This is a genomic window from Streptomyces sp. NPDC015661 (assembly GCF_043077765.1).
Lineage (GTDB): Bacteria > Actinomycetota > Actinomycetes > Streptomycetales > Streptomycetaceae > Streptomyces.
On the sequence record NZ_JBIBST010000018.1, the window covers coordinates 55,538 to 137,415 of the forward strand.

At 72.6% G+C, this 81,878-nt stretch carries 68 protein-coding genes, 1 pseudogene and 1 riboswitch (1 of these 70 cut by a window edge); of the genes and pseudogenes, 25 read left to right on the plus strand and 44 right to left on the minus strand.

The features are described 5' to 3' along the window. Together ACF07V_RS35470 and ACF07V_RS35475 are read right to left on the minus strand one after the other, a co-directional pair. On the minus strand, positions 1 to 1,976 hold the 5' portion of the coding sequence (locus tag ACF07V_RS35470; RefSeq protein ID WP_392159795.1) for a SpoIIE family protein phosphatase. 85 nt of this gene lie to the left of the window's left edge; the window shows 1,976 of its 2,061 coding nt (coding positions 1–1,976); it begins with the start codon at positions 1,974 to 1,976; its stop codon lies beyond the left edge, outside the window. Between the two features lie 196 nt (positions 1,977 to 2,172). Beyond that, on the minus strand, positions 2,173 to 3,159 hold the full coding sequence (locus ACF07V_RS35475) for a LysR substrate-binding domain-containing protein (protein ID WP_392159796.1): 987 nt from the start codon (positions 3,157 to 3,159) through the stop codon (positions 2,173 to 2,175). 70 nt (positions 3,160 to 3,229) lie between these two features. On the opposite strand from ACF07V_RS35475, the gene ACF07V_RS35480 reads away from it, so the two are divergent. Next, a complete protein-coding gene (locus ACF07V_RS35480; protein ID WP_392159797.1) occupies positions 3,230 to 4,318 on the plus strand; it encodes a YeiH family protein in 1,089 nt (362 codons plus the stop codon). 91 nt (positions 4,319 to 4,409) lie between these two features. On the opposite strand, the gene ACF07V_RS35485 is transcribed toward ACF07V_RS35480, so the two are convergent. Beyond that, complete coding sequence (locus ACF07V_RS35485) at positions 4,410 to 5,411, minus strand: AraC family transcriptional regulator (RefSeq protein ID WP_392159798.1); 1,002 nt, start codon at positions 5,409 to 5,411, stop codon at positions 4,410 to 4,412. A gap of 127 nt (positions 5,412 to 5,538) precedes the next feature. Between ACF07V_RS35485 and ACF07V_RS35490 the strand changes: the two genes are divergently transcribed. The 5 genes from ACF07V_RS35490 (at position 5,539) to ACF07V_RS35510 (ending at position 11,075) form a co-directional block, all read left to right on the plus strand. After that, entirely contained in the window at positions 5,539 to 6,912 is a 1,374-nt protein-coding gene (locus ACF07V_RS35490; RefSeq protein ID WP_392159799.1) for an MFS transporter, read from the plus strand. Continuing rightward, on the plus strand, positions 6,909 to 7,313 hold the full coding sequence (locus tag ACF07V_RS35495) for a carboxymuconolactone decarboxylase family protein (RefSeq protein ID WP_392159800.1): 405 nt from the start codon (positions 6,909 to 6,911) through the stop codon (positions 7,311 to 7,313). Before ACF07V_RS35490 ends, ACF07V_RS35495 begins: the two co-directional genes overlap by 4 nt. Before the next feature lie 67 nt (positions 7,314 to 7,380). Further along, positions 7,381 to 8,460, plus strand: coding sequence for a 3-keto-5-aminohexanoate cleavage protein (locus ACF07V_RS35500; protein WP_392159801.1), 1,080 nt, complete (start codon positions 7,381 to 7,383; stop codon positions 8,458 to 8,460). Between the two features lie 139 nt (positions 8,461 to 8,599). Next, positions 8,600 to 10,177, plus strand: coding sequence for a long-chain fatty acid--CoA ligase (locus ACF07V_RS35505; RefSeq protein ID WP_392159802.1), 1,578 nt, complete (start codon positions 8,600 to 8,602; stop codon positions 10,175 to 10,177). A gap of 73 nt (positions 10,178 to 10,250) precedes the next feature. Continuing rightward, a complete protein-coding gene (locus ACF07V_RS35510) occupies positions 10,251 to 11,075 on the plus strand; it encodes an SDR family NAD(P)-dependent oxidoreductase (RefSeq protein ID WP_392159803.1) in 825 nt (274 codons plus the stop codon). Between the two features lie 508 nt (positions 11,076 to 11,583). Here ACF07V_RS35510 and ACF07V_RS35515 read toward each other — a convergent pair. After that, entirely contained in the window at positions 11,584 to 12,810 is a 1,227-nt protein-coding gene (locus ACF07V_RS35515; protein ID WP_392159804.1) for an acyl-CoA dehydrogenase family protein, read from the minus strand. Between the two features lie 62 nt (positions 12,811 to 12,872). On the opposite strand from ACF07V_RS35515, the gene ACF07V_RS35520 reads away from it, so the two are divergent. Beyond that, positions 12,873 to 13,700 carry an SDR family oxidoreductase gene (locus tag ACF07V_RS35520; RefSeq protein WP_392159805.1) on the plus strand — a complete coding sequence of 276 codons (828 nt, stop codon included), beginning with the start codon at positions 12,873 to 12,875 and terminating at the stop codon, positions 13,698 to 13,700. Between the two features lie 64 nt (positions 13,701 to 13,764). Here ACF07V_RS35520 and ACF07V_RS35525 read toward each other — a convergent pair whose 3' ends face one another. Continuing rightward, positions 13,765 to 14,253, minus strand: coding sequence for a MarR family winged helix-turn-helix transcriptional regulator (locus tag ACF07V_RS35525; protein WP_392159806.1), 489 nt, complete (start codon positions 14,251 to 14,253; stop codon positions 13,765 to 13,767). Positions 14,254 to 15,754: 1,501 nt separating this feature from the next. Here ACF07V_RS35525 and ACF07V_RS35530 point away from each other — a divergent pair. After that, positions 15,755 to 15,940 (plus strand): annotated as a pseudogene (locus tag ACF07V_RS35530) (CorA family divalent cation transporter); the annotation flags it as partial. Between the two features lie 87 nt (positions 15,941 to 16,027). On the opposite strand, the gene ACF07V_RS35535 reads toward ACF07V_RS35530, so the two are convergent. Then, positions 16,028 to 18,823: a S8 family serine peptidase gene (locus tag ACF07V_RS35535; RefSeq protein WP_392159807.1), complete on the minus strand. Its 2,796-nt coding sequence runs from the start codon at positions 18,821 to 18,823 to the stop codon at positions 16,028 to 16,030. A 214-nt stretch (positions 18,824 to 19,037) separates the two neighbouring features. After that, entirely contained in the window at positions 19,038 to 20,690 is a 1,653-nt protein-coding gene (locus tag ACF07V_RS35540) for a phospholipase A2 (RefSeq protein WP_392159808.1), read from the minus strand. A 197-nt stretch (positions 20,691 to 20,887) separates the two neighbouring features. Here ACF07V_RS35540 and ACF07V_RS35545 point away from each other — a divergent pair, with 197 nt between their 5' ends. Next, entirely contained in the window at positions 20,888 to 21,559 is a 672-nt protein-coding gene (locus ACF07V_RS35545; RefSeq protein ID WP_392159809.1) for a hypothetical protein, read from the plus strand. 580 nt (positions 21,560 to 22,139) lie between these two features. Here the strand turns inward: ACF07V_RS35545 and ACF07V_RS35550 are convergent. After that, positions 22,140 to 22,502: an ArsR/SmtB family transcription factor gene (locus ACF07V_RS35550; protein WP_392159810.1), complete on the minus strand. Its 363-nt coding sequence runs from the start codon at positions 22,500 to 22,502 to the stop codon at positions 22,140 to 22,142. 126 nt (positions 22,503 to 22,628) lie between these two features. Between ACF07V_RS35550 and ACF07V_RS35555 the strand changes: the two genes are divergently transcribed. Next, on the plus strand, positions 22,629 to 23,825 hold the full coding sequence (locus tag ACF07V_RS35555) for an MFS transporter (RefSeq protein ID WP_392159811.1): 1,197 nt from the start codon (positions 22,629 to 22,631) through the stop codon (positions 23,823 to 23,825). Positions 23,826 to 23,846: 21 nt separating this feature from the next. On the opposite strand, the gene ACF07V_RS35560 is transcribed toward ACF07V_RS35555, so the two are convergent. The 5 genes from ACF07V_RS35560 to ACF07V_RS35580 form a co-directional block, all read right to left on the minus strand. Then, positions 23,847 to 25,409, minus strand: coding sequence for an AAA family ATPase (locus ACF07V_RS35560; RefSeq protein WP_392159812.1), 1,563 nt, complete (start codon positions 25,407 to 25,409; stop codon positions 23,847 to 23,849). A gap of 153 nt (positions 25,410 to 25,562) precedes the next feature. Continuing rightward, positions 25,563 to 26,135 carry a hypothetical protein gene (locus ACF07V_RS35565; RefSeq protein ID WP_392159814.1) on the minus strand — a complete coding sequence of 191 codons (573 nt, stop codon included), beginning with the start codon at positions 26,133 to 26,135 and terminating at the stop codon, positions 25,563 to 25,565. Continuing rightward, entirely contained in the window at positions 26,132 to 26,341 is a 210-nt protein-coding gene (locus ACF07V_RS35570; protein ID WP_392159815.1) for a hypothetical protein, read from the minus strand. The genes ACF07V_RS35565 and ACF07V_RS35570 overlap by 4 nt, the downstream gene beginning before the upstream one ends. Next, entirely contained in the window at positions 26,338 to 28,107 is a 1,770-nt protein-coding gene (locus ACF07V_RS35575; RefSeq protein ID WP_392159817.1) for a hypothetical protein, read from the minus strand. Before ACF07V_RS35575 ends, ACF07V_RS35570 begins: the two co-directional genes overlap by 4 nt. A gap of 79 nt (positions 28,108 to 28,186) precedes the next feature. Continuing rightward, complete coding sequence (locus ACF07V_RS35580; RefSeq protein ID WP_392159818.1) at positions 28,187 to 28,684, minus strand: hypothetical protein; 498 nt, start codon at positions 28,682 to 28,684, stop codon at positions 28,187 to 28,189. Positions 28,685 to 28,898: 214 nt separating this feature from the next. On the opposite strand from ACF07V_RS35580, the gene ACF07V_RS35585 reads away from it, so the two are divergent. Beyond that, positions 28,899 to 30,803, plus strand: a complete 1,905-nt coding sequence (locus tag ACF07V_RS35585; protein ID WP_392159820.1) for a caspase domain-containing protein — start codon at positions 28,899 to 28,901, stop codon at positions 30,801 to 30,803. Here ACF07V_RS35585 and ACF07V_RS35590 read toward each other — a convergent pair. The 4 genes from ACF07V_RS35590 to ACF07V_RS35605 are packed head-to-tail and all read right to left on the minus strand — an operon-like array spanning position 30,784 to position 37,527. Beyond that, the gene (locus ACF07V_RS35590; protein WP_392159822.1) at positions 30,784 to 34,974 is read right to left on the minus strand and encodes a CHAT domain-containing protein; all 4,191 of its coding nucleotides are present in this window, start codon (positions 34,972 to 34,974) and stop codon (positions 30,784 to 30,786) included. The genes ACF07V_RS35585 and ACF07V_RS35590 overlap by 20 nt on opposite strands. A gap of 2 nt (positions 34,975 to 34,976) precedes the next feature. Beyond that, the gene (locus ACF07V_RS35595; protein ID WP_392159824.1) at positions 34,977 to 35,630 is read right to left on the minus strand and encodes an RES family NAD+ phosphorylase; all 654 of its coding nucleotides are present in this window, start codon (positions 35,628 to 35,630) and stop codon (positions 34,977 to 34,979) included. Continuing rightward, entirely contained in the window at positions 35,630 to 36,277 is a 648-nt protein-coding gene (locus tag ACF07V_RS35600; RefSeq protein WP_392159825.1) for a hypothetical protein, read from the minus strand. The genes ACF07V_RS35595 and ACF07V_RS35600 overlap by 1 nt, the downstream gene beginning before the upstream one ends. Continuing rightward, the gene (locus ACF07V_RS35605; protein ID WP_392159827.1) at positions 36,274 to 37,527 is read right to left on the minus strand and encodes a hypothetical protein; all 1,254 of its coding nucleotides are present in this window, start codon (positions 37,525 to 37,527) and stop codon (positions 36,274 to 36,276) included. Before ACF07V_RS35605 ends, ACF07V_RS35600 begins: the two co-directional genes overlap by 4 nt. A 240-nt stretch (positions 37,528 to 37,767) precedes the next feature. On the opposite strand from ACF07V_RS35605, the gene ACF07V_RS35610 reads away from it, so the two are divergent. Then, on the plus strand, positions 37,768 to 38,373 hold the full coding sequence (locus ACF07V_RS35610) for a histidine phosphatase family protein (protein ID WP_392159829.1): 606 nt from the start codon (positions 37,768 to 37,770) through the stop codon (positions 38,371 to 38,373). A 33-nt stretch (positions 38,374 to 38,406) separates the two neighbouring features. Here the strand turns inward: ACF07V_RS35610 and ACF07V_RS35615 are convergent, their stop codons facing one another. Both ACF07V_RS35615 and ACF07V_RS35620 read right to left on the minus strand, forming a co-directional pair. Next, positions 38,407 to 39,729: a diacylglycerol/lipid kinase family protein gene (locus tag ACF07V_RS35615; RefSeq protein ID WP_392159830.1), complete on the minus strand. Its 1,323-nt coding sequence runs from the start codon at positions 39,727 to 39,729 to the stop codon at positions 38,407 to 38,409. 138 nt (positions 39,730 to 39,867) lie between these two features. Further along, positions 39,868 to 40,608, minus strand: a complete 741-nt coding sequence (locus ACF07V_RS35620) for a class I SAM-dependent methyltransferase (protein WP_392159832.1) — start codon at positions 40,606 to 40,608, stop codon at positions 39,868 to 39,870. 244 nt (positions 40,609 to 40,852) lie between these two features. On the opposite strand from ACF07V_RS35620, the gene ACF07V_RS35625 reads away from it, so the two are divergent. Continuing rightward, a complete protein-coding gene (locus tag ACF07V_RS35625) occupies positions 40,853 to 42,556 on the plus strand; it encodes a sigma-70 family RNA polymerase sigma factor (protein ID WP_392159834.1) in 1,704 nt (567 codons plus the stop codon). 188 nt (positions 42,557 to 42,744) lie between these two features. Beyond that, positions 42,745 to 44,700 carry an APC family permease gene (locus ACF07V_RS35630; RefSeq protein WP_392159836.1) on the plus strand — a complete coding sequence of 652 codons (1,956 nt, stop codon included), beginning with the start codon at positions 42,745 to 42,747 and terminating at the stop codon, positions 44,698 to 44,700. Between the two features lie 10 nt (positions 44,701 to 44,710). Here ACF07V_RS35630 and ACF07V_RS35635 read toward each other — a convergent pair whose 3' ends face one another. Together ACF07V_RS35635 and ACF07V_RS35640 are read right to left on the minus strand one after the other, a co-directional pair. After that, complete coding sequence (locus tag ACF07V_RS35635) at positions 44,711 to 45,316, minus strand: TetR/AcrR family transcriptional regulator (protein ID WP_392159838.1); 606 nt, start codon at positions 45,314 to 45,316, stop codon at positions 44,711 to 44,713. A 65-nt stretch (positions 45,317 to 45,381) separates the two neighbouring features. Then, a complete protein-coding gene (locus ACF07V_RS35640; RefSeq protein ID WP_392159840.1) occupies positions 45,382 to 46,929 on the minus strand; it encodes a serine/threonine-protein kinase in 1,548 nt (515 codons plus the stop codon). Between ACF07V_RS35640 and ACF07V_RS35645 the strand changes: the two genes are divergently transcribed. Then, entirely contained in the window at positions 46,928 to 47,077 is a 150-nt protein-coding gene (locus ACF07V_RS35645; RefSeq protein WP_392159842.1) for a hypothetical protein, read from the plus strand. The genes ACF07V_RS35640 and ACF07V_RS35645 overlap by 2 nt on opposite strands. A gap of 57 nt (positions 47,078 to 47,134) precedes the next feature. Beyond that, a complete protein-coding gene (locus ACF07V_RS35650; RefSeq protein ID WP_392159844.1) occupies positions 47,135 to 48,307 on the plus strand; it encodes an agmatine/peptidylarginine deiminase in 1,173 nt (390 codons plus the stop codon). Positions 48,308 to 48,319: 12 nt separating this feature from the next. On the opposite strand, the gene ACF07V_RS35655 is transcribed toward ACF07V_RS35650, so the two are convergent. Next, positions 48,320 to 48,706 carry a VOC family protein gene (locus ACF07V_RS35655; RefSeq protein WP_392159845.1) on the minus strand — a complete coding sequence of 129 codons (387 nt, stop codon included), beginning with the start codon at positions 48,704 to 48,706 and terminating at the stop codon, positions 48,320 to 48,322. A gap of 154 nt (positions 48,707 to 48,860) precedes the next feature. Here ACF07V_RS35655 and ACF07V_RS35660 point away from each other — a divergent pair, with 154 nt between their 5' ends. Beyond that, entirely contained in the window at positions 48,861 to 49,688 is an 828-nt protein-coding gene (locus ACF07V_RS35660; protein ID WP_392159847.1) for a hypothetical protein, read from the plus strand. Between the two features lie 2 nt (positions 49,689 to 49,690). On the opposite strand, the gene ACF07V_RS35665 is transcribed toward ACF07V_RS35660, so the two are convergent. The 3 genes from ACF07V_RS35665 to ACF07V_RS35675 all read right to left on the minus strand — a co-directional run bounded on the left by ACF07V_RS35665 (position 49,691) and on the right by ACF07V_RS35675 (position 53,260). Continuing rightward, entirely contained in the window at positions 49,691 to 50,209 is a 519-nt protein-coding gene (locus ACF07V_RS35665) for a hypothetical protein (RefSeq protein ID WP_392159849.1), read from the minus strand. Between the two features lie 141 nt (positions 50,210 to 50,350). Continuing rightward, the gene (locus tag ACF07V_RS35670) at positions 50,351 to 51,625 is read right to left on the minus strand and encodes a serine hydrolase domain-containing protein (protein WP_392159851.1); all 1,275 of its coding nucleotides are present in this window, start codon (positions 51,623 to 51,625) and stop codon (positions 50,351 to 50,353) included. 135 nt (positions 51,626 to 51,760) lie between these two features. Continuing rightward, entirely contained in the window at positions 51,761 to 53,260 is a 1,500-nt protein-coding gene (locus tag ACF07V_RS35675) for an MFS transporter (protein ID WP_392159853.1), read from the minus strand. A gap of 140 nt (positions 53,261 to 53,400) precedes the next feature. On the opposite strand from ACF07V_RS35675, the gene ACF07V_RS35680 reads away from it, so the two are divergent. Then, positions 53,401 to 54,126, plus strand: coding sequence for a TetR/AcrR family transcriptional regulator (locus tag ACF07V_RS35680; RefSeq protein ID WP_392159855.1), 726 nt, complete (start codon positions 53,401 to 53,403; stop codon positions 54,124 to 54,126). A 28-nt stretch (positions 54,127 to 54,154) separates the two neighbouring features. Here ACF07V_RS35680 and ACF07V_RS35685 read toward each other — a convergent pair whose 3' ends face one another. The 5 genes from ACF07V_RS35685 to ACF07V_RS35705 all read right to left on the minus strand — a co-directional run bounded on the left by ACF07V_RS35685 (position 54,155) and on the right by ACF07V_RS35705 (position 58,428). Beyond that, on the minus strand, positions 54,155 to 55,003 hold the full coding sequence (locus ACF07V_RS35685; protein ID WP_392159857.1) for an ABC transporter ATP-binding protein: 849 nt from the start codon (positions 55,001 to 55,003) through the stop codon (positions 54,155 to 54,157). Next, entirely contained in the window at positions 55,000 to 56,037 is a 1,038-nt protein-coding gene (locus ACF07V_RS35690) for a FecCD family ABC transporter permease (protein ID WP_392159859.1), read from the minus strand. The genes ACF07V_RS35685 and ACF07V_RS35690 overlap by 4 nt, the downstream gene beginning before the upstream one ends. Continuing rightward, the gene (locus ACF07V_RS35695; protein ID WP_392159861.1) at positions 56,034 to 57,089 is read right to left on the minus strand and encodes an ABC transporter substrate-binding protein; all 1,056 of its coding nucleotides are present in this window, start codon (positions 57,087 to 57,089) and stop codon (positions 56,034 to 56,036) included. Before ACF07V_RS35695 ends, ACF07V_RS35690 begins: the two co-directional genes overlap by 4 nt. Positions 57,090 to 57,176: 87 nt before the next feature. Next, positions 57,177 to 57,302, minus strand: a riboswitch (cobalamin riboswitch). A gap of 97 nt (positions 57,303 to 57,399) precedes the next feature. Continuing rightward, positions 57,400 to 57,606: a cold-shock protein gene (locus tag ACF07V_RS35700; RefSeq protein WP_392159863.1), complete on the minus strand. Its 207-nt coding sequence runs from the start codon at positions 57,604 to 57,606 to the stop codon at positions 57,400 to 57,402. Between the two features lie 225 nt (positions 57,607 to 57,831). Continuing rightward, complete coding sequence (locus ACF07V_RS35705) at positions 57,832 to 58,428, minus strand: TetR family transcriptional regulator (protein ID WP_392159864.1); 597 nt, start codon at positions 58,426 to 58,428, stop codon at positions 57,832 to 57,834. Positions 58,429 to 58,542: 114 nt separating this feature from the next. On the opposite strand from ACF07V_RS35705, the gene ACF07V_RS35710 reads away from it, so the two are divergent. Beyond that, positions 58,543 to 59,715 (plus strand): alkane 1-monooxygenase, encoded by a 1,173-nt coding sequence (locus ACF07V_RS35710; protein ID WP_392159865.1) that lies wholly within the window; start codon positions 58,543 to 58,545, stop codon positions 59,713 to 59,715. A gap of 7 nt (positions 59,716 to 59,722) precedes the next feature. Here the strand turns inward: ACF07V_RS35710 and ACF07V_RS35715 are convergent, their stop codons facing one another. Continuing rightward, complete coding sequence (locus ACF07V_RS35715) at positions 59,723 to 61,003, minus strand: amidohydrolase (protein WP_392159867.1); 1,281 nt, start codon at positions 61,001 to 61,003, stop codon at positions 59,723 to 59,725. Beyond that, positions 61,000 to 62,274: an MFS transporter gene (locus tag ACF07V_RS35720; protein WP_392159869.1), complete on the minus strand. Its 1,275-nt coding sequence runs from the start codon at positions 62,272 to 62,274 to the stop codon at positions 61,000 to 61,002. Before ACF07V_RS35720 ends, ACF07V_RS35715 begins: the two co-directional genes overlap by 4 nt. Before the next feature lie 63 nt (positions 62,275 to 62,337). On the opposite strand from ACF07V_RS35720, the gene ACF07V_RS35725 reads away from it, so the two are divergent. Further along, on the plus strand, positions 62,338 to 63,432 hold the full coding sequence (locus ACF07V_RS35725) for an Lrp/AsnC family transcriptional regulator (RefSeq protein ID WP_392159871.1): 1,095 nt from the start codon (positions 62,338 to 62,340) through the stop codon (positions 63,430 to 63,432). Between the two features lie 90 nt (positions 63,433 to 63,522). Here ACF07V_RS35725 and ACF07V_RS35730 read toward each other — a convergent pair whose 3' ends face one another. Together ACF07V_RS35730 and ACF07V_RS35735 are read right to left on the minus strand one after the other, a co-directional pair. Further along, positions 63,523 to 64,566, minus strand: coding sequence for a LysR family transcriptional regulator (locus ACF07V_RS35730; RefSeq protein ID WP_392159873.1), 1,044 nt, complete (start codon positions 64,564 to 64,566; stop codon positions 63,523 to 63,525). Between the two features lie 152 nt (positions 64,567 to 64,718). Continuing rightward, on the minus strand, positions 64,719 to 65,267 hold the full coding sequence (locus tag ACF07V_RS35735; RefSeq protein WP_392159875.1) for a carboxymuconolactone decarboxylase family protein: 549 nt from the start codon (positions 65,265 to 65,267) through the stop codon (positions 64,719 to 64,721). 144 nt (positions 65,268 to 65,411) lie between these two features. On the opposite strand from ACF07V_RS35735, the gene ACF07V_RS35740 reads away from it, so the two are divergent. Together ACF07V_RS35740 and ACF07V_RS35745 are read left to right on the plus strand one after the other, a co-directional pair. Beyond that, a complete protein-coding gene (locus tag ACF07V_RS35740; protein WP_392159877.1) occupies positions 65,412 to 65,990 on the plus strand; it encodes a TetR/AcrR family transcriptional regulator in 579 nt (192 codons plus the stop codon). 237 nt (positions 65,991 to 66,227) lie between these two features. Then, positions 66,228 to 67,571: a M48 family metallopeptidase gene (locus ACF07V_RS35745; protein ID WP_392159878.1), complete on the plus strand. Its 1,344-nt coding sequence runs from the start codon at positions 66,228 to 66,230 to the stop codon at positions 67,569 to 67,571. 21 nt (positions 67,572 to 67,592) lie between these two features. On the opposite strand, the gene ACF07V_RS35750 is transcribed toward ACF07V_RS35745, so the two are convergent. From ACF07V_RS35750 to ACF07V_RS35780, 7 genes are all read right to left on the minus strand, one after another. Beyond that, positions 67,593 to 69,317 (minus strand): acyl-CoA synthetase, encoded by a 1,725-nt coding sequence (locus ACF07V_RS35750; RefSeq protein WP_392159880.1) that lies wholly within the window; start codon positions 69,315 to 69,317, stop codon positions 67,593 to 67,595. After that, entirely contained in the window at positions 69,314 to 72,538 is a 3,225-nt protein-coding gene (locus ACF07V_RS35755; RefSeq protein ID WP_392159882.1) for an FAD/NAD(P)-binding protein, read from the minus strand. Before ACF07V_RS35755 ends, ACF07V_RS35750 begins: the two co-directional genes overlap by 4 nt. Further along, the gene (locus ACF07V_RS35760) at positions 72,535 to 73,008 is read right to left on the minus strand and encodes a cobalamin B12-binding domain-containing protein (RefSeq protein WP_392159884.1); all 474 of its coding nucleotides are present in this window, start codon (positions 73,006 to 73,008) and stop codon (positions 72,535 to 72,537) included. The genes ACF07V_RS35755 and ACF07V_RS35760 overlap by 4 nt, the downstream gene beginning before the upstream one ends. A gap of 91 nt (positions 73,009 to 73,099) precedes the next feature. Then, the gene (locus ACF07V_RS35765; protein WP_392159886.1) at positions 73,100 to 73,516 is read right to left on the minus strand and encodes a cupin domain-containing protein; all 417 of its coding nucleotides are present in this window, start codon (positions 73,514 to 73,516) and stop codon (positions 73,100 to 73,102) included. Further along, positions 73,509 to 74,414 carry a sulfurtransferase gene (locus ACF07V_RS35770; protein WP_392159888.1) on the minus strand — a complete coding sequence of 302 codons (906 nt, stop codon included), beginning with the start codon at positions 74,412 to 74,414 and terminating at the stop codon, positions 73,509 to 73,511. The genes ACF07V_RS35765 and ACF07V_RS35770 overlap by 8 nt, the downstream gene beginning before the upstream one ends. Before the next feature lie 40 nt (positions 74,415 to 74,454). Further along, positions 74,455 to 74,994 carry an HPP family protein gene (locus tag ACF07V_RS35775; RefSeq protein WP_392159890.1) on the minus strand — a complete coding sequence of 180 codons (540 nt, stop codon included), beginning with the start codon at positions 74,992 to 74,994 and terminating at the stop codon, positions 74,455 to 74,457. A gap of 28 nt (positions 74,995 to 75,022) precedes the next feature. Next, positions 75,023 to 76,612, minus strand: a complete 1,590-nt coding sequence (locus ACF07V_RS35780; RefSeq protein WP_392159892.1) for a vanadium-dependent haloperoxidase — start codon at positions 76,610 to 76,612, stop codon at positions 75,023 to 75,025. A gap of 273 nt (positions 76,613 to 76,885) precedes the next feature. Between ACF07V_RS35780 and ACF07V_RS35785 the strand changes: the two genes are divergently transcribed. After that, on the plus strand, positions 76,886 to 77,383 hold the full coding sequence (locus ACF07V_RS35785; RefSeq protein ID WP_392159894.1) for a hypothetical protein: 498 nt from the start codon (positions 76,886 to 76,888) through the stop codon (positions 77,381 to 77,383). 110 nt (positions 77,384 to 77,493) lie between these two features. Beyond that, the gene (locus ACF07V_RS35790; RefSeq protein WP_392159896.1) at positions 77,494 to 78,141 is read left to right on the plus strand and encodes a ScbR family autoregulator-binding transcription factor; all 648 of its coding nucleotides are present in this window, start codon (positions 77,494 to 77,496) and stop codon (positions 78,139 to 78,141) included. Here ACF07V_RS35790 and ACF07V_RS35795 read toward each other — a convergent pair. Genes ACF07V_RS35795 through ACF07V_RS35805 form a run of 3 tightly spaced genes read right to left on the minus strand, consistent with a single transcriptional unit; the run spans position 78,105 to position 80,860 of the window. Continuing rightward, a complete protein-coding gene (locus ACF07V_RS35795; RefSeq protein ID WP_392159898.1) occupies positions 78,105 to 78,869 on the minus strand; it encodes an SDR family oxidoreductase in 765 nt (254 codons plus the stop codon). The two genes, ACF07V_RS35790 and ACF07V_RS35795, sit on opposite strands and share 37 nt — an antisense overlap. Positions 78,870 to 78,902: 33 nt before the next feature. Further along, positions 78,903 to 79,859: an NAD-dependent epimerase/dehydratase family protein gene (locus ACF07V_RS35800; protein ID WP_392159900.1), complete on the minus strand. Its 957-nt coding sequence runs from the start codon at positions 79,857 to 79,859 to the stop codon at positions 78,903 to 78,905. A 14-nt stretch (positions 79,860 to 79,873) separates the two neighbouring features. Next, complete coding sequence (locus ACF07V_RS35805; RefSeq protein WP_392159902.1) at positions 79,874 to 80,860, minus strand: ScbA/BarX family gamma-butyrolactone biosynthesis protein; 987 nt, start codon at positions 80,858 to 80,860, stop codon at positions 79,874 to 79,876. A gap of 93 nt (positions 80,861 to 80,953) precedes the next feature. On the opposite strand from ACF07V_RS35805, the gene ACF07V_RS35810 reads away from it, so the two are divergent. Further along, complete coding sequence (locus tag ACF07V_RS35810; RefSeq protein WP_392159904.1) at positions 80,954 to 81,634, plus strand: ScbR family autoregulator-binding transcription factor; 681 nt, start codon at positions 80,954 to 80,956, stop codon at positions 81,632 to 81,634. The last annotated feature ends 244 nt before the right edge of the window (positions 81,635 to 81,878 follow it).

An 81,878-nucleotide genomic window follows, 5' to 3' on the forward strand; every position in this document is an offset into this window, starting at 1 on the left:
AAGAGTCCGCGGCCGCCCTCGTCCGAGGCATGGGCATATCGCAGGTGCGGGGCAGTGCTGCTCCCGTCGGAGACTTCGCATATCAAGGCGCGGTCACGGATGAGGCGCAGATGGATGGGGCCGGATCCGTATCGGATGGCGTTGGTCACCAGTTCACTGACGATCAGTTCGGTGGTGAAGGTGAGTTCCTCCACGTTCCAGGTGCTCAGCTGCCTGCTTGCCAGGGTGCGCGATGTGGCGACTATGGCGTGGTCGCGTGGCAGGGTCCACGTGGCGACCTGGTCCGGGTCGAGGGCGCGGGTCTGCGCCAGGAGCAGCACGACGTCTTCATCGTGCCGCGGTGACTCCCCTGCCTGGATGGCGGTCTCGCACGTGTCGTCCAGCGCCCGGAAGGGGTTGGCGAGCGCGTGGCGCAGGCGTGCCGGCTCTCGCTGCGGGGCACCTGTGTCGGCCCGGGCGAGACCTTCGTTGTAGAGGGCGATGGTGGTGCCCTCGGGCAGCTCGAGTTCGAGGGTCTCGTACGACGGGGTGCCGCTGCCCAGCGGCGGCCCGGTGGGGACCTCCGAAGCATCGACCCTGCCGTCGGGATATGCGATGAGCGGCGCGGGGTGACCGGCCCTGGCGACGGTGCAGCGCCGGGAGATCGGGTCGTAGACCGCGTAGACGCAGGTTGCTCCGGCCGCCCGCTCCATGAGGGGGCTGTCCCCGGGTGCCTGGTCCGCGAACGTTCCGGCGACCAAGTCGTCGAGATGGGCCAGCAGTTCGTCGGGGGCCTTGTCCTGCGCGGCGAGGGTATGGACTGCGGTGCGCAGTCGTCCCATGACCGCGGCGGCGTGCATGCCGTGTCCCGGCACATGGCCCACCACGAGAGCCACTCGCGCCCCGGACAACGGCATGACATCGAACCAGTCACCGCCGGCGTGCTGAGAGAGGTGTCGCCAGGCCACCTGAACCGCGCTGAGATCGGGGAGAACCTGAGGCAGCAGGCTGCGCTGCAGGATGAGGGCGGCGTTGCGTTCCCGGGTGTAGCGCCGGGCGTTGTCGATGCACACTGCTGCCCGACCGGTGAGCTCTGTGGCGAGTGCGAGGTCGTCTTCGTCGAACGGGTCGATGGTCGTGGTCCGGTAGAAGCTGGCCAGGCCCAGCGCAACCCCACGGGCGGTGAGTGGCACCACCATCAGGGAGTGGGCCGCCTGTCCGATCAGCTCTTCTCGGTTCGGATCGTCCATGGGCCTCTCGGTGGTGACTTCCAGATGCGGTACCAGGCAGGGGGCCATCTCGGCGAGGTGTCGCGTCTGAGAGGACGAGTGGGGCAGGGTGGCCTCGCCGACCGTGGAGACCGACCGCGCCACCGTCGCTGTAGCAGGTTGGGAGGCCGCACGCCGAAGGACCGTCTGCGGGTCCATCGGTCCGGGCGGTGGCGCGTCTCCGCGGAGGACGTCGTCGAGCACGTCCACTGTCGCCATGTCGGAGAGTTCCGGGACAGCGACCTCGGCCAGCTCGCCGGCGGTCGCCGCGACGTCCAGTGTGGAGCCGATTCGTCTGCTCGCCTCGATCAGCAGGTCAACACGCGCCTGAGCCCGGTGCCGTTCGGTGACGTCGGTCGAGGCGATGAGTACACCCAGCACCCGCCCAGCGGGGTCCTGGAGCCGGAAGAGCGAGACCTCGTACACATGCCTGTGTTCGGGATCTGAGGGCGGGCACCCGGCGACCTCCGCGTCGATCACCGTCCGGCCGGTGTCGAGGACGTCGTACAGCATCTGCTCCGCAGCGTCGTCGACCAATCGCGGAGCGAGGTCGCGCAGCCGCAGTCCGATTGCCTCCCGGCCCACCGCGCCCCGTACCCCGGCGGCGGCTGGGTTGAAGCGCACCACTCTGAGGTCAGGATCCACGACCTGGAATCCCAGCGAGGACTCGGTCAGCAGCGATCGAAGGATCGCAGTGTCGAGAAGCGACTCGGTACCCGGATCGCTCACGGTGGAGCCGACGGCGTCCGCTGAGTCGCGAGCCCCGGATCCATCCGTTCCGCCGCGAGATCCAGGGGCTGCCTCACGTGCACCCATGACACCATTTTGTCCCAGTTACAGAGTGATGCTCCTTTTCGGCTCTATAAGCCACGGCAGATAGGCCGACGCCTCTACGCGATCCCCACGGCTCCGGGGTGCAGGTGGACTACGCGACCTGGCCACCCTGATCACGTGCCGACCGGGGGCCGACCTCCCCCCGGGCGGCACGGGCCGGTCGAACTGCCCGCAGCAGCTGCCGGGCGGGCTCAGGCAGGTCTCGGCCGACGGGCCAGACGGCTCGCAGTGTTCGACGGAGCGGGAGGTCCGCCTCGACGGGGATTTCGACAAGCCGCCCGTCGGCCAAGTCCTCCCGGACCGCCAGCTCGGAGAGGACGGCCGGGGCAGCCCCGCGGATCGCGGCGCTGCGCAGGGGCGCAGTTGCGCCGAGTTCGAGTACGGGGACGGAGGGTCCTGCGTGGGGGCGCAGGGCCCGTTCGAGGGTTTCCCGGGTGCCGGATCCGGACTCTCGGAGCAGGAGAGGGGTGGCGGCGAGTTCGGCCCCGCTGACAGGCTTCCGCCTGCGGGTCCATGGATGACCAGGGGCGACGACCACGACGAGTCGGTCCTCGCCGATGGGCTGGGAGTCCATGTCCTCCGGCGTCCACGGGCCCTCGATGAATCCCAGATCGGCCTCGTCGTTCCGGAGCGCGCGGATGACCTGGTCGCTGTTGGCCACGTGCAGTCCGACGTGGGTCTCGGGGTGGCGTTCGCGCAGGCTCACCAGCCATCCGGGGACCAGATGCTCGGCCGGAGTCAGGCTGGCAGCCACCCGAAGCCGGATGTCCTGCCGGGCCTTGAGGGCTGCGACGCCCTCGGTGAGCGCATGGGCGCGTTCCAGCACCTCCCGTGCCCAGTCGGTGACCATCAGTCCGGCCGGGGTCAGCCGGGATCCGCTGGTCGAGCGGTGGAGCAGCTGCACACCCAATCGTCGCTCCAGCGTGCGCATCCGCTCGCTGGCCGATGGCTGGCTGATGCCGAACCGAGCGGCGGCACGGCTCAGGCTCCCTGTCTCGCCCACCGCCAGGAGCAGCTCGAGCGCATGCAGATCGGGAAGTCGGCGGGTGCCTGGAGAACCGGGCGGAACAAGAACCATAGGGAAACCCTATGTCCTGCCAGGCGATCGGTGGCTACCTGAGTCCGCAGGCTCGCCCAAGGGTGGGGGCGTGACGAACCTCCCTGTACCCCCAGGCGACCACGATGCCAGCCGGCCGGCTGCGACGCCCGGTCCTCGCGTCTCGGCCGCCGACGTCCCCCGTCGGAGAACAGGCCGTGCGCGGACACTGGTCTCCGGGTTGGCGGTGACGGCTCTGGCCACGGCCGTTGCGGCTGCGGCCCATCGGGCGCTGCCGTCGATCTCTCCTACCGTCGCCGCTGTGGTCCTTGGCGTGCTGGCCGCCAACCTCGGGCTGCTGCCGGCCGCTTGCGGCCCGGGGCTTCAGTTCGCCGCCAAGCGGCTGATGCGCCTTGGCGTCGCTCTGCTGGGTCTCAATCTCGCGCTCGGCGACGTGCTCGGGCTGGGGTGGGAGGTGCTGGCCATGGTGACCGCGGTCGTCGCGGTCACCTTCCTCGGCACCCGATGGCTGGGGCGGAGGCTGGGGCTCCCTGGTGACCAGCCCCTGCTGATCGCCACCGGCTTCTCGATCTGCGGGGCATCGGCGATCGCCGCCGTGAATGCGGAGACTGACAGCGAGGAGGAGGACGTTGTCACCGCGGTCGCCCTGGTCACCTTGTGCGGAACTCTCGCCATCGTCCTCCTGCCGATACTCCACCGACCGCTGGGCCTCGACGCGGCACAGTTCGGGCTGTGGACCGGCGCCAGCGTCCACGATGTCGGCCAGGTCGTCGCAGCCGCGCAGACCGCCGGGCCCACTGCCCTCAACCAGGCCGTGGTGGTCAAGCTGATGCGGGTGGCGCTTCTGGCCCCGCTGCTCGTGCTCGTACGCCGTCACCTCACCATCCGCCGCTCGCCGGAAGGGCGCACCGGTGGCAGCAGACCTCCCCTGGTGCCCCTGTTCGTCGCCTGCTTCCTCGGGCTGGCCGCCCTGCGGAGCACAGAGTGCCTGCCCAGCCAGGTGATCAGCCGCGTCCAGCGGGTGGACGAGCTACTGCTGGCCGCGGGCCTGTTCGGCCTCGGCACCGCGGTCGACATACGCCGCCTGTTGCGCACCGGGGGTCGTGCCCTGACCGTCGGCCTCGCCTCGTGGCTGCTGATCGCTGGTGTCTCGTACGCGGGAGTGCTGCTGATCGCATGAGGGGCAGCACTGTCCGACCGGTCCGGTCGGGTCTGCCCAGAGGGCCGGCCGCTCGGCCGGCCGGAGCGTCCAAGGCTGCGACAGACGCGGGTCAGACGGACTCGCGTCGCCGGGCCGCTCGCCACGCCGAGGGGCTGGTGCCGAACTCCTCGCGGAACCAGCGGGAGAAGGCGCTGGGTGCGGAGAAGCCGAGGAGTTCCGCGACCTGGGTGAGCGGGCGGCTCTGGTTGCCGACGTACTGGTGGGCAAGCTGGACGCGGCTGGCGTTGAGCACGGACGAGAACGTCGCCCCCGACCGGACGAGTTGCCGGTGCACGGTCTTGCGATCGACTCCGAGGCTGCGAGCGACTTGGTGAAGTGAGCAGCGTCCGGTGGGAAGTAGCGCCTCGATGAGTTCCCGGATGCGGTCGACGTCGGCTTCGGGGCGAGGGGCTGCGATCGCTTCGAGGTACTGCCGCGCATAGGGCCTCAACAGGGGGTCGGACAGTTTGTTGGGGGCGTTGAGGTCGGCGGCGTAGAAGACGATTCCGTTGGACTCCTGCCCGAAGCGGATCGCGGGCCCGAGGACGCGGTGGTGGGTGGTCGTGTCGGCAGGAGCGTCGTGGGAGAGCAGGACCGTGACCGGTTTCCAACCGCTGCCGACGAGGCTCTGGAGGTAGCGGTGGACGGCGCCTACGAGCAGTTCGGTGGCCTGGCGGCCGTGGCCCGCGTCGAGAGCAAGGTGGATGGTGGCGAGCCCGTTGGCTTCGGTGAGCCTGCTGCGGAGTGCCTCGTTGTGCAGGTGCTGATAGCGCATGATCACTTCCAGCGCGCTGCGTACGTCCGGCTCCTCCCGGGCGGCGAGGCTGATGGGGCCCAGGGTGGCGAGGCGTCGGCTTTCGGCGAGCCTGAGGCCGAAGTCCTCGCAGCCTGTTGCCGCCGCTGACTGTTCGAGCAGTTCGGCCGCCGCGTCCGCCGGTATCCAGGAGCTGTGGGTCGCGAGGTCGGAGGCGTCCAGGCCCACCGAGGCCAGCAGCCGCAGTGGATCGGCCCCCAGCGAGCGGACCAGGTCGACGTAGCCGTTGAGCACGGCGTTGCGCACCAGGTATTTCACTCGGCTGAGCCTCGCCGCCGTGCCACATATTGTCAAGCGAACTGCCACATGATGCAAAGCACCTGCCGTCGTCGCGACCTACGCTGCGGACACCCGCGACGGAGCGGGCGTGTGAGTGGAGGTGCGTATGCAGCGCAGAACGCCGTGGCGGAGCAAGCCGCCGTTGGTCCTGGACGCGTCCGGCTCGGCGGCGCATCTTGTCTCCCGGCGGTACGCCTGGTTCGTGCTGCTGATGGTGATCGCACTGGCGGCCACCGACTACATCGACCGGCAGATCATCGTCTCGACCTTCCCCTACCTGAAGAAGGAGTGGGGGCTGTCCGACGCGGAGCTGGGGGCCCTGGTCTCGGTGGTGTCCGTCGCGATGGCCGTCTTCACGCTCCCCGCCGCCCGTCTCGCGGACCGGTGGGGACGGGTGAAGTCGATCGCGGCGATGGGGACCGCGTGGAGCCTGGCAGCACTCGGTTGCGCCGTCGCGGGCAACTACGCGCAGCTTTTCGTGGCCCGGGGGCTGCTCGGAGTGGGCGAGGCCGGCTACGGGCCGGCAGGCGGGGCTCTGGTGTCCAGCTACTTCCCCCAGCGGCTGCGGGCGACGGTACTGAGCCTGGTCATGGCGGCCGGTCCGCTCGGAACGGTGCTGGGTGTCGTCCTCGGCGGCGTGATGGCCGAGCGGTGGGGCTGGCGGGTGACCCTGGGCGCCTTCGGTCTGCCCGGGTTGCTGCTGGCCCTGCTCTTCCTGATCATTCGCGACTACCGGATGCCCACCGCGGCGGACCGGAGCGAAGCGGCACCCGCGGCTTCCCCGGCAGCCGCTGTCCCCGGACTGCGCGCGACCCTCGGCGAGCTGTTCCGGTCCCGGACCGCCGTCTGGTGCTACCTGGGCGGGGCGCTCAACCTGATCGTGCTGTCCGCCCTGTACTCCTGGCTTCCCAGCTACCTGGGCCGCGCCTACGGCCTGTCCTCGGCGGAGTCCGGCGCGAAGGCCGCGCTGGTGATCCTCGCCGGCGTCGTCGGGGCCGTCGCCTTCGGCCACCTGGCGGACCGGTGCGGCAGGACACGTCCACGCCGTCGGCTGATGGTCCCCGCCGTGGCGGCCGTGGTCACCTGCGGCCTGCTGACCGCCGGCTTCGGTGCCCTCCCGCCGGGCGCGGCGCAGTTCGCACTGGTCCTCGCCGCCGGGCTCCCGCTCGCCGCCGCGATCGGCACGACCCCTGGTGCCGTGGTGGACGTGGTGCGCCCCTCCGTGCGGGCCACCGCCCTCGGCATGGTGGTCCTCGTCCAGAACCTGCTCGGCCTGGCCGTGGGGCCTGTGCTCACCGGGCTGCTCTCGGACGCCTTCGGCCTGCAGACGGCGCTGGCCGTGATCCCCCTGTTCTGCCTCGCCGCGGCCGCCGCCTTCTGGCTCGGCTCGCGGACCTACGAGAACGACCTCGCCGCCGTGTCCGGCGGCGACCCGGCGGCGACGCCGGACACCTCCGACGAGATGGAGCTGAACCGATGACCACGTCCACCGAGTCCGCCACCAAGCGCCCGCCGACCCCGGTCGTGGACCAGATGCGCGCCCTGGGCGCCTGGAACCCGCTGTGGGACGGACTGCACGAGATGGATCCGGCCTGGACCGAGCAGTTCATGGCCATGGGCATGCAGCCCTGGCGCAGCGGGGTGCTGGAGCCGAAGTTCATCGAACTGCTGTGCATCGCGATCGACGCCTCGGCCACCCACATGTACGCCCCAGGGGTACGCCGGCACATCCGTACCGCGCTGGACCTCGGCGCCACCGGCGAGGAGATCCTCGAAGTCCTCAAGCTGACCACGCTGGTCGGCATCCACGCCTGCAACATCGGCGTCCCGCTCCTCGTCGAGGAGCTCGCGGCGCGCGAGCAGGGCGCTGTTCAGGCCTGACGGCACCCCTGCCTCCGAACCACCCACCCACCCACCCACCTGTAATCGCTCTTCAAGGAGACGGCACATGCACTTCCTCGACGACTCCCTGCTGCCGGAGAACCAGCAGAAGCTGGTCATCCAGGTCGCCCCGTACGGCCCGGAATGGCTGCCCGGCGACTCCGACGACATTCCGGTGACCATGGACGAGCAGGTCCAGAAGGCCGTGGACTGCTACAACGCGGGAGCCCAGCTGCTGCACATCCACGTCCGGGAGATGGACGGCCGCGGCTCCAAGCGGCTGTCGATGTTCAACGAGTTGATCGGACGGCTGCGCGAGGCCGTTCCGGAGATGATCCTGCAGGTCGGCGGGTCCATCTCGTTCGCCCCCGAGAGCGAGGGCGAAGCCGCCAAGTGGCTCGACAACGACACCCGGCACCTGCTGGCCGAGCTCGACCCCAAGCCGGACCAGGTCACCATCGCGATCGGCACCTCGCAGATGAACGTCGTCGAGGTGCTGCGCGACGAGGACATCGCGGGCACCTCCATGCAGCACCCGCAGATGTACAAGGCATACCGCGACATGGTCCTTGAGGCCGGGCCGGAGTTCTACCTCGAGCACCTCAAGCGGCTGACCGCCAACGACATCCAGCCGCACTTCATGCTCGGCCACATCGCGCAGCTCGAAACCGTCGAACGACTCGTCCGCCGCGGGATCTACACCGGCCCGCTCAACCTGAACTACGTCGCCATCGGCGGCGGCGCCTCCTCCTTCCACCCCGCCGATCTGGTCGAGTTCGCCCGCCGCACCCCGGACGGTGCCGTGCTGACCATCGAGAGCATCATGCGCTCCACCCTGCCGATGAACGCCATCGCGATCGCCCTCGGTATGCACGTCCGCGTCGGCATCGAGGACAACCTGTGGGCGCCGCGCAAGGAACGCATCACCTCCGTCCAGCAGGTCGAGCAGATCGTCCGCATCGCCGACGAGCTCGGCCGCGACATCGCCACCGCCGAGGAGGCCCGGGAGATCTACAAGATCGGGGAGTACTGGTCCAGCGCGGACGAGACCCTCGACTACCTCGGCCTGCCCCCGAACCGGCGCCCCGGCGAGCGCGGCGTTCCGCTGCGTCACCCCGCCCCGGTCCGTACCGGCGCACTCGTCTGAGAGACACCCGTACGCATCGCGGCGCGGTTCCGCCGACGCGGACCGCTCGCGTCACAGGCCGCCAGACCGCCCCTCACCCCCTGAGGGGCGGTCCGGCGCTCCGCCGAACACCTCACCACCAGAAGACCTGGAGATCTCGATGCTCAACCTCGCTGTCATGCTCGAGGACAGCGCCCGCGCCGTGCCCGACCGCGGCGCGGTCGTCTCGGGCGACCGGACCCTCACCTACGCCCAGCTCGACGCTTCGGCCAACCAGGTCGCCAACCTTCTCGCCTCGCGAGGAATAGGCCCGGGGGACAAGGTCGCCCTGTCCTGCCCCAACGTGGCGCAGTTCCCCATCGTCTACTACGGCATCCTCAAGGCTGGCGCCGTCGTCGTACCCCTCAACGTGCTGCTCAAGCGCCGGGAGATCGCGTACCACCTCGCCGACTCCGACGCCAGCGCCTACTTCTGCTTCGAAGGGAGCGCCGAACTCCCCCTCGGGCAGGAAGGATGGGCCGGATTCAACGAGGTCGAGGGATGCCGGGACTTCTTCCTCATCACCGCAGCCGCGGCCCCGGACCCCGCCGCGCCCGCGCCCATAGCCGGAGCCGAGACCCTCGCCCGCGCGCTCGACGGCCAGAGCACCGAGTTCACCGCCCGAGTCACCGAGGCGGGCGACACCGCGGTCATCCTCTACACCTCGGGTACCACAGGACAGCCCAAGGGTGCCGAACTCACCCACGCAAACATGGCGCTCAACGCGTTGACCTGCCACCGGACGTTCGGCACGGCCGAGCACGACGTACACCTGATCACGCTGCCGCTGTTCCACTCCTTCGGCCAGACCGTGCAGATGAACGCCGGCCTGGCCGCGCGAGCGACTCTGGTTCTCATGCCGCGCTTCGACGCCCACGGGGCACTGTCCCTGATGGGCCGACACCAGGTCACCTTCTTCGCGGGCGTCCCCACCATGTACTGGGCGCTTCTCGACGCAGAGATCTCCGAAGCCGACGCGACCGCTGCCGCGCAGAACCTGCGCATCGCCGGCTCCGGCGGCGCGGCCCTGCCGGTGGAGATCCACCGCCGTTTCCGCCGCCGCTTCGGAACGTCGATCCGCGAGGGTTACGGCCTGTCCGAGACCAGCCCGCTGGCGACCTTCACGCCCACGGGCGCCGAGGCGCGCCCCGGATCGATCGGCAAGCCGGTCTGGGGCGTGGAGGTGGACCTCATCGCGGACGACTGGACTCCGGTGGCGGCCGGCGAGGTCGGAGAGGTCGTCGTCCGCGGCCACAACGTGATGCGCGGGTACTACGGGCGGCCCGAGGCCACCGCCGAGGTGATGCGTGACGGCTGGTTCCGCACCGGCGACCTGGCCAGCCGCGACGAGGACGGCTGGCTCTACATCGTCGACCGCGCCAAAGACATGATCATCCGTGGCGGGTTCAACGTCTACCCGCGCGAACTCGAAGAGGTCCTGCACTCACACCCGGCCGTCAGCATGGCCGCCGTCGTCGGAGTGCCCCACGACAAGCACGGCGAGGAGATCAAGGCCTACGTCGTCCCGGCACCCGGGGTGCGGATCACCGAGGACGACCTGGTCGCGTGGTGCCGGGAGACCATGGCCGGTTACAAGTACCCCCGTCTTGTGGAGTTCCGCGACACACTGCCGATGAACGCCACCGGCAAGATCCTCAAGCGCGAACTCCGCACCGAGACAGCAACGTCCGGCCACTGACCGCTCCTGGTGGCACACCGCTGTCGCAATCCTGAGGACGGTGTGCCACCGCATCTTCGATAGGGAAACGAGCATGAAACTCAAGGAGAAGGTCGCCCTTGTCACGGGTGCGGCCCAGGGCCTCGGCAAGGCCATCGCCCTGGCCGTGGCACGGGAGGGCGCCGACCTCGTCGTGGCCGACATCCAGGACGACCTGCTGGCAGACACGGCCAAGGAGATCGAGGCGCTGGGCAGGCGGTGCCTGCCCATACGCTGCGACGTCTCCTCCAGCGAGCAGGTGGCACGGATGTTCGCCCAGGCCGGCGAGCGGTTCGGTACCGTCCACATCCTGGTGAACAACGCGGCCAGAGTCCCGGCCTCCCCAGCCGAGGAAGAACGACGCAACAGGCACTACGCCTACGCGACCACACCGGTGCCCCGCAAGTCCCTGGGCATCACCAGCAGTCTCAGCGACGACGACTGGCTCAAGTGGTGGGACGTCAACGTCCACGGCACGTTCTACTGCACGCGCGAGGCGTTGCGGTTCATGGAACCGCAGAGGTACGGGAAGATCATCAACATCGCATCCATTGCCGGAATCTCGGCCGCCAGCACGCACAGCCCCGGATACTCCGCCAGCAAGGCGGCAGTCGTCGGCTTCACCAAGACCGTCGCGCTCGACGTCGCGGGCGCCGGTATCCACGTGAACGCCATTGCCTGCGGTGCCGTGCTGACTCCACCGTTCGAGGCGTACCTGGCCAACGCCACGGAGGAGCAGACCCGCGCCCTCTACCAGTTGATCCCCCTCGGCCGCCTGGGCACCCCGGAGGAGTACGCGTCCCTCGCCGTCTACCTGGCGGGAGACGACCACTATCTCGTCGGCCAGGTCATCAGCCCCAACGGCGGAGCGGTCATCTGACTGACGAAGAACCGCTTCGTCCGGCGGGGCAGGGCCTGTTCCCGCCTCCTTGACGTCCGGCCCGTTCGGGGGATTCCCGGGCGGGTCGCCTGCTGGCAGCTCTCGCGGTGAACCCAAAGCCCTGGCCTCGCACGCGAGTACGTGCGCGGCGATAGGCTCGCACGCTGGAAGTCGCCGATGATGTCGTTGATGCCAGGTCGTGGAAGGCGTGCAGACCCTTTGGTCCTCCGCTCCAACCCGGCCGCAGCTGCGCCACGTCCGAGCATTCGATGAAGGCGTACGAGGTCAATTGATCTTCCAGCTCACTCGGGACTGGTTCACCCGCCACTTGCCCGGCGGCGAGTCCGTCCGGGCCGAGGCGTCGGGGGCAGCGCCTCCACGAGGAGGACGAGTGCCGCGGATCGTTGGCTGTCCGGTCAAGGCGACGCTCTGATTCGCACCGCTTGCCGAGCGCCTGGAGCGTGCTCGACGGGCGCCCGAGCGGCCCGCCGAGCATGCTCGGGGTGGCTCAGCCGGTGATGTCGCGGCCGAAGATCTGGCGGGCTATGACCCACTTCTGGATCTCGTTGGTGCCCTCGTAGATCTCTCCGATCTTGCTGTCGCGATAGATCGCCTCGACCGGGCACGGGCGGTCGTCGGCGCCGAGTTCTCGGGCGAATCCCAGGCCGCCGAAAGCCTGGACGGCGTCACGGGCCATGTCGACCGAGAGCCGCGTGGCGTAGAGCTTGGCCATGGCCGCCTCGGGCTCGGGGAAGGGGTTGCCTGCGTCCAGCCGCAGGGCTGCCTTGGTATAGAGGGTCCGGGCGTTCTCGATCTCGGTGGCACGATCGGCGAGCAGGAACTGCCAGTGCTGGTTGGCCGCGACGGGCTTTCCGAAGGCACGCCGCGTCGAGAGGTGTTCCACCGTGTGATCGAAGGCCGCCTGGGCCAGACCGACGCCGGCCGCGGCGATGCCGATGCGGCCGTAGGTCAGAGTGCTCAGCGCATGCCGGAGACCCTGGCCCTCGACGCCGCCGAGCAGGTCGTCGTCGGAGAGCCGGACATCGGTGAAATGGACGTCGGCGGTGAGCTGGCCGCGGTTGCCCATCTTGCGGTCGGCCAGGCCCACTTTCACGCCGGGGAGGCTGGTGTCGACGATGAACATGCTCAGCCGCTCACCCGTCCGGGCCAGGGTGACGACGAACCCGGCCACGGGGGAGTTGGAGATCCAGCGCTTGCGTCCGTTGAGCACCCAGCCCGAGTCGGTCCGCGCAGCCACGGTCTGCACCGCCTGCGGGGACAGATCGCTGGAGGCATCAGGCTCGGTCGTGGCGAAGGCGCCGACGACCGAACCGTCGGTCACCTTGCGCAGCCAGCGCTGCCGCTGGGCGTCGGTGCCCTGGTTGAGGGCGTTCCCGGCAAGGATGCAGTGGACGTCGAAGACGGCCGCGACGCTGCTGGAGCAGTACGCCAGCTCCTCTATGGCGGCCGCGGTCGCGGTCGCGGGGTGCTGAAGCCCGGTGCCGCCCACCTCGGCCGGGAACGGGATGCGGTACACGCCCGCGGCCGCGAGGTCGTCGAAAACCTGCCGGGGGAATCCGTCGGTGCGTTCGTCGCCATTGGCGATGGTCGCCGCGTGCGGGGCGACGGCCTTCTCGGCGAGGGCACGCACCTGGGCGCGGATGTCCTGGGTCTCCTGGGGCGCGAGGAGCTCGTGGTAGAGCCGGTCGGCCTGGCGTTGCGAGAAGGAAGTCATGCGTGCAACATATCATTCGTACCACATATGATTTGTGGTGCACATCATTGGAGGTTGAGGTCATGACAAGGACGCTGGCCGGCAGGACGATCTTGATGTCCGGCGGAAGCCGGGGGATAGGGCTGGCGATCGCGCTCCGTGCGGCGCGGGACGGTGCCAACGTGGTGATGCTCGCCAAGACGGCGATGCCGGACCCCCGGCTGGAGGGCACCGTGTTCACCGCCGCCGAGGAGATCGAGCGGGCGGGCGGCAAGGCCGTCGCCGTCGTCGGGGACGTACGCGACGAGGACGATGTCCACTCGGCGGTCCAGCAGGCCGTGGACTCCTTCGGGGGTGTCGACATCGTGGTCAACAACGCCAGTGCCATCGACCTGTCCGGCACCGAGACACTCGGGATGAAGCGCTACGACCTGATGCAGGACATCAACACGCGCGGCACCTTCCTGCTGAGCAAGGCCGCGATCCCGCATCTTCGGGCCTCGGTCAACCCGCACATCCTGACGCTGTCACCGCCGCTGAACCTCGCGCCGCACTGGATCGGCCGCCATCTCGGCTACACCCTGTCCAAGTACGGCATGAGCCTGTGCACCATCGGGCTGGCCGAGGAACTCGCCGAGGACGGAATCGCCGCCAACTCCCTGTGGCCGCGCACCCTGATCGACACCGCGGCCGTGCGCAACGTGATCGGCGGCGCCGACCGCGCCCGCGCCCCGCAGATCGTTGCCGATGCCGCGCACGCCATCCTCACCGGCGGCTCCCGGGAATGCACCGGCAACCTCTTCGTCGACGACGAGGTCCTCGCCGCGGAGGGCGTGTACGACCTCTCCGCGTACCTCCCCGCCGACGCCTCGGGCGAGTTGGAGCTCGACATCTTCGTCGATCCCGCATGACCTTCGCGTCGAGCAGGCCGAAAGAGCCGGCTCAGCCAGGTCCGTCGACCTGCTCGCGGCGGTTCTACGACCCCTTCTTGGGCGCCGGCTGCTCGCGCACGGCGTCGTAGAGCGCCGGCAGGGTGGAGCCCGACGCGAGTTCGCCCAGGAACCGGTGGAGAGCCGCACGGTCGGCCGGGGCGAGATCCTCGAGCATCCGCGCGTCGAGCCGGTCGAACCCCTCGTTGGCGCGGTCCAGCACGGCGGCCCCGGCCGCGGTGACCTGCACGAGGTACCTGCGCCGGTCCCGCTGATCACGCGCTCGCGACACGTACCCGGCACTCTCCAGGGTGTCCAAGCTGCTCACCATCGTGGCCGGGTCGATCCGCAGGTACGTACCGAGGCCCAGCTGCGGCTGGGGACCGTTGTCCACGAGCGCCTGCAGGATGCTGTAGTGGCGCACCCGCAGACCCAGGTCGTCCAACTGGTCCTCGCTCAACCGGAACGCCACCTGGCCCAGCTTCAGCAGCAGGCAGACCGTGTGCTCCGCCACCGACCCCGGGACCAAGGACACCTCGGACACCGTTCACCCCCACTTACCGTTTGCCGTGCGCATGATTCCCCCATGGTAGGCGCGTGCGGTGCCTGTCTGCACCGCACCGCGGGCTCACTGGGCGCCCGACAGGGCCGCGCACGGAGGGAAACAGCGCCAGGGCACCACAGATTCAGGGTGGCCGAAGTCGGTACCACGACCTGGTACGGGGCCCGCGCTTACGCCTCCAGATCCGGCGGTACCGGACCCGGGACGTCGAGGCTCGCGTGCAGTTCAATGCGGCCGGCGCTGCCATGGGCTTCGGACCCATGGCAGCGAAAAGTCAGGCTTTCGCACTGCCGGACCTCGAAGTGCAGGTCAAGAGCCCTTCTTCGCGGCCGGTTCGAGGATCGCGGCACACTCCACGTGGTACGTCACCGGGAACGCCTCTTGGTCGGGCAGACCGCCCAGACCCCGTGAGCTCGCCTCGCAAGCGGCGCACGGGCCGACAGTCCGCACGAGACCGCAATTCAGTGGCCCTCGATGCCCGTTCGGACCACAACTCGCAACGATCCCTCAAAGTTGGCAACGGCCTGACCCACTGAGCGACGGCTCCACGCTCGTCGCGGGGGAACCCCGTCCAAGGCTCGCAGCACGCGGGCGCGCCCCTCTGGCGGGAGATGCTCCAGCATCCGCGCGACCCCGGCACGGCCGTCCCCGATCGACGTCACCGCTCGCCCGCGAGGTCGAGATCGTCGCTACGCGGCTCGGTACCGACCTCAGCAGGTCGGGGGCGACACCACGGGTGCGCGATCGGATACAACACTTCCCGTCACCGGCCGACGGTACCCGTGACCGCGGTCAGCACGACGAGCCCCTTGGGCAGCAGATCGGGATGAGCGGGTACGGGCATCAACACGCCTTCCTGTCCCCGACAAGCGGGCGGGCGGGCGGCCCGGGCAGCACCCGGCGACCGTCCCTGCTCCGTCCCGAACCGGCCCTGCCACTCATTGCAGCCTCGACCCGATCACACGGCGCGCCAGGGCGGGGGCAGGGTTGCCGCGTGGTCGGGCTCACACGAAGCAGAGCGATCTCCGCACCGTGACAGAGGACCTCCTGGATGACCTACCACGCAATGTCCACGAACGGCTCCTCCGGGACGCTGCCGTGCGGGTAGGTGACAGCTACCCTCGACAACGATGCGACCCGGGTCAGGGCGCGACTGCCCGCCGCGCGGGTCGGCGCGCAGTGTCAGGACGCCAAGCCACCGGTCCGGCCGGGACGGGGGCGCAAGACCCGCTTTCCCGTACCGTACGTAGCCGTTCCCCGTACCCAGAGAGGGGCCTCTCACCAGCGATGACGCCCCTGGGAACCGGCGCTCGTCGGGGAGAATCTGGGGAGAATGAAGGCCCGCTGGGGAGCGGCTGGGGAGAATCAACCGCGTAAAACGGCATCACGGTGAAAGCCCCGGAAACATGCAAAGCATCAGGTCAGCGAGCCTTCTCTAGCGATTCACGCAGGTCAGCGCCCCGAGGGCGACAACTTCAAGAAGATCTCCGCCTGGGCGGCCATCCTCTTCGCCCCCACACTCGTGGGAACCATCTACGGCATGAACTTCGACACCATGCCGGAGCTGCACTGGGGCTTGGGATACCCCTTCGCGATCGCCTTGATGGGGTTCGTGTGCGTCAGTCTGTACGTTGTCTTCAAGCGCCGGGACTGGCTGTAGGGGCCGATGGGCTGGGCTCAGGCGGCGCACATGGCTCGCAGCCCCCGAAGGCCGGTGCCTTCGGGGGCTGCTCACGTCAACCGGTGTCTACCGTGCCGAGTAGCCGAAGGCCACGCCGTTCGCCGGGAGTCCACCGGAGCCGGGCTTGTACGTGGTGGCGGCCGCGATCGTGCCGCCCTGCGTCACGTTGGACATCGGCAGCGCGTAGAGCGCGCCGGTGGCCAGGGGCCCGAAGGGCATGCCCGCGTACAGCTTGGTCGCCGTGAAGTGGATGTTCTTGCCCAGGTACTGGCTGGCGCCAGGGGTACCGGGGATGCCGGTGCCGTTACCGGCCTCGATCCAGCGGTCGTTCGGGCCCGCCGATCCGGCCAGCGAGAACGTGTGGATCGCGCCCGCGTCGGCCACGGTGCCGATGTCCTCACCGGGCGTTCCCACGGCGAGGCGCATGGACGCCACGGTGCTCACCGAACCGGGGGCGGTGTTGACGGCGGTGAGGTACTCGCCCATGCGGTCACCGGTCTCGGAGGTGCCGGACACGTCGTCGTCCGCGGTGCCCTGCTTCAGCTCGCGCAGGTAGCTCCAGGTGCCGTCGGGCTTGATGCGGATCTGCACCACACGGCCCGCGTTGGCGCGGTCCTCGGTGCCGACCGTCACGCTCTCGCCGGGCGAACCGATCGCCAGGATCGACTCCGTGGCGGCCGCGGCGCCGCTGGCCCGGAACGGGGCCATGGCCACCGCGTACCCGAACTGGTCGCCCGCCTCGGCGCCACCGGAGATGGCCGCGTTGTCCTGGTCGAGCCAGGCCAGCGGCAGCGGGTGGCCGGTGGAGTCGAAACGGTTGGCGTCGAAGATCACGACGCTGCCGGACTTCGCCATGCTGCCGATGGCCTCGTTGGGAGCACCGATGGCGATGTAGTTCTGGTCGGCGCTCACGGACCAGGCGAAGAGGTCGCCCGTCTCGGGCTCACCGGCGACACCGGCCGTCGCCTGGCTTATCGCGACGCTGGTGGTGCCGTACACGTAGAACGCGGAACCCGCCTGCGCGACGCTGCCGATGGCTTCACCGGGCAGGCCGATGATCAGGTACGGCCGGCCGGCGTCGTTCACCGCGGCCGCGATCCTGTGGCCCATCCGGTCGCCCGCCTCGGACGTCGAACCCGCGATCGCACCCGTGCCGGCGCCCTGTTCGAAGTGCGTCGCCTTCAGAGTGCCGGTGCCCAGACCGCCGGCCGCGCCGTACAGGATGTCGACGAAGCCCGCGTCGGCGGCGGTGCCGACGGTCTCGCTCGGGGTTCCGGCGACCAGGTCGGTGAAGCCGTCCTTGTTCCAGTCGATGGTGGCCAGGGTCTCGCCGAAGTAGTCGTCCGCCTCGGCGCCGCCCGGCACCCAGTCCAGGTCCTGGCTGATCTCCGCGGTGCCCTTGCCGCCGCCGTACACGAGGCGGATCAGACCGGCCTTCGCGTCCGTACCGACGGTGGCCTGGGGGTCGGAGATCGCGATGTCCTCCGCGCCGTCACCGTTGAAGTCGGTCATCCCGGCGGGCTTCGGGGTGGTGCCCCCGCCGCTGAGAGCGGCACCGAGGTCGATCCGCGGGGTGGTGGCGCCGGTGTAGATGATGCCCCGGCCGCTGCTCTTCAGCAGGGCCGTCAGGTCGGCGATGCTCTTGGTGGGGAAGGCCTGCTTGAGCACGGCGTACGCGCCGGCCACGTGCGGCGCGGCCATGGAGGTGCCGTTCTTGGAGGCGTAGGCGCCGCCGGGAACGGAGGAGACGATGCCGGTGCCGGGGGCGAACAGGTCCAGCAGGGGGCCCCGGTTGGTGAAGGCGGAGAGCTCGTCGTCGTCGGTGGTCGAGCCGACCGTGATGGCGGAGGAGATGCAGCCGGGCATGCTCACCGCGTCGGTGTGGCCGTTGTTGCCGGCCGCGATCACGGTGGCCACGCCGGCGGTCAGCAGGCTGTCCACGACCGGCTTGCGCAGATCGGTGTCGCAGGCGGTGGCGTAACGGCCGTTGCCGAGGCTGAGGTTGGCCGCGACGATCGGCGTACCGGCCTGCTTGAGCTTCAGCACGTGTTCGAGGCCCTTGAGCTGGGCGCTCTGGTAGCTGCCCACGCAGGGGGCGATGCCACCGCAGAACTCCTCGGTGGTGAACTGGCTGAAGACCTGGATGGCGACGATGTTGGCGCCGGGCGCGACACCGTGCTTGGGAGCGCCCGTGATGCCGGTGCCGTTGCCCGCGGCGATGCCGGCCACGTGGGTGCCGTGGTCGCAGGCGGCCATGGTCGCGCAGGGGCCGGCCGCGGTGTTGGCGGCACCGGTGCCCTCCTGCGTGTCGGTGCCGTTCGGGCACAGGCTGACGACGCCGCTCTCGGCGTCGCTCGGCGAGAAGCAGGCCTCGGCCACGACCCGGTTCTTCAGGAACGGGTGCCCGGTCTCGACACCGGTGTCCAGGACGGCGATCGCCTGGCCCGTACCGGTCTTGCCCGCGGCGAAGGCGTCGTCCCCGCCGATGAGCGGAATGCTCTGGTCCAGGGTCGCCGGCTCCGCCTTGTCCTCGGTGACGCTGACCACGCCCGGTTTCGCGGCGAGTTGGTCGAGGCCGGCCCGGTCCACCTTGAGGGTGACCACCGGCACGGTCTCGAATTCCTGCTTCGTCTCGCCGGCGGTCGCCGCGTCGGCGACGTCCGCGAGGGTCTCGGTGACGACGTTGACGCGGATCTTGCCGCCGCCCGCGGTCTGGTCGTAGAGCGGCGGGTCGACCGGGTCGGTCGTGGCTCCGGCCGCTGTCGCGGTGATCGACGGCGTGACGGCGTGGGCCGGTATCGCGGCGCCGAGGGTCACGGCCGTCATCGCGGTGACGACCGTCGCCCAGATCGTTCTCTTCATATTGCCTCGGTGAGCAGGGGGCTCGCCATGGCCGGGCCTGTGGGGAGACAGGCATGGCGCAGCCCGGGGAGATGTGGGGGGGCGATGGGGTGAGCGATCCTGGTGGAACGGGCCGGGCGGCGGGGGTGTCCGCCACCCGGCCCGTTCACGCCCGAGGGGCGTGCTCCGTCAGGAGGTTGTGCGGTGCGTCGTCAGTAGGTGCGCGGACCCGTGATCAGGTCTTGTTGGCACCGTTCTTCGGGTTGCCCTTCCAGGCCACGGCCTTGAGGTAGACGTACGCGTAGGAGTTGCACTTCCAGCGGACGAAGATGTTGTACGCCTTGCAGCTGTGCGTCTTCATCGTGGTGTAGAAGGCGTTGTCGACGTTCGACTTCTTGCTGCGGTCCAGGTAGTACTTGTAGCCCTTGTACGTGTTGCCGATCAGGCCGTAGCCGTAGTCGTGGGTGTCGCACGCGGCCCGGAAGTTGAAGCCGCCCGGGCGGCTGATGTTCGGGCCGGGGGTGCTGCAGCCGTCGTAGAGGATGCCCGCGACGCGGAAGCCGGTCGGCGTGTACCGGAAGTACGGCCAGTGCCAGCCGTAGTGCGCGGCCCACGCGACGCAGCCGCGGTTGAGGTACCACATCCACTCGGTGGCGCGGTTGCAGTAACGCGGGTAGGCCTGCGGGTCGTTGATCTCACCGGTGGTGAAGTCGCCGGCCGGGGGCGTGGTCGCGGTTCCGTCACCGGCCGGGCCCGCCAGGGGCTCGGTGGAGGACGGCAGGTCGGTGCCGACGGGCTCGGCGTTCGGGGCGGCCGACTCGGCCGGGAACGTCAGGTCCCACTCGCCGTTGGACGGCGAGGCGACGTCGGAGACACGGCCCGTGGAGTCGTAGGCGTACGACGAGACCGGGTCGGTGCCCTCGACCGGGTTGGTCACGTTGCGCAGCAGACCCGAGGCGTCGTAGGAGTAGCGCGCCAGCGTCTGCGTGGTGGCACCCGAGGTGAGGGTGATCTCCTTGGCGCGGCCCGTGTACTCACCGAGCGTCGTGCCGGTGGCCGTCGTGGCGGTCGAGTACTTGACCGCCAGCGACTGCGCCGGGGCGTCGGCGGTGGCGGGCTCGCTGACCGTGGCGAGGCGGCCCTTGGTGTCGTAGGAGACCGTGGCGGTGGCACCGTCGGCCAGGTTGCCCAGGCTGGTGACGCGCCACTTGTCGGTGCCCGGAGCGACCTGCTTCCAGTTGTAGGTGGCCGTGAGGTTGGCGACCCCGATGGGCGCGCCGGCGTCCTCGTCGCCGGTCACGTCGGTGTCCGGGGTGCCGGTGGCCGGGGCGAGGGTCTCGACCGCGGTGGTGACCAGCGTTCCGGTCGCCTCGTTGTACGTGGTGGTCTCGGTGAGCTTGTCGCCGGTGGTGGTCTCGTACTTCTTGACGCCACCGCCGCTCGGGTAGTCGACGCTGCTCTTCAGCGCGTACGAGACGGAGACCTTCGCGTCGAGGTCCGTGACCACGACGGAGTCGGTCTTCTGCTCCAGCTTGCGGTTGAGCTGGCCACCCAGGAACCCGGCTTCCCAGCCGGGGCCGAAGACGCCCTGGTCCGGACGGGTCGCGGGAGCCGACTCCGGCCGGGCGACGCCGTCCGCGCCTTCGGTCACGGTGTGGGTACGGCCCATGAGGCCCTCGGCCACATCGGTCTCGTACAGCTCGAAGGACTTCTCCGCGGTGGAGTACTGGCCGGGACCGACCTGCTGGATCTCCCCGTCGGCAAGCGGCGGGTCGACAGTGGCGGCCGCGGCCTGGGACTGCTCGGTGACGGCGGCTCCGGCGGTCTGCTGCGGGATCAGCAGCGCCATGGAAAGCGCGGCCATGACAGGCAGGGCTGTCTTGCGCACGAGTTCCCCCCTCGTGTCGTTGGTGTGTTGCTTGATCGCTGCGGAACGTAGACCGGCGTCGATCACCGCCACAAGTACCGGGAAAACGGGGGTAGTTGATTCCGCTTCCTTGCAGCAGTAAAGATCGCCCGGCCGCCGGCCCGAGGTTGAGTACGCGTACTCATGTGGCGCGTGCGCCCCGGCCCAAGACTGAGTACATGAAGCGAACACGAGCCCGGATCAAGCCAGTTGACCCCGTAATGCGTCGCCGCCGGCGCACCCTCGCGGTGACGGCTCTCGCCGCTCTGACCCTGGCCGCCTGCGGATCCGAGCAGCCGGACTCCCAGGGGGAGCGGGCCAAGCCCGTCGATGCCGTCTCGACCAGGAAAGACGCGGCCTTCACCAAGATGCTGGACGAGGTGGCGCGGGAGTGCCCTCCGCCGGGCACGAAGAGGGAGTCGCCGGCCGCCCCGAAGGGCGAGGCACCGACCGCTCCGGTGGAGGCGCCGCCCGGTGCCACGGTCGAGCCGCCGCCGGGCGGCGCCGTCGAGCCCGTCGCCCCCACGGCAGGTCCGGAAGTGGAGCTCGACGCCCACGACTGGTGCGCCGGCGTGCAGCACGAACAGCGCGTGGCCGAGGCGCTCCTGCAGCTCAAGAAGCCCGATCCCGCCCAGGTCAGGAAGACGCTGAACGGCCTCGGCTACATCGACGAGCGCATCCACGGCCTGAAGCGGTCCGGCGCGGTCACGACGTTCGCCGTCGACCTTCGCGACAAGGGTGGGCGCCTGTGCCTGGACGGCACGGCCAACGGCGAGCTGACGGAGGTCGAAGCGTGTGTCGCGCCTCCGAGCGGACCGTTCGATATTGCAAATCACCACCGCCCGTCGTGAGCCCGGATGTGACCGAGGTCACATCGCTCGTCTCATTCTGGGTGATCAACAAGTGACATCACGTTACCCATGAATGGGAGATAGTGTCCCAAATCGGGGCTGTAGCGGCGAGTTAGGGAGCGCCGGGCCATTGGGGGGCAGTTGTCCATGGAACTTGCCAAAGCGATTGCGTCAGCAATCAGGCTGCCTACGGACCGCTGCATTCCACCGCCGCTCGATTGCCCCCGCCGCCCTCGCCGGGTGACGTCGCTCTACCGGGGCCAGTGGGCGGCGACGGTGTACCGACCCCCGACCGGGGCGGTGCATGGAGGATGGCGCCGGCGGCCCAGCCCTTCCCAGGGAGGGTGGGCCGCCGCGCCGGAGGGGCCGGTCTCCGGCTTCCTGCACTGCGTGGGCACCGCCAAGGTGTGGCCGGCACCGCAGTACGCCGCCGCTTCGCAGGTCTGCTCCCGGGGGGCACAGCTCCGTAGCCGTGCGGATCAGCCGGGCCCCGCGCCGGCCGTAGGCCACGCCGCCCCGCTGCCGGACCAGGCCCCGGTGTTCTTCATCGGTCTTCGCCGCGATCGACGCAGGCGGCCGACTATCGTGCGCTCCCCCTCGCCTCACGCGGGGCGGCGGCGCGGGCATCGGTCTGTGCCGCCGCCCCGTTCAGCACGGAGGCGAGCAGGCCGGGGAAGAGCGCGTCCAGGTCCTCGCGGCGGAGTCGTACCAGTCGGGAGCGCCCCTGGATGGTGGTCCAGGTGACTCCCGCCTCGCGCAGCACCCGGTAGTGGTGCGACAGCGTGGTCTGGTGGACGTCCAGGTCCTCGCCGATGGCGTTGCAACTCTCCTCGCCGGTCACGGCGAGCCGCTGGACGATGTCGAGGCGCACCGGATCGGCGAGTGCGCGCAGCACGTCCACCATCCGGATCGCCTCGGCCGCCGGCTGGGACACCTCGCGCATCGTCGCTCCCTCCGTTCGTGACGCCACCCGAGCCTACCCATTCATGGATACATGGACAAGCATCCATGTATTGGGTACGGTGCCGATCTCCGGCCTCCACGGCGCTCCGGAAAGGCGGAACGAACCTTGCTGAAACGACTTCTCCCCCTGGCCCTGGCGACGTTCGCCGTCGGCACCGACGGCTACGTCATCGCGGGCCTGTTACCCTCCATCGCCGCCGACCTGGGGGTGTCGACCCCCGCGGCCGGTCAGTTGGTCACGGCCTTCGCGCTGACACTGGCCCTGTCCGCCCCGATCACGGGCGCCCTCACCAGCAGGCTGGACCGGCGTACGGCACTGCTGACCGCCCTGGCGGTGTTCGTGATCGGCAACGCCGTCACCGCCCTGGGCACCCGTTACGACGTGGTCATGGCCGCGCGGATCGTCACCGCCGTGGGAGCGGGCACCCTCACCTCCGCCGCCTCCAGCACGGCGGCGGCGATCGCCCCGCCCGAACGCCGGGGCCGGGCCCTGGCGTTCGTCCTGGGCGGACTGACCCTGGCGACCGCGCTGGGACTGCCGCTCGGCACGCTGATCGGCCGCACCGACTGGCACCTCACCCTGTGGGCCGTCGCCGGGATCGGCCTGCTCGCGATCGCCGGCATCGCCGTCGGCCTCCCCCGGGTGACGCTCCCCGCCGCCTCGCTGGCCGACCGTCTGCGCCCGCTCCGGCAGGGCAGCGTCCTGGCGCTCCTGGCCGTCACGTCGCTCGCGTTCCTCGGTACGTACACCCTCTACACGTACATCGCCCCGGCCCTACGGGACGCCACGGGCGGCAACGAGTCGCTGCTGACCCTGATCCTGCTGGCCTGGGGAGTCGGCACCCTGGCCGGGAACATCGCCGCCGGACGTCTGGTCGACCGTCACGACTCGACCCGCGTCCTCACCGGCTCCCTCGCCCTCGCGGCGCTCGTCCTGGCCGCCACCCCGTGGGCGACCCGCACCCTCGCCTCCGCCCTGGCCTGGGCGGTGCTCTGGGGTCTGAGCACCGGCGTCACCGTCGTCCCGCAGCAGCACCGGCTCATCTCCCTCGCCCCGGCCGCCGCACCGGTCCTGCTCGGGCTGAACTCCTCCGCCCTCTACATCGGCGTCGCCCTCGGCGGCGGTCTCGGCGGGCTGGCACAGGAAGGCCTCGGGCTCGCCCCGGCCGAGCTCGGACCGGTGGCCGCGGGCGTCACCGCCCTCACCCTCCTCTGGCACCTGGGAACCGCCCACCGCCCCACCGCGCCCACCCCGGTGACCCCCTCGCCGGCCCCGGCCCCGCCCGAGAAGTCCCGGCGCTGACACCGCCGGTCCGCCCCTCCCTCAGTCCTCCATGAAGACGATGCGCCGGGGGCCGCTCGCGCCCGGGGACGCCGCCTGGGCGGAACGGCCGGCCGGGACGGCACGCTCACGGCCCCAGGCCCGGATCTCCTCGATCTGCTCGGGGTTGACCCGGCTGAGCGGGACGGTGTTGGCGAAGGCGTCCACGATGAGCGAGGGACGGAGGAACTCCACGCCGCCGCTCAGGTGCGCCTCGGCCCCCACGTCGTGCAGCGCGGCGGCGATGTCGGAGCCCGCGAAGCCCTCGGACAGGTCGACCAGCCGGTCCAGGTGCTCCGCCGCGGGCGCCTGCTTCAGGTAGAGCCCGTAGTACAGCTCGATGATCTCCTTGCGGTCCTGGGCGTCGGGCAGGTCGACGAAGAAGAGTTCGTCGAAGCGGCCCTTGCGGAGGAGCTCGGGCGGCAGGCTCCGTACGTCGTTGGCGGTGGCGACGACGAAGGCCCGGGAGTCCGACTCCTGGAGCCAGAAGAGGAACTGGCCGATGATCCGCTGCGGCACGCCCGAACCGTCGTCCCGGCCGGCCAGTCCCTTCTCGATCTCGTCGATCCACAGGATGCAGGGCGCGACCCGGTCCGCCATGGCCAGTGCCTCCCGGAAGCGGCCCTCCGACTCGCCCAGGTACTTGCCGTGGATGCTGCCCATGTCGAGCCGGTAGAGCGGCAGTTGCCACTCGCTGGCGATCGCCTTGGCGGACAGCGACTTGCCGCAGCCCGGCACGCCGACGAGGAGCACCCCGCGGGGCGGCCGCAGCTCCGTCCCGCGCAGATCCTCGTGCATCAGCCGATGCTTCCGCTGGAGCCATCCGCGCAGGCTCGTCAGACCGCCGACGGTGTAGTCCGAGTCCTTCAGCCGGACCCGTTCGAGGCCGGTCAGATCGCTGAAGATGCGGTCCTTCGCCTGGGCGAGCCCGAGCACGTCTTCCTTCTCGATGGCACCCTTCGCGGCCACCGTGGCCATCAGGTTGATCGCCTCCGCCTCCGTGACCCCCCGCAGGAACTCCGCGGCCCTGCGGGTGTCCCCCTCGTCCCAGCGGACCGGCATGATCCCCTCGTGGTCGGCGAGGAAACCCCTGAGCGTCTCGTACGTCTCGTCCGGGTGCGGCAGGTCGAGGTGCAGGCTCATGCCGAGCCGCTGCAGACCGCTCCAGACGGGGCTGTCGGTGATGACCACGATGCTGCCCATGTTGTTGCCGGCCAGCCGGGCCAGCTCCGACATGTGCCGGGCGACCGGGGTGTCGCTCTCGAGGTCGGCCGGGTCGACGAAGACGACGGTGGCGTTGGCGCGGCTGGTGAACTGGGCGGCGGCGAAGTCCATGGCGCCGGTCAGCGAACGGTCGTCGATGACGGTGGTGTTGCTGCGCAGGTCCCGCAGACCGGTCGCCCGCGTGTAGATCCAGAAGGGCAGGCTGCTGCGGCGGGGCTGCGTGGCCGCCTCCCTCAGCAGCCGCAGCGCACGCTCCTGCTCGATGGTGCGCATGCCGATGACCGGGACGCGCGCGGAGATGTAGCTGTCGAGGTGCTTCAGGGATTCGGCGTAGTTCGACATCGGGGACCTTCGGGAATCGGCTCGGACGGGACTCGGCTCGGACGGGACTCGGCTGGGGCGGGACTCGGCTGGGGCGGGGACTCTGATGCGTACAGGCTCGGCCGGGGCGGGACTCGGATGCGTGCAGGAGGGAAGCCGGGAGCCTCCCTCCTGTCAGTCCCTCAGGACCCTGCGGCGCGGTGCCGCCGCGGGGTCGTAGGTCCACGGGTCGGCGGTGGGGCCGCTCGACGGATGCGGCGGAGGGGTGTCCAGTACCGCCGTGAGCTTGTTGTCCCGCAGCGTGCGGCGGCGCTCCTCGACCCAGTCGGCGCCCGGGTCATGCCCCGCAGCCTCCTCCAGGAGCCGCTCCAGCTGTTCCTGCACCTGGACGATCTGCTGGTCCACCACCTCGGTCAGCCGCTCGCGGAGCTGCTCGGGCAGCCCGGAGTGGCCGGCGAGGGCGCGGATGGGCCGCAGACCGTGGCGGGCCTGGGCCAGCTCGCGCCCGGCCTCGAACTCGTCGCCGACCGCGCCCATGGCCCGGGTCAGCGCGTCGGCCCAGGCCTGCAGGCGCGTGCCGAGTGCCTGGACGAGGTGTGCGGTGAGCCGGGCGATCGTGTCGCCGTCGTACGCCTCCGCCGCGATCGGCGGCAGGCGTGCCGGATCCACCGGCTCGCCCGCGGCCCAGCGGCGCAGAAACGCCGCCCATTCCTCGTACGGGCCGCCGTGCCCCCAGAATCCGCTCATCGGCCGGTGCCGGGCCGGCGGAGCAGCGTCTCGCCGGGCGGCAGCGGTTCCCAGTCGGGCAGGCCTTCGACGACGCGGCGCAGCCGGCTGGTCGCCCGCTCGGTCTGGTCCGGGCGGCGGGCGGCCCACGGCGAGTCGGTGGTGGGCCTGCGGACCGCCGGCGGGGCGGCCTGCGGAGGTACCGCGGGCTTCTGCGGGGCTCTCATCGGTGGTCCTCCTGGAGTACGGTCCGGCCTTCGAAGGGAGAGGGGCCGTGATGAGCGGTGGCGAGCGAGGTGATGAACTCGCGGCACCGGGCCTCGACGACGTCGGCCGCCCGGAACGTCTCGTACCAGTCGGTCAGTTCGGCGGCCGCGCCACGGAGCTGGTGCAGCGATTCCAGCTTGGCCTGCTCCAGCAGGCCGCGGGCGTCGGCCTGGAGCTTCTGCCCGGCCTTGTACCCCTGGAAGACGACCAGGCCCCACACGGCACCGACGATCGCCGCGGCGGCGAAGGCGAAGCCCAGGCTGATCTGGCCGATGAGGAACAGGATGCCGAGCACGACGATGACGGGCGCCACCAGCTTGTTGACGAGCGGATACGCGAGCCCGTCGACGAACGGCGCCATGTGCCTGTCCCAGTGGCCGGCCAGTGAGGCCTCGTTCTCCTGGAGCGGACGGGTGAAGGACCCTTCCCAGGGCGGCAGTTGGAAGACCTGCGCGCCGACGGTGTGGGCCGGGCCGAAGACCGCCCGCACGTCGTCCGGCACCGCCGCGCGCACGTCCCGGGTGAAGCCCGTGTGCGCCTGGAAGAACCACTCGTCGCAGGCCGCGACCGCCATGCGCTGCGTCGCCGCGGAGGTGCCGATGGCCGCGGGATTGAGCGCGGCGGCGCTCTGCACGGTCAGGTAGTCGAGGGTCTCCTCGTAGGAGGAGGCGTCGGCGTCCGTCTCGTGCCGGGCCGTCTGGACGTCGCCGTCGCGGTCGACGACCTTCTTGTTGAAGGCCAGTTCCCGGCGGAGCGGCAGCTCTTCGTTGTCGTACTCCCCGACCAGCCGGTCGAGGATGTCGTCGACGGCGTCCTCGAGCCGTCCGGGTGCCTCGGACTCCCCCGCCATGACCGCCTGGTACTTGTCGATGAGCCGCTGATGGGCGCCGGCCCCGGACAGCGCGCCGTCGAGTGCGGGCCACTGCGGGGAGACGGCCGACAGCCTCGGGTAACGGCCCTTGGCCGAAGGGGCGCTCAGGGACTCGATCTCTTCGCGCCAGCGCTGCACCTGCCGGGCCCGGGTGTCCGGGTCCGCGCTCAGTGTCTCGCGCCATTCGCGGAGGGTCGCGTCGAGCATCGCCCGGCCTTCCGGGCCGAAGGCGCCCTGGGCGATGGATTCCAGGATGACCGCGAACTCGCGTCCAAGGCGCGCGGGGTCCTGCGCGATCAGGTAGTGCCTGAGCCAACGGACCGCGGCCTGGCGCCTGTTCTGGCGGCGCAGGACGAGCGCGAAGAACAGGGAGGTGCGCTCCGGCGAGCGGCGGAACGCCTCTTCGACGGCGCGTTCGCACAGGTGCCGGTCGTCGGAGGACCAGGAGGCGAGCGCGACCAGGGCGGGGGCGAGCCAGTAGCGGGGGGTCTGCAGCATCAGCTGGTCGCTGACGAGGCGGATGCTCTCCTCGGACACGATGCCGACGTCGAAGGCCTGGAGCATGCCGACGGCGGTGCGCCGGACCGACTTGTAGTGGCCGAAGGCGTGGTCGATCTCGTCCTGGATGACGCCGATCCTGGTCTCGGCCCGCTGCACGTTGGCCAGGCGCACCGAGTGCTGGGCGAATTCCAGGAAGTCGGCGCGCAGCTGCTGCAGTTCGCTACTGGTCTGCTGCTGCCGGTTCTCCACGGACGAGACCTGTCCGGACACCGCTCCGACCTGCTCGCTGAGCCGGGTCACGAGGTTGCCGACCTCGCGCACCTTCTGATGAAGGGCGAAGTCCCTTTCGACCATTGCGTCGGTTCTCCGTTCGGGTGGGTGAAGGGGGCGTACGGAACCACGCCGAGGCCCTGCCTCGGGTGGTCGCGCCGGGTCAGGGGCGTACGACGGTGCCGTCTTCGAGGACCGGGAGGATCAGCCCGTTGTCGTAGACCTCGACGTACGCGTAGCCGCCGGAGCGGGCGGTCATACGGGCCCTGGTGAAGGGGTCGGGCATGGCCTCCGCCGGCGAGAAGTGCCGGACGATCACCTGGAACAGGTTGAGGATGTGGTCGACGTAGGGCGGGCCGAGGTAGCAGCGGGCGACGAAGCCGAGGGGGACGGCGCCGTGGGCCGCCGCGTACTCGTCCCTGGCCCAGTCGGCCAGCTGCCGGCTCGTGGCCTCGTCGAGGCCGGCGTCGAGGCGGCGGAGGGCGCCGCGCAGCCGGTCGGACCGGGGGTCGTACAGCTCGCGGGGCGTGCCGCGGACTCCTGGCGGGCCGGCGGGGCGCGCCTCCGGTCCGGTGACGAGCCTCCGGGACGTCCCGGTCTGGCGTCCCTGGCCGGCCGGCGCGGTGCCGCCCGACTGCACGACGCGTCGCGGCCGTTCCATGTGACCCATGTGTCGTCCCCCGAGATGTTCTGCCGTCACGCACCACCGCCGCACACAGAGAGCGCTGCTGGGGAGGAGGTGGCTGACATCACATCAATAGTGCTCTGCGAAAGGCACATTGTGTCTGTGTCGGCCAGGTCGCACCCAGAAAACGACCAGTTTCCGGCCGTCAGGGGGGCCCTTTCGCTCGCACGCTCCTGCGAGACTCTCCCGCATGGGTTCGATCTACGCGCTCCTTGTCGGAATCGACGACTATCCGCCGGAGACGGCCCCGCCGCTGCGCGGCTGTCTCAACGACATCTCCGAGGCGCGGCGCCTACTCGAAGAACGCGGCGCGGGGGACGTCTTCATCCGGACGCTGCTGAACGACGAGGCCACGCGCGCTGCGGTCGAGGACGCCGTGCGGGGGCATCTCGGCCGGGCGGGTGCCGAGGACACCGCGCTGCTGTGGTTCTCCGGGCACGGCACGCAGTCCCTCGCCCGGGCGGAGGCGCATCTCCGGATCGAGGCGACGGGCCGGAACCAGGCCCTGGTCTGTGTCGACGGGCCGCTCCTCGACAAGCGCCTCGGGAGACTCCTCGACGGCGTGGCGTCGCGGGGCGCGCATGTGGCGGCCGTGCTGGACTGCTGCTTCTCGGGCGGCGCGACACGAGCGGACGAGCGCGTCCGCTATGTCGCGCCGGCCCCCTCGTGGGACCTGACCGACGGGGCGGGGGAAGGGCTCCCGTCGGCCGCGACCCGGGCGGCCTCGCCCGGCCCGGGGTGGGGCCCGCCGCACCATGTGCTGCTGGCGGCGGCGCGCCTCGACCAGTACTCGTACGAGGACGACTACGCGGGGCGCCGCCACGGCGCCTTCACGTACGCCCTGCTGGGCGCGGTCCACGATGCCGGGGAGGGGGCGACGTACCGGGAGCTGCTGTCCGCCGCCGATGCCCGTCTGCAGCGCTCCGGCGGCCGTCAGCAGCCGGTGCTGTACCCGGCGCGGCCCGGATCGCTCGCCGACGCGCCGTTCCTCGGCGGGGCCGTCGGCCGGCCGAGGAGCCCCCATCTGCTGCGCTTCGGGGCGCTGGGCTGGGAGGTGGACTGCGGGGCCGCCCACGGTCTGGCCGACGGCACGGATCCGGAGGCCACCGAGTTCACCGTACTCCCGTCCCAGGCACCGGAGACCGGGCCCGCCCCGTCGCTCCGGGCGCGGGCCGTGCAGTCCGCGCGCACGCTCGTCGACCCGGTGGGCTGGACGCCCTCGACGAGCCGTGTCTATCCGGTCGCGCTCTCCGCCGTTCCGCAGCCGCCGGCCACCGTCCGGTGCACGGCGGCGGAGCCCGCGTCGGGGCTGCTCGACGCGGTACGGACGGAGATCGCCTTGGTTCCGACGCTGCGGGTGCTCGACGACCCCCGGCAGGCGGGCGACCTGCACTTCCGGGTGCACCTGGAAGGTGGCCTCGCCCACGTGCTGCGCCGGGACGGCACCCCGTTCACCGACCCGTTGCCGTTGCGGGGGCCCGACGGCGCGGAGCGGGTGGCCGCCTGCCTCAGCCATCTGACGCGGTGGCATCTGATCCGCGACCTCGCGCCGGGGCCTTCGGCGCTCGACGGGCTCGTACGGGTGGAGATCGCCCCCTGGGAAGCGCCCGACGAGGTGCTGACGCCCGACGCCTCCGGTGAGATCGTCTGTTCCTACGGCTCCGACGCCTGGGGCGGGAGTCCGGAGCCGCGCGTCTCCATCCGGTTGCGCAACCGCTCGGCCGACCGGGCGCTGTGGTGCGTACTGATCGATCTGACCACCGATTACGCCAGCCACACCCAGCTCTTCCCCGGACACTTCATCGGACCCGGCCGCACCGGCCATGCCCTGGACGGCGAGCCCGTACAGCTCTGCCTGGCGCCGGACCGGCCCGCCGTCCCCGGGGCGAGTGCCCGGGATTGGCTCAAACTGATCGTCTCCGAGAGTGAACTGAATGTACTTCCGTACGAGTTGGACGCCTGGGACCCCTCCCTGACCGGGTCCCGCCTGATGCGGCGCGTCTCCGCGCCGCGCGGTCGGTGGACGGCGCGCACCGTGGCACTGCGCACGGTGGTTCCGCCCGTCGCCGCGTCGCCTACTGCCCCAGGTGGGTGAAGCCGGCCCATGCGCTCAGATCGTCCGGGTCGACGCTCCGGGCCCGCTCCGCGAGCAGCGGGGGCAGTGCCTCGGGCAGCTCCCGCGCCGGGTCCAGCATCCACAGCTGGGCCCGGCGCAGCGCCTTCGCCGGCGGTTCCCCCTCCGTCCGCAGATAGTGGTGGGTGAGGAACATGAGCAGCGAGGTCGCGTCGTCGGGCACCGGCCAGAGCGAGCCGACCACCGAGCGGGCCCCGGCCACCAGAAAGGCGGTGGCGAGACTGTAGGCCTCGTTGTGCCCGCGGCCCGAGACGCTGCTGCGGCAGGCCGCGAGCACGACGAGACCGAGCCGTCCGCCTCCTCCGCCGATCGCCTCGGTCAGCTCCTCGGCGGCCAGATCGCCCCCGTGGAGCGACAGATGGGCGGTACGGCGTGCGTCGCGCGCGATCGCCGCGTGGCAGGCGAGATGCAGCACCCCGCCCTCGTCCGTCGCGGACTCCGCCAGCCACGACAGCACCTCGTCGGGGGTGCCGGGACCGTCGGCGGTGCCGCCGGCCCGGCGCCCGAGGAAGGTGCCCGCGGGGTAGAAGGCCCGCTGCACGGCATCGGCCTCCTCGCCCGCGTAGGGCAGGTCGCCGGTGGGGTTGCCGACGACGAGCGCACCGCCTCCGGTGTGGGGCACCGCTGTGCGGGAGGCGACTTCGCAGAGCAACCGCGCCGACGCCGCGTACGAGATCTCCGCCTCCTGGAGGGCGTACCGACGCCCGTCCGCGCCGTCCGCCCACGCCGCGTGCCAGGGGACGAGCCCGAGCGGGCCCATGGGAACGAGGACGAGGCGCGGCGGGCGGCCGCCGGGGGTGGCGAAGGTGTCGAAGAGCGGCCGCACGGCCGCGTACCAGGCCCAGCCGCACAAGCGGTCGAGCTGCTCGCGCAGGGGGACGGCGCGCCGCCGGGCGGCGTGGCTGCCGCCCGGCACGGGTCCCATGTAGCGGCCCGCGCCGGCCGGGGGTTCCGCGGCCTCGGGATCCTCCCGGCCCGCGCCGCGTTCGGGCAGGAAGTCCCGGAGAGGGGCCGCGTCCTCACTGAGTCGCGGCAGCGGCACGGTGTGGACGTCGCCGCCGTTGGTGACGACCACGGCGGTGCCGCCGTGTTCGTCGGAGGCCGGCATCAGATAGATCAGGGCGTCCTTGCGCAGCGAACGCAGGGCCGTCCCGATCTCGTGGACGGCCGGCGGGTCGAGCAGCCGGTCGTGCACTCCGTCCGCTCCGGTCAGGGCGGCGAGCACACGGCGGCGCAGCGGACTGGGGATGGACTGCGGCGCGCGCAGCGCCGCCAGCGGATCCAGGGCGGGATCCGCGGTGTTCCCTCCGGCGCGCCATGCGTCGGCCAGGTCCTGATGGCCCGCGGCGACGAGTCGCTCGGGCACCTGGCGTGAGGTGACCGCGGCGTGCAGGACGAGTCCGCGGCAGGAGTCGAGGGCGTGGACCGCGTCCTCCAGGGCGTTGTCCTTGAGGCACCAGGCCGCCACTTCGAGGGCGGTCGAGGTGGCCTTCTCCGCCGCCACGGCGGCGTGGTCGGTGCCGGACTGGAGCAGCGCGGCCCAGGCGTGGCCGCGCAGCGCGTCGAGCCCGATGCGCCGCCCGTTCGCGCGGTCGTCGCGACCCAGTGCGCCGCGCGTGCGGTAGGCGCGGGCGAGGGAGAGCGACACGGACGCGTACTGGGGGTGCTCGGGACCGCCCAGGGCGCGGAACGCGGTCTCCAGGAAGACGATCCCCTCGGCGAGATGGCGCGAGCGGAGCACCGGGCCGGGCTGCATCGAGGCGACGGCGCACAGGGCCGCGCCCAGGAAGGCGCCGTACCGCAGTCGGCTCTCCGTCCCCTCGTCGACCATGGCGTGCGCCTCCCGTGCCAGGCCCAGGCCCTCCTCCAGGCCGGCGGCGTCCCGGGTGTGCATCGCCCTCACGCAGCGGGCGATGCCGTTGTCCCCGAGGACCCAGGCCCGGTGGTCGCGGGGCAGGCGGCGCGCCTCCGTGCGCAGCCGGTAGGCGGTGGGGCGGCCCGTCAGGGGCGGTGCCGCGGGGGCGCCGATGTCGCGGGCGAGTTCGTCGCGGCCCATCCGGAGGGCCTCGATCGAGGTCCACAGTTCGATGCCGGAGGGATCGTCGTCGCGGAGATCGGCGTACGTCTCGGTCATCGTGGCCAGATGGCTGTCCACCGCACCGAGATCGCCCGCCTGCAGCGCCCGGTGGCCGCTGCTGCCGGCGACCTGGGCGGCGATCATGCGTCGCTGGTACGGGGAGAGGCGTGGGTCCCCGGCCATGCGGCGCATGGCCTCCTGCGCCGCTTCCATGTCGTCCGCGGCACCCGCGGCCTGGCCCCGGTGATGGGTGGCCATGATCCCGCCGAGGTCGAGGGCGGCCCCCACGTCGTGCTCCGGCCCGGCGGCGTCCCGCGCCCGCGCGAGGTGGTGCATCACGTCGTCCGTGCCCGATCCCAGGCCGTTCAGCTCCTCCCAGAGCCGCACCTGGGCGACGCAGGCGTGCGCCCGCCACTGCCACGTCTCGTCGCCCTCGGTGTTCAGGACGCAGGCGATCAGCGCATCCTTCTGGGCCGTGGTGACGTGCGTGGCGTGCGCGTCGTACATGGGCACGACCGTCAGCAGGGCAAGGGCGAACTCGGCACGCTGGTGCCCGGGTTCCATCGCGAGCCAGCGCGTGTACTCGCCCTGGAAGGCCTCCTTGAGCCACGAGGGGTTCGCCGTGGCTTCCAGGAGGCCGGGGAACTCGTCGTCGCTCTCGCTGAAGTCCGCGAACGTGCGGCCCTGCTTCAGGTCGTCGAACAACGCGTGGATCGACCGGTCTAGTTCCTGCGTGCTCAGGCCGGACGGGCGGCGGTCGAGGGACTCGGGCCGGATTCCGTGCCGCTGCTCCAGCATCAACAGCGCCCATCCGCCGACCAGTTGGGTCATGTTGCGGTAGTCCTCGGCGAGTTCGTCGTCCTCCAGGACCAGGTCGGTCATCCGGAGGACCTCGTGCAGGCGCTCGATCCCCGCCTCCTCCCGGTAGCGGCCCTGCTGATAGGCCGCGAGGAGGAAGGCGGTCACGGTGACCTTGCCGTCCCTGGCGGGCCGCCAGTGGTCGACGGCCCGCCGGACCATGGCGATGGCGCGGTCCTTCTCCGGGCCGTCCCCGCGCAGGCCGGCGCGCTCGAACAACAGGCGCCCGAAGGCGTCGAGATAGTGCGGCGTGAGCCGTTCGAGCGCGTCCGGTGCGGTGAGCAGCCGGTTCAGGTCCGCTTCCGCCGCGGCGCCCTGGGCGTGGTCCTTCCAGTTGGCCCAGACGAAGGTGCGGATGTAGGCGCAGCGGATCTCCGAGTCCCACGCCCAGGAGGGTTCGGGGCCGGCGAGCCGGGCCTCCTGAAGAGCGGCTCCCAGCTCGTTCCTGGCCTCCTCCAGCGCCTTCCGGTCCCGGGTCGCGCACCCCTGGGTCATCGTCGCCAGGCCGATGCTGTGCCGGAGCAGCGGCAGGTCGGAGGAGGGCAGCGCCGCGTCGAGGCACGCCCGGTAGTGGCCGGCCGCGGAGACGGCGTCGTCGGGGTCCCCACCGGCTCCCGAGGCGCGCAGGAAGTGCAGATAGCCCAGGCCTTCGCGCAGGTCGACCTCCGCCGCGGTGCCCGGTTCCATCAGGGGCAGCAGCTGGTAGTGGTACTCCAGGGACTCGGCGATCAGTCTGCCGCGCTCGGCGGCGTCGCACTGCTCCGGAAGCCGCATCACGCGCTGTTTCGAGCCGTACGCGAGAAGCGGGCCCGCGACCGCCAACTGCTCCTCGTAGTCCGGGTGTTCCTCGGGGAACCCCGCCAGTCCCTCCCTGGCCAGGTCCAGGGTCCGGTCCAGGAGATCGGGGGTGTCCTCCCGGTCGTGCCGGCAGGCGCACACGTAGGCGTACTTGATGCGCCGGGCCGCCCACGCCTCGTCGTCACCGGGCGCCCGGAAGGCGAGCTCGAAGGCCTGCGCGCCCAGCTCCAGGTCCTCGGCCAGGTCCGAGCGCGCGAACAGCACGGAGCTGATCTCGCCCACGCGGGCGCAGAGTTCGGTGGCCTCGGGGGCCTCTGACGGCAGGCGGGAGAGGCTGTCGAGCAGCTCCTCCCGCTCGGCGCGCAGCTCCTCGTCCAGGGGGTCCGTCCGTGCGTCCATGGTCAGGCCGAGAGCCTCACGTGGTACGGCTGGAGCACGGAGTCGAGCCACTCCTCGCCGTCGGCCGTGCCGAAGTCGACCGCCTTCTCCGGTTCGCTCCGTACGGCCCCGGGCGGGCAGCGGTCCCCGAACAGCACGACGGTCCGGTCGGCCGGTTCCCTCTTCGAGGACCAGATGAGGCCCTGTGCCCAGGGGCCGGTGTGGCGCCGGATCCAGTGCGCCCAGTCCCGCGTGTACGCGTAGTCCCGGGCCTCGGTGTGCACCAGCCAGCTGTCCTGGTGCACGGCCGCCAGATCGCGCGCCGACACGAGGGGGACGACGTCCACGTCGGTGGCGAGCCGGAGCGGTGACAGCTTCCGGCGGGCCACGCTCACCCGGGGCAGCAGCCGGGGCTTGCCGTCCGGGTCGAAGGGCAGGGAGCGGAGCAGCGTCTCGCAGATCGCCGCCTCGGCGCTGAGCCCGACGTACAGATAGGCGTACGGATCACAGGCCGTGCCGTCGAACCGCCCGCCGCCGTAGAGGCAGTGCGAGGGGCGCGGGTTGAAGGCGGCGGCGTCCCGGTGCGCCGCGTGGACGCGGTAGAGCACGGTCCCGCGCGCCAGGGTGACCTTGCCCGGGGCTCCGGTCATCTCGGCCGGCGGTCGGTAGTGGGGCACTACTCACCCTCCATCAGGAAGCCTGCCAGGTCGGCCAGTTGGTGCTCCATCGGTCCGCCCAGGAGTTCGGCGGGCGCGGCGCCGAGCCAGGCGTTCGCCGACAGCCACCAGTCCGCGGCCCCCCAGGGGTCGCGGTCGGCCTCCAGGAGCCGGTTGACCTCCAGGACGGCCATCCAGGGGAGCGTACCCTCGGAGAACTGGAACCTGGGCAGGCGCAGGACACCGCCCGCGCCGCGCAGCCTGATCAGCTCGCGTGCGTACGGGTCGCCGCCGCGGCGCAGCACGGTGTCGGCGTTGAGGGCGGGGGCGGCGAGCAGCCGTTCGCGTACGGGTCCGAGGACGGGGCCGACCATGCGGTGTCCGTCGAGCAGCAGGACCGCCAGGTCCTCGGCGTGGAATCCCAGGTAGGCGTCGTCGAGCACGTCGGCCGCCCACCGGGCCTCGCCCTCGGTGCCGAACTCGTCCGGCAGGCCTTCCCTGAGCACGTGGACCGCGGCCTGAGCCGCCGTCGCCCGGCCCTGCTCGTCCGTGGCCCGCCGCACGGTGGCGAGGTGTTCCGCGAGGCGCTCGCGCCGCGGTCCGTCGAGGCCGTCGGCGACCCGTTCCCAGCGGGCCGCGGCGGCGGCGAGTACGGCGTACGGATTCATGGTGTCCCCCGGTCGTCGGTGATCGGGTCGGTCAACGGGTCGGACGCCGCCTCGGGTCCCTGCTCGGGTCCCTGCTCGGGTCCCTGCTCGGGTCCCTGCTCGAGGCTCGGCTCGGGTCCCGGCTCGGGGCTCGGCTCGGGGCTCGGCTCGGGGCTCGGCTCGGGGCTCGGCTCGGGGCTCGGGTCGGGGCTCGGGTCGGCGAGTGGCGCGAGGAGACGCTCGATGAGGTCGGCGCGGGCGTGGGCGCGTACGACGAAGTGGACCTGCCAGGGGCGCCCGCGGACGAGTTCCGCCTCGACGGCCGGCCAGAGCGCGCCGAAGCTCTCCAGCGGTGTGAGGCCGCCGCGGCCGGCGCCCAGCAACGGCAGGCAGACGGAGCTGAGCGGCGGCGTGTGCCGGGCGGACTCCTCGGCGAGCAGCGTGAGGGCCCGGGCCACGCCGCGCGTGATGTCGGCCGGCTGGACGTCGTAGTCGTTGGTGCCGGGCCGGGGCTGGGCGACGGCCACGTGGTAGACGCGCCGCAGGCCCTGCTCGGCGAGGACACCCGCCGAGGTCGTCGCGACGGTGCCCGGGAGCGCCGCCCGGCCCGCGATCCCCTGGCGGCGGCCCCACGCCCGCAGCTCGTCGTCCAGGTGGTCCTCGATGACTCCCCCGGCCTGGTCGAGGCGCGCTCCGGCGCGCCTGAGCGTGGCGGACACGGAGGACTTGTAGGAGGGCGGCAGGACGAAGTGCGTGTTGGAGGGCGACAGGACGACGTCCACGTCGCGCAGCAGGTCGACCGAGTGGACGTGGATCCGCACGGTCACCGGCTCGGCCCGCCCGGGGAGGCGCAGCCGGAGGGAGCGGTGCACGGGCGCCAGGGGGCCCGCTGCCCCGGGCCGTTCGCCCTGGTGGCCGGGTTCGCCCGGACGACGGCCGTGGAGGACGACGACCTGTTCCGCGATCTGGCCGAGCACCATCAGCTCGTGGTGTTTGCGGAAGCGCTCCACGCTGACGCCGTAGACCTGGGCCGCCCGGCGGCGGCGCTCGGAGGCCGGCCAGTCGCGGGTGCCCTGGGCCAGGCCGAGGCTGTACTCGGCGGCCGTCTGGAGACTCCCGCCGCCGATCCGGGCGACCGCGGTCCGTAACAGGCGCTCGACGGCGGCGACGGCACCCCCGCCCCCGGCCGGGTTCCCGGACACGTCCTGGGCCAGGCGGGAGAGTTCGGGCAGATGCAGCTCGCGCAGCCGGACGAGGCCCGCTCTCCTCACCTGCCTCACCTCCGCGAGGACCGATCCGTGTTCCAGAGGCGGAGAGGGCACTCGCATGGCGGAAGGATCGCACCACCCGCACCACGCCGACAAGCCTCGCCCCTTCCTTCTCCATTACAGCGAACGGCCGGGTCGGCCCCTGGCCGGTTCCGGGTCGGATCCCGGTCGGCGCGGGCGGGCGGGAGGGCGTGAACGGTGTTAAGAAGAAGGCCCGGTCGGGAGCGGAAGGAGCAGCGGGCCATGGGTGACCTCCTCCTGATCCGCCACGGCGAGACGGAGTGGAGCGCCTCCGGGCGGCACACCGGCCGTACGGATCTGCCGCTCACTCCGGACGGCGAGGCCGAGGCGCGGACGCTCGCGCCGTTCTTCGCCGGCCGGTCCTTCGCCTTCGTCCGCACGAGTCCGCTGCTGCGGGCCCGGGAAACGGCCGAGCTGGCCGGTCTGTGGGGCGCGGAGACGGACGAGGACCTCTGCGAGTGGGACTACGGCGGGTACGAGGGGCTGACCACGGCCCGGATCCACGAGGCCCGGCCGGACTGGTCGCTGTGGCGGGACGGGGTGCCCCCGCATCACGACGGGCGGCCGGGTGAGTCGGCCGAGGACGTGGGGCGGCGGGCCGACCGGGCCCTGGCGCGGGTCGCGCCCCTGCTGGCGAGCACCGCGGAGGACGGCGTGCTGGTGGCGCACGCGCATCTGCTGCGGGTCCTCACCTCCCGGTATCTGGGCCTGCCGGCGTCCGGGGGGAGGCTGTTCCTGCTGAGGACGGCGACGGTCGGCCGGCTGTCGACGGAGCACGGTCTTCCGGTGGTCGCGGGCTGGAACCAGCGGCCCCTGCCCGGAGTGTGACGCGCTCCCGGCCGTCGCGGCTCACGCCCTTCCTCAGGCCCGGCGGCCGAACGCCAGGTCGAAGATGCTGCGCCATCGCACGGGCGGTACGGGCACGGGGACGCCCGGGCGGTCGCGGGGGACGCGGACCCGCAGGACGCCGGCGCGGAGCGTGCAGACGACCGGGGTGGGCATGCGCAGGGCCTCGCCGTCCACGGCCACGGGGATGTCGTCCGTCGCGGCGGTCACTTCGACGCGTTGGGCGGTCAGGACGGTGAGGCCCGTGGACTGCGAGCCCCGTACGGCCAGGTCGGCGGCCTGGGCCGCGTCCTCCACCCGGATGCCGACGACCCCCAGCTCGCCGTCGTCGAGGGTGGGCCGTCGGCCGCCGCCGGTCAGCTCGTCGGGCGAGACATAGGGGTTGTTGCTGATCAGCAGGGCCTGTTGGGCGGAGAGGGTGGTGTCGTCGACGCGTGCGTCGAGCCGGCTGACGCCGTCGCCGAGCAGCAGGTCCGGCATGAGGGTGAGCGCGGTGCCCGCCTTGGCGTCGCGGTACTCGGGGTGCTGGACGACGTCGGCGTAGACACCGAAGGACACCGTGTTGACGAAGGCCCGGCCTTCGACGTCGCCCAGGTCGATCCGGAGTTCCTCGCCGTCGGTCAGGGCGTCGAGGCAGCGGGACGGGTCGGAGCGGTCGAGGCCCAGGTCCATGGCGAGGTGGTTGCGGGTGCCGGCGGAGATCACGAGGAACGGCAGGTCGTGCTCGGCCGCGACCGCCGCGACCAGGGCCTGGGTGCCGTCGCCGCCCGCGACGCCGAGGAGGTCCGCGCCCTCGGTCACCGCCCCGCGGGCCAGCTCGGCGACATCCGCCGGGGCGGACGGGTCGAGCAGGATCACCCGCGCCCCGAGTTCCTCCGCGCGCTCGACCAGGTGGAAGCGGCCGACCTTCCCGCCCCCGGACTTCGGGTTCATGATCAGGACCGGGTTCTTCGGGGGCGCGGCCGCGACCGCCCGCATCGACGGCTTCGGGCGCGATCTGCGCAGCGCCGCCCGCGCGCAGGCCAGCGCCGCGGCCCAGCACAGGCACAGGGTCAGCGCCGTCACCCACAGCCCGTCGTGCGCGAAGAGGACCAGCACGCCGACGGGTGCGGCGATCGCCAGGAGCGCCCCGACGAGACGTACGGCGCCTCGGTGCGCGACGAACCACCAGACGCCGGCGGCGCAGAGCACCAGGCCGAGGAAGCCCGCCCCCACCACCACGAGGCCGCCGTCGCCCAGCGCGAGCAGGAGGACGACCAGCGAGCCGAGCACCGCGAGCAGGGCCAGACGCGCGAGGAGTCGCGCGGCGGGGCTTCGTTCGGGACCTGACCCTGTCATGCCGTCCTCCCCTGCCCTGCGCCCTCGGCCGTGTCTCCCTGCCGGGCGGCGCCCGCGAGGCGCGCGCCCGGTCCGGAACACCAGCCTGCCCGTACCCGGCCCGGAGGGCATCCGCGCGCGGGCCGTTCGAGGGCCTCGTCAGGCGCGGCAGCGCAGCAGTTCGAACGGCGGGTTGGCGAGACAGTCCGCCCAGAACTCCGCGCCGAACTCGCGGAGGCCCGCCTCGGAGATCTCCAGCGGGACCCAGGTCAGGTCGCCGAAGCCGGCAGCGCGCAGGGATCCCTCGTACACCTCGCGGCGCGGGCAGGCGCCGACGAACGAGACCGGCGGGTCGAGCAGCGCCGTGATCCGGACGCGCGGTCCCGTCTCGATCTCCTCGCCGGTCGCCTCGCAGAGGAAGCCGTACTTGGCCAGGGACGGCCCGTCGAAGCGGTAGTCCGGCTTCTGCGCGAGCACGAAGAACTCGGCACCGGGCTCGAGGCTGCGGTGCACATGGCGGCACATCCGCTCCATGGCGGCGATGTCCGGCGCGTAGTTGAGCAGCTGGACCCCCAGCGCGATGTCGTAGCGCCGGTCGAGGGCGCGCAGCTCGGACACGTCCCCCACCTCGTAGCGCACCCCCAGCGGATCGCTCTCCTCGAAGGCCCGCGCCGCGGCGACCATCTCGCCCGAGATGTCGATGCCGAGCACATCGGAGGCGCCCCGCCGCTTGAACTCCCTGCTGTAGAAACCGGTGCCGGAGGCGAGGTCGAGGACCGACTTGCCCCGTACGTCACCGACCAGGCCCAGGAAGCTGGGCACCTCCCCGTACTGCGTCAGCGGCAGGGACTTGAATCCCTCGAACGCCTCACCGATCTCGTCGTACTGCTGCACGCTCATCGCGCGGTCCTCCCCAGTGCTCGGTCATGTGCCTGGTGATCGTCATGCCCTGGCAGTCTTGCCGGACCGCGGCGGAACCTTGTACTGGCAGAAGCCACGAAGACCCGGCCATACTCCTGGCCTGCCGTACGGAAGGTCGATCTTCCGGAATCGCTCCGCGGGTTTCCGTTATCGGGCCGCCTCCTCGCGATCTCCCTTTCGTTGGCCGTCGACGACAGCGGGAACAGGCAGGGTGATTCGGAGCATGGGCGCACAGCACGGTACGGAACTGGTCAGGGCGGCACAGAGCGGAGACCCTGGGGCGCAGGACCGGCTCATCGCGCTCCACCTGCCCCTGGTCTACAACATCGTGGGCCGGGCGATGAACGGTCACCACGACGTCGACGACGTCGTGCAGGAGACGATGCTGCGGGCGCTCGCCGGACTCGGCGAGCTGCGCTCCCCGGACAGCTTCAGGTCCTGGCTGGTCGCCATCACCATGAACGGCGTCCGCAGCCACTGGCAGCGGCAGCAGCGGACCGGGCTTCCCTCGGGCGGCCTCGACGACGCCCGCGAGATCGCGCAGCCCGGGTCCGATTTCGTCGAGCTGGCCGTGGTCCGGCTGAACCTCTCCGGCCAGCGGCGCGAGACCGCGGAGGCGACCCGCTGGCTGGAACCGGAGGACCGGGAGCTGCTCTCCCTGTGGTGGCTGGAATGCGCCGGCGAGCTGAGCCGCCACGAGGTGGCCGCCGCCCTCCAGCTGTCCCCGCAGCACACCGCGGTGCGGGTCCAGCGGATGAAGGACCGCCTCGAGGGCGCGCGGGTCGTCGTACGGGCCCTGTCGCAGAACCCGCCCTGCGCCACGCTGCGGTACGAGACCGATGCCTGGGACGGCCGGCCGTCCGCCCTCTGGCGCAAGCGCATATCCCGGCACGCGCGCGCGTGCGCGTACTGTGCCGGCCTCTGGAGCGGGCTCGTACCGGCGGAGGGGCTGCTCGCCGGACTGCTCCTCGTGCCGCCGGCCGCGCTGCTGCTCGCGGGCGTCCGTGAACGGGCCGGTTTCGGCACCGGTTTCGACACCGTCGCCGCGGCCGGCCCGCTCGACGGCCGGGGCGGCGATCCGTCCGCCGCCCCTCAGGCCGGCGTCCCGGTCTCCGGGCCGGGCGCGGGATCCCCCGGCCGCGGCCCCCGCTCCTCCCGCGCCGCCCGTCGCCGGCGCCGGCAGCAGCGGCAGCGCGGCCGCAGGCGTCTCGTCGTCGCGGCGGGCATAGCCGTGGTGGCGGTCGCCGGCGGCGCCTTCACCCTGACCACCGGCCCCGACGAGGGGACGGAAGCCCGGGACACCACCCTCGCCGCGACCGCCGAGGCGGGTCCGCCCTCCGCGCAGGAGCCGAGCGCGACCGCGACGGCCACGGCCACCCCTTCCCCGTCGGCCACGGCGTCGAAGACCCCTCACGCGACCCCCAAGCCCTCGCGCCCCAGCCCGTCCGCATCCCGCACCTCGCCGCCGCCCCGCCCGACGCGTACGGCCACGTCCGCGCCCGCCCCCACCCGCACCACCCCGCCGACCTCCGGATCCGGATCCGAATCCGGTTCCACCGAGCAGCAGGTGATCAGCCTGGTGAACGAGGAACGGGCCAAGGCCGGCTGCGGGCCGCTGACCGAGCACCCCCTGCTGACCAAGGCCGCCCAGGGGCACTCCGACGACATGGCCGCGCGGGACTTCTTCGACCACACCAACCCCGACGGCGACGGCCCCGGCGAGCGCATCACGGCCGCCGGATACGCGTGGTCGTCCTACGGCGAGAACATCGCGAAGGGCCAGACCACCGCGGCGCAGGTGATGGAGTCCTGGATGAACAGCCCCGGTCACCGGGCGAACATCCTCAACTGCGGCTTCAAGGAGATCGGCGTCGGGCTCCACACCTCCGGCGGCCCCTACTGGACACAGGCCTTCGGCAGCCGCTGAGGTCCCGAAGACCACCGGTGTGACAAGTACGACGTCCGACAGGGGGATCTTGACGCTTCCCTGACGCGTAACCCCCGGTCGGCGGCTTGCGGTCTGTTTAGGCTTGCCCGGCCATCGATCTGATGGCCGAAAATCGACAGCAAGGTCGACCGCCGAGTCGCCGCCCGACACCACCTCAGGGACACCCGATGGCCACCACCAAGGACGCCCGCTCCGGACGATTGCGCGCGTGGATGCTGGAGGGCCTCTCCGACATGGGGAAGGGCAAGCCCTCACGGCCCAAGGAGACCGCCCCGGACGCCGGTCACAAGGGCCAGCGCTGGTGGCGGGTGATGTGCCTGACCGGTGTCGACTACTTCTCGACCCTCGGGTACCAGCCCGGCATCGCGGCCCTCGCCGCGGGCCTGCTCTCGCCCGTCGCGACGATCGTCCTGGTGATCGTCACCCTCGCCGGCGCCCTGCCCGTCTACCGGCGGGTCGCGGAGGAGAGTCCCCGCGGCGAGGGCTCGATCGCGATGCTGTCGCGGCTGCTTTCCTTCTGGAAGGGCAAGCTCTTCGTCCTCACCCTCCTCGGCTTCGCCGCGACCGACTTCCTCATCACCATCACCCTGTCGGCCGCCGACGCCTCCACCCACCTCGTCGAGAACCCCCACCTCGAGTCGGCGCTGCACAACAAGCAGATGATCATCACGCTCGTGCTGATCGCCCTGCTCGGCGCGGTGTTCCTCAAGGGCTTCCTGGAGGCCATCGGCGTCGCCGTCGTCCTCGTCGGCGTCTACCTCGGCCTGAACGTGGTCGTCGTCATCAGCGGCCTGTGGCACGTCATCACCGAGGGCCACGTGGTCACCGACTGGACGGCCGCCCTGACCGCCGAGCACGGAAACGTCTTCGCCATGATCGGCGTCGCCCTGCTCGTCTTCCCGAAGCTCGCGCTCGGCCTCTCCGGCTTCGAGACCGGCGTCGCCGTCATGCCGCACGTCCAGGGCGACCCGGGAGACACCGAGGAGAAGCCCGCCGGCCGTATCCGGGACACCAAGAAGCTGCTGACCACGGCCGCGCTGATCATGAGCGTCTTCCTGATCTTCACCAGCTTCATCACCACCGTCCTCATCCCCGAGCAGGAGTTCGAGTCCGGCGGCCAGGCCAACGGCCGTGCCCTCGCCTACCTCGCGCACGAATACCTGGGCAACACCTTCGGCACGATCTACGACATCTCCACCATCGCCATCCTGTGGTTCGCCGGCGCCTCCGCCATGGCGGGTCTGCTCAACCTGATGCCCCGCTACCTGCCCAAGTACGGCATGGCGCCGCACTGGGCCCGCGCCGTGCGCCCGATGGTCATCGTCTTCACCCTGGTCGCCTTCCTGGTGACGTGGATCTTCGACGCCGACGTCGACGCCCAGGGCGGCGCGTACGCCACCGGTGTCCTCGTCCTGATCTGCTCGGCCGCCATCGCGGTGACGATCGCCGCCCGCAAGGCCGAGCAGAAGGGCTGGACCATCGGCTTCGGCGTGATCTCGGTGGTCTTCCTCTACACCACCGTCGTCAACGTCATCGAGCGCCCCGACGGCGTGAAGATCGGTGCCTGCTTCATCGCCGGCATCATCCTCATCTCGCTCCTCTCGCGGCTGGGCCGCGCCTTCGAGCTGCGCGTCACGCACATCGAGCTGGACGACATGGCCGAGCGGTTCATCCAGGACATCTCACGCCGCACGCCCCGCTTCATCGCGAACGAGCCGGACAACCGGGACATCGCCGAGTACCGCGACAAGATCGAGCAGATCCGCGCCGACAACGATCTGCCGACCACCGAGGACTTCGTCTTCATCGAGGTGACCGTCACCGACCCCTCCGAGTTCGAGGCGGGCCTGACCGTACGCGGCGAGGTCATGCACGACCGCTACCGCGTCCTCACCGTCGAGTCCTCCTCCATCCCCAACGCGCTGGCCGCCCTCCTGCTTCACGCGCGGGACCTCACCGGGGTCCGCCCGCACATCTACTTCGAGTGGACCGAGGGCAACCCCTTCGCCAACTTCCTCCGCTTCTTCCTCCTGGGCCAGGGCGAGGTCGCCCCGGTCACCCGTGAGGTCCTGCGGGAAGCGGAAGCCGACCGGGACCTCCGCCCGCGCGTCCACGTCGGCTGAGCCGGGACGTCTACGGACGAGGGCCGGGCTCCCCGGAGGGCCCGGCCAGCCGGGTCAGCTCCACGTCGACGGCCTCCCGCATGAGGGTGCGCGCGTGGTCGATCGTCAGGCCGCCGCTCAGCCAGCGCATGCTCAGGCCTTCGAGGAGGGCGGTGAGCCGCTCCGCCGCCGCGGTGAGCATGACGGCGGGCGCCATGGGCTTCTCCCGGCCCAGGAGCCCGGCCACCTCCTGCACCCACACGAGGGTCGCGCGGGCGAGGTCCTCGCGCAGGACGGGGTCGAAGACGGCGCTCGCCCGCAGCTCGCCCCAGGCCGAGCTGTTCTCCCGTACCTCCGGGGTGTCCTGGAGCTCCAGGAGGAGGACCTGGTCGAGCTCCTCGCGCGGGCCGAGCGGCTCGGCGTCGGGGTCCCGCTCGGTGGTGTACCTCTCGGCGCGGTCGTTGATGAACTCCAGCGTGTGGCGCAGGATTCCGGTGCGGTCCTTGAAGTGGTAGTAGATCAGGCCGGTGGAGACCCCGGCCTCGGCGGCCAGTTCCTCCACGCGGAGCCCGCGGACCCCGCGCCGGGCGATCACCCGGGCGGCCGCTTCAAGGATCTGAGTACTACGAGACGCCATGCCATGAACCCTATCCGGAGCGGCGGGCGGAGTGATCGACGATGCCCCCTCCGGCCGCCCGCGGCTCAGCCGTCCTTCCGGTACTGGCTCAGGACCACCGTGACCGGGCCCTCGCCCTGCGTCCCTTCGACGAGCCTGGCGATGACGAGGTGCCGGGCGTCGGGGCTGCGGACGCAGAAGGGCCGTTCGTCGCCGAGGTCGTCGAGGGGGAGGCTCGTGACGGGTTCCGTCTCGATGCCGCGCTCGCAGTCCTCGGGGCTCAGCACGTATCCGGAGGCGACGAAGGCGTCGGCCTCCTCGGGCAGCGCGAAGGCCCCCTTCTCGCGGGTCAGGTACCAGTCGGCGGTCTCGGCGGGGACGACCTTCCCGGTGGCGAGGTCGAACTCGTACGCGTCGTCGGGGGCGGTCAGCTCGACGTCGGCGTACTCCGGCGTGAACGAGGGTGCCCCGGTCCCGCCGAAGGAGTACACGGCCCCGGCCGCCGCCGCGAGCAGGCCGACGGTGGCGGCGCCCGCGATCAGGGGCGTGCGCCCGCGACGGCGGCGCGACCGGCGCGCCGGGGGCTCGCCGGGGGCGCGGCCGCCCCCGGGTCGGGGCTCGGCCACCCGCCGCGTGGGCGCGGGGACGGTCGGGGCGGCGTGGGTGGGGCGGTCGTGGAGCGAGGGCGGCGGCGTACCGGTGGGATCCTGCGCTCCCCGGCCGGCCCCGCCCGGCAGCTCCCGCCGTACCGCGCCCGGCAGCCAGCCCTCGGTGAACTCCGGGGCGGGGCCGACGGCCGGGTGCGCGTGCACGGCGGCGATCAGTTCGGCCGGGACGGGGCGGTGCTCGGGCCGCTTGGCGAGGCAGCGTTCCAGGAGGGCGTGCAGCTCGACGGGGACGTGGGAGAGGTCGGCGGGCTCGTGGACGACGCGGTACAGCGCGGCCGACTCGGGCCCGGCGCCGAACGGCAGCGCTCCCCCGGCCACGTACGCGGCGAGCGCGCCCAGGGCGAAGACGTCGGTCGCGGACGTCACGGCGAGGCCGAGGGCCTGCTCGGGTGCCATGTAGGCGGCGGTGCCGATCGTGAGGCCCGTGCCGGTGAGCCCGGTGGCGTCGGCCGCCCGCGCGATGCCGAAGTCGATGACGCGGGGGCCGTCCTCGGCGATCAGGACGTTGGCCGGCTTGAGGTCGCGGTGGACGACGCCCGCGCCGTGGATGGCCTGGAGGGCCTCCGCGATCCCGGCGACGAGGAGCAGCACCGTACGGACGGGGAGCGGTCCGTGGCGCTCGACGACCTGCTGGAGGGAGGGGCCGGGGACGTAGGCGGTGGCGAGCCAGGGGACGGGGTCGTCGGCTCCGTGGTCCACCACCTGCGCGGTGAAGAGGCCGTGGATGCGGCTCGCGCTGGCGACCTCCTGGGCGAAGCGCCGCCGGAACTCGGGGTCGGCGGCGAAGTCCTCGCGCACCGCCTTGAGGGCGATGGGCCGCCCGCCCGGGGTGTGGGCGAGATAGACGACGCCCATGCCGCCGGCGCCGAGCCGGGCCTGGATCCGGTAGCCGCCGATCTCTCGGGGGTCGCCGGGCGCGGGCGGCGCGTGGGCCGGCCGCGGCCCGGGAGGGTACGTGGAGGACATGGGCACGATCGTGCCGTTGACCAAAGTTTCAGTCAACATGAGCAGGGTGGATCGCCACGAAAAGACGGACCAAAGCGGCATCAAGCACGCCGGCCGCTCGTGCGCCGGGCGCGCGACCCGGGCACGCTCCCCCATGGCGGCCATTTGACTGAAAATCCGGTCAGTGTCAGAGTGGCGTCGACGGCCACCCCGATCGGAGCACACCGTGTCCCACCGTTCCCCCTCCCGCCGCACCGCCCTGCGGGCCTTCGCCGGAATGGGCGGCGCCCTCGCCCTCGGCGCCGCCGCCTGCGGTCCCGAGGAGGCCGCGCAGGGCGGTGACGCCCCCGGCACGAGCCGTACCCCGGCCTCCCCCGCCGCGGACGGCGTGCGCCGCTTCGGCGCCGAATGGGAGAGCCACACCCGGACGTTCATGTCCTGGCCCGCCCTCGCCTCCGTCTGGGAGGACGACCTCCCCTCCGTACGGGAGGACATCGCCCGCATCGCCCGGGCCGTCTCGGAGTACGAGGCCGTCGTGATGATGGCCCGCCCGGACCAGCAGGCGGCGGCCCAGCGGGCCTGCGGCTCGCAGGTCGAGGTCGTCCCGACGGCCGTCGACGACCTGTGGGCCCGCGACATCGTCCCGGTCTTCGTGGAGGACGACGGCGAGCTCGCCGGCATCGACTTCAACTTCAACGGCTGGGGCAACAAGCAGACGCACACCAACGACGCCCGGGTCGGCCGCAAGCTCCTCGCCAAGTACGGCGTCCCCCGCGAGCAGGCGCCGCTCACCGCCGAGGGCGGCTCCTTCGAGACCGACGGCGAGGGCACCCTCCTCATCACCGAGAGCTCGATCGTCAACAACAACCGCAACCGCGGGAAGAACCGGGACCGGATCGAGGACGAGCTGATCGAGACCCTCGGCGTGGAGAAGGTGGTCTGGCTGGCCGGCGTCCGCGGCGAGGACATCACCGACGCGCACGTGGACAGCCTCGTACGGTTCACCGCGCCCGGCGTGGTCCTGCTCGACCAGGCCTTCCCCGGCACTCCCCCGGACTCCTGGTCCCGCTCGGCCGACCAGGCCCGCTCGGTGCTGAGCAGGGCCACCGACGCCCGCGGCCGGCGCTTCGAGATCATCGACCTTCCGCAGCCGGACCTCGACAGGATCACCGGCGGGGGCGACGACTTCGTGTCGACGTACGCCAACTTCTACGTCGCGAACGACTCCGTGTTCATGCCGAAGTTCGGCGACCGGAAGGCCGACGACCGCGCGCGCGGCATCCTCCAGGACCACTTCCCCAAGCGGGAGATCGTGCAGATCCCGATCGACACGATCGCGTCCGGCGGCGGTGGCATCCACTGCTCGACCCACGACCAGCCCGGCAAGCCGGCCGCCTGATCCCGGGAGGCCTCAGGGCAGCTGGACGAGCTGGATGAGGTTGCCGCAGGTGTCGTCCAGGACCGCGATGGTGACCGGGCCCGCCTCCGTCGGTTCCTGGAGGAAGACGACACCGAGGGCGCTCAGCCGCTCGTACTCGGCACGGATGTCGTCGACGGCGAACGAGGTGGCCGGGATGCCGTCCGCGACGAGAGCGCGCGCGTACGCCTTCGCGGCGGGGTGCGCGTCGGGCTCCAGGAGCAGCTCCGTGCCGTCGGGGGTCTCCGGCGAGACGACGGTCAGCCAGCGGTAGTCGCCGAGGGGGACCTCCGTCTTCTTCACGAAGCCCAGCTTCTCCGTGTAGAAGCTCAGCGCCTTGTCCTGGTCGTCGACGAAGACACTGGTCACGTGGATCCGCATGGCGTTCTCCTCCGGTCGGCTTCGGGGTCCGCGGCCACGTAACCACCTGCCCACCGCCCGGCGGGAACCCGACACGCCCCGCGTACGCCTGCGGCACGGCCGACGACCGCACGCGAGGGGGTCCTGGGCCGTCCGTGTCCGGGGAACCGCGGACGTGCCGGGCCGTGACGGAGCCGGCCCGGGGCCGTTCGAAATCCGGTGGATCGTCCTCGCCCCCGGCGACTCCCGGTCCATGGGCCTGATCCCCGACAGGTGCGAGGGCCACTGCCGGGGCGTGGACGGCCGGGCCGGGCCCAACCTGGCGTGCCGGGGGTGCGGGCGGGCCGTGGCGACCCGCATGGACGACTGCGGACTGTGGCAGACGGTCTGGCTGGAGCCCGCCGCGGTCGTACGCCGCCCCTCGGGGGTCCCCGCGGGGCCGCCGCCCGACTGGGACGACCTGGAACGTGCCGAGCACCGCGTGCCGCCCGTCGAGGCCGACGGGTCGTGGAGCCGCCGCTGGGAGGCGGCGGTCGGGGTCGCGCTGGCCCACCTGACGGTGGCCACCGGAGGGCGCCCGGCGGCCCTCCCCGCCGGACCCGTCGCCGAGCTGCTCGGCCACGCCGTCGGCCGGTACCTCCCCGCAGGACCAGGGACCCGGTCGGTGGGGCTCGCCGGTCCCGGGATCCGAACGCCCCGGCCACGCCCCGATGTCCTGCTCGTCCCCCGCCACCCCCGCACGGGCGCGTCCTGGCGCCCGCCCGGCGACGAAGGGGCCGTCGTGCCGCTGGACAGCGGGGTCTGGGCATACCTCGCCCACCCGGGCGAGACCTCGCCGCTGCCCGCGACCGGGGCGCTCCCGGCGGGCGTCCTGCGCGACGACTACCCGCTGCCGCCGCACCCCTGGCGCCCGCTGATGCCCCACCACCGCGCCTTCGAGGACACCCTGGCCGACCTGCCGGCCGTACGCACCCTCCGACCGCGCGGCTTCCGCGACGCGTAGCCCTAGTCCCCCTGCCCGGGTCCGTCCTCCATGAGCAGGAAGAGCCAGCACAGTTCGCCGGCCAGCATGCTCGTCATCATCCATGCCCCCCAGCCGGCGCTGTGCGTCACGACGGCGGCGACGGCCCCCGTCGAGTAGCCGACCGCGGCGGCCCTTCGCGCCCCCTTGCCGGCGCCCCACTCACGGCGCAGCCGGCCGGAGCTGCGCCAGGCGCCCCACAGGAAGGAGACGACGGCGAGCGCCTCCACCACGACCCACCCGAGGGGCGGCGCGGGCAACGTGCCCGGCATCTCCGCCCCGCGCCGCACAAGAAGGACCCCGGCGACCAGGACGGCGGGGCCGGCCAGGGCGAAGACCCCCGCCACGAAACGGAGGAAGCCGACGGGCAGCCTCGGCGCCCCGCTGCCGGTCGGCGTGGACGCGCTGGACATGGCGTGCATGCGGCGGGCCGCTCCGCGGAAATCCGTCGCGATGACCCAGCCGAAGACCGTCGCGAACATCCCCCAGGCCAACACGAACATCGCCCCCCCTTTCACCGACGCCCCCTGCGCCGCGGGCACGCTAGCCGGGCCTCACGGGCGCACGTCATGCCGGATCCCGGCAGGGTGCGGAGGCACCCGCTGCCGGGACCGTGCGTACCCCGTCGCGAGCCTGACGATGGATCAGGTGATCGCCAGCGGGTCGTTCGGGGCGAGTGCGGCCGCGATGCGCTCGGCGACCAGCTCGGCCATGTTGCCGTCGGGGGTGTTCGGGGTCTTCGTCGCGGAGACCGCGATGGCGAGCCCCTTCGACGGGAGGTACGCCTGGATCGCCGCGTACCCGGAGAACGACGGGTTCTGCAGCACCCACCCGTTGACGACGATGACGCCGAGCCCGAAGTGCTTCGCCTCGGTCTGCTTCAGGCAGATCGAGGCGGGGCAGGTGGCGGTCGCGCCGCCGAGGCCGACGGTGCCCGGGTCGAGCAGCGTGCGGTACGAGCGGTACGAGAGGAGTTCGCCGCTGCCGATCGCCCGCGCCGAGGTGGCCAGGTCGCAGATGTGGGTGGTGATGACCGCGCCGGGCGCGGTGGTCCACGAGGGGTTCCAGAAGGTGGACTCCTCGTAGAAGCCGCGGTCGGACGTGAAGGCGTGCAGGACCGGGCGCGGGATGTCGGGGGTGAAGCTGTTCCGGGTGTCGCGCATGCCGAGGGGGCCGGTGACGCGTTCCTCCACGAGCCGGTCGATCCGGGTGCCGGTGATCTTCTCGAGCGCGGTGGCGAGGAGGAGGTAGTTGGCGTGGGAGTAGCTCCAGTTCGTCCCCGGCTCGTACCAGAAGGAGTGGCTGTAGGGGTACGAGAGGAGCTGCGCCGGGGTCCACCGGCGGAAGGGGTGCGGCACCAGTTCGGCGAGGAAGGCCGGGTCGGTGACGTAGTCGTGGAGGCCCGTGGTGTTGCTGGCCAGCATCCGCAGGGTGATCCGGTCCGCCTTCGGCACGGTGGGCAGCCACTGCTCCACGGTGTCGTCGAGATCGACCCTGCCCTCCTCGACGAGCTGGAGGAGGGCGGTGCCGATGTGGGCGAAGGCCACGGAGCCGGCCCGGAAGTGCATGTCCGGCTCGGCGGGGACGCCGGTCATGGACTCGCCGAGGGCGTCGGTGACGACCTCGCGGCCGTCGACGGTGACCCGCAGTTCGACGGACTTGAGCTTGAGGTCGCTCTTGGCCTTGCGGGTGATGTCCAGGATCCGGCGGGCCTTGCCGTCGAGGGGCCGCTCGGTCCGCACGCAGTCGCGGCCGCCGTGCCCGGGGCCGCCGGGGCCACCGGGGCCGTTGGGGCCTTCTGGCCGCGAGGCGAGTGCCGGGGCGGCGGCGGTCTGGACGGCGAGGGCGAGGAGCGCGGCGCAGAGCAGGGCTCTGCGGGACCGGGTCCGTGTGCGGGTGGGGCGGGGGGTGGGGTTCATGGGCCGCACTATGACCGGAAGCGCACCCGTGATCCGGCCGAACACTCCAGGGTCGGTGCGAGAGGCATCCATCTGGGGCAGAGGGAAGAGCCGGCGCCCCGGGGCACCGGCTCTTCCGCGGTCGTACGGGCGGGGTCAGGCGGCGAGCGCCTCCTCCGCCTCCTCGACGGCCGGCGCGGCCGCCTTGGTGTCGCGCATCACCAGAGTGGCGAGGACGGCCGCCGCGAGGACTCCGACGGCGCTGATGGTGAAGGTGGTGGACATCGAGGAGGTGAAGGCGTCCCGGGCGGCGGCGATCAGTCCGGGGTCGCCCTGGGCGGCGGCCAGTGCGCCGCCGATCGACTGCTTGGCCTGCGCGGGGGCGTCGGCCGGCATCGAGGCGGAGAAGGTGCTGGTGAGGAGCGAGCCGAGGATGGCGATGCCGAGCGCGGTGCCGGCCTGCTGGATGGTGTCGTTGAGGGCCGAGCCGACGCCGGCCTTCTCCGCGGGGATGGTGCTCATCAGCGCGCCGACGGCGGCCGGCATGGCGAGGCCGGCACCGAGGCCGAGGAGGCCGAGGGCGACGGCCGGGACGGTGAAGCCGGAGTGGGCGTCGACGGTGGTGAGCAGCCCGAAGGAGGCGGCCATGACGAGCATGCCGGCGAGGATCAGGAGCCGGTTGCCGATCTTGGCGGCGAGGCCGGCGCCGGCGCCGTTGCCGATGAGGGCGGCGACGGCGAGCGGGACGAAGGCGAGACCGGCCTTGACGGGCGAGTAGCCGAGGACGAACTGCAGGTACTGGGTGAGGACGAGGAGCAGTCCGCCGTTGCCGATCTGCACGAGGGTCAGCGAGAGCGAACCGCCGCTGAAGTTGCGGTGCTTGAAGAGGACCAGCGGGACCATCGGCTCGGGGGTGACGTTCTCCCGGATCACGAAGCCGGCGAGGGTGACGACGGCGACGGCCAGGGTGAGGAGCGAGCGGCCCTCGAAGGCGCCGTGCTGCGGGATCTCGATGATCCACCAGATCAGCGCGGTCATGCCGACGGCGGAGAGGATCGCGCCGAGCGGGTCGGGCTTCTGCCAGGGGCCCTTCGACTCGGGCATGAGGGTGAGGGCGGCGAGGACGGCGAGGGCCACGACCGGGACGTTGATGAAGAAGATCGAGTGCCAGGAGAAGTGGTCGATCAGGACGCCGCCGAGGACGGGGCTGCCGACGAGGCCGAGCATGGAGACGGAGCCCCAGGCGGCCATGGCGCGGGGCCGCTCGTCCTCGTCGAAGACGGTGATGAGGATGGAGAGCGTCGAGGGCATGATCAGCGCGCCGCCGACGCCCATCGTGACGCGGGCGGCGATGACCTGGCCGGGGCTGGTGCAGACCGTGGCGGCGAGTGAGGCCGCGCCGAACAGCAGCAGGCCGATCACCATGACCTTCCGGCGGCCGAAGCGGTCACCGAGGCTGCCCGAGGTGAGCAGGAGTCCCGCGAACACGAGGATGTAGGAGTCCAGGATCCACTGGATGTCCTGGGCGCTCGCCCCGATGTCCTCGGTCATGGACGGTACGGCGACGGTGAGCGCCATGCTGTCGACGACCAGGACCAGGGTGCTCAGGCAGAGCACGACCAGGATCCACCAGCGGCGTGGGTTGCGGGTTTCCATCGGGAGTTCCCCCTCGGGTTTCGTTCGCTCCCCTCGGAGCGCCTCGACGCGAACACTGTACGCAGCTGCGCACAGTGTTCGCAACCCCGGAGACCTGTACGCTGAATGCGAACGCCGTACGCAGAGAAGGCAGGAGGACCATGGCCGCCAAGGCGAACCCCGTCCCGTCCGTATGGGCCCGCGAGCAGTCCGCCCCCGACCAGCCCGCGCTCAGCCGGGCCGCGATCGTCCGCGAGACGGTCGTCATGCTGGACGCCGACGGCATCGAGGCGCTCAGCATGCGCAAGCTCGGCGCCCGTCTGAACGCCGGGGCGACCTCGCTCTACCGCCATGTCGCCACCAAGGACGAGCTGATGGAGCTCGCCGTCGACGAGGTCGCCGGCGAGATTTCCGTCCCGCCCGCGGGCAGCCCCTGGCGGGCCGCCGCCGCCGAGGCCGCCGAGGCCTTCCGCGCGACGGCCCTGCGCCACCCCTGGCTCTCGTCGACCCTCGGGCAGGCGGGCCTCGCCTATCTGGGCCCCAACCTGATGTCGTACTCGGAGCGACTCGCCGCCCTGTTCACGGCCGCCGGGTTCCCCGAGCCGAGCCGGGCGATCGACACCCTCCTGTCGTACGTCATCGGCATGAGCACCACGGAGGCCGCCTGGCTCACCACGGTCGCCCGCTCCGGGGAGACCGAGGCCGGGTTCATCGCCCGTCTCATGCCCGCCGCCCAGCAGGCGGCCGCCGACCACGACCACCTCGCCGAGTCGTACGCCGAGGCCGCCGCCCAGGCGGCGGCCGACCCGGTCGCCATCCGGGACGCCAAGTTCGCCTACGGCCTCGACGTGGTCCTGGACGGTCTGGAGATGCGGCTCCCGCGCTGACCGGACGCCCGGCCGGGCCCCGGCGCCCTCACCGCTCGTGCGGGCGCGCCACTCCCTGGGGACTCGGGCGCGGGGTCACCGTGCCCAGGAAGCGGATGTGGGGGCGCCCGTCGGGTCCCGGCCGGGTCACGGTGCTGCGGACCCCGTAGACCTCGGCGATCAGCTCCTCGGTGAGGACCTCCTCCGGTGGGCCGCCCGCCACCACCCGGCCGCGGGCGAGGACCACGAGCCGGTCGCAGTACATCGCCGCGAGGTTGAGGTCGTGCAGGGCGACGACGGCCGTGAGGCGGAGTCCGGCGACGAGGGCGAGCAGGTCGAGCTGGTGCTGGATGTCGAGGTGGTTCGTGGGCTCGTCGAGGAGGAGTTCACGCGGTTCCTGGGCGAGGGCCCGGGCGATCTGGACGCGCTGGCGTTCGCCGCCGGAGAGGGTGCGCCAGGGCTGCCGGGCGCGGTCGGTGAGCCCGGTCCGTTCGAGGGCGGTGCGGACGGCGGTCTCGTCCGCGGCCGAGGGCGGGGTCCAGGCCCTGCGGTGCGGGATGCGGCCGAGGCGTACGACGTCGGCGACGGTCAGGTCGGTCCGGGTGTCGGCCTGCTGCTCGACCGTGGCGAGGCGCCGGGCGACCGTGCGGCGGCCGAGCCCGCCCAGCGGGTCGCCGTCGAGGGTGACGAGCCCGGAGTCGGGGGCGAGGACGCCGGCGAGGAGGCGCAGCAGCGTGGACTTGCCCGAACCGTTGGGGCCGAGCAGCCCGGTGACGGTGCCGGGGGCGAGGGAGACGCTGACCCCGTCGAGGACGAGGGTGCCGCCGGCCGTGCGCGAGACCCGTTCGGCGCGGAGCCCCTCGCCGGTCTCCGTTCCCCTGTCGGCGGTCGTGGTCATCGGCCGCTCCTCGTGCGGTACAGCACGAGCACGAAGGCCGGTACGCCGATCAGCGAGGTCACCACGCCCACCGGCACCTCCTGGGGGTCGAGGACCGTGCGGGCGAGCGTGTCGGCCCAGACGAGGAACACCGCTCCGGCCAGGGCGGTGACCGGCAGGAGGCGGGCGTGTCCGGGGCCGGCGAGCGCGCGGGCGGCGTGCGGCAGGACGAGGCCGACGAAGCCGATCGCGCCGGCGGCGGAGACCAGAGCGGCCGTCAGGAGGGCGGTGACGCACAGCAGGACGAGCCGGGTCCGCGCGACGGCGACGCCGAGCGAGGCGGCGGCCTCCTCGCCGAAGGCGAAGGCGTCCAGGGTCCTCGCGTACCCGCCGCAGATCAGCAGGGCCGCCGCGAGGACGGCGAGGCACAGCCACACCTCGCTCCAGCCGGCCCCGGCGAGCGAGCCGAGCAGCCAGAAGAGCACGCCCCGGGTGGTCTCGGCGTCGGCGGCGGTCATGACGACGAAGGAGGTCAGGGCGGAGAAGAGCTGCATCGCGGCGACGCCCGCGAGGACCACCCGGTCCGTGGAGCCGCCGAGGGTGTGGCTGAGCAGCAGGACGAGCGCGAAGGAGACCACCGCCCCCAGGAACGCCCCGCCGGTGACGGAGAGGACCCCGCCGCCGATGCCGAGGACGACGACCGCGACCGCGCCGGTCGACGCTCCGGAGGAGACGCCGAGGACGAAGGGGTCGGCCAGCGGGTTGCGCAGGAGCGACTGCATCACCGCCCCGCAGACGGCGAGTCCGGCGCCGCAGACGGCGGCGAGGAGGGTGCGGGGCAGCCGCAGGTCCCAGACGATCCCGTCGCGGATCGGCGGGAGTTCGGAGACTCCGCCGCCGAGGTGGGCGGCGATCACGGAACCGGCCTCGCCGACGCCTATGTCCGCCGGTCCGACGGTGACGGCCACGGCGACGGACAGGCCGAGCAGCACGAGTCCGGCCGTCGTCCACAGGAGCGCCGTGGCGGACGTGACCTCCCGCCGGGTGGTGCTCACTTCGCCAGACCGTACGAGCGGAGCGCGGCCGCCACCTTCTCGACGCCCTCCACCGTGCGGAGGGTGGGGTTCATCGCCTGCCCGCTGAGCAGGACGTACCGCTTGTGCTTCACGGCCGTCATGTTCCGGGTGACGGGGTCGGACTCCAGGAACTCGATCTTCTTCGCCGCGCTCTCGGCGGACTGCGCGCGGCGGGTGAGGTCGCCGATCACGAGGACGTCGGGGTCACGGTCCGCGACGGTCTCCCAGTTGACCTGGGGCCACTCCTCGCGGGTGTCGTCGAAGACGTTCTTCGCGCCGAGGGCGTTCGTGACGATCCCGGGCGCCCCGCAACAGCCCGCCATGTAGGGCGCCTTGGCGTCGGAGTACCAGTAGAGGACGGTGGCGTCGGTGAAGTCGGCGGCCGCCGTGGCCTTCGCGACCCGGTCCTCGAGTCCGGCGACGAGCTTCTCGCCGCGCTCGGGGACGCCGAACACCCGGGCCAGGTCGCGGATCTCGCCGTAGACGGTCTCCATGGTGAGGGGGCGGGTGCGGACGCCGTCGCCGTCGCCGCTGTTGTCCTTGCCGACGCAGTCGGTGGGCGAGAGGTAGGTGGGGACGCCGAGCTGCTCGAAGCGTTCGCGGGGCGCGACCCCGCCCTTGCCGAGGGTGTACGCGAACGAGGCGGCCGCGAAGTCGGGTTCGGTGTCGAGGACCTTCTCGAAGGAGGGGTAGCGGTCGGCGAGGCGCGGGACCTTCGCGTTCTCCTTCTCCAGGCCCTTGAGCACCGGGTCGGTCCAGGTGGCGGTGCCCACCATGCGGTCGGCGAGGCCGAGCGAGAGCATGATCTCCGCCGCCCCCTGGTCGAGGGCGACGGCCCGGCGCGGGGCGCGGTCGACGCGGACCGGCCGTCCGCAGTTGTCGTCGAAGGTGACGGGGTAGCCGCGCTCCGGGGCCGTTCCCTTCCCGGCCGGCGCGGCGGTCCAACCGCCGCATCCGGTCACCGTCGCGGTGAGGACCAGGACGCCGACCAGGGCGAGCACGGCGGAGCGGACGGGGTGTCCGAGGGGCACGGGGAACTTCCTCTGCGTCCACGGCTCATACGCGGAGCCTGTCGTACGGTGCTCCCCGGTCGGCGGCGTGCCGCCGGGGCCGCCAGCAGGTCTTCGGACTCGGGGTCAGCCGGACGGAGCGCCTTCCCGGGCCCGTCGTGCCGCCCAGTGGCCGATGCTCCGCCCGTCGCCCTCACCGCTGCGCGTCAGTTCCGGTCTCGCACCGGATTCCCTGACCCGTGGACGTACCCGTTCAGGTGCGTACAAAGGTGCGACTGGCCTCGGCACAGTACCACCGGCCGGCCGCCGCGCCCCGGGACGCCCGTCGACGTCAGACGCGCAGCTCCTTCGCCTCGAAGCGGCCGTCGCCGAGGACCAGGACGAAGGAGACCTGCTGCCCCTCGGAGACCGTCCGCTCCTCGCTCTCGATGTCCTCGGCGCTGAAGTAGACCTGCTCCTCGGAGCCCACGGGGACGACGAAGCCGTACCCGCCGAGACGGTTGAAGGACTGCACGAACCCCTTGCTTCTGCCATCCACGGCGGCCTCCTCGTCGGCTCGGGCGACGCGGTCGAGGGTGTCCGGCCCCGGGCGGGCCGTGTCCGCGCCTCAGGGGAGATGTACCCCGCGCACCCGCCCTTCGCCACCGCCGCCGCCCCGGGGAGAACCACCCCAAACGATCTCGTACAATATTCAACAGAGGCCCGCTGCCGGAGATCCCCCGTGTCCGTCAGCGGGCCTCGCCCTTTCCTCGCGGAGCTCGCCTCAGGCGCGGCCGCCCGGGTAGGCGATCCGTGCCGTGATCCTGGCGATGCGCCGCGCCGACTCCTCCGGCGCGGCCACCGGCTGGACGATGTGGCTGACGGTGAGCCGCACGATCGTCTCGACGGCGAGGCCGCGGGACTCCTCGTCGACGTCGGGCCAGGCCTCGATCGCGTACGCGTCGAGCATCGCCATCGCCGTGCCGAAGACCGGCTCCGGGCGCGTGGTGAGATAGGCCAGGAGATCGTCCTCGCCGCCGCGCGCGGCGAGCAGGACGCTCTTGATGAGCGGGTTGTCCACGGCCTGCTGCAGCGTGTAGCCGACGCCCGCCGCCGCTGCCGCCTCCAACTCGCCCCGATGGGCGTCGAGTTCACGCTGGATGCCGAGGAGGAAGCCCTCCAGCTCTCGCTGGACCAGGGCGTTGCCGATGGCCTCCTTCGAGCCGAACTCGTTGTAGAGCGTCTGGCGGCTGATGCCGGCGGCCCGCGCGATGGCGGCCATGCGGAGCCCGCCCCAGCCGTCGGCGGCGACGAGCCGGTAGGCGGCGTCGAGCACCTGCTCGCGCAGGAGGGACCGAACACTCTCACGGAAACGTGTCATCGTGCCCCCACTTTATCCACCGGCCCCTGTCCAGAGCATTGACACCTTGCAGTGAATCCGTCTATCAACTGGACAGAACGCAGGTGAAGTGTCCACCTCTCCGAGGAGCCGGTCTTGGCCCTGCACAGCGACTCCCCCGAAGCCCCCGCCGCCTGGCGCGACCCCAAGCGCCTGCTCTGGCTGCTCGGCCTGCTCATCCCGGCCTTCCCCTTCCTCTCCTGGGGTCTGGTGGCCGCCACCGGGCTCCGCCTCTTCTGGTGGACCGGGATCCTCGTCCTGTACGTGATCTTCCCGGTCGTCGACCACCTCATCGGCAAGGACTCCGCCAACCCGCCGGACAGCGCGCTCGCCCACCTGGAGCAGGACCGCTACTACCGCTGGTGCACCTATCTCTACCTCCCCCTCCAGTACGCGGGTCTCGTCCTCGGCTGCTGGCTGATCACCCGGGGCGACCTCGCCCTCCTGGACCGGATCGGGCTGACGTGCACCCTCGGCGGGGTCGCCGGCATCGCCATCAACACCGCCCACGAACTGGGGCACAAGACGGAGGCACTGGAGCGCAGGCTCTCCCGGATCGCGCTCGCCCAGACCTGGTACGGCCACTTCTACGTCGAGCACAACCACGGCCACCACATCCGCGTCGCCACCCCGGAGGACCCCGCGAGCGCCCGGCTCGGCGAGAGCTTCTGGCGCTTCCTGCCCCGGACCGTCCTCGGCAGCCTCACCTCGGCCTGGCGCCTGGAGAAGCGCCGGCTCGCCCGCCGGGGCCGGTCCGTGTGGAGCCCGCGCAACACGGTCCTCGGCTCCTGGGCGCTGTCGTTCGCGCTCTTCGCGGGGCTCGCGCTCGCCTTCGGTCCCGGAGTCCTGCCGTACCTCGCGGGCCAGGCGGTCTTCGGCTTCTGCCTGCTCGAAGTCATCAACTACACCGAGCACTACGGCCTCAAGCGGCAGCTCACCGCGAGCGGCCGGTACGAGCGCTGCGCCCCGCGCCACAGCTGGAACAGCGACAACGTCGCCTCGAACGTCTTCCTCTACCACCTCCAGCGGCACAGCGACCACCACGCGCACCCCACCCGGCGCTACCAGTCGCTGCGCCACTTCGACGAGGCCCCGGAGATGCCGACGGGGTACGCGGGGATGATCGTCCTCGCGTACGTCCCGCCGCTCTGGCGCCGCGTCATGGACCCCCGGGTCCTCGCCCACTACGACGGGGACGTGACCCGGGCGAACCTCCAGCCGTCCCGCCGGGCCCGCCTGCTCGCCCGGTACGGGACGGCGACCGGCTGAGCCGCCCCTACACCGACCGCTTCATCAGCCACGGCGCCGCGGCCGCGAGGAGGGCGGTCACGCCGAGGGGGATCGTCGGGCCGGGGACGGGGGCGAAGTGCGGCGAGTGGTTGGCGGGGACGGTGTCGGGGAGGCCGTCCTCCAGCAGGGCGTCGGGGTCGATGCCCGCGTACAGCGCGGGGTCGGCGCCGCCGAAGTGCCAGAAGACGGACGGGACGCCGAGCGCGGTCCCGAAGACGCCGAAGTCCTCGCTGCCCGTGACGGCCGCCGGGAGGGTGAAGACCCTTCCCTCGCCGAGGACTTCGGCGAGCGCCGTCTGCACGAGGGCCGTCGCCTCCGGCTCGTTCACGGTGACGGGGAAGGCGTTGATGGGGGCGATCTCGGGTTCCTTGGGGGCGCCCGAGGCGGCGGCCTCCGCGCGGACGATCCGCTCGACGGCGGCGAGGACCCGGTCGCGTACGGCCGGGGTGGTCGAGCGGATGTTGACCTTGAGCTCGGCGGTCTCCGGGATGATGTTCTCCTTCGTCCCGGCGTGCAGCGAGCCGACCGTGACGACCGCCGTCTGCGAGGCGCCGATCTCCCGGGAGACCACGGTCTGCAGGCGCAGGACGACCGCCGCCGCCATCACCACCGGGTCGACGGCCGTCTCGGGGGTGGAGCCGTGGCCGCCGCGCCCGAAGAGGGTCACGCGGAGGCTGTCCGAGGCGGCCATCACCGGTCCCGGGCGGGTGCCGAGGAAACCGACGGGGGCCGGGGCGACGTGCTGGGCGAGGCAGACCTCGGCGCGCGGGAAGCGGTCGAGGAAGCCGTCCTCGATCATGACGGGCGCACCGCCGACCTCCTCGGCGGGCTGGAAGACGGCGACGACCGTGCCGTGCCAGGCGTCCCGGTGCCCGGCGAGCTGGCCGGTGGCGCCGAGGAGGCAGGTGACGTGCATGTCGTGCCCGCAGGCGTGCATGACGGGCACGGCGTTGCCGTCGGGATCGGTGCCGGTGGCGGTCGAGGCGTACGGGAGCCCGGTCTCCTCCTTGACGGGGAGGGCGTCCATGTCGGCGCGGAGCAGGACGACGGGGCCGGGTCCGTTGGCGAGGACGCCGACGACGCCGGTGCGGCCGACGCCCTCGGTGACCTCCCAGCCCTGGGCGCGCAGCCGCTCGGCGACGACACCGGCCGTACGGAACTCCTGGAACGACAGCTCGGGGTGGGCGTGCAGGTCCTCGTACAGGGCGCGCAGGGCGGGCAGGCGCGCGTCGAGTCCGGCGAGAAGGGGTGCGAGGTCGGTGGTCATGCGGCGGTTTCCTTTGCGGTGCGGGAGGGGCGGGGCGCGCGGTCGGCGGCGGCGCGGAAGGCGTCGGCGTCCTGCGGGGTCAGACAGGCCATGACGGCGGCGATCACCGCGCCGAGGACGAGGAAGCCGAAGGCGACCTGGAAGGAGAAGGCGTCGGCGAGCGCGCCCATGACGGGCGGGGCGACCATGCCGGCGACCTGGCCGCCGAGGATGACGACGGCGCTGCCGACGCCCACGTACTCCGGGGTGAGGCCGGCGAGGGGGACGGCGAAGATCGGCATGTACGCGAGGGAGGCGGCGAAGACGGCGACCGTGCCGAGGACGACGAAGCCGGTGAGGGACGGGGTGTTCGCCATGAGGAGCAGGGCGACGGCGGCGACGGCCATGCCGGGCACGATGATCACGCGGTGCCGGCCGCCGAGCCGGTCGGCGAGCCGCCCGCCGAGGACGGTGGCGACGGCGGCGCCGAGCGCCGGGACGGCGACGAGGGCGCCGGCCGAGGTGAGGGAGACCCCGTGCTCCTCGGAGAGGTACGAGGGGACCCAGGTGTTGAGGCCCCAGACGATGGTGTTGTAGCCGAACATCATCAGGGCGAAGCGCCACAGGACGCCCTTGCGCAGGACGGTGCGGAGCGGCGGGCGGGGGACCCCGGCTTCTTGCGTACCGGGCAGCGGGGCCGGGAGCAGGAGGCGTACGGCGATCAGGGCGAGGACGCCGAGGGCGGCGGTGGACCAGAAGGCCGAGCGCCAGCCGAAGGCGGCGACGAGCGGGGCGACGGCGAGCGGTGTGAGGACGGCGGCCAGGGCGTTGGAGCTCATCACCTTGCCGTTGGCGGCACCGCGTTCCTCGGGCCGGGTGCGCTCGACGAGGACCTTCATGGAGGCGGGCGGGAAGACGCCCTCGGCCGCGCCGAAGGCGAGGCGCAGCGCGAGCAGGACCGCGAAGGACCAGGCGAACCCGGTGAGGGCGGTGAAGACCGACCAGGACAGCAGGGCCCAGAGGGTCACCCGTCGGCCGCCGAAGCGGTCGGCGAGCAGGCCGCCGGGGATCTGGCACAGGGCGTAGGACAGGAAGAACGCGGAGACGACGAGGCCCTGTTGTGTGCGGTCGATGTCGAACTCGGCGCCGATGGACGGCAGGACGAGGTTGATCACGAGCCGGTCGGCGTAGTCGACCAGCCAGGCCGCGAAGAGCAGGACGACCGTGAGCCGGACGGTTCCGCGGTGCGCGGGCGGCGCCGCCGGGGACGCCGGAAGGGTCGGAGCAGGCACGGCACTCCTCTCGCCTGTGGCCGAAACTGGTGGTCGGCCGGAAGTGCCCCTACGATCCGGTCCGTGAGCGAGCACCCCCCGGATTTGCCGGAAACCGTCGGCGAGGGACCCTCCGCGCCGGTTTCCCGCGCCGGGGGCTCTCCCGTGGGCTTCTCGGAACTGGATCTCGCGCTGGTCGACGCCCTGCAGGCCGCTCCCCGCGCACCCTGGACCCGGATCGGCCGGGCGCTCGGGGTGGACGCGACGACGGCGGCCCGCCGCTTCGAACGGCTCCGCGCCGAGGGGCTCGCCTGGGTCACGGCGTACGACGCGGCGAAGACCGCCACGGTCGCCTATGTGGAGGTGCGGTGCCGGCCGCGCGCCTTCGAGCGGGTGAGCGCGGCGGTGACGGCGATGCCGTGGGTGTTCAGCGTCGACGAGACGGCCGGGGACTTCGACCTGTTCCTCTCCGTCGCCGCCCCCGGCCTGCCGTCCCTCGGGCGCGCGGTGCACGGCGGGATCGGCGCTCTGCGCGGGGTCCGCTCCACCCGCACCCGGCTCGGCATCACGCTGTACGGGGAGGGGCGGGACTGGCGGATGCGGGCGATGAACCCGGCGGAGCGGGCCGGCCTCGGCGCGCCGGGCCCCACCGCGCGGCCCCGGACGTACAGCACGCACCTCCACGACCGGCCCGCGCCGCAGGATCAGGCGCTGCTGACCGCGCTCGGCGCCGACGGGCGGCTCGGGTACGCGGAGCTGGGCGCGCGCACGGGCATGAGCGAGCACACGGCGCGGCGACGGCTCCAGCGGATGATGCGCGACGGGGACATCTCGCTCCGCTGCGATCTGGCGCACCCGATGGCGGGGCTCTCGACGATGGTGGTCTACCGCACGTCGGTACCGCACGCCCTGCTGGAGCGGACCGGGAACGCGCTGGCGCGTCTGGAGCAGGTCCGCATGTGCGTGTCGGTGAGCGGCCCGTACAACCTGCTCGTCCTGGTGTGGCTGCACGGGCTCGACGCGGTGGACCCCTTCGAGGCGCTGCTCGCGGAGCGGTTCCCGGCCCTGGAGGTACGGGACCGGACGGTGGCCCTGCACTCCCCGAAGCGCATGAGCTGGCTCCTCGACGAACACGGGCGGGCCACGGGCCGGGTGCCCCTGGGGCTGCCGGAGTACTAGGGGGTGGAAGGTGCCACGGCGCGCCGCGCTCCCGTTGCGGGCCCGGTCGGGGGTGGGCCGGGGGGAGCCGGGGGTGCGCCGTGGCACCGGTCAGGAGGCGATGCGCGGATCCGGGTCGAGGGCATCGCTTCTGAGAGCGTTGCCCCCGAGGACGTCATCTCCGAGCGCATCCGTCGCGAGGGCGTCGGCCACGGGCACGGCGGCCGGGTGGAAGGCGCGGCCGAGGGCGGTGGCCTGGCGGAGGGTCTCCGTCAGGTTCTGCCGGTCGACGGCGGGCCGGGTGTCGTGACGGCCGAGGATCAGGGAGGCGTTCCAGCGCATCCGGGGCACGCCGGGAAGGGGGCGCAGGCCGCCCGCCTCCTCGTGGTCGGCGGCGAGTGCCGTGGGGAGCATGGCGCAGCCGAGGCCCGACTGGGTGGCGGCGCGGACGCCCGCCATGGAGCCGAGCTCGTGGATCTCGGGCGGGGTGTCGCAGCGGAGGCGGAGGAATTCGGGGAGCCAGCGCTGGGAGGGGCAGTCGGGGTCGGCGATCACGACCTGCCGTCCATGGCCGCCGGGGCGCCGGCCGACGCCGGTGACGGGGACGAACTCCACTTCCTGGAGCCGTACTTCGGTGAGGTCGTCGGAGCGGTCGGTGTACTGCTGCTCGGCTAACAGGTCGGCCGGGTCGTCGGCGTCGACGACGGTGAGGACGAGGGCGCCGTCGATGGTGCCGGCCCGGAAGGCGTCGTGGACCTCGGCCGTTCCCATGATGCGCAGGGCGAGCTGGACGCCGGCGAGGAGGCGCCGCCCGACGTGGGTGACCCTGGCCAGCTGCTGCCCGTACGCGAGGGCGGGGACGATGCCGACGGTGAGGCGCGGCGGGTTGGCCGCGGGGCGGCGCAGGGCGGTCTCCATCTCGCCGACGAGGGTGAGGATCTGGCGCGCGTAGTCACGCAGGACGGTTCCGGTGTGGGTGAGCCGGACGCCGTTGGGGAGCCGCTCGAAGACCGGCTCGCCCACCTGCCTCTCCAGGGCACGCATCTGTGCCGTGACGCTGGACTGCGAGTACCCGAGGCGTCGCGCCGCCTGGGTGAACGACCCGGTGAGGGTCACCTCGCGGAAGGTCCGAAGGGTTCTTGCGTCGATGTCCACGTGAATTCCCCCCTGCCGCGCGGGCGGCAGTGTCCTCGCACCAGGTGGTTGGTCGACCACCCGCTTCGATCGCCCCAGTCGCTCGGCCGTACAAGCCGCAGGGGTGCCGGTCGCGTCCTCGCGCCCGGCACCCCTGCTCGGCCGCGAAGACTCTACTCGGCGAGGTGGGCCGGGACCAACGGAAAGTCCAAGTCCGGCTGCGCAACGTGATTGAAGAAGTTCGACAGGACGTTGAGCGCGACGTGGCCGACGATCTCCGCGATCTCGGCGTCGGTCACGCCGGCGGCGCGGGCGTCGGCGAGGGCCTCGTCGGTGACGCGGCCGCCGGTCGCCATGACGGCGCCGGTGAGGCGGAGGACCTGGTCCATGTGCGGGTCGCCGGCGTCGCCGCCGCGGCGGGTGTCGAGCAGTTCCCGCTCGCTCAGGCCGACCTTGCCGCCGCGGAGGGTGTGCGCGGAGACGCAGTAGGTGCAGTCGTTGCGCTGCGCGATGTAGAGCGCGAGCTGCTCGCGCTGCCGGGCGCTGAAGCTGCCGCCGACGAGGGCCTCGCGCATGGCGAGGTAACCGCGGAGCGCGGCGGGCCCGTTGGCGAGGGAGGCGTACAGGTTGGGGAGCTTGCCGAGCTGCTTGAGGGTGCCTTCGAGCAGCTCGCGCTGCTCCTCGTCGGCGGTCTCGACGGTCAGTTGGGGAAGGCGGGACATGGTGCTCTCCTTGAGCCGGGCCAAGACGGAACTGGTCGGTACCATCAGGACGGTACCGATCGGTTCCGTCTGGCGCAACGGGAAGGCCGCGCTCCGGAGTTCGGATCAGGATCACCGATACGGCACCGAGTGGTACCGTCTGGTATGGCCACGAACGCGAAAGAGCGGCTCCTCAGCGCGGCGGAGCGTCTGTTCTACGAAGAGGGGATCCGGGCCGTCGGGATCGAACGGATCCTGTCCGAGTCCGGAGTCGGCCGCGCCTCCTTCTACCGCCACTTCCCCAGCAAGGACGACGTCGTCGTCGAGGTCCTGCGGCGCCGCGACGGCATGTGGCGCGCCTGGCTCGACGGCCGGATCGCCGCCAGCGGGCGCACCCCCGAGGAGCTGCCGCTCGCGCTCTTCGACGGCCTCGCGGAGCGGTTCTCCGCCGCCGAGTTCCGCGGCTGCGCCTTCATCAACACGATGGTCGAGACGGCCGACCCCGACAGCCCGGCGCACCACGTGGCCGCCGAGCACAAGGAGAAGGTCATCGCGGTCCTCGACCGGCTGCTCACCGAGGGCGGCTACCGCGACCACGAGGCCCTGGCCCGGCAGCTCGCCCTCCTGGGCGACGGCGCGATCGTCACCGCCGTGCGCGAGGGCACACCGGAGGCGGCGGTACGGGCCAGGGGCGTGGCGGAGGTCCTGCTCCGCGCGGCGGACCGGGAACCGGCGAGGACCTGAGGGGCTCCCGCATCGGCCCGGGCGGGCAGGGCCGAGACCCGGGCCGAGGCCCCCGCCCGGGGCCGGCACCGAGACCCGGGCGGGGCCGGCACCGAGACCCGGCCCCGCACCGACCTGCGGCTTCCCGCGCCGTCGCGCACTTTTCCTCTTTACGGCGAGCGCCCCCGCGTGATGCACTCCGCCCTGTCGTGAACACATCCGCCGCGTCCGGCGGAGGGAACAGGGGGGAGCGCACCCGTGCGCACCACAACGGGGCCGTCCGCCCAGCAGCAGTCCGGCGAGCAGCCGCCCGCCACGCAGCAGTCCGTCGAGCAGTGCCCCGAGTGCGGGGCCGACGTCCCGGTCGACGAGCGGTTCGTCCGCTGGTGCGCCGCCTGCGACTGGAACGTCGACCCGCACCCGCCGGAGCCGCCGAAGGGCCGCATCGAGGAGGGGCGGCGCGCCCTGGCCCGCCGGCACGGCGAGCGCCTCCTCACCGAGATGACCGAGGCCGGCGAGGAGCCGCGCCCCCGCCGCGACGCCTCCGCCCTCCTCGCGTACGGTCTCGCGCTCGCCGTCCACGGACTCACCGCGGCGCTCCTCGTGGCCGGCGTCTGGCTGACCGCGGCGGTACCGGGACCCGGCGTGAAGGTCGTCGGTGTGCTCCTGCTGCTGATCGCCTGGTCCCTGCGGCCCCGGTGGCGCAAGCTCCCCGAGGGCGCCGACCTCCTCCACCGGTCCGACGCCCCCGAGCTGTACGCGCTCGTCGACCAGGTCGCCGCGACCGTCGGGACCCGGAGCGTGGACACGATCGCCGTCGACGCCGACGTGAACGCGAGCGTGACCACGTACGGCATTCGCGGAAGGCGGCTCCTGACGCTGGGCCTGCCCCTGTGGGAGTCGCTCACCCCGCAGGAGCGGATCGCGCTGCTCGGCCACGAACTCGGCCACTACTCCCACGGCGACGTCCGCCACGGACGCGTCCTCGCGTCCGCCTACCGGTCGTTGTCCCTGTGGGCCTACTACACGGCCCCGACAGCGAACCCCACCCTCGTGGAGATGGCGGTCAACCTGTTCTACCTGGTCCCCCGCACGCTGATCCACGGCCTGATCCTGCTGCTCGACCAGCTCACCCTGCGCGCCACCCAGCGCGCCGAGTACCTCGCCGACGCGGCGGCCGCCCGGACCGCCTCCACCGAGGCGGCCGTCGGCCTGCTGGACCGGCTCCTCGTGGGCTCCGCGGCGGACACCGTCCTGCGGCGCGAGGTCAACCAGGCCGCCACCCGGACGACGGGCCCCCGTTCCGGCGCCGACCGCGCCGGGGAGGAGCGGCCGGAGCGCCTCTGGGAGACGGTCGCCGCCCATGTGGCGTCCATACCCGAGTCCGAGTACGCCCGCCGGCGGCGCGCCGGTGCGATCCGGGGGCACGCCGTCGACGCGACCCACCCCCCGACCCATCTGCGCCGCGCGGCCCTGCTCGCCGGGCCCGCGAGCCCGGCGGCGGTAACGGCCGACGCGGAGCGCACCCGCCGGGTCGACGGCGAACTCGCCCCTCTCCGGGCGGCCGTGACACGCAGGGTGATCAGGGACGGCGTCCGCTAGACACCCCTCCAGGACCCGTGATCAGCCGCGCGGGGAGAGCTCACCGCGGCGGATCTTTCCCGATCGGGTGCGGGGCAGGGACGGCACGACGTCGACGCCGCGCGGGACGAAGACCGGGGCGAGCCGGTCGGCGGCCAGGGCCAGCAGGGCGGCGGAGAACCCTTCGGGGGCCGGCGCCGTCCGCAGTTCCACCACCGCGTACGGGGCGAGGCCGCCGTCCGGGTCCGGGCAGGGGATCACCGCCGCGTCGGCGACCTCCGGGTGGGTGCGCAGGACCGCCTCGATCTCCATCGGGGAGACCCGGTGGCCGTGGGACTTGAAGACCTCGTCCAGCCGGCCGAGGAGCCGGATGGACCCGTCCGCGCACCGCTCGCCCCGGTCGCCCGTGCGGTACAGGCCGCCGGCGAAGGCCTCCGCCGTGCGCTCCGGCAGGTCGGCGTAGCCGCGCATCAGGCCGGACGGACGGTCCGTCAGGTCCACGCAGACCTCCCCGGCCTCGCCCGGCTCCCCCGTCTCCGGGTCCCGCAGCACGATCCGGTAGCCGGGGAGCGGGTGCCCGAGCGGGGCGAGCGGTTCGGTGCCGCCGGGGGCGCGGCCGATGAGGGCGGTCGCCTCGGTCTGCCCGTACCCGTCGCGTACCCGTACGCCCCACGCGGCCTCGATCCGCTCCACGGTCTCGGCGGTCAGGGGCTCCCCCGCGGCCGTCGCCTCGCGCAGCCGGGGCGCGCCGGGGGCCCCGGTGACGTGCGGGAGCATCGCCCGCCAGGCGCTCGGCGGTGCGCAGAAGCTGGTGACGGCGTGCTCGGCGAGGACCCGGGGCAGGGCGGCCGGCGGGAGGCCGCCGTCCGGGGGCGCGAGGACGGTCGCCTCCGCCGCCCAGGGCACGAAGAGGCTGGACCAGGAGTGCTTGGCCCAGCCGGGCGCGGAGAGATTGAGGTGCCGGTCGCCGGGGCGCAGCCCGCTCCAGTACAGGCTGGAGAGGTGTCCGACGCCGTATCCGGCGTGGCTGTGCTCGACGAGTTTCGGCAGGGAGGTCGTCCCCGAGGTGAAGTAGCAGAAGGACGGGTCGCCGGCGCGGGTGGGCCCGTCCGGGACGAAGGACCGTCGGCCGGGGCCGCGCGTGTCGGGGTAGGGGGACCAGCCGGCCCGGTCCGCACCGGGTGACGTCCCCGGTCCCGCACCGGCCCCGTCGGCTCCGGGTGACGTCCCCGATCCCGCACCGGCCCCGTCGGCGCCCGCCGCGAGACGGAGTCCCGGTACCGGCAACTCGTCGAGCAGGGATACGAGTTCGGGGGCGCAGACCACGTGCCGGATGCGGCCGCGGGTGATCCGGTCGGCCGCCTCGTCCCGGGTCAGGTCCTGGTAGGCGGGGACGACGACCGCGCCGAGCTTGATACAGCCGAGCAGGGTCTCCCAGAGTTCGGTCCTGGTGCCGAGCAGGACGAGGACGCGGTCGCCCCGGGCGACCCCGAGCTCGCGCAGGGCGGTCGCCAACGCGTCGGAGCGGGCGGAGAGTTCGGCGAAGGAGACCCGGTCGACGACGGGGACGGCGCCGTCCGGTCCTGGGTGGCCGAGGAGCTCCAGAGCGGGCCGTTCGTTGCCCTCGGCGATCACGTCGAACCAGTCGAGCGCCCAGTTGAAGTGCTCGGCACGCGGCCACCGGAAGGCGGCGACGGCCGCCTCGCGGTCGCCGCGCAGCCGGAGCAGCAGGTCACGGGCGGCCCGGTACTCCTCGTGGGCTCTCATCCGGCGCCTCCCAGCAAGGCCTGTGCGATCGCGTCCGCGTCCCGGGTGAAGGAGCCCCAGGGGCCCGGCCGGCCGCTGCCGACCTGGGTGAACCAGCGGGTGTGCTCGCTGGGGATGCCGAGCACGTGCGTGCTGGTGTCCACCGAGCCGTCCGCCCGGACCGGGTGGAACGGCGAGTCGGTGCAGTCGAGACCGCCCGTCGCGAACTCCCCCGCCCCTTCCGCCGCGTTGGTGAAGGTACGGATCTCGCCGTCGACCATCAGGCCCCGGATCAGCGGGTCCCGGTCGGCCGCGAGGTCGGTGCCCGGCACCCGGGCGTCGACGAGGACGTCGAGGGCCACCCAGGAGTTCTCGACCTGAGCGGACTCCACCGCGAACCGGCCCTCGACGGGGTCGGCCTCGAAGCGGGCGCCGGGTCCGACCGGTTCGAGGACCCCGGCGGCGAGCAGGGCGAGGAACTGCTCCGAGCGCAGCTGCGGCGGCCCGGTCGAGACCATCGCGGCGACGGGGCCGAACTCGGTGAGGAACCAGCGGTGCGAGTCGGGGGTGAGCCCGCCGAAGTCGACCACGGTGCGGATCGTCTGGCGGACGTCCCGCAGCACGTCGGCCGCGGCCTTGAGGGGACCGTCGGCGTTCCCGCGGCGGGCCTCGGCCAGGTCGGCGCGGAGCCACTCGGTGAGCACCTTGTGGTATTCGGCGGAGGACCCGAAGCGCCGGCCGGCGAACGGGCGGGCGAGCGCGTCGAGCCCGGTGAGCGGCTTCGGGTCGACCCGGTGGCCGTAGCCGGCGGCGAGCCGCTCCAGGAGCCGCGGGCGCGGATCGTCGCGGTCGGCGAGGACGGCCACGCCCCGCTCGGTGAACTCCCGTGCCGCCTCCGGGCCGTGGGCCCGGCGGATCCGGGTGGCGAGCAGGACCAGGTTCACCTCGGCGAGGAGCCACGGCAGCACGGTCCGCTCGAAGTCGAGCGGCGCCCCGGCCGCTCTGAGCTCGGCCATCCGCCCGGGGGTGAAGAGCCGGGCCCGGTAGCGGTGTGCGGGGCCCTTCTGGTTGGCGCCCCGGGTGAGCAGCGGCACTCCCCCGCGTGAACCGGCCAGGATCCGGGGCTCCTTGCCGCTGGGCAGGTAGAGGAGGCCCTCCTCGCCCTCGACGAAGGCGCCGCCGCGCCCGAGGGTGAGCTCGGCGAGGATGTCGTAGAAGGTGAGCCCCATGCCGAGGATGCCGACGCTCGCTCCGGCGGGGATCTCGGCGAGCGGCATCTCGCTCGCGGAGCCTCCTCCCACGTACCGGACGGGCCGGGCGGGGCTGCTGTGCGCGCGGGCGAACCGCTGCCACTCCCGCTGCTCCGCGTCGGGTTCGGTGAGGGGGTGCCCGGTGGCGAGGACGAGCCGGTCGACGGTGAGGACGTCGCCGCGGTCCAGCCGCAGCCGGTGCGGAGCGGCCTCGGTCCCGTCCCCTTCCCGCACCCGGTCCGCGCAGATCACCCGGGCCGGGACCCGGTGGACGGTGAGCCCGGGCGGCAGGGTCTCCTCGATCCGCGCCATGACGTACGTCAGATAGCGGCCGTAGACGGCGCGAGGAGCGTAGCCCCCGGGCTCGGCGCCCGCCGGGTCGTCCGCCGCCCACCACTCGCCGAGCGTGGGTCCCGCGCCGGGCCGGTGGGGTCCCTCGTCGGCGGGCCCGGAGAACATGGTGACCTCCTGGGCCGGGGTGTTCATGAGGAACCGGGGCGACTGGTCCGTACGCCAGATCCGCCCGGCCCCCGCCTCGTACGGATCGACCGCGAAGACCTCCACGGGCCGCTCGGGCGGCTCCTCCGCGCAGCGGGCGGCGAGCCGCTCCAGTACGGAGAGGCCGCGCGGGCCCATGCCGGCGAACGCGACCCGCAGAGGTGCGGCGGGCGACGGCGGCGCGGCGCGGGGCGCCGGATCAGGGGTGGGGTCGGTGGCGGCCGCCCGGTCGTGCTCGCGGGCGACGCGGCCGAGCATGCCGGAGAGCTGGCGCGAGGTCATCGGGGTGGTCCTCCTGCTGGTGGTGAGCAGCGGCAGCGCGCCCAGGTCGGTCCAGTGCAGGCGCCCGTCGGGTGCGACGGTGGACCGGACGGCGCCCCGGTTGTCCGGGTGCAGGCAGAACGGCACGTCGAGGAGGCCCCGGTCGAAGGCCTTCAGGAGGGCGACGCCGAGGTCGTCGGAGAGCGCGAGGACGGTGGTGACCAGGGTGCGGGCCTCGGCGAGCGTCTCCTCGGCGTCGGCGCCCGTGGGATACGGGGCGGTGTGCGCGGCGCGGGCGGCGTCGGCGGCGATCCGCAGGGCGGTCAGGTTCTCCTGGACGGTGGGGATGCGGTGCGCCTCGGTCTCGGTCTTCACGATGAGGCGCTGTGCCCCGCCGCGTACGGCGAGTTCGGCGCTGCGGCGCAGCAGCAGCCGGGCGCCGGGAACGGTCCTCGGGTACACGCCCATGTACGTGTAGAGCACGATGTGGCGGTCGACGTGCGGCGGCAGGAACTCGTCGGCGAGCCTGCGGAGCGCGGTGAGGGCGCCCGCGTCCTGGGCGGGGTGGGTCTGCTGGGCGTAGCTGAGGGAGACGCTGGTCGCGCCGTTGGCGACGAAGAAGAGGCATTCGAGGACCGAGACGGCGACGAGCAGCGAGGGCGGGCACAGCTGGCCCAGGAGGCAGCCGCCGAAGGATTCGAGGTGGGCCCGGCGGCCGTGCGCGCGGCTCCGCTCCGTCAGGTACTGGACGGAGTCGCGCCAGGCGGCGACGGATTCGGCGAGCGGGGTGCGGCCGTAGGGAAGGCAGTACGAGACGGGGCCGCCCTCGGAGGCGGTGAGCCCGGCGGCGGCCATGGTGCGGAAGATGGCCATGGGATCGGCGGAACCGTGCCGGACCTGGACGGGGGTGCCGCGTCCGGCCGAGGCGGCGACGCGTGCGCCGGTCCTCGGGCCGTGGCTGACCAGCGGGAAGCCGTTGAGGGGCCGTCCGGCGCGGAGGGCGGCGGTGGCGGCGGCGTGGTCGCCGACGCGGGTGTAGCTGTCGATGGTGAGGGTGGCGACGGTCCGCTCCGGCAGGGCGGCGACGGCGGCGACCCCGCGGGCCATCTCCTCCGGGGCGGCCATGCCCATGCGGGGCTGGACGACCAGTTCGCCGGCGTCGGCCGAGGCCCGGACGAAGGCACCGAGGTCGCCGGGGGCGGGCCGGTGCGGGGGCGGTGCGGTGGTGGTCACGCCGCGGCCCGCCCGGTACACGCGCCGCCGAGGCCGGCGAGCTGGCGCAGGAGCGCCGTGGGCGGGGTGCCGTCCTCGTACACCTCGTCGTATCCGGCGTCGAGTAGTTCGGCGGTGCGGGTGGCGGCGCCCTCCGGGGAGATGCCGAGGAGTCCGCCGATGACCATCGGGACGGTGCGGGTGCGGTGGTCGGCGCGCAGGGCGCGGGCGGCGCGCAGCCCGTCCTGGTGTCCGTGGCCGTTGACGGAGGAGAGGACGACGAGGTCGGGGTGGGTCATCCGGGCGGTGTCGACGAGCAGCTGCTCGGGGACGCAGGGGCCCAGGTTGAGCACGGAGTGCCCGTGCTCCTCGAGGAATAGCTGGAGGTGGACCAGGTTCCAGGTGTGGGCGTCGGAGGAACCGGTGGTGAGCAGGACCCGGCGGGAGGGTTCGGGACTGCGCGTGGACTGAGGCCGTGCGGGCGGTGTCATGGCGTCTCTCTCCGGGAGCGTGGGCGAGCGGGGTGCGGGTACGGAGCGGCCGCCGGGCCCGTGCGGAAGGGTCCGGCGGCCTCGGGGCGGGTCAGGCGCCGGCGCCGACGCCGGTGGTGATCTCGCCGGCCTCCGGGGTGCGGGCGGCGGCGGGGCGGGCGCGGACGGCGAGGACGGTGCAGCCCTCGGCGCTGGACATCTGGTGGCGGGTGCCGGGCTCCTCGACGACGAGGTCGCCGCGGTGGAAGCGGCGCCCGTCGCTGTGGTCGAGGGTGCCGTCGAGGACCAGCATCAGTTCGTGGCCGAGGTGCTCGTGGAAGTCGCCGTGCGCGCCGGGCGGGAAGCGCAGCAGGAGGGAGGCGGAGTCCTCGTCCGCGGCGGGGTCGGGGCCCCAGAGGACGACGTACTCGACGCCGGCGCGGCCGGGTTCGGTCCAGGGCACCCAGGGCAGCTCGGTCTGGTCGAAGCCGTTGCGGAGCACGTCGCGGAAGACGGTGACGTCAGGCACGGGCGGGGACCTCCGGGGCGCGCTGGGCGACGATGGACGGGATGGGGTCGGGGCCCCAGGGGCGGGGTCCGTTGACGATGGGGGCGCCGATGAGGGAGCCGAACTCGCGCCAGGCGCCGTCGTAGTTGCGGATGTCGGGGAGGCCGAGGAGCTCGCTCAGGACGAACCAGCTGTGGGCGGAGCGCCAGCCGACCCGGCAGTACAGGACGGTGGGGGCGTCGGTGCGGACGGCCGCGTAGGCGCGGGCCAGTTCCTCGTCGTCGCGGAAGGTGCCGTCGGGGTGGACGGCACTGTGCCAGGGGATGTGTTCGGCGGAGAGGGCGTGGCCGCAGCGCACGCCGAGGTCCTCGGGCACACCGGGCGGGGTGTTGCTCTGCCCGAGGTACTCCTCCAGGGAGCGCACGTCGAGGAGTTGGTGGCGGCCGATGTGGTCGAGCATGTCCTCGCGGCGGGCGCGGACGGTCTCGTCGGCGGCCGGCACGGGATAGGTGGCGGGCTCACGCTCCGGGACGTCCCGGGTGAGGGGGCCGCCGAGGGCCTCCCAGCGGAGCCGGCCGCCGTCGAGGAGCCGGAGCTCCCGGTGGCCGTACAGCCTGAACTGCCAGTACGCGGCGGCGGCCCACCAGTTGTTGTTGCCGCTGAGGAAGACGACGGTGTGCCCGTCGGTGATGCCGTGCCGGCCGAGGAGCGCGGCGAAGGCCTCGGGGCCGATGACGTCCCGGCGTACCGGGTCCTGGAGGTCGCCGGTCCAGTCCAGGCGGACGGAGCCGGGGATCCGGCCGAGGTCGCTGCCGCCGTCGGTGATCTCGACGAGGACCGTGTGCTCGTCCCGGGTCGCGGGGTTCCGCAGCTGTGCCATGAGCTGCTCGCAGCTGACGAGCAGTCTGTCTCGGTTCACGGGCGCTCCGTTGGGGTGTGGGCGGACGGGGTACGGGGTGTCACCACCAGTACGTCGGGTACTTGCCGATGACGCCGAGCCGGGAGGCGAGCACGCCCACGAGGACGAGCAGGGCGCTGCCGACGGCGAGCAGGACGAGGAAGCGCAGGGGCGCGGGGTCCTGGAGGACGGCGAGGACGGCGGTGGCGGCGGCGGGCGCGTGGACGGCCCGCAGCAGCAGCATCAGGGCGACGCTGAGTCCGGCGGCGACGGCGGCCACCCAGAGGGAGCGGCCGAGGACGGCGACGGCGAGGAGGCCGAGGGCGCCGGAGCCGATCTGGCCGAGGAGGACGCCCCGGGGCTGGGCCGGGGGCAGGGCGGGGGTGCTGCAGATGATCATCGCGGTGGCGGCGAGCGGGGCGATCATCAGGAGGTGGCCGGTGGCCTCGCCGAGCGCCACCAGGATCAGCAGCGACACGACGGTGGCGAGGGCGCCGAGGGCGGCGGGCCGGGGGCCGGGGAAGGGCGGGGCGCCGCCCGCCCAGCGGCTCGGGGCGGGCGGGGCCGGCGCGCCCGCGGGGTTCTGGGTCTGATTGCTCACGGTGTACTCCTCGGGCGGCGGGGGCTGGTCAGCGGTGGGAGCCGGTGAAGTAGCGCTCGGCCTGGCGGTGGACGACCTTGCCGATGCGGTGGCCCATCTCGATGCCGGGCTCGTTGTCGAAGCTCCAGTGCATGCCGCCGTACACGCGGGAGATGCCGGCCTGGTGGGCGGCCTCGCTGAAGGTGGGCCAGTGCAGGACGACGTCGGTGCGCGGGGTGAGGCCCGGCTCGACGGTGGAGGCGCCGGCCTTGAAGCGGTACGAGTCGCCGAAGGAGTCGGAGCCGGTGAAGCGGCGGAGGAACTCGGCGGCGGCGCCGGAGAAGGTGCTGTGTCCGGAGACGGTGGCCGGGAACGGCGGAACGGCCACGTACGCCTGCCAGTTCACGCCGTCCATGGTGACGGTGCCCTGCCCGGGGCCGCCCCAGGCACGGATCTGCTGCCCGCGCCGGTCGTACGGGACGAGGGTGGACGGGCGGGCGAAGTCGTACGAGCGCTTGACCGCCCAGGAGCCGATGGCGGCGTCGCACTCGGCCATGTTGAGACCGAAGAAGAGCCGGGCGTCCTCGTCGACGCCGTGGCCGTCGCGGGCGGAGACGTACCGTCCCCACATCTGCTGCGCGCCGGGCGGGGTGACGTCGTCGTTGAGCCAGAACTCGGCTATCGCCTTGTGCTCGTCCGTCAGGTCGGCGCTGATGTCGAGGAGTTCCTCGATGGCGGCGGTCATGCGGACGGAGGGGTAGGCGGGCGGGGCGGGGACCGTGAACTGGTCGGGGCGGCTCAGCGCGAAGGGCTGCATCACGGCGAACTGCGGGGTGAGGTACTTCTGCGTCCGGCCGTTCACGATCAGCGGGGTCCAGTGCGCCGGGTCGGTGATCGTGGCCGGGTCGAGGGCCCCCGCGGTCTGCGGGGAGTTGCGCGGCTGGTAGCCGGTGGTGTCGGTGTACGCGGGGGTGCCGAGCTGGTTGGCGCCGTCTGCGTGCCGGTACTCGAGGACGGCCCGGGCGGTGCGCAGACCGATCCAGGCGGGGCTGTACGGGCGGGGCTCGGTGAGCTCGGGGTCGCCGCCGAGGCTGCGCAGCATGGAGTCGATGGCGACCTTGTACTCGGGGTACAGGTCGAGCAGGGCGAGGTGGGCCGCGTAGCTGATGGCCTCGTTCTTGTTGTCGAGGGTGCGCTCGGCGCGGGGGCGGCGCAGGGAGCCGCCGAAGCGGGTGCCGACGGCGTGGCGGTCGTAGCAGGCCCAGGCGTCGTAGATGGCGTTGTGGACGATCGCGAGGGCGCGGGCGTTCACGGTGGCGGGCCCGAAGCGGTTGCCCGCGGCGTGGTAGCGGCCGAGGATCGCGTCCATCGCGGCCTGGTTCCAGCGGACGACGACGCTGGGGTCGGTCACGGCGCCGGGGGCGCGGCGGCCGGTGCGGGTCTCCGCCTCGAAGCTGGTGGGGACGGCCCGGGCGGCGGTGCCGGACAGGGCGAGCGCACCGGCCGCGGCGGCGGAGGTGGTGAGCACCCGGCGGCGGGTGAGCGGGGTGCGGGCGGGGGCGGCGGGTCGGTGGGTCACCGTGGATTCCTTCGCGGGGTGCCGGGAGCGGACGGTCTGGGGCTGGGTCTGCGTCTGCATCGCACGCAAACTCGAACAGTCCTCAGGCTGGCGAGAATTGATCGCGCCCGGCAACGGCCGATCGACTTCTTCCATCGCGGGCATGCAAGGAAGCGATGGGCGTCGCGGGGGTCCTCGGGGGGCCGTTAGCGTGAGCCCACGGCGTCCGCCCCTCCGGCCGCGATTTCGGCGTGATCCGAGCGGTCCACCGTCCGGCTCCGCCCCGTCCGGCCTCGATCCGCCCCGTCCGGCTCCGCCCGGCCCCGCGTCGACTCGTGTTGGAGATGCCCGCGCATGACCGTTTCCCCCGAACTGACAGCTCCCGCCCCGGCCTCCGTCACGGCCTCCGCCCCAGCGCCGCCCGCCGGCGCCTTCGACCGGCTCGCGCCACGGCTGCACCACTACGGCCTGGGGATGCTCCGGGCCGGTCTCGGCGGGGTGTTCGTCTGGTTCGGGGTGCTCAAGGTCATCGGGCTGAGCCCGGCGGCCGCGCTCGTCGTCGCCGTCCTCCCGTTCCCCGCCGGCGGCTGGTTCGTGCCCGCGCTCGGCTGGGCGGAGGTGGCACTCGGCCTCTGGCTGGTGTCGGGCCGGGCCCGGGCCGCCGCGCTCCCGGTGCTCGCCGCCCACCTCTGCGGCACCTTCGCGGTCCTCTTCCTGACGCCCTCGGTCGCCTTCGCCCACTCCAATCCGCTGCTGCTCACGCTGGTGGGCGAGTTCGTCGTCAAGAACGTGGTGCTGCTCGCGGGCGCGGTGGTGGTCCTGACCCACCCGCGGCGCGCGGACGGGTGCTGACGAGCGACGAACCCCCGAAGGGAGGGTTTACGCGCCGAATCACCCTGGCGACCGGCGGGGCCTCGTACAATACCGATCAGTCGGTTTTGGGTGTCGGGCGGGGGGCAGGGGTGACAAAGCAGGAGCGGTCCGTCCGCACCCGCGACGCGCTGATCAGGTCGGCGGCCGGGGAGTTCGACCGGCACGGCTACACCCTGGCCACGCTGTCCGCGATCAGCGCGGGAGCGGGCGTGAGCCCCGGCGCACTCCACTTCCACTTCGAGAACAAGGCGGCGGTCGCCGACGCCGTGGAGCACGAGGCCTGCACCGCCCTGCGCCGGACCGCCCGGATCGTGTACGGACACCGGTCGAACGCCCTGCAGAACCTCACCGACACCTCCCACGCCCTGGCCCGGCTGCTCCGTGAGGACATCGTCGTCCGCGCCGGTTTCCGGCTCAGCTGCTCCGACGACTCCCGTACGGAGCTCAATCTGCGCCAGGAGTGGCAGAGCTGCGTCCAGCAGCGCCTCGCGGAAGCGGCCGACGAGGGCCTGCTCGCCCCGGGCCTCGGGCGCCGACAGGACCTCGCCCGCACGATCGTGGCGGCAACGATCGGCCTGCAGGCCCTGTGGCGGGACAACGGCGAATGGCTCTCCCCCAAGACCGTCACGGGCCTGTGGCGCACCTTGCTGCCGATGCTGGCGGGCCCCGAGACGCTCGCCGGACTCGATCCGGCGGGGAGTCAGAGCGCGCTGCCGCCCGACGCGTCCACGTACTGACCCGTGATCCAGCGCGCGTCGTCGGAGACCAGGAAACCGACGACGTCCGCGATGTCGGCCGGCGTCCCCAGCCGGTTGAAGACCGAGAGGGCCGCGAGGGCGGCGGTCGCCTCCGGCGTCGTACGCCGTCGTGCGTTCATGTCCGTCGCCACGAAGCCCGGCGCCACGGCGTTGACGGTGATCCCCCGGGGCCCCAGCTCCTTGGCGAGGGCCAGGGTCATCGTGTCGACGGCCCCCTTGGTCATCGCGTACGTGACGGAGTCGGGGAAGGCGTTCTTCGTCACCAACGAGGAGATGTTGACGATCCGGCCTCCGTCGCGCAGCCGGTCGAGGCCCCGCTGGACGAGGAAGAGCGGGGCCTTGACGTTGACCGCGAAGAGCCGGTCGAAGACCTCGGAGGTCAGCTGGTGGATCCGGCCCGAGCCGCTCCCCGCCGCGTTGTTGACGAGGATGTCGAACTCGGGGCCGGCGCCCTGCTCCGCGAGACCCGCCTCCAGGGCGGCGTAGAACGTGTCCACGGCGTCGGGCTCCGCGAGGTCCGCACGGAAGGCGAAGGCCCGGCCGCCCGCCTCCTCGATGATCTCCACCGTCTCCCGGGCGGCCGCCTCGTTGCTGCCGAAGTGCACGGCCACCAGGGCACCGTCCGCGGCCAGCCGCTCGGCGATGCCTCTTCCGATGCCGCGGCTCGCCCCGGTGACGATCGCGGTCCTTCCGTCCAGCGCGGACATGCGGGCTTCCTTCTGTTCAGAGGTGGTTCTTGGTCAGGAGCGGCCGAGGAGGCCCCGGTACCACGGCAGGTGGTCCGCGATCGTCGCGGCGAAGCCCGGCCCCGGGTCGGTGCCCCACTCCCGCCAGGGCCGGTCGTCGTCGAACCAGTGGTCGTCGGCGAGCATCGCCAGGTGGTGCTGCGCGAAGGGGACGTCGGCGAGCAGCGCGCGGGCCTCGGCGACGCCCACCGCCGGTCCTCGGGCCGGGCCCGCCCGTCCGGCGAGGAGGGCCTCGCCGGACGCGAGCACGTCCGCCACCGGAACCGGCTCCGGGTGGTTGACGAAGTGGGCGCCCGGAGCCGGTTGCGGTGCGAGCGCCGCGTCGAGCAGGACCCGCGCCAGGGTGTCCACGTCGACCATGGAGTGCAGCGAGGAGCCCCCGTCGAGCGGGCCCGGCAGGGCGGCGAGCAGCCGGACGATGCCCGGCATCAGCTGCCGGTCGCCCGTCCCGTACACGAGGTGGGGCCGCAGGACGGTGCCGCCCGCGTCCAGGACGTACTGCTCCCCCGCCGCCCGGGTGCGGCTCGTCACCGAGCCCGGGGCGAGCGGCAGGGTGCCGGGGGCCGCCGCGCGGAAGGGGCCGCGGCCGTGGACGGAGGCGGTGCTCAGGGAGACGATCCGGGTCACCCCGGCGCGTACGGCCGCGTCGACCAGGGCCCGGGTGCCCTCGTCGTTGACCGAGCGGGCCGTGTCCTCGTCCGTGCCGATCGCCGAGGCGCAGTGGATGAGCACGTCGACGCCCTCGCAGGCGCGGCGCAGCGAGTCGGGGTCGCGGAGGTCACCGGTGACGGTCTCGGCCGACGGTCCCCACCGGTCCCCGGCTCCGGTGGCCGGCGGCGTGAGCGGGCGGCGGGTGAGCAGTCGCACGTGCGGGAGCTCCGCCACCGCCGTCGCCGCCAGCCGTCCGCCGATGAATCCGGTCGCGCCGGTGATCAGTGTGCGAGGCTCCATCGATCCGATCCGGTTCAGCTCGCCAGCCGGCTGTCGAGGCCGACTCCGGCCACCGCCGGTTCCGGGGACGGAGAAGTGAGCGTACACGTGAAGACCGGCAGGCCCTCCTGCCGGCCGGTGACCCGGACGGCCGTCGTCGAGGGGTCGGAGCCGGCCAGGACCTCGGCCTCTATCCAGCACGGGCTGTCGAGTTCGGCGTAGCGGTCGAAGGAGATGTCCACGCCGGTGGGCAGGAAGGCGCCGCCGCCGACGGCCATCGTCGCGGCCTGCCGGGCGGCCTCGATGAGCGTCATCCCGGGCACGTGGTCGTTCTGGCGCCGGAAGAGGATGGCGTGACCGGTGTCGATCCGCAGCTGCCACTGGCCCGCCCAGGCGCCCGGTCCCAGAACGACGTCCTGCGGCCGCTGCCGGCCGACCAGGTGCGGGGGCACCCCGGGGATCAGCGGGACCGGTCGGCCGAGTGCGGCCATCCGCTCGCCCCGCAGCCGGCGGTAGGCGAGGGCCGAGGTGTAGCCGGCCAGGCCGCCACCGGTGGCGAGCGGTCGGCTGCCCCGGGTGAGCCGCACGGTGGTGGGCAGGTTCCGGAGCCTGCCCCGACGGCCCTCGAGACCGGAGAAGACGATGTCGACGGTGACGTCCGACGGGAGGCCGTTGACGGCGAGCGCCTCGGGATCGGCGGTGAAATGGAGGTCCCACATGACGAACTGATCGTCGACGGGTACCCCCAGTTCGGCATGAGCGACGAGCATGGTGGCCTGGCGTATCGTCTCGGCCACCAGTATGGGGTCGTGCCGGTCCCCTGCCACCGGAGAGAAGAAGGGATGTGCGGCAGGCCATCGGGCAGAGACGGAGAATCGGTTCTCCCGCAGCTGCGTCCAGCCCGTGGGGAAGATATCCGCGGGATCCGCCCGGTGAACGAATTCCCCGGGGACCTGTGCCGTCGCTCCTCGGCGGTCCTCGTCCATGGATCCCCCTCGTTTCCCCATACCCCTGGGCGGCATACCCGCCCGGTCGTAGAGTACGTACAGCGCGGTTTTCTTTTCAATGCTTCACGTCACACGTCGAGCACAGACAGCGATACAGCAGGAGGCGCTTTGGCGCAGCAAGCGCGTGCGATCCGAACGCGGCAGACGATCCTGGAATCGGCGGCCGCCGTCTTCGCGGAGCGCGGCTACGAGCGGACGACCATCGGGGAGATCCTGGTGCGCGCCGGGGTCACCAAGGGCGCCCTGTATTTCCACTTTGCTTCCAAGGAAGATCTTGCCCTCGGCGTGCTCGACGCCCAGATGCTCGACGTGCCGCTCACTCCGCAGCGCATCAAACTCCAGGAGCTGGTGGATCAGGGCTTCCTCCTCGCCCACCGCCTGCAGCGCGACGCGCTCGTGCGCGCGAGTGTCGCCCTGGCCCTGGACAGCGGCGCCACCGGTGTCGACCGGGCCGCACCGTTCCAGGCCTGGATCGACCAGGTGGCGGAGGGCCTGACGGTCGCGAAGGCGCGCGGGGAGCTCCTCTCCCACGTGAACGTGACGGACACGGCCGAACTCTTCTCGGGCGCGTACGCGGGAATCCAGACCATGTCCCAGATCCTGTGCGATCGCAATGACCTGACGCACCGGGTCCTGGTACTGCTCCAGCACGTCCTGCCGACCATATGCACGCCGGTCCTGCTGACCCAGCTGGAGATCACCGAGGAGCGGGCCCGGAAGCTCGGCGCCGAGTACGACGAGCGCAGGCGCCGGCAGGACGAGATGAATGTGACGGAAACGCGGAGTTAAGAAAACCGACCGAACGGTTCCTTGAGCGCCCCGACGCAGAACAGCGTCGGGGCGCTCTGGCGTCATGGCACTGAGTGTGTTTTGCTGAGGGTACTCAGTGCCACAAGCGTCTAGGGGAGCTCCACATCATGGCTAAGGACTTCGACCTGTACCGGCCTTCCGAGGAGCACGACATGCTCCGGGAGTCGGTGCGTGCCCTCGCGGAGGCGAAGATCGTTCCGTTCGCGGCGGCGGTGGACGAGGA

Excerpts from the sequence above, each read along its gene's own strand:
- ACF07V_RS35495 (WP_392159800.1), top strand. The coding sequence starts at position 6,909 with ATGACCACGTCCACCGAGTCCGCCACCAAGCGCCCGCCGACCCCGGTC.
- ACF07V_RS35570 (WP_392159815.1), bottom strand. The coding sequence starts at position 26,341 with ATGAGAGCCCCGCAGAAGCCCGCGGTACCTCCGCAGGCCGCCCCGCCG.
- ACF07V_RS35560 (WP_392159812.1), bottom strand. The coding sequence starts at position 25,409 with ATGTCGAACTACGCCGAATCCCTGAAGCACCTCGACAGCTACATCTCC.
- ACF07V_RS35705 (WP_392159864.1), bottom strand. The coding sequence starts at position 58,428 with ATGACACGTTTCCGTGAGAGTGTTCGGTCCCTCCTGCGCGAGCAGGTG.
- ACF07V_RS35510 (WP_392159803.1), top strand. The coding sequence starts at position 10,251 with ATGAAACTCAAGGAGAAGGTCGCCCTTGTCACGGGTGCGGCCCAGGGC.
- ACF07V_RS35805 (WP_392159902.1), bottom strand. The coding sequence starts at position 80,860 with ATGCCGCCCAGGGGTATGGGGAAACGAGGGGGATCCATGGACGAGGAC.
- ACF07V_RS35550 (WP_392159810.1), bottom strand. The coding sequence starts at position 22,502 with ATGCGCGAGGTGTCCCAGCCGGCGGCCGAGGCGATCCGGATGGTGGAC.
- ACF07V_RS35685 (WP_392159857.1), bottom strand. The coding sequence starts at position 55,003 with ATGACCACGACCGCCGACAGGGGAACGGAGACCGGCGAGGGGCTCCGC.
- ACF07V_RS35490 (WP_392159799.1), top strand. The coding sequence starts at position 5,539 with ATGCAGCGCAGAACGCCGTGGCGGAGCAAGCCGCCGTTGGTCCTGGAC.
- ACF07V_RS35615 (WP_392159830.1), bottom strand. The coding sequence starts at position 39,729 with ATGACAGGGTCAGGTCCCGAACGAAGCCCCGCCGCGCGACTCCTCGCG.
- ACF07V_RS35785 (WP_392159894.1), top strand. The coding sequence starts at position 76,886 with ATGACCGTTTCCCCCGAACTGACAGCTCCCGCCCCGGCCTCCGTCACG.
- ACF07V_RS35600 (WP_392159825.1), bottom strand. The coding sequence starts at position 36,277 with ATGAATCCGTACGCCGTACTCGCCGCCGCCGCGGCCCGCTGGGAACGG.
- ACF07V_RS35675 (WP_392159853.1), bottom strand. The coding sequence starts at position 53,260 with ATGGAAACCCGCAACCCACGCCGCTGGTGGATCCTGGTCGTGCTCTGC.
- ACF07V_RS35635 (WP_392159838.1), bottom strand. The coding sequence starts at position 45,316 with ATGGCGTCTCGTAGTACTCAGATCCTTGAAGCGGCCGCCCGGGTGATC.
- ACF07V_RS35715 (WP_392159867.1), bottom strand. The coding sequence starts at position 61,003 with ATGACCACCGACCTCGCACCCCTTCTCGCCGGACTCGACGCGCGCCTG.
- ACF07V_RS35645 (WP_392159842.1), top strand. The coding sequence starts at position 46,928 with ATGGGCACGATCGTGCCGTTGACCAAAGTTTCAGTCAACATGAGCAGG.
- ACF07V_RS35760 (WP_392159884.1), bottom strand. The coding sequence starts at position 73,008 with ATGACACCGCCCGCACGGCCTCAGTCCACGCGCAGTCCCGAACCCTCC.
- ACF07V_RS35585 (WP_392159820.1), top strand. The coding sequence starts at position 28,899 with ATGGGTTCGATCTACGCGCTCCTTGTCGGAATCGACGACTATCCGCCG.
- ACF07V_RS35625 (WP_392159834.1), top strand. The coding sequence starts at position 40,853 with ATGGGCGCACAGCACGGTACGGAACTGGTCAGGGCGGCACAGAGCGGA.
- ACF07V_RS35655 (WP_392159845.1), bottom strand. The coding sequence starts at position 48,706 with ATGCGGATCCACGTGACCAGTGTCTTCGTCGACGACCAGGACAAGGCG.
- ACF07V_RS35665 (WP_392159849.1), bottom strand. The coding sequence starts at position 50,209 with ATGTTCGTGTTGGCCTGGGGGATGTTCGCGACGGTCTTCGGCTGGGTC.
- ACF07V_RS35610 (WP_392159829.1), top strand. The coding sequence starts at position 37,768 with ATGGGTGACCTCCTCCTGATCCGCCACGGCGAGACGGAGTGGAGCGCC.
- ACF07V_RS35620 (WP_392159832.1), bottom strand. The coding sequence starts at position 40,608 with ATGAGCGTGCAGCAGTACGACGAGATCGGTGAGGCGTTCGAGGGATTC.
- ACF07V_RS35565 (WP_392159814.1), bottom strand. The coding sequence starts at position 26,135 with ATGAGCGGATTCTGGGGGCACGGCGGCCCGTACGAGGAATGGGCGGCG.
- ACF07V_RS35590 (WP_392159822.1), bottom strand. The coding sequence starts at position 34,974 with ATGGACGCACGGACGGACCCCCTGGACGAGGAGCTGCGCGCCGAGCGG.
- ACF07V_RS35535 (WP_392159807.1), bottom strand. The coding sequence starts at position 18,823 with ATGAAGAGAACGATCTGGGCGACGGTCGTCACCGCGATGACGGCCGTG.
- ACF07V_RS35740 (WP_392159877.1), top strand. The coding sequence starts at position 65,412 with ATGGCCACGAACGCGAAAGAGCGGCTCCTCAGCGCGGCGGAGCGTCTG.
- ACF07V_RS35520 (WP_392159805.1), top strand. The coding sequence starts at position 12,873 with ATGACAAGGACGCTGGCCGGCAGGACGATCTTGATGTCCGGCGGAAGC.
- ACF07V_RS35475 (WP_392159796.1), bottom strand. The coding sequence starts at position 3,159 with ATGGTTCTTGTTCCGCCCGGTTCTCCAGGCACCCGCCGACTTCCCGAT.
- ACF07V_RS35500 (WP_392159801.1), top strand. The coding sequence starts at position 7,381 with ATGCACTTCCTCGACGACTCCCTGCTGCCGGAGAACCAGCAGAAGCTG.
- ACF07V_RS35780 (WP_392159892.1), bottom strand. The coding sequence starts at position 76,612 with ATGCAGACGCAGACCCAGCCCCAGACCGTCCGCTCCCGGCACCCCGCG.
- ACF07V_RS35750 (WP_392159880.1), bottom strand. The coding sequence starts at position 69,317 with ATGAGAGCCCACGAGGAGTACCGGGCCGCCCGTGACCTGCTGCTCCGG.
- ACF07V_RS35735 (WP_392159875.1), bottom strand. The coding sequence starts at position 65,267 with ATGTCCCGCCTTCCCCAACTGACCGTCGAGACCGCCGACGAGGAGCAG.
- ACF07V_RS35580 (WP_392159818.1), bottom strand. The coding sequence starts at position 28,684 with ATGGAACGGCCGCGACGCGTCGTGCAGTCGGGCGGCACCGCGCCGGCC.
- ACF07V_RS35670 (WP_392159851.1), bottom strand. The coding sequence starts at position 51,625 with ATGAACCCCACCCCCCGCCCCACCCGCACACGGACCCGGTCCCGCAGA.
- ACF07V_RS35515 (WP_392159804.1), bottom strand. The coding sequence starts at position 12,810 with ATGACTTCCTTCTCGCAACGCCAGGCCGACCGGCTCTACCACGAGCTC.
- ACF07V_RS35505 (WP_392159802.1), top strand. The coding sequence starts at position 8,600 with ATGCTCAACCTCGCTGTCATGCTCGAGGACAGCGCCCGCGCCGTGCCC.
- ACF07V_RS35545 (WP_392159809.1), top strand. The coding sequence starts at position 20,888 with ATGAAGCGAACACGAGCCCGGATCAAGCCAGTTGACCCCGTAATGCGT.
- ACF07V_RS35640 (WP_392159840.1), bottom strand. The coding sequence starts at position 46,929 with ATGTCCTCCACGTACCCTCCCGGGCCGCGGCCGGCCCACGCGCCGCCC.
- ACF07V_RS35795 (WP_392159898.1), bottom strand. The coding sequence starts at position 78,869 with ATGTCCGCGCTGGACGGAAGGACCGCGATCGTCACCGGGGCGAGCCGC.
- ACF07V_RS35575 (WP_392159817.1), bottom strand. The coding sequence starts at position 28,107 with ATGGTCGAAAGGGACTTCGCCCTTCATCAGAAGGTGCGCGAGGTCGGC.
- ACF07V_RS35800 (WP_392159900.1), bottom strand. The coding sequence starts at position 79,859 with ATGGAGCCTCGCACACTGATCACCGGCGCGACCGGATTCATCGGCGGA.
- ACF07V_RS35630 (WP_392159836.1), top strand. The coding sequence starts at position 42,745 with ATGGCCACCACCAAGGACGCCCGCTCCGGACGATTGCGCGCGTGGATG.
- ACF07V_RS35680 (WP_392159855.1), top strand. The coding sequence starts at position 53,401 with ATGGCCGCCAAGGCGAACCCCGTCCCGTCCGTATGGGCCCGCGAGCAG.